This window comes from Streptomyces sp. NPDC048182, from assembly GCF_043202555.1.
In the GTDB taxonomy this organism is placed as follows: domain Bacteria; phylum Actinomycetota; class Actinomycetes; order Streptomycetales; family Streptomycetaceae; genus Streptomyces.
Map to the genome: position 1 here is coordinate 273,664 of NZ_JBIDAQ010000007.1, position 111,879 is coordinate 385,542.

102 protein-coding genes (2 of these 102 cut by a window edge) are annotated in these 111,879 nt (G+C 73.9%); 40 read left to right on the plus strand and 62 right to left on the minus strand.

The genetic code is table 11. The features are described 5' to 3' along the window. Nucleotides 1-446: the beginning of an extracellular solute-binding protein gene (locus tag ACGFZL_RS16845; protein ID WP_393692352.1), read on the minus strand. Its footprint begins 823 nt before the window's first position; 446 of the gene's 1,269 nt are visible here — the first part of the coding sequence; the start codon lies at nucleotides 444-446; its stop codon lies off the left edge, out of view. 234 nt (nucleotides 447-680) lie between these two features. Here ACGFZL_RS16845 and ACGFZL_RS16850 point away from each other — a divergent pair, with 234 nt between their 5' ends. Then, on the plus strand, nucleotides 681-1,526 hold the full coding sequence (locus ACGFZL_RS16850; RefSeq protein ID WP_393692354.1) for a GntR family transcriptional regulator: 846 nt from the start codon (nucleotides 681-683) through the stop codon (nucleotides 1,524-1,526). Nucleotides 1,527-1,553: 27 nt separating this feature from the next. On the opposite strand, the gene ACGFZL_RS16855 is transcribed toward ACGFZL_RS16850, so the two are convergent. Then, nucleotides 1,554-2,312 (minus strand): hypothetical protein, encoded by a 759-nt coding sequence (locus ACGFZL_RS16855; RefSeq protein WP_393692356.1) that lies wholly within the window; start codon nucleotides 2,310-2,312, stop codon nucleotides 1,554-1,556. A 291-nt stretch (nucleotides 2,313-2,603) separates the two neighbouring features. Here ACGFZL_RS16855 and ACGFZL_RS16860 point away from each other — a divergent pair, with 291 nt between their 5' ends. Then, nucleotides 2,604-2,807 carry a cold-shock protein gene (locus ACGFZL_RS16860; protein ID WP_355173782.1) on the plus strand — a complete coding sequence of 68 codons (204 nt, stop codon included), beginning with the start codon at nucleotides 2,604-2,606 and terminating at the stop codon, nucleotides 2,805-2,807. 88 nt (nucleotides 2,808-2,895) lie between these two features. On the opposite strand, the gene ACGFZL_RS16865 is transcribed toward ACGFZL_RS16860, so the two are convergent. The 6 genes from ACGFZL_RS16865 to ACGFZL_RS16890 all read right to left on the minus strand — a co-directional run bounded on the left by ACGFZL_RS16865 (nucleotide 2,896) and on the right by ACGFZL_RS16890 (nucleotide 8,002). Continuing rightward, the gene (locus tag ACGFZL_RS16865) at nucleotides 2,896-3,564 is read right to left on the minus strand and encodes a maleylpyruvate isomerase N-terminal domain-containing protein (RefSeq protein WP_393692358.1); all 669 of its coding nucleotides are present in this window, start codon (nucleotides 3,562-3,564) and stop codon (nucleotides 2,896-2,898) included. Between the two features lie 12 nt (nucleotides 3,565-3,576). Beyond that, on the minus strand, nucleotides 3,577-4,416 hold the full coding sequence (gene nadE / locus ACGFZL_RS16870) for an ammonia-dependent NAD(+) synthetase (protein ID WP_393692360.1): 840 nt from the start codon (nucleotides 4,414-4,416) through the stop codon (nucleotides 3,577-3,579). Nucleotides 4,417-4,458: 42 nt separating this feature from the next. Then, entirely contained in the window at nucleotides 4,459-5,655 is a 1,197-nt protein-coding gene (locus ACGFZL_RS16875) for a polyprenyl synthetase family protein (protein ID WP_393692362.1), read from the minus strand. 107 nt (nucleotides 5,656-5,762) lie between these two features. Then, the gene (locus ACGFZL_RS16880) at nucleotides 5,763-7,268 is read right to left on the minus strand and encodes a cryptochrome/photolyase family protein (protein ID WP_355173790.1); all 1,506 of its coding nucleotides are present in this window, start codon (nucleotides 7,266-7,268) and stop codon (nucleotides 5,763-5,765) included. Nucleotides 7,269-7,323: 55 nt separating this feature from the next. After that, a complete protein-coding gene (locus tag ACGFZL_RS16885) occupies nucleotides 7,324-7,710 on the minus strand; it encodes an SRPBCC family protein (RefSeq protein WP_393692364.1) in 387 nt (128 codons plus the stop codon). 28 nt (nucleotides 7,711-7,738) lie between these two features. Continuing rightward, on the minus strand, nucleotides 7,739-8,002 hold the full coding sequence (locus ACGFZL_RS16890) for a hypothetical protein (RefSeq protein ID WP_355173794.1): 264 nt from the start codon (nucleotides 8,000-8,002) through the stop codon (nucleotides 7,739-7,741). Between the two features lie 174 nt (nucleotides 8,003-8,176). On the opposite strand from ACGFZL_RS16890, the gene ACGFZL_RS16895 reads away from it, so the two are divergent. Continuing rightward, entirely contained in the window at nucleotides 8,177-8,644 is a 468-nt protein-coding gene (locus ACGFZL_RS16895; RefSeq protein ID WP_393692542.1) for a spore-associated protein A, read from the plus strand. Nucleotides 8,645-8,677: 33 nt separating this feature from the next. Here the strand turns inward: ACGFZL_RS16895 and ACGFZL_RS16900 are convergent, their stop codons facing one another. Further along, entirely contained in the window at nucleotides 8,678-9,085 is a 408-nt protein-coding gene (locus ACGFZL_RS16900) for an ATP-binding protein (protein WP_355173796.1), read from the minus strand. 81 nt (nucleotides 9,086-9,166) lie between these two features. Then, nucleotides 9,167-9,688, minus strand: coding sequence for a hypothetical protein (locus ACGFZL_RS16905; RefSeq protein WP_393692367.1), 522 nt, complete (start codon nucleotides 9,686-9,688; stop codon nucleotides 9,167-9,169). A gap of 292 nt (nucleotides 9,689-9,980) precedes the next feature. Between ACGFZL_RS16905 and ACGFZL_RS16910 the strand changes: the two genes are divergently transcribed. Continuing rightward, the gene (locus ACGFZL_RS16910; RefSeq protein WP_393692369.1) at nucleotides 9,981-11,540 is read left to right on the plus strand and encodes an APC family permease; all 1,560 of its coding nucleotides are present in this window, start codon (nucleotides 9,981-9,983) and stop codon (nucleotides 11,538-11,540) included. 19 nt (nucleotides 11,541-11,559) lie between these two features. Here ACGFZL_RS16910 and ACGFZL_RS16915 read toward each other — a convergent pair whose 3' ends face one another. The 8 genes from ACGFZL_RS16915 to ACGFZL_RS16950 form a co-directional block, all read right to left on the minus strand. Beyond that, complete coding sequence (locus ACGFZL_RS16915; protein WP_355173802.1) at nucleotides 11,560-11,775, minus strand: hypothetical protein; 216 nt, start codon at nucleotides 11,773-11,775, stop codon at nucleotides 11,560-11,562. Between the two features lie 72 nt (nucleotides 11,776-11,847). Then, nucleotides 11,848-12,675, minus strand: a complete 828-nt coding sequence (locus ACGFZL_RS16920; protein ID WP_393692371.1) for an ABC transporter ATP-binding protein — start codon at nucleotides 12,673-12,675, stop codon at nucleotides 11,848-11,850. A gap of 3 nt (nucleotides 12,676-12,678) precedes the next feature. Next, a complete protein-coding gene (locus ACGFZL_RS16925) occupies nucleotides 12,679-13,725 on the minus strand; it encodes a FecCD family ABC transporter permease (RefSeq protein ID WP_393692544.1) in 1,047 nt (348 codons plus the stop codon). Between the two features lie 56 nt (nucleotides 13,726-13,781). Next, entirely contained in the window at nucleotides 13,782-14,810 is a 1,029-nt protein-coding gene (locus tag ACGFZL_RS16930) for a FecCD family ABC transporter permease (RefSeq protein WP_393692373.1), read from the minus strand. Between the two features lie 49 nt (nucleotides 14,811-14,859). Beyond that, nucleotides 14,860-15,921, minus strand: coding sequence for an iron-siderophore ABC transporter substrate-binding protein (locus ACGFZL_RS16935; RefSeq protein ID WP_393692375.1), 1,062 nt, complete (start codon nucleotides 15,919-15,921; stop codon nucleotides 14,860-14,862). A 58-nt stretch (nucleotides 15,922-15,979) separates the two neighbouring features. Further along, entirely contained in the window at nucleotides 15,980-17,794 is a 1,815-nt protein-coding gene (locus ACGFZL_RS16940) for an ABC transporter ATP-binding protein (protein WP_393692377.1), read from the minus strand. Next, nucleotides 17,791-19,482 carry an ABC transporter ATP-binding protein gene (locus tag ACGFZL_RS16945; protein ID WP_393692379.1) on the minus strand — a complete coding sequence of 564 codons (1,692 nt, stop codon included), beginning with the start codon at nucleotides 19,480-19,482 and terminating at the stop codon, nucleotides 17,791-17,793. Before ACGFZL_RS16945 ends, ACGFZL_RS16940 begins: the two co-directional genes overlap by 4 nt. 150 nt (nucleotides 19,483-19,632) lie before the next feature. Further along, the gene (locus tag ACGFZL_RS16950; RefSeq protein ID WP_393692380.1) at nucleotides 19,633-20,529 is read right to left on the minus strand and encodes an arginase family protein; all 897 of its coding nucleotides are present in this window, start codon (nucleotides 20,527-20,529) and stop codon (nucleotides 19,633-19,635) included. 128 nt (nucleotides 20,530-20,657) lie between these two features. Between ACGFZL_RS16950 and ACGFZL_RS16955 the strand changes: the two genes are divergently transcribed. Beyond that, the gene (locus ACGFZL_RS16955) at nucleotides 20,658-21,056 is read left to right on the plus strand and encodes a hypothetical protein (protein ID WP_393692382.1); all 399 of its coding nucleotides are present in this window, start codon (nucleotides 20,658-20,660) and stop codon (nucleotides 21,054-21,056) included. Between the two features lie 21 nt (nucleotides 21,057-21,077). On the opposite strand, the gene ACGFZL_RS16960 is transcribed toward ACGFZL_RS16955, so the two are convergent. The 4 genes from ACGFZL_RS16960 to ACGFZL_RS16975 are packed head-to-tail and all read right to left on the minus strand — an operon-like array spanning nucleotide 21,078 to nucleotide 27,743. Beyond that, complete coding sequence (locus tag ACGFZL_RS16960; RefSeq protein WP_393692384.1) at nucleotides 21,078-23,894, minus strand: FAD-binding and (Fe-S)-binding domain-containing protein; 2,817 nt, start codon at nucleotides 23,892-23,894, stop codon at nucleotides 21,078-21,080. A gap of 27 nt (nucleotides 23,895-23,921) precedes the next feature. After that, nucleotides 23,922-25,103, minus strand: coding sequence for an anhydro-N-acetylmuramic acid kinase (locus ACGFZL_RS16965; protein ID WP_393692386.1), 1,182 nt, complete (start codon nucleotides 25,101-25,103; stop codon nucleotides 23,922-23,924). 49 nt (nucleotides 25,104-25,152) lie between these two features. Continuing rightward, a complete protein-coding gene (locus ACGFZL_RS16970) occupies nucleotides 25,153-26,739 on the minus strand; it encodes a sodium:solute symporter (RefSeq protein WP_393692388.1) in 1,587 nt (528 codons plus the stop codon). A gap of 8 nt (nucleotides 26,740-26,747) precedes the next feature. Next, entirely contained in the window at nucleotides 26,748-27,743 is a 996-nt protein-coding gene (locus tag ACGFZL_RS16975) for a BadF/BadG/BcrA/BcrD ATPase family protein (RefSeq protein ID WP_393692390.1), read from the minus strand. A gap of 158 nt (nucleotides 27,744-27,901) precedes the next feature. On the opposite strand from ACGFZL_RS16975, the gene ACGFZL_RS16980 reads away from it, so the two are divergent. The 6 genes from ACGFZL_RS16980 to ACGFZL_RS17005 all read left to right on the plus strand — a co-directional run bounded on the left by ACGFZL_RS16980 (nucleotide 27,902) and on the right by ACGFZL_RS17005 (nucleotide 34,677). After that, nucleotides 27,902-28,822, plus strand: a complete 921-nt coding sequence (locus ACGFZL_RS16980; protein WP_393692392.1) for a MurR/RpiR family transcriptional regulator — start codon at nucleotides 27,902-27,904, stop codon at nucleotides 28,820-28,822. Between the two features lie 167 nt (nucleotides 28,823-28,989). Next, entirely contained in the window at nucleotides 28,990-29,856 is an 867-nt protein-coding gene (gene murQ, locus ACGFZL_RS16985) for an N-acetylmuramic acid 6-phosphate etherase (RefSeq protein ID WP_393692546.1), read from the plus strand. Nucleotides 29,857-29,866: 10 nt separating this feature from the next. After that, nucleotides 29,867-30,103, plus strand: coding sequence for a DUF3072 domain-containing protein (locus tag ACGFZL_RS16990; RefSeq protein WP_355173828.1), 237 nt, complete (start codon nucleotides 29,867-29,869; stop codon nucleotides 30,101-30,103). Between the two features lie 391 nt (nucleotides 30,104-30,494). Then, the gene (locus ACGFZL_RS16995) at nucleotides 30,495-31,625 is read left to right on the plus strand and encodes an FAD-dependent oxidoreductase (RefSeq protein ID WP_393692394.1); all 1,131 of its coding nucleotides are present in this window, start codon (nucleotides 30,495-30,497) and stop codon (nucleotides 31,623-31,625) included. A 318-nt stretch (nucleotides 31,626-31,943) separates the two neighbouring features. Then, complete coding sequence (locus tag ACGFZL_RS17000; RefSeq protein WP_393692396.1) at nucleotides 31,944-33,470, plus strand: carboxylesterase/lipase family protein; 1,527 nt, start codon at nucleotides 31,944-31,946, stop codon at nucleotides 33,468-33,470. Between the two features lie 37 nt (nucleotides 33,471-33,507). Continuing rightward, the gene (locus tag ACGFZL_RS17005; RefSeq protein ID WP_393692398.1) at nucleotides 33,508-34,677 is read left to right on the plus strand and encodes a lactonase family protein; all 1,170 of its coding nucleotides are present in this window, start codon (nucleotides 33,508-33,510) and stop codon (nucleotides 34,675-34,677) included. 14 nt (nucleotides 34,678-34,691) lie between these two features. Here the strand turns inward: ACGFZL_RS17005 and ACGFZL_RS17010 are convergent, their stop codons facing one another. From ACGFZL_RS17010 to ACGFZL_RS17025, 4 genes are all read right to left on the minus strand, one after another. Next, nucleotides 34,692-35,732 carry a LacI family DNA-binding transcriptional regulator gene (locus tag ACGFZL_RS17010; protein WP_393692400.1) on the minus strand — a complete coding sequence of 347 codons (1,041 nt, stop codon included), beginning with the start codon at nucleotides 35,730-35,732 and terminating at the stop codon, nucleotides 34,692-34,694. A gap of 74 nt (nucleotides 35,733-35,806) precedes the next feature. Beyond that, nucleotides 35,807-36,667: a carbohydrate ABC transporter permease gene (locus tag ACGFZL_RS17015; RefSeq protein ID WP_393692402.1), complete on the minus strand. Its 861-nt coding sequence runs from the start codon at nucleotides 36,665-36,667 to the stop codon at nucleotides 35,807-35,809. Nucleotides 36,668-36,704: 37 nt separating this feature from the next. Then, entirely contained in the window at nucleotides 36,705-37,628 is a 924-nt protein-coding gene (locus tag ACGFZL_RS17020) for a carbohydrate ABC transporter permease (RefSeq protein WP_393692404.1), read from the minus strand. 15 nt (nucleotides 37,629-37,643) lie between these two features. Beyond that, nucleotides 37,644-38,915, minus strand: a complete 1,272-nt coding sequence (locus ACGFZL_RS17025; protein ID WP_393692406.1) for an ABC transporter substrate-binding protein — start codon at nucleotides 38,913-38,915, stop codon at nucleotides 37,644-37,646. 173 nt (nucleotides 38,916-39,088) lie between these two features. On the opposite strand from ACGFZL_RS17025, the gene ACGFZL_RS17030 reads away from it, so the two are divergent. Further along, nucleotides 39,089-41,032 carry a cellulase family glycosylhydrolase gene (locus tag ACGFZL_RS17030; RefSeq protein WP_393692408.1) on the plus strand — a complete coding sequence of 648 codons (1,944 nt, stop codon included), beginning with the start codon at nucleotides 39,089-39,091 and terminating at the stop codon, nucleotides 41,030-41,032. Between the two features lie 31 nt (nucleotides 41,033-41,063). Continuing rightward, on the plus strand, nucleotides 41,064-42,305 hold the full coding sequence (gene manD, locus ACGFZL_RS17035) for a D-mannonate dehydratase ManD (protein ID WP_393692410.1): 1,242 nt from the start codon (nucleotides 41,064-41,066) through the stop codon (nucleotides 42,303-42,305). A gap of 34 nt (nucleotides 42,306-42,339) precedes the next feature. Here manD and ACGFZL_RS17040 read toward each other — a convergent pair whose 3' ends face one another. Continuing rightward, entirely contained in the window at nucleotides 42,340-43,383 is a 1,044-nt protein-coding gene (locus ACGFZL_RS17040; protein WP_393692412.1) for a LacI family DNA-binding transcriptional regulator, read from the minus strand. Between the two features lie 280 nt (nucleotides 43,384-43,663). Here ACGFZL_RS17040 and ACGFZL_RS17045 point away from each other — a divergent pair, with 280 nt between their 5' ends. After that, entirely contained in the window at nucleotides 43,664-45,025 is a 1,362-nt protein-coding gene (locus ACGFZL_RS17045; protein WP_393692414.1) for a GH1 family beta-glucosidase, read from the plus strand. On the opposite strand, the gene ACGFZL_RS17050 is transcribed toward ACGFZL_RS17045, so the two are convergent. After that, on the minus strand, nucleotides 45,004-46,494 hold the full coding sequence (locus ACGFZL_RS17050) for a glycoside hydrolase family 30 beta sandwich domain-containing protein (protein ID WP_393692416.1): 1,491 nt from the start codon (nucleotides 46,492-46,494) through the stop codon (nucleotides 45,004-45,006). The two genes, ACGFZL_RS17045 and ACGFZL_RS17050, sit on opposite strands and share 22 nt — an antisense overlap. Nucleotides 46,495-46,651: 157 nt before the next feature. Between ACGFZL_RS17050 and ACGFZL_RS17055 the strand changes: the two genes are divergently transcribed. Next, entirely contained in the window at nucleotides 46,652-47,641 is a 990-nt protein-coding gene (locus ACGFZL_RS17055; RefSeq protein WP_393692418.1) for an ROK family protein, read from the plus strand. Nucleotides 47,642-47,725: 84 nt separating this feature from the next. Here the strand turns inward: ACGFZL_RS17055 and ACGFZL_RS17060 are convergent, their stop codons facing one another. Both ACGFZL_RS17060 and ACGFZL_RS17065 read right to left on the minus strand, forming a co-directional pair. Then, complete coding sequence (locus ACGFZL_RS17060) at nucleotides 47,726-49,180, minus strand: glycosyl hydrolase (protein WP_393692420.1); 1,455 nt, start codon at nucleotides 49,178-49,180, stop codon at nucleotides 47,726-47,728. A gap of 50 nt (nucleotides 49,181-49,230) precedes the next feature. Further along, nucleotides 49,231-50,691, minus strand: coding sequence for a glycosyl hydrolase (locus ACGFZL_RS17065; RefSeq protein WP_393692422.1), 1,461 nt, complete (start codon nucleotides 50,689-50,691; stop codon nucleotides 49,231-49,233). 305 nt (nucleotides 50,692-50,996) lie between these two features. Here ACGFZL_RS17065 and ACGFZL_RS17070 point away from each other — a divergent pair, with 305 nt between their 5' ends. The 7 genes from ACGFZL_RS17070 to ACGFZL_RS17100 all read left to right on the plus strand — a co-directional run bounded on the left by ACGFZL_RS17070 (nucleotide 50,997) and on the right by ACGFZL_RS17100 (nucleotide 60,238). Continuing rightward, nucleotides 50,997-52,421, plus strand: coding sequence for an RICIN domain-containing protein (locus tag ACGFZL_RS17070; protein WP_393692424.1), 1,425 nt, complete (start codon nucleotides 50,997-50,999; stop codon nucleotides 52,419-52,421). A gap of 46 nt (nucleotides 52,422-52,467) precedes the next feature. After that, a complete protein-coding gene (locus ACGFZL_RS17075) occupies nucleotides 52,468-53,832 on the plus strand; it encodes an RICIN domain-containing protein (protein WP_393692426.1) in 1,365 nt (454 codons plus the stop codon). Between the two features lie 199 nt (nucleotides 53,833-54,031). Beyond that, complete coding sequence (locus ACGFZL_RS17080; RefSeq protein WP_355173862.1) at nucleotides 54,032-55,351, plus strand: extracellular solute-binding protein; 1,320 nt, start codon at nucleotides 54,032-54,034, stop codon at nucleotides 55,349-55,351. Nucleotides 55,352-55,485: 134 nt separating this feature from the next. Next, entirely contained in the window at nucleotides 55,486-56,472 is a 987-nt protein-coding gene (locus ACGFZL_RS17085) for a carbohydrate ABC transporter permease (RefSeq protein WP_393692428.1), read from the plus strand. After that, on the plus strand, nucleotides 56,469-57,344 hold the full coding sequence (locus tag ACGFZL_RS17090) for a carbohydrate ABC transporter permease (protein ID WP_355173866.1): 876 nt from the start codon (nucleotides 56,469-56,471) through the stop codon (nucleotides 57,342-57,344). Before ACGFZL_RS17085 ends, ACGFZL_RS17090 begins: the two co-directional genes overlap by 4 nt. Before the next feature lie 17 nt (nucleotides 57,345-57,361). After that, nucleotides 57,362-59,866: a glycosyl hydrolase 2 galactose-binding domain-containing protein gene (locus ACGFZL_RS17095; protein WP_393692430.1), complete on the plus strand. Its 2,505-nt coding sequence runs from the start codon at nucleotides 57,362-57,364 to the stop codon at nucleotides 59,864-59,866. A gap of 105 nt (nucleotides 59,867-59,971) precedes the next feature. Next, the gene (locus ACGFZL_RS17100) at nucleotides 59,972-60,238 is read left to right on the plus strand and encodes a GlsB/YeaQ/YmgE family stress response membrane protein (RefSeq protein WP_355173870.1); all 267 of its coding nucleotides are present in this window, start codon (nucleotides 59,972-59,974) and stop codon (nucleotides 60,236-60,238) included. Between the two features lie 22 nt (nucleotides 60,239-60,260). Here the strand turns inward: ACGFZL_RS17100 and ACGFZL_RS17105 are convergent, their stop codons facing one another. Then, the gene (locus tag ACGFZL_RS17105; RefSeq protein WP_393692432.1) at nucleotides 60,261-61,418 is read right to left on the minus strand and encodes an FAD-dependent oxidoreductase; all 1,158 of its coding nucleotides are present in this window, start codon (nucleotides 61,416-61,418) and stop codon (nucleotides 60,261-60,263) included. Between the two features lie 34 nt (nucleotides 61,419-61,452). Continuing rightward, entirely contained in the window at nucleotides 61,453-62,154 is a 702-nt protein-coding gene (locus ACGFZL_RS17110; RefSeq protein ID WP_393692434.1) for a TetR/AcrR family transcriptional regulator, read from the minus strand. A 124-nt stretch (nucleotides 62,155-62,278) separates the two neighbouring features. Here ACGFZL_RS17110 and ACGFZL_RS17115 point away from each other — a divergent pair, with 124 nt between their 5' ends. The 5 genes from ACGFZL_RS17115 to ACGFZL_RS17135 all read left to right on the plus strand — a co-directional run bounded on the left by ACGFZL_RS17115 (nucleotide 62,279) and on the right by ACGFZL_RS17135 (nucleotide 66,004). Continuing rightward, nucleotides 62,279-62,737 carry a VOC family protein gene (locus ACGFZL_RS17115; RefSeq protein ID WP_393692436.1) on the plus strand — a complete coding sequence of 153 codons (459 nt, stop codon included), beginning with the start codon at nucleotides 62,279-62,281 and terminating at the stop codon, nucleotides 62,735-62,737. A 264-nt stretch (nucleotides 62,738-63,001) separates the two neighbouring features. After that, entirely contained in the window at nucleotides 63,002-63,883 is an 882-nt protein-coding gene (locus ACGFZL_RS17120; protein WP_393692438.1) for an acyl-CoA dehydrogenase, read from the plus strand. Then, nucleotides 63,880-64,680 carry a PIG-L deacetylase family protein gene (locus ACGFZL_RS17125; RefSeq protein WP_393692440.1) on the plus strand — a complete coding sequence of 267 codons (801 nt, stop codon included), beginning with the start codon at nucleotides 63,880-63,882 and terminating at the stop codon, nucleotides 64,678-64,680. The genes ACGFZL_RS17120 and ACGFZL_RS17125 overlap by 4 nt, the downstream gene beginning before the upstream one ends. Continuing rightward, entirely contained in the window at nucleotides 64,677-65,303 is a 627-nt protein-coding gene (locus ACGFZL_RS17130) for a class I SAM-dependent methyltransferase (RefSeq protein ID WP_393692442.1), read from the plus strand. The genes ACGFZL_RS17125 and ACGFZL_RS17130 overlap by 4 nt, the downstream gene beginning before the upstream one ends. After that, nucleotides 65,300-66,004, plus strand: a complete 705-nt coding sequence (locus ACGFZL_RS17135; RefSeq protein WP_393692444.1) for a glycosyltransferase — start codon at nucleotides 65,300-65,302, stop codon at nucleotides 66,002-66,004. The genes ACGFZL_RS17130 and ACGFZL_RS17135 overlap by 4 nt, the downstream gene beginning before the upstream one ends. A gap of 49 nt (nucleotides 66,005-66,053) precedes the next feature. Here the strand turns inward: ACGFZL_RS17135 and ACGFZL_RS17140 are convergent, their stop codons facing one another. Further along, complete coding sequence (locus ACGFZL_RS17140) at nucleotides 66,054-66,884, minus strand: MerR family transcriptional regulator (RefSeq protein WP_355173885.1); 831 nt, start codon at nucleotides 66,882-66,884, stop codon at nucleotides 66,054-66,056. A gap of 156 nt (nucleotides 66,885-67,040) precedes the next feature. Here ACGFZL_RS17140 and ACGFZL_RS17145 point away from each other — a divergent pair, with 156 nt between their 5' ends. Beyond that, a complete protein-coding gene (locus tag ACGFZL_RS17145) occupies nucleotides 67,041-69,512 on the plus strand; it encodes an ATP-dependent Clp protease ATP-binding subunit (RefSeq protein ID WP_393692446.1) in 2,472 nt (823 codons plus the stop codon). Between the two features lie 127 nt (nucleotides 69,513-69,639). Here ACGFZL_RS17145 and ACGFZL_RS17150 read toward each other — a convergent pair whose 3' ends face one another. Then, nucleotides 69,640-70,488, minus strand: coding sequence for a DUF6597 domain-containing transcriptional factor (locus tag ACGFZL_RS17150; protein WP_393692448.1), 849 nt, complete (start codon nucleotides 70,486-70,488; stop codon nucleotides 69,640-69,642). A gap of 107 nt (nucleotides 70,489-70,595) precedes the next feature. Between ACGFZL_RS17150 and ACGFZL_RS17155 the strand changes: the two genes are divergently transcribed. Then, nucleotides 70,596-71,183, plus strand: a complete 588-nt coding sequence (locus tag ACGFZL_RS17155; RefSeq protein WP_393692450.1) for a TIGR03086 family metal-binding protein — start codon at nucleotides 70,596-70,598, stop codon at nucleotides 71,181-71,183. 34 nt (nucleotides 71,184-71,217) lie between these two features. Here ACGFZL_RS17155 and ACGFZL_RS17160 read toward each other — a convergent pair whose 3' ends face one another. Together ACGFZL_RS17160 and ACGFZL_RS17165 are read right to left on the minus strand one after the other, a co-directional pair. Further along, entirely contained in the window at nucleotides 71,218-71,736 is a 519-nt protein-coding gene (locus ACGFZL_RS17160; protein ID WP_393692452.1) for a GNAT family N-acetyltransferase, read from the minus strand. Between the two features lie 18 nt (nucleotides 71,737-71,754). Next, nucleotides 71,755-72,372 carry a TOPRIM nucleotidyl transferase/hydrolase domain-containing protein gene (locus ACGFZL_RS17165; protein WP_393692454.1) on the minus strand — a complete coding sequence of 206 codons (618 nt, stop codon included), beginning with the start codon at nucleotides 72,370-72,372 and terminating at the stop codon, nucleotides 71,755-71,757. Nucleotides 72,373-72,542: 170 nt separating this feature from the next. Here ACGFZL_RS17165 and ACGFZL_RS17170 point away from each other — a divergent pair, with 170 nt between their 5' ends. Beyond that, nucleotides 72,543-74,414, plus strand: a complete 1,872-nt coding sequence (locus ACGFZL_RS17170) for a GAF domain-containing SpoIIE family protein phosphatase (protein WP_393692456.1) — start codon at nucleotides 72,543-72,545, stop codon at nucleotides 74,412-74,414. A 12-nt stretch (nucleotides 74,415-74,426) separates the two neighbouring features. Here the strand turns inward: ACGFZL_RS17170 and menC are convergent, their stop codons facing one another. The 11 genes from menC to ACGFZL_RS17225 all read right to left on the minus strand — a co-directional run bounded on the left by menC (nucleotide 74,427) and on the right by ACGFZL_RS17225 (nucleotide 87,085). Beyond that, a complete protein-coding gene (menC, locus tag ACGFZL_RS17175; RefSeq protein WP_393692458.1) occupies nucleotides 74,427-75,536 on the minus strand; it encodes an o-succinylbenzoate synthase in 1,110 nt (369 codons plus the stop codon). After that, on the minus strand, nucleotides 75,533-76,342 hold the full coding sequence (locus ACGFZL_RS17180; RefSeq protein WP_393692460.1) for a GNAT family N-acetyltransferase: 810 nt from the start codon (nucleotides 76,340-76,342) through the stop codon (nucleotides 75,533-75,535). The genes menC and ACGFZL_RS17180 overlap by 4 nt, the downstream gene beginning before the upstream one ends. Then, nucleotides 76,339-77,421, minus strand: coding sequence for a M20/M25/M40 family metallo-hydrolase (locus ACGFZL_RS17185; RefSeq protein WP_393692548.1), 1,083 nt, complete (start codon nucleotides 77,419-77,421; stop codon nucleotides 76,339-76,341). The genes ACGFZL_RS17180 and ACGFZL_RS17185 overlap by 4 nt, the downstream gene beginning before the upstream one ends. A 186-nt stretch (nucleotides 77,422-77,607) precedes the next feature. Beyond that, nucleotides 77,608-78,630 carry a dipeptidase gene (locus ACGFZL_RS17190; protein WP_393692462.1) on the minus strand — a complete coding sequence of 341 codons (1,023 nt, stop codon included), beginning with the start codon at nucleotides 78,628-78,630 and terminating at the stop codon, nucleotides 77,608-77,610. Between the two features lie 23 nt (nucleotides 78,631-78,653). Further along, complete coding sequence (locus ACGFZL_RS17195) at nucleotides 78,654-79,340, minus strand: ABC transporter ATP-binding protein (RefSeq protein WP_393692464.1); 687 nt, start codon at nucleotides 79,338-79,340, stop codon at nucleotides 78,654-78,656. Beyond that, nucleotides 79,337-81,151 (minus strand): dipeptide/oligopeptide/nickel ABC transporter permease/ATP-binding protein, encoded by a 1,815-nt coding sequence (locus ACGFZL_RS17200; RefSeq protein WP_393692466.1) that lies wholly within the window; start codon nucleotides 81,149-81,151, stop codon nucleotides 79,337-79,339. Before ACGFZL_RS17200 ends, ACGFZL_RS17195 begins: the two co-directional genes overlap by 4 nt. After that, nucleotides 81,151-82,128 carry an ABC transporter permease gene (locus ACGFZL_RS17205; RefSeq protein ID WP_393692468.1) on the minus strand — a complete coding sequence of 326 codons (978 nt, stop codon included), beginning with the start codon at nucleotides 82,126-82,128 and terminating at the stop codon, nucleotides 81,151-81,153. The genes ACGFZL_RS17200 and ACGFZL_RS17205 overlap by 1 nt, the downstream gene beginning before the upstream one ends. After that, nucleotides 82,125-83,708, minus strand: coding sequence for an ABC transporter substrate-binding protein (locus tag ACGFZL_RS17210; protein ID WP_393692470.1), 1,584 nt, complete (start codon nucleotides 83,706-83,708; stop codon nucleotides 82,125-82,127). Before ACGFZL_RS17210 ends, ACGFZL_RS17205 begins: the two co-directional genes overlap by 4 nt. Before the next feature lie 205 nt (nucleotides 83,709-83,913). Beyond that, nucleotides 83,914-84,819: a serine hydrolase gene (locus ACGFZL_RS17215; protein ID WP_393692472.1), complete on the minus strand. Its 906-nt coding sequence runs from the start codon at nucleotides 84,817-84,819 to the stop codon at nucleotides 83,914-83,916. Continuing rightward, nucleotides 84,816-85,658, minus strand: coding sequence for a serine hydrolase (locus ACGFZL_RS17220; RefSeq protein ID WP_393692474.1), 843 nt, complete (start codon nucleotides 85,656-85,658; stop codon nucleotides 84,816-84,818). Before ACGFZL_RS17220 ends, ACGFZL_RS17215 begins: the two co-directional genes overlap by 4 nt. A 95-nt stretch (nucleotides 85,659-85,753) precedes the next feature. Beyond that, entirely contained in the window at nucleotides 85,754-87,085 is a 1,332-nt protein-coding gene (locus ACGFZL_RS17225; RefSeq protein WP_393692476.1) for a serine hydrolase domain-containing protein, read from the minus strand. A 182-nt stretch (nucleotides 87,086-87,267) separates the two neighbouring features. Here ACGFZL_RS17225 and ACGFZL_RS17230 point away from each other — a divergent pair, with 182 nt between their 5' ends. Beyond that, the gene (locus ACGFZL_RS17230) at nucleotides 87,268-87,855 is read left to right on the plus strand and encodes an isochorismatase family protein (protein WP_393692478.1); all 588 of its coding nucleotides are present in this window, start codon (nucleotides 87,268-87,270) and stop codon (nucleotides 87,853-87,855) included. A gap of 15 nt (nucleotides 87,856-87,870) precedes the next feature. Here ACGFZL_RS17230 and ACGFZL_RS17235 read toward each other — a convergent pair whose 3' ends face one another. The 4 genes from ACGFZL_RS17235 to ACGFZL_RS17250 form a co-directional block, all read right to left on the minus strand. Further along, a complete protein-coding gene (locus ACGFZL_RS17235) occupies nucleotides 87,871-89,496 on the minus strand; it encodes a PucR family transcriptional regulator (protein WP_393692480.1) in 1,626 nt (541 codons plus the stop codon). Between the two features lie 132 nt (nucleotides 89,497-89,628). After that, on the minus strand, nucleotides 89,629-90,408 hold the full coding sequence (locus tag ACGFZL_RS17240) for an aspartate/glutamate racemase family protein (RefSeq protein WP_393692482.1): 780 nt from the start codon (nucleotides 90,406-90,408) through the stop codon (nucleotides 89,629-89,631). Nucleotides 90,409-90,536: 128 nt separating this feature from the next. Continuing rightward, nucleotides 90,537-90,884, minus strand: coding sequence for a VOC family protein (locus ACGFZL_RS17245; RefSeq protein WP_393692484.1), 348 nt, complete (start codon nucleotides 90,882-90,884; stop codon nucleotides 90,537-90,539). A gap of 202 nt (nucleotides 90,885-91,086) precedes the next feature. Next, nucleotides 91,087-92,010, minus strand: a complete 924-nt coding sequence (locus ACGFZL_RS17250) for a zinc-binding alcohol dehydrogenase family protein (RefSeq protein ID WP_393692486.1) — start codon at nucleotides 92,008-92,010, stop codon at nucleotides 91,087-91,089. Between the two features lie 105 nt (nucleotides 92,011-92,115). Between ACGFZL_RS17250 and ACGFZL_RS17255 the strand changes: the two genes are divergently transcribed. Continuing rightward, the gene (locus ACGFZL_RS17255; protein WP_355173927.1) at nucleotides 92,116-92,568 is read left to right on the plus strand and encodes a MarR family transcriptional regulator; all 453 of its coding nucleotides are present in this window, start codon (nucleotides 92,116-92,118) and stop codon (nucleotides 92,566-92,568) included. Nucleotides 92,569-92,747: 179 nt separating this feature from the next. Further along, on the plus strand, nucleotides 92,748-93,989 hold the full coding sequence (locus tag ACGFZL_RS17260; RefSeq protein WP_407078455.1) for a mannosyltransferase family protein: 1,242 nt from the start codon (nucleotides 92,748-92,750) through the stop codon (nucleotides 93,987-93,989). A gap of 126 nt (nucleotides 93,990-94,115) precedes the next feature. Here ACGFZL_RS17260 and ACGFZL_RS17265 read toward each other — a convergent pair whose 3' ends face one another. Both ACGFZL_RS17265 and ACGFZL_RS17270 read right to left on the minus strand, forming a co-directional pair. Beyond that, nucleotides 94,116-94,289: a hypothetical protein gene (locus tag ACGFZL_RS17265; protein WP_355173931.1), complete on the minus strand. Its 174-nt coding sequence runs from the start codon at nucleotides 94,287-94,289 to the stop codon at nucleotides 94,116-94,118. A gap of 174 nt (nucleotides 94,290-94,463) precedes the next feature. Then, nucleotides 94,464-94,838, minus strand: a complete 375-nt coding sequence (locus tag ACGFZL_RS17270) for a hypothetical protein (protein ID WP_393692491.1) — start codon at nucleotides 94,836-94,838, stop codon at nucleotides 94,464-94,466. A 384-nt stretch (nucleotides 94,839-95,222) separates the two neighbouring features. On the opposite strand from ACGFZL_RS17270, the gene ACGFZL_RS17275 reads away from it, so the two are divergent. After that, on the plus strand, nucleotides 95,223-98,660 hold the full coding sequence (locus ACGFZL_RS17275; RefSeq protein ID WP_393692492.1) for an RHS repeat-associated core domain-containing protein: 3,438 nt from the start codon (nucleotides 95,223-95,225) through the stop codon (nucleotides 98,658-98,660). Between the two features lie 102 nt (nucleotides 98,661-98,762). Beyond that, the gene (locus ACGFZL_RS17280) at nucleotides 98,763-99,680 is read left to right on the plus strand and encodes an NADP-dependent oxidoreductase (RefSeq protein ID WP_393692494.1); all 918 of its coding nucleotides are present in this window, start codon (nucleotides 98,763-98,765) and stop codon (nucleotides 99,678-99,680) included. Between the two features lie 13 nt (nucleotides 99,681-99,693). On the opposite strand, the gene ACGFZL_RS17285 is transcribed toward ACGFZL_RS17280, so the two are convergent. From ACGFZL_RS17285 to ACGFZL_RS17305, 5 genes are all read right to left on the minus strand, one after another. Beyond that, nucleotides 99,694-100,491: a DUF4097 family beta strand repeat-containing protein gene (locus ACGFZL_RS17285; protein ID WP_393692496.1), complete on the minus strand. Its 798-nt coding sequence runs from the start codon at nucleotides 100,489-100,491 to the stop codon at nucleotides 99,694-99,696. Between the two features lie 71 nt (nucleotides 100,492-100,562). Beyond that, complete coding sequence (locus ACGFZL_RS17290; RefSeq protein ID WP_393692498.1) at nucleotides 100,563-101,462, minus strand: NAD-dependent protein deacetylase; 900 nt, start codon at nucleotides 101,460-101,462, stop codon at nucleotides 100,563-100,565. A gap of 54 nt (nucleotides 101,463-101,516) precedes the next feature. Then, nucleotides 101,517-102,890: an NAD-dependent succinate-semialdehyde dehydrogenase gene (locus tag ACGFZL_RS17295; protein WP_393692500.1), complete on the minus strand. Its 1,374-nt coding sequence runs from the start codon at nucleotides 102,888-102,890 to the stop codon at nucleotides 101,517-101,519. Nucleotides 102,891-102,950: 60 nt separating this feature from the next. Beyond that, nucleotides 102,951-103,241 (minus strand): DUF1540 domain-containing protein, encoded by a 291-nt coding sequence (locus ACGFZL_RS17300; RefSeq protein ID WP_355173945.1) that lies wholly within the window; start codon nucleotides 103,239-103,241, stop codon nucleotides 102,951-102,953. Nucleotides 103,242-103,324: 83 nt separating this feature from the next. Continuing rightward, entirely contained in the window at nucleotides 103,325-103,900 is a 576-nt protein-coding gene (locus ACGFZL_RS17305) for a TetR/AcrR family transcriptional regulator (protein ID WP_393692502.1), read from the minus strand. A gap of 85 nt (nucleotides 103,901-103,985) precedes the next feature. Here ACGFZL_RS17305 and ACGFZL_RS17310 point away from each other — a divergent pair, with 85 nt between their 5' ends. Beyond that, entirely contained in the window at nucleotides 103,986-104,909 is a 924-nt protein-coding gene (locus tag ACGFZL_RS17310) for an SDR family oxidoreductase (protein WP_393692504.1), read from the plus strand. Between the two features lie 12 nt (nucleotides 104,910-104,921). Here the strand turns inward: ACGFZL_RS17310 and ACGFZL_RS17315 are convergent, their stop codons facing one another. Beyond that, nucleotides 104,922-105,500 (minus strand): dihydrofolate reductase family protein, encoded by a 579-nt coding sequence (locus ACGFZL_RS17315; RefSeq protein ID WP_393692550.1) that lies wholly within the window; start codon nucleotides 105,498-105,500, stop codon nucleotides 104,922-104,924. A gap of 83 nt (nucleotides 105,501-105,583) precedes the next feature. Beyond that, entirely contained in the window at nucleotides 105,584-107,917 is a 2,334-nt protein-coding gene (locus ACGFZL_RS17320) for a transketolase-like TK C-terminal-containing protein (RefSeq protein WP_393692506.1), read from the minus strand. Between the two features lie 156 nt (nucleotides 107,918-108,073). Here ACGFZL_RS17320 and ACGFZL_RS17325 point away from each other — a divergent pair, with 156 nt between their 5' ends. From ACGFZL_RS17325 to ACGFZL_RS17340, 4 genes are all read left to right on the plus strand, one after another. After that, nucleotides 108,074-108,562 carry an Lrp/AsnC family transcriptional regulator gene (locus ACGFZL_RS17325; protein ID WP_393692508.1) on the plus strand — a complete coding sequence of 163 codons (489 nt, stop codon included), beginning with the start codon at nucleotides 108,074-108,076 and terminating at the stop codon, nucleotides 108,560-108,562. Nucleotides 108,563-108,609: 47 nt separating this feature from the next. Next, a complete protein-coding gene (locus ACGFZL_RS17330) occupies nucleotides 108,610-109,299 on the plus strand; it encodes a GntR family transcriptional regulator (protein ID WP_393692510.1) in 690 nt (229 codons plus the stop codon). 134 nt (nucleotides 109,300-109,433) lie between these two features. Then, nucleotides 109,434-110,009, plus strand: coding sequence for a VOC family protein (locus ACGFZL_RS17335; protein ID WP_393692512.1), 576 nt, complete (start codon nucleotides 109,434-109,436; stop codon nucleotides 110,007-110,009). A gap of 57 nt (nucleotides 110,010-110,066) precedes the next feature. Then, complete coding sequence (locus ACGFZL_RS17340; RefSeq protein WP_393692514.1) at nucleotides 110,067-110,537, plus strand: hypothetical protein; 471 nt, start codon at nucleotides 110,067-110,069, stop codon at nucleotides 110,535-110,537. 242 nt (nucleotides 110,538-110,779) lie between these two features. On the opposite strand, the gene ACGFZL_RS17345 is transcribed toward ACGFZL_RS17340, so the two are convergent. Beyond that, nucleotides 110,780-111,055: a hypothetical protein gene (locus ACGFZL_RS17345; RefSeq protein WP_393692516.1), complete on the minus strand. Its 276-nt coding sequence runs from the start codon at nucleotides 111,053-111,055 to the stop codon at nucleotides 110,780-110,782. A 64-nt stretch (nucleotides 111,056-111,119) separates the two neighbouring features. Then, nucleotides 111,120-111,879, minus strand: the 3' portion of a protein-coding gene (locus ACGFZL_RS17350) for an FAD-dependent oxidoreductase (protein WP_393692518.1). The gene runs 665 nt beyond the window's last position; the window shows 760 of its 1,425 coding nt (coding positions 666-1,425); its start codon lies off the right edge, out of view — the gene reads right to left on this strand; it ends in the stop codon at nucleotides 111,120-111,122.

Sequence of the window (111,879 nt, forward strand, 5' to 3'; positions counted from 1 at the left end):
TTGGCGGCGTAGTACGGGATGCCGTACTGCTTGCCCTCCCACGCCCCGGGCTCGGCCAGGCCCTTGAGCCAGGCGTCGCCGCCCAATTCCGCCACCTTGTCCGAGAAGTCGGTCAGGCCGCCGCTCTGCGCGTACTGCGCGACCTGGGTGTTGCCGACCTCGATCACGTCCGGGGCGTCGTTGCTGGCCAGGGCGGCGGTGACCTTCTCCCCGATGCCGTCCCACTCCTGGATCTGGATCTTCAGGTCGATCTCGGGGTGCGCCTTCTCGAAGCCGGTCTCGAACTGCTTCTGGAACTCGGCCGAGACGCTGTCCCGCATCAGCCAGACGTCGAGAGCGGTCCTGCCTCCCCCGGCCCCGTCCGCGGAGTCGTCGGAGGAGGAACAGGCGGTGAGGCCGGCGCCGAGCACCAGCGAGCCGAACAGAGCGAGGGCACGGTACTTCACGGTTCACCTCGGGGAGACCAGGGAATGGACGGCGCGTCCGCACTTGACCAGCACGGGCGACCAGTGCCTTACCAGTGGGTGCGGGATGAAGGTGGCATGGACCAATGTCGACGTCAACCCCCAAAGTAAGAAGGGGATTTCGCCGGATCAGGCGTGCCATCGGCTGGCTGGCGGTCGAGCCGGCCGGATAGAGTGGTCCTGACCAGCGAACCAGTTGAGAGAAGAAGAGCCCGCATGGAGATCGACGCCGCCGCCTCCGGTGCGGTACTCAAGCGCGAACGCGTCCGGGACGCGATCCTGGAACTGATCGAGGACCGCAGCCCCGGCGACGCCATCCCGTCCGAACGCACGCTCTGTGCCCGACTCGGCGTCTCACGGCCGACGTTGCGGGCCGCCGTGGACGAACTGGTGCGTGCGGGACTGCTGGTGCGCGAGCACGGCCGGGGCATGTTCGTCGCCGCCGAGAAGATCACCCAGGAACTCGTCTCGCAGCCGCGGGCCTTCGGCCTGGCGCCGGCCGGCGGCGCGTGGACCAGCAGGCTGCTGGAGATGAGCACCCTGCCGGCCGGCGCCCGGGTGGGACGCAAGCTGCGGATCTCCCCCGCCGCCCGGATCCACTACGTGGCCCGGCTGCGCCTGGTCGACGGCTCGCCCATGGCCATCGAGTACCTGCACGTCCCCACCGAACTGGTGGCGGACCTGACCAGTACGGAACTGGAGCAGGGCGACCTCTACGAGCACCTGAACGCGCGGCACGCCGTCCGGGTCAGCGAGGCCGTCCAGTCGATCGAGCCCACCGTGGTCACCCGCGCCGAGGCCGACCTGCTCGATGTGCCCGAGCTCTCCCCGGCGCTGCTCTTCGAGCGCCTGACGACGGACTCCGGCGGCCGGCCCGTGGAGTACGTGCACTCCCTCTACCGCGGCGACCGCTACCGCATCGTCTCCCGCCTCGCGCTGGCCCCGGACGCGCCGGTGCCGGCCCCGCGCGAGGGCCACCACCCGGGCATCCCGCCGGGCGACTTCGCCGGCACGGACCCGGTCACCTTCTCGACGCGCGGGGTGGTCCAGGACGATCTGTGACGGCCGCCCGCCCCCGTCCGCCGGCCGTCACCCGGCCAGCGTCTCCTGGGGCCCCATCACGATCACCGGCTCCTTCGCCGGGTCCAGGCTGCCCAGCAGGGTGCGCATGTGCTCCTCGCTCAGGGAGACACAGGCACTGGTGGGACCCTCGTGGTCCACGTGCACCCACACCCCGCCGCCCTTCTCCTCGCCCAGCGGCCGGGTGAGGTCGAGCGGGGAGGTGCCGGGGACCCGGTTGTAGTCGATCGCGATCACGTAGTCGAAGGAGCCCGCCAGCGGCTCGCCGAGGGCCCCGCTGCCCGTCACGTGGAACAGCGGGTCCTCGTCGTAGGGCAGCCGGCTCCCCGGGTCCGGCAGCAGGCCCCCCGCGTCACTGAGCCCGAAGACGCCGACCGGCGTGCGCTGGTCGCCCTCCTCGTGGTCGTCGGTCCAGCCGCGCAGCCCGTTGTGGGCCGGCCAGGGCCCGGCGACCGGGCGCCAGCCCTGCACCGGGAGCCGCTCGTAGAGCACCGCCTCCGCCTCGTTGGAGTCCTCGGTGCTACCCGTGACGACCAGCGCCTGCCGGCTGCCGGCCGGGACCCGGGCCCGCATCCCCGCCCCCAGACCGGGCAGCGGCCGGGCGGACAGCCGCGGGGGAGCCGGGCGCGGCGAGAGCGGCCCGGCCGCGGAGCCGCCCGGCGGGCGTGGCTCGGCGGGATCCCGCGGCGGCGCGGCACAGCCCGCTGACAGGACTCCGGTGCACACGACGGCACCGAACACAGCGGCCAGGGCGTTCCTGACGGTCATATCGATCTCCGACTCCGTGAGTGGCCTACTCATTGCTTGACCGCTTACGGATCGGGATGTCGACGGGGTCCCCGCTCTCCCCCGTATGGCGCACGACGGCCGGTCGGACCCCTTTGTCACTGGTGGCACCCGGGCAGGCCGTGTAGCGTCAGCGTCAGATGTCGTGGTTCGCCCACACCGCCCGCGCCCCGGCGCGGGCGGTTTCCTGTGCCTTCGCCGGTGCCCGGGAACCAGGACGACCACCTCCGGGTCCGCGCGGTGCGGATCCGATATCGGCTGAAAGGCAAAGGCATGGCCAGCGGTACCGTCAAGTGGTTCAACTCCGAAAAGGGCTTCGGCTTCATCGCGCAGGACGGAGGCGGCCCGGACGTCTTCGCGCACTACTCCAACATCAACGCCAATGGCTACCGTGAGCTCCAGGAAGGCCAGGCCGTGACCTTCGACATCACGCAGGGCCAGAAGGGCCCGCAGGCGGAGAACATCACCCCCGCCTGACCCACGGGGTTGACGGAGTGTGACTTGATGCCCGGGGGACCACGCGTCCCCCGGGCATCGTCGTCCGCCGGACCCCCGGCCCGGTACGTCAGCCCAGCACGAACGGGAGCCGGTCGGCCAAGGGGCCCAGGACGGCCCGCTCTTCCTCCGTCGGGGCCCTGCGGCCGGTGCCGACCAGCAGCGCGTCCGTGTCGGAGCAGGCGGCGGGGAACCCGGCTCCGGTGATCCCCTCCAGCATCTCGCGCGCCCGCGCCGCCCCTTCCGCCGGCGGACCGGCCGTGCCCGGCAGATGGGCCACCAGATCCAGGTGGTGCAGCGTCCATTCCAGGACGTACGCCGAAAGGTAGTCGCCCGCGGTGAGGACCTGGCCCTGGGTGCCGACCCGCAGCGCGGGATCGGCGAGACGGGCGGCGCGGCCGGCCGCGGAGCCCACGTCGTCCAGGTGGAACGCCAGCAGCCGCGGGTCCTGGTAGGCCGCCGCAAGACGGACCGTCAGCGCGTCCAGCGGGTCGTCCCCCGTCGGCGGCGTGGACGAGACCTCCCAGTAGCCCAGCGCGTCCCGGGTGGGCTCGCCCTCGGCGGGGGTGGCCAGGGTGATCAGGACGTCCTGGGCGTCGACGACCAGATGGCACACCAGGTCCCGCACCAGCCAGCCGGCACAGCCTGACGGCGCCGCGAAGTCCGCGTCGGCGAGGCCGGCCACCGCCGCGCGCAGCGCGGACCAGGTCCGCGTGAAGAGGTCCGCCGTGCGGTCCACCCCCGCCCCGCCTCAGGCGTCCGGGGACGGCGCGATCGGCAGCCGGCGCTTGTGGTCCGTGAGCCGGTAGCGGTCGACGATCGTCTTGGCGGTCACCTCGTCCACCGGACGGCCCTCCAGGAAGTCGTCGATGTCGTCGTACGTCACCCCGAGGGCGTCCTCGTCGGCCCTGCCCGGCGACAGGGTCTCCAGGTCGGCCGTCGGCACCTTGCCCACCAGCTCGGCCGGCGCGCCCAGCGCCTCGGCCACGGCGCGCACCCGGCGCTTGGTCAGACCGGTCAGCGGCACCACGTCGGCCGCGCCGTCGCCGAACTTGGTGAAGAACCCGGAGACCGCCTCGGCGGCGTGGTCGGTGCCGACCACGAGGCCGCCGTGCGCGCCCGCCACCGCGTACTGGGCGATCATGCGCTGGCGCGCCTTGATGTTGCCGAGCACGAAGTCCTGGTGCCCCGCGTCGCGGAAGACCACGTCGGCGGCGACCGCGGCGGCCAGGGCGGCGTCGCTGGCGGGCTTCACGTCCACCGTCAGCACCTGGTCGGGCCGGATGAAGGACAGGGCGAGCTGGGCGTCGTGCTCGTCGGCCTGCACGCCGTAGGGCAGCCGCATCGCGTAGAAACTCGCCTCGTGCCCGGCCGTCCTGGCCCGCTCCACGGCCAGCTGGCACAGCCGCCCCGCGGTGGTGGAGTCCACCCCGCCGCTGATGCCGAGGACGAGGCAGCGCAGCCCGGTGCCCGTCAGCTGCCCGGTGAGGAAGTCCACGCGGCGTTCGATCTCCCGCTCGGCGTCGAAGGCGGCGGTGACCTCCAGCTCACGGGCGATACTCTCCTGGACGGCGGTCGCCGGCTCGCTCACGTCTGCTCCTAGCTGCATGGATGACAATCTCGCCGTTTCACCCTACCCAGCCGGCCCCCGTCCGATCAGCTCGCGAGCACCCGGCCGCTCGTCACCGCCGCCCTGCCCGCCGCCCGCCGCGCACAGCAGCCGGCGCAGCCGCCGCCCGCCCTCCGGTGCGAGCCGGGCCGCCTCGACATGGCGCAGGCCCTGCGCCACCAGCCGGTCGATCCGGTCATCCACCGCGGCCCGGGCGCCCGTGCGGACCAGAACCCGCCGCACGTCGTCCAGGCCCTCCTCGGTCAGCTCCGCGTCGCCGAACGACCGCTTGAGCACCTCCAGGGCCCGGTGGTCGGCGCCCTCCTCCGCGCGGGTCCGCGCCAGGGCGACCAGATAGGTGGGCTTGCCGTCGCGGACGTCCTGACCGCAGACCTTGCCCGTCCGCCGGGGATCACCGAAGACGTCGTCCAGGTCGTCGCGCAGCTGGAAGGCCATGCCGATCCGGCGCCCGGCCGCGCACAGCGCCCGCGTGGTGGCCACGTCCGCCCCCGCCACGGCGGCCCCCAGCGCCAGCGGCCGCTCCACCGAGTACAGGGCGCTTTTCAGACAAGCCGCGCGCAGCGCCCGGTCCGGCGCGTGCGACGCGGTGACCTGGCCCTGCAGGTCGAGGTACTGCCCCGCGACCATCTCCAGGCGCATGTCTCCCCACAGCCGGCGCACCGCCCGGCCGGCGCCGGGTTCGAGCGGTGTCTCGGCCACCAGGTCGTCCGCCCAGGCCAGCGCCAGGTCGCCGGCGAGGATCGCGGCCGACTCCCCGAAGCGGGCGACCCGCGCGGACGGCGCCGAGCCGCCGTACTGGGCGCGCACGTCGGCGTGCAGGGCGGGCCGGCCGCGGCGCAGCGCCGAGCCGTCCATCACGTCGTCGTGCACCAGCGCGCAGGTCTGCAGGAGTTCGAGCGCCGCGCCGAGCCGCAGGGCCGCCCCGGCCGCCGGTCCCTCGCCGACGCCGCAGGCCCGCGCGGACCACCACAGCAACTGGGAGCGGGTGCGCTTGCCGCCGGCGGTCGTGAAACGCGCGACCCGCGCGGCCAGGTCGTCGGTGAACACGGCGTCCACCGCCCGTGCCCGGGCCAGCCGGTCGGCGAGGACCTCGTCGAGCACCCGGCCCACGGCGGCCGGCACGTCCGCGTCGACGGCGGCCACCGCTTCGGGCGACGGCGGCGCGGTCGTGTGCTGGTCCTCGGTCCCTGTGGGGCGCATCCCGGTTCCTCTCGACGTGTGCGCGACATGTGCGCGGTCCCCCGTCACCGGAGGTGTTCGCCGGGTGCACCGGACGCGGATGCAGTGACGTCCTGACCGATCATCAGTCAGGGCGCCTCGTCACCCCGGTGCCCCTCCTGGCGCAGCAGCGCGTCGAGGTCGCGCAGCCGGTCCAGGCCCCGCACCGCCTGCGACATGCGCGGATTGCCCGCCAGGCGCGCGCGGTGCCGGTGCAGGAAGGCCCAGTACCCGGCCGTGTACGGGCAGGCCCGCTCGCCCACCCGCTCGTCGGGCCGGTAGGCGCACCCGCCGCACAGGTCGCTCATCCGGTGCACGTAGGCACCGCCCGACGTGTAGGGCTTGGTCGTCATCCGGCCGCCGTCGGCGTACTGGGACATGCCGACCACGTTGGGCACCATCACCCAGTCGTAGCCGTCCACGAAGCAGCGGTGGAACCAGTCGGTCACCGCCTTCGGATCCCAGCCGCGCTGCAGGGCGTGGCTGCCGAGCAGCATCAGCCGGGGGATGTGGTGCGTCCAGCCGGTGTCGCGCACCTGGGCGAGGACCGTGGACAGGCACCGCGCGGTGACCGCGTCGGCGTCCAGTTCGAGGAACCAGTCCGGCAGCGGCACGTCGTGCCCGAGGGCGTTGCCGTCGCGGTAGTCGTCGCCGAAGTACCAGTACAACTGCCAGACGTACTCGCGCCATCCGGCGATCTGGCGGACGAAGCCCTCGACGCTGTTGACCGGCGCCCGCCCCGCCCGCCAGGCGTCCTCGGCGCGCTCCGCGCACTCGGCGGGGTGCAGCAGCCCGAGGTTGAGCGAGGAGGACAGCAGGCTGTGGCTCATCACCGGGTCCGCGGCCAGCATCGCGTCCTCCTGCGGCCCGAACCCGGCGAGCCGCCGGTCCACGAACCGCCGCAGCGCCGCCAGCGCCTCGCGCCGGGTGGCCGGGAAACGGCGGGGACCGTCCCGGCCGACGAAGGAGACCGCGCCCTCGCGCTCCCAGCGGTCCAGGTCCTCGCGCACCCCGGCGTCGACGTCGTCCTCGCGCGGCCGGTAGGGGGCCGGCGCGTCCAGGGTCCGGGCCCCCTTGGGCGGCGGCTCCCGGTTGTCGTGGTCGTGGTTCCACCGGCCGCCCACCGGCTCGTCGCCGTCCATCAGCAGCTGGTGGCCGCGCCGCACCCAGCGGTAGAAGTCCTCCTGGCGCAGGTGCTGTCCGCCGTGCCCGTCGGCCCAGGCGCGGAAGTCGTCGTGCCCGACGAGGAAGCCGCGGGCGGGCAGCACGGTGACGCCGTCCAGCGAGCGCACCAGCCGCAGCGCCGCGTGCGAGGTCGGGTGGTGCACCGTCAGGGGGCCGCCGCCGACGGCCTCGCGCAGCCCCTCCCGGTAGGTCTCGGCGCGCACGTACCGCACCCGGTCGCCGAGTTCGGCGGCGCGGTGGCGCATCGCCGACAGCACCAGGTGCGCCTTGGCGCGGTGAAAGCGCCGGCGCCGGAACACGGAGCGGGCCTCGACCATGACCACGGGCGCGTCGCGGGGCGGCCCGTCGGGGCCGGGGGCGAGGAAGTGCGGCCCGAGCTGGTCGCCGAAGAGCCAGTGGGGAGTGACCATGGGTGCGGGCCGCCTTCGTCGGGTCCGGTCCGGACGATGAGTGGGTCGTACGGGTTCACGGCCTGAGCAGCCGGTGCAGCGCCAGGCGGGCGAGCGGCGCGTACGCGGCCACGGCGAGGGCCGGGCCCTCGATCCGCAGCGAGGTCTCGGCGCCTTCGCCCAGCGCCCGCACCTCGTGGGTCAGCCGGAGCCGCACCGGGCCCAGCCGCACCCGCCAGACCCAGCGCCGCCGCTCCTCGTCCACCGACTCGACGCGGAAGGCGACCGCGATCCCCGGCAGCGAGCGCACCGTGCCCCGCGCCCCGGCGGCGACGCGTTCGCCCGGCGCCTCGACCCGCACGATCTGCGGGGACCAGCGCGGCCACTCCCGGTATGTCGTGTACCGGGACCAGACGAGGTCGGCGGCGGCCCGGCCGGCCGCCCGGAGGGTCAGCTCGGCCATGGCGGGCGACCCGGCGCGGGCGGTGCGGTCACCGGACCTCGCCGCGCAGGAACTCGGTCAGCGCCCTGCCCGGCCGGAAGTCCGCGGTGTCGCCACCGCCGTGGAAGCTGCCGAAGCTGCCCAGGGTGACCGCCTCGCCGCCGCGCAGGGCCCGGGCGATGGCACCCGGGTGCTCCACGGTGCCGAAAACGGCGTCGAGCACCCGCTCCACGTCCTCCGGGGAGAGGGCCCGACCCCCGCCCGGCCCGCTCGCGCTCTCGGCGGTCGTCTCGATCAACTGCGCCTTGTCCATGCCCTCAGGATCGAGGCGGCCCGCGCCCGGCGCACGTCGAGGCCGGGCGGATGGCCCGAAATCGCCCCTGGGTGCGTACAACCGCTGATCGGTCACGAAGGTCTGACTTGATGGCTTCTGCACCACCAGGGGGAGGCCGCTCACATCAGGGATCGAGGTGCCATGAAACGTTCCATGCGAGCCGCCGGTGCGGCACTCGTCACCGTCGGGGCGATCGGGGCGGGGCTGCTGGTCTCGGCGCCCGCCGCCGGCGCGGCGACCGGCAAGGCGACCGCGGCGTACAACGGAGTCTGCGGCTCCGGCTACAAGGTCGTGAACTCGCTGCCGGTCGGCAGCGTCGGCACGGTCTACCTCACGTACAACTCCTCGACGGGCAAGAACTGCACGGTCACCGTCCGCACCACCACGGGCAAGGCGACGTACATGGTCGCCTACCTGCGCAACGTCGGCACCGACGTGGAACAGGTCGACGAGGGGCAGTACCGCTCCTACGCGGGTCCCGTCTACGTGGCCGCCCGCGGGGCGTGCGTCGAGTGGGGCGGCGTCATCGGCAATCTGCAGGCCTGGAACTACGGGTCCAACTGCGGAACGCTGGCGGCCGCCAAGGGCGACCAGCGGGACTGGTTCGCCGGCCGGCGCTGACGCCCGTCCCGCGACCGCCCGCCCGGCCGCAGGTCAGCGGCCGGGCGGGTGGAAGCAGGCGGTGACCGTCTTGCCGTGCGGACAGGGACGCGCCTCCCAGCTGTCGGCCAGCGCGTCGATGAGCATCATGCCCCGGCCGCCGAGCCGGTCGGGGCTGGGCGGCCGGGGCGCCGGCAGATCCGTCGAACGGTCGTGCACCGCGAGGTGCAGGCACTGGTTGTCCCAGGTCATGACCATCTGGGCGCTGCTGCGGGCGTGCACGTGCGCGTTGGTGACCAGCTCGGACACCGTCAGCAGCACGTCGTCCACCGTGTCCGGCGCGCTCTCGGCCCAGCCCAGCGACTCCATGTGCCGCCGCGCCCAGTCCCGGGCCGCCTTGACGTCGCTGCTCAGCGGCAGGGAACGCGCCCAGCCCACCGCCCGTAGTGACGATCCGTCCACCGTGCCCTCCCGTTGCGATTGCCCCGTGTCGGTGGGCTTGTACCCCCGGGAGGCGGGCTGACGCGGTGCGGTGCGGCCCGCTCAGCAGCCGCCGCAGTTGTAGTAGGTGACGTCCCAGTGGTTGCCCTCGTCGGCGTAGACGTTGCCCGAGCCCGACTGCCACTGGGCGGCGCCGTCGCCGCGCAGGCCGATGTAGGTGAAGTTGTTCTTGATGTAGTTGGTGAGGCAGGTGGCCTTGCCGAAGTCCAGCTTGTAGCCGTTCCAGTGCGAGTAGGTGCCGGAGGCGTGGCCGGTCTCCGTGCCGCCGGTGATGTTGAGCCCGCAGCCGCTGGCCCGCTTGAGGGTCTGGGCGCCCTGCGCGCTCGTCAGGTTGAGCTGGTCGAAGGACGTGCAGGTGGCGTTGTTGCGGTTGGAGCAGCCGCCGGAGGACGACCAGGTGATGCCGACGTCGCGGAACATGGATGTCGCGGTGGCGTGGCTGATCTTGGTGGCCGCGACGGCGTCGCCGGCACCGCCGACGACCACGATGCCGGGTGCCACGACCAGGGTGAGCGCGGTGACGGCCGAGCGGAGCCGGCCGTTCTTCGTACGTCTCGTCTCCATGGGCGACGATGGTGCCCGAGCCCGGCGGGCGGGCGCCAGAGGGCGTCGGACGCCCCTGTGGCACAGATCACGCGGAAGGTTTCGAGTGGCGCAATATGGACGTCACTGCGATTACCGAATATCGGACACCTGTTGTTTCACTCTTTGGAAGGCATGGCGTCGGTCGGCCTGTCACCTTGGATCACAAGGTGATATGCGCGCCCGGACGGGTATATGCATGGCGCAACGGCCTTCATGAGGCCCACCGGGCTCCCACATCGCCACGGAAACCGCAGGAATTAACGTCTCGTTCATGACTCAGCTGGACGTACGGCCCCGGGCGGGCGACACAGCCGACGGGACCGCCGGCGAAGGCATGCGCGCCAAAGGGCTCAGCGGCAACTCCGTGGGGCTTCTCGGCAGCGCGGTCATCGGTGTCTCCACCGTGGCCCCCGTCTACTGCCTGACCTCGACGCTCGGCTCCACCGCGGGCGAGGTCGGCGTGCAGATGCCGGCCGTCTTCCTCGCCGGCTTCCTGCCGATGCTGCTCGTCGCCTTCGCCTACCGCGAGCTGAACAAGGCGATGCCCGACTGCGGCACCTCCTTCACCTGGACGGTCAAGGCGTTCGGACCCCGGGTCGGCTGGATGTGCGGCTGGGGCCTGGTGATCGCCACGATCATCGTGCTGTCCAACCTGGCGGGCGTGGCCACCTCGTACTTCTGGCTGCTGGCCGGGGAGATCACCGGCAGCGACTCGGTGGCGGCCCTGGACGGCAACAAGGCCGTGCACATCCTGACCTGCCTGGCGCTCATCGGGACCGCCACCGTCATCAGCTACCGGGGCATGACCGCGACCAAGGGCCTCCAGTACACCTTGGTGGGGCTGCAACTGGTGGTCCTCGCCGTGTTCGTGGCCATGGCCTTCGCCAAGGCCGGCAGCGCCGACTTCCCCACCTCCGCGCACTTCTCCTGGTCCTGGCTGAACCCGTTCGCCGTCCAGTCCTTCGCCGCCTTCACCGCGGGCCTCTCGCTCTCCATCTTCATGTACTGGGGCTGGGACGCCTGCCTGACCGCCAACGAGGAGACCAGCGGCAGCAGCAGCACCCCGGGCCGCGCCGCGCTGGTCGCCATGATCGTGCTGGTCGGCTCCTACCTGGCCACCGGTGTCGCCGCCCAGATGATCGTCGGCTCCGGCGACCACGGCCTCGGCCTCGCCAACCCCGCCACCTCGGACAACGTCTTCGCCGCGCTGGCCGGCCCGGTGATGGGACCGGTGCTCGGCATCGCGCTGTTCGTCGCGGTGCTCGCGTCGGCCGCCGCCAGCCTCCAGACCACGTTCATCCCGGTGGCCCGCACAGTGCTCGCCATGTCGACGTACGAGGCCCTGCCGCCCGCCTACGCCAAGGTCCACCCGCGCTTCCGCACCCCCGGCCGCGCCACCGTCACGGCCGGCGTCGCCACCGGCGTCTTCTACACCGTGATGACACTGGTCAGCGAGCACGTCCTGGTCGACACGATCTACGCCCTCGGCCTGATGATCTGCTTCTACTACGCGCTGACCGCCTTCGCCTGCGCCTGGTACTTCCGCTCCGAGCTGCTGAGGTCCGGGCGCGACCTGCTGTTCAAGGGGCTCTTCCCGCTCGTCGGCGGCGCCCTGCTCACCGCGGTCTTCGTCAAGACCCTCGCCGACATGTGGGACCCCGCCTACGGCTCCGGCTCGTCCGTCCTCGGCGTCGGCTCGGTCTTCGTGATCGGCGTGGGACTGCTCGCGCTCGGCGTGGTGGTCATGGCCGTGATGCACCGCCGCAGCCCGGCCTTCTTCCGCGGCGAGGTCCTCACCAGGTCCACCCCCGCCCTGGTCGCCGAGGACTGACCCCGCCTCCGGTCGGTCCTCACCGCTCCCAGACGTCCGGGCCGCCGCCCCGCCACTCGATCAGCGCGGAGCGGACGACGTCCATCTCGTCGAAGTCCTGGAGGCCGGCCTCCTGGAGGATCCGGGCGACGTCCTGCGTGCTGAAGGCGCGGGCGAGCGTCTCGCCGTCGACGCGCACGCGCCGCCCGCCCTCGTCGTCGGGCGGGTACACGGTCACGGGCGCGGCACCGGTCATGCCCCCAGCCTGCGGCCCCCGCTCACCCGCCGCACCCCGCGGGTCCGGTCCGGGTGGTCGAGGGGACGCCGTTCAGGGAGCGTCCGCCCGCTCCGTGGCCGGCTGGTGGTGCCGGCCCACCGGGATGACCAGCGGGGTGCCGCTGACCGGGTCCTCGGTCACCTGGCACCGCAGGCCGAACACGTCCTCCACGGTGGCCGCGTCGATCACCTCGGCGGGCGTGCCCTCGGCGACGACGCGGCCGGACTTCATCGCGATGACGTGGTCGGCGTAGCGGCAGGCCTGGTTGAGGTCGTGCAGCACCATGACGATGGTGCGGCCCTCGCGCCGGTTCAGGTCGGTGACCAGGTCCAGGACGTCGATCTGATGGGCCAGGTCGAGGTAGGTGGTCGGCTCGTCCAGGAGCAGCACCTCGGTGCCCTGCGCCACGGCCATGGCGATCCAGGCGCGCTGGCGCTGTCCGCCGGACAACTCGTCGACGGCCCGGTGCGCCAGCTCCGTGGTGCCGGTGGCGGTCAGCGCGTCGTGCACCGCGGCCTCGTCCGCCTTCGTCCACTGCCGCCACCAGGTCTGATGCGGGGAGCGGCCCCGGTTGACCAGGTCCAGGACGGTCAGCCCGTCGGGCGCGACCGGCGACTGCGGCAGGATGCCGAGCCGCTGGGCCAGCTCCCGGGTCGGGATGGAGTGCAGGGCCCGGCCGTCCAGGCGGACCGCGCCCGAGCGCGGCGCGAGGAGCCGGGCCAGCGCCCTGAGCAGGGTCGACTTGCCGCACGCGTTGGCGCCGACGATGGCGGTGATCCGGCCCGCGGGCAGGGCCAGGTCGAGACCGCTGACGACGGCCCGGTCGTCGTAGCCCAGGTGCAGGTCCTCGGCCCGCAGGTCCGGTTCGGCGGTGGTCATCGGTCAGCCTCCTGAGCCCGCGCGGTTGACGCGGATGAGCAGCCAGAGCAGCACCGGGGCGCCGAGCACCCCGGTGACGATCCCGACGGGCAGTTCGGTGCCGGGGATCAGTTCGCGCGCGACCACGTCGGACGCGAGGACGACGAGCGCGCCGGTCAGACCGGAGGCCAGGGTCGGCGGCCAGGCGGTGCGGCACAGCCGCTGGGCGATCTGCGGGGCGGCCAGCGCCACGAAGGCCACCGGACCGGCCGCCGCCGTGGCGAAGGCGACCAGGCCGACGCCGGTGAGCAGCACCACGAGCCGGACGGACTGCACACGCGTGCCGAGCCCCTTGGCGACGTCGTCGCCGAGCTGGAGGGTGCGCATCAGCCGCCCGGTCAGCAGCGCGGCCGGCAGCAGTACCACCAGGGCGAGGGCCAGCGGGCGGGCCTGCTGCCAGTCCCGGCCGTTGAGGTTGCCCACCAGCCAGCCGAGCGCGGCCTGCGCCTGGAAGCGTCCGCCGCGCGCCATCAGGAAGTCGGTGGCGCTCAGGCACAGCCAGGACACGCCGATGCCGACCAGGATGATCCGGTAGCCGGTGGTGCCGCGCCGCCAGGCCAGGCCGTACACCAGCAGCGCGCTGGCGAGCGCCCCGATCAGCCCGAGGGCCTGGGTGCCGAGGCCGAAGTCCCAGCCGAGGACGATGGCGGCGACCACCGCGGTCCCGGCGCCCTCGGTGAGGCCGATCATGTCGGGGCTGGCCAGCGGATTGCGGGTCATGGTCTGGAACAGGGCGCCCGACATGCCGAACGCGAGACCGGCGAGGAGCCCCGCCATGGCCCGCGGCAGCCGCAGCTCCCGCACCACCAGGACCGTGCCCGGGTCGCCCGAGCCGGTCAGCGCGCGGGCCACGTCGGGCAGCGGGATGCCGAACTCGCCCACCGACACCGCCCAGCACAGCGCGGTGAACACGGCGGCGGCGAGCGCGAGCGTCACGGCCAGCTGGCGCGGGCGCAGGAAACCGGAGACCGGCGGGAAGGCCAGCCGGAAGGGCCGGGCGCCGCGCAGCACGGGCGGGCGGGGTCCGGACTCGGCGACGGCGCCGGTGTGCGGGGGAGTGGACACGGTCAGACCTCCGCGAGCCGGCGCCGGCGGACCAGGGCGATGAAGAAGGGCGCGCCGACGAAAGCGACGATGATGCCGGCCTGCACCTCGGTGGGGCGGGCGAGCACCCGCCCGAGGATGTCGGCGGCGAGCAGCAGCGCGGCGGCCAGCACCGCGGACAGCGGCAGCAGCCAGCGGTGGTCGGGACCGCGGCCCGCCCACTGGGCGAGCACCCGGGCGACGTGCGGGACGACCAGGCCGATGAAGACCACCGGGCCGATCACCGCGACGGCCGACCCGGTGAGCAGGGTGACCGCCACGACGCCCTGCAGCCGCACCAGGCCGAGCCGCCTGCCGAGAGAGGCGGCGACGTCGTCGCCGAGGGCGAGGCTGTTCAGCGCGGGCGCGCTCGCCAGCGCCAGCAGGGCGCCGGCCGCCAGGAAGGGCAGGATCCGCCAGAGGGTGGCGGCGTCCTGGTCGGCCAGCGAACCGGCCGACCAGAAGCGGTAGCGGTCCAGGGCCGCCGGGGAGGTCAGCACGACAGCGCTGGTCAGCGAGGACAGCACCGCGGTCACCGTGACCCCGGCCAGCGCCAGCTTCACGGGGGTGGTGCCCGAGCGGCCCATCCGGCCCAGGAGGTAGACGACGATGCTGGCGGCCATCGCCCCGGCGAAGGCGAACCAGACATAGCCGAGCAGCGAGCCGATGCCCGCCACGCCGGCCGCGACCACGATGGCGAACGACGCCCCCGCGCTGACCCCGAGGATGCCCGGGTCGGCCAGCGGATTGCGGGTCAGGGCCTGCATCAGGCAGCCGGACAGGCCGAGCGCCGCACCGGCCGCCAGGCCGAGGCCGGTGCGCGGCACCCGGACCGACCAGACGATGTCCTCGACCCGGGTCGCCACCGGACGCCCCGTCAGCGCGTCGAACACCTGGCCCGGCGGGATGTCCAAGGCGCCCAGGGCGAGCGAGAGCAGGCACAGCGCGGCCAGCCCGGCCGCCAGCGCGGCGACGAGCACGGCGGGGCGACGCCGCCCTGCGGTGGGGTTCACGGGATCTGCTCCACGGTACGGACTCCTCGGGGACGCTGCGGTGGGTGCGTCAGGCCCGCGGTGCGGGGACCTCGGTGGCCGGCTCGCCGTCGACGGCAGCGGACAGCATCGGCGCCATCCGGTCGACCACGTAGGGCAGGCTGAGCGGGCTGACGAAGGAGATCGCGTGGCCGAAGTCGGTGTTCTCGCTGACGTACACCTCGCGGCCCTGCTTCACCACGTCCAGGTCGCCGTAGAGCGGGTCCTTGCGCAGCTTCGCGGCGTCCTTGGCCGGGTCGGCGACCAGCCAGACCAGCGCGTCGGTGTCGAGCAGGTCGGTGCGCTCCTTGCTCAGATTGGCGCCGAAGGAGTCGCCGACGACCTTGCCGAGGTCGGCGGGGAGGGTGAAGCCGAGGGAGTGCAGCACCCGGGAGCGGTTGTCCTGCGGCCCGTAGACGTACCGGCCCTCGTAGGCGGTGGCCATCACCGCGCTGCTGCCCTTGAACTCGGGGTGCTTCGCCGCGGTGTCGGCGAGGTGCTTCTCGGTCGCGGCGACCAGCTGCTCCGCCTTGGGGCCCTGCCCCAGCGCCTTGCCGATCTGCTCGGTCTGCTGCTGCCAGGTGATGCTCCAGTCCGGCCCGTCCTTGGGCTGCGCGACCACCGGCGCGATCTTGGACAGGGTGCGGTACTGGTCCTTGGTGAGCCCGGAGTACAGGGCCAGGATCAGGTCCGGGCGCAGGGCGGCGATCTTCTCCACCTGCGGTCCGGTGCCGTCGTCGTGCAGGACGGTGGGCCGCTGCTTGCCGCCGAGCGCCTTCTCCGCCCACGGTCCGACGGCGCCCTTGTACTCGCCGACGAACTCGGTGGTGCCGACCGGCACCTTGCCCAGCGCGAGAACCGTGTCCTGGTCGGTCAGGCCGACGGTGACGATGCGCTGCGGCTCGGACTCGACGGTGGTGGTGCCGAAGCGGTGGCCGATCGAGACCGGGAAGGCGCCCTTGTCCGCCCTGCTGTCGGAGGCCGGCGCGCCGGAGTCGTCGCCGTCGCCGGAGCCGCAGGCCGAGACGGAGAGCATCAGCAGGGCGGACGCGGCGACGGCGACCGGCCGGATGCGGGGGAGCAAGCGGAACATGACGGTGTCCTTCGGGGATTCGCGGAGGGAACGGAAGAGGGGGGGCGGGGGTGGTGGGTCAGGGGTGCGGTGCGGCCCGGCTGCCGGACCAGGCCCGCCAGAGGGCGGCGTACGGCCCGCCCGCGTCGCGGAGTTCCTCGTGCGGGCCGCTCTCCACGACCCGGCCGGCCTCCAGGACCACGATCCGGTCGGCCGCGACGGCCTGGGTGAGCCGGTGGGCGACCACCAGCGCGGTGCGCCCGGCCAGCGCCGCCTCGGCGGCGCGCTCCAGGATCCTGGCGCCGGCGCTGCCCGCCTCCGCCGTCGCCTCGTCGAGGACGGCGACGGCCGGGTCGGCCAGCACGAGGCGGGCCAGCGCGAGTTGCTGGGCGCGGGCCGGGTCCAGGCGGTGGGCGCCCTCGCCGACCTCGGTGGCCAGGCCCTCGGGCAGCGCCTCGGCCCATGCCAGGGCGCCCACCGTGGTCAGGGCCGCGCGCAGCTCGGCGTCGGTGGCGTCCGGGCGGGCCAGGCGCAGGTCGTCGGCGAGGCTGCCGCTGAACACGTGGACCTCCTGCGTGACCAGCGCCACCGGCACCTCCCGCCCGCCGGCGGCGACGTGCACCGACCCGGCCGCCGGGTCCTGGACGCCGGCCACGATCCGGGCCAGCGTCGACTTGCCGGCCCCGCTGGTGCCGACCAGCGCCACGTGTTCGCCGGGCCGCAGGACCAGGGAGACCTCGTGCAGGACGGGGCGGCCGGTGAGGTAGGAGTGGCTGACGCCGTCGGCGGTGACGGCCGCGGGCTCGGCGCCCTCGGCGGGCCCGGTGTCCTCGGCGGGCGCGGTCCGCTGCCGGGGCAGCGCGGCCGGCCGGGCGGGGCCGTCGCCCAGGTCGGTCACCCCGACCAGGCGGGCCAGGCCGGCCGCCGCCGACTGCGCGTCGTCCAGCAGCACCAGGGCCTGGTTCACCGGTCCGAACAGGCTGTGGAAGTACAGCGCGGCGGCCGTCGCCGTGCCCACGGACGCCGAACCGTCGCGCACCAGCAGGTATCCGGCGAACAGCACCGCGCCCAGGCCGAGGTACTCGGCGATGTGCAGCCGCGCGTAGAAGCCGAGGACGAGGTCCACGCCGCGCAGGGTCAGCGCCACCGCGCCGCGCGAACGCCGCTCGGTGCGCTCGGTGTGGTCCCGCTCCAGCCGGTGTCCGCGCACGGTGACGGCCCCGCCGATGGTCTCCAGCAACTGCTGCTGCTGGGCGCCGCCCGCGATCCGCTGCTCGGCGTAGAGCGGCCCGGCCCGGCGCACGTACCAGCGGGCGGTGAGCACCTGCACGGGCGCCCCGAGCAGCGCCGCCAGCAGGAACCGCACGTCGAGGAGGGCCAGCGCCCCGAGCGTCAGGACGATCGCGAGGATGGAGCGCGCCATCTCGGGCAGCGCCGAGCGCACCGCCTCGGCGACGCGGGCCACGTCCCCGGTGACCCGGGCGGTCAGGTCCCCGGCGCCCGCCCGCTCCAGGCGGTCGGCGGGCAGCGCGAGGGCGCGCTCCACGAACCGCTCGCGCAGCCGGGCCAGCACCCGCTCGCCGAGCCGGGCGACCTGGCCGAGCCCGATCGTCGTGGCCACGCCCTGCACCACGGCCACCACCGCGAGCAGCACCACCGGCCAGGTCAGGTCGCCGGCCGGCCGGCCGTCGGCGACGATGTCGACCACCCGGCCGAGCAGCGGCTGCACAAGGAGCCCTACGGCGGTGGCCGCGACCAGCACACCGAGGCCGAGGACGGCCCGCCCCCGGTCCGGACGCACCAGGTCGCGCAGCGCCGCCCGGGTGCGGGCCGGGGTGGCGACGGGCAGCAGGTCGCGCTCGCCGTGCGCCGCCTTCACGAGGTCCGTGGTCATGTGAGCACCGCCGCGCGGTAGACGGGATGGTCGCGTACGAGGTCGTCGTGCGGCGCCTCGGCGGCCACCGTGCCGCCGTCGATCAGCACGACCCGGTCGGTGGCGGCGAGCAGCGCGGGGCTGCTGGTGACCAGGACCGTGGTCCGCCCGGCCCGGGCGCGGCGGATGCCGGCCGCGATCCGGGCCTCGGTGGCCGCGTCCACGGCGGTGGTCGGGTCGTGCACGACCAGCACCTCGCGCTCGGCGGCCAGGGCGCGGGCCAGGGCGACCCGCTGGCGCTGGCCGCCGGACAGGGCGCTGCCCCGCTCGCCGATCCGCCCCGCCATGCCGCCGGCCAGGGCCGAGGCGACCTCGTCCACCGCGGCTGCCGCCACGGCCGAGCCGGGGTCGGCGCCCGGGGGCGCGGCGGCGGTGACGTTCTCCAGCAGGGTGCCGTCGAAGAGCTGCGCGTCGTGCTCGGCCACCAGCAGCGCGGACCGCAGGGCCTCGGGGGCGAGCTCGGTCACCGGCCGCCCGTCCAGCTCGATACGGCCCTCGGCGGGATCGCACCGGCGGGCCAGGCAGTGCAGCAGGGCCGCCGCCTGGGCGGGGTCGGTGACCACCACGCCCACGTGCTCCCCGGGCCGCGCCGTCAGGTCGACGCCCTTCAGGCCGCCGTGCCCGAGCCCGCGCACCCGCAGCTCGCCGGCGGCGGGGCGGACGGGCTCCCCGGTGCCGCCGGCGACCTCGCCGGGCGCGGACAGCACGTCGGCGATCCGGGCGGCCGAGGCCCGCGCCTTGGCGAACTCGGCGCCCACATAGGCCAGCACTCCGACCGGACCCGGCAGGAACAGCGCGAGGCCGACGGCCGAGACCAGCGCGCCGAGCCCGATCGAGCCGCTCAGCACCAGCCGCCCGCCCACCAGCGCCACCAGGGCGATGAACAGTCCGGTCAGGGTGAGCATCAGGCCGGTCTGGAGCGCCTCCGCCCGGGCCGCGCGGACACTGGCGTCCCGCGAGGTCCGGCTGGTGGCGCGGTAGCGGGCCACCGCGGCCCCCTCGGCGCGCAGCCCCTTGAGCACCCGCACCCCCGCGACCAGGTCGGCCGCCACGCCGGAGGCGTGCGCGGCCCGCTCCTGCTCGGCCCCGCTGCGCTGCTCCAGGGGCCGGGCCAGCAGATGGCCGAGGGCCATCAGGACGGGGGCGCCGAGCAGCACCAGCAGCCCGAGCGGCACGGACGCGCGCAGCAGCAGCACCGCGCCCGCCACCACGCCGACGACCGCGGCGACGCCGAGGGTCAGCGCCATGGTGAACGCGCCGACCCGGCGGGCGTCCTCGGTGGCCACGTTCACCAGCGCCCCGGGTGGCCGCCCGGCCTCGGCGCCGCCCTGCGGGGCCAGCACCCGGCGCACCAGGTCCATCCGCAGCTCGTGCGCGGCCCGTTCGGCGGCCCGCTCACCGGCGCGCGCGCCGAAGCGGAACCCGTAGGAGAGCATCAGGTAGACGGCGGCCAGGACGCCCAGCCAGCCGGCCAGCGCCGCCGCGTCGGGCCGGGCGACCGCGCGGTCCACGATCACGCCGATGAGCACCGGCACCAGGGCCTCGCCCATCTGGTGCCCCGCGCTCAGCAGGGAGCCGAGGGCCACCCCCCGGCGCTGCCCGGCCACGGCGCGGCGGATCACCTCGCGCCCGGACATCTCTGCCCCCACTCACCCGCTCCTCTGGATAGCCCGGCCGACCGGACGGATGAACGGCTTTCGGACACGCACCCGGGTCGGAGGAAGGTAAGGCTAACTTAAGGTCGGCGGATCCCCGTACCCAGGCCCTTGTGCCCGGCTCCCTGTGCTCAGGTACCTGACTCAGGAGCGGGCGAACGCCTCCTCTAGCAGGCCGGCGAGGAGGGCGGCGCCGGAGCCTTCCGGGTCCAGGTCCGGGTCGTAGATGGTGACATTCAGGCCGACGCAGCGCTCGGAGCGCACCAACGTGCCCAGCAGGGAGCCGAGTTCGCCGGGCAGCAGCCCGCCGGGATCGGGGCTGTCGACGGCGGGCATGACGGACGGGTCGAGCACGTCGGCGTCCAGGTGCACCCAGAACCCGTCCAGCTCGGGCCCCTCCAGCGACCTCCGGACCGCGCCGGCCACCTCCTCGACGCCGCGCTCGCGGAGCTGCCCGACGGTGGCGTACCAGATCTTCAGCTCGTCCAGCTCGGCCCGCTCGTCGTCGTAGTCCCGGATGCCGAGGAGGCGGACGTCCGCCTCCCGGACGTACGGCCGCAGCCCCTCCAGGTCGGTGAGGTCGCGCTGGCCGCGGCCGGTGGCCAGGGCCAGTTCCTCGCCGCCGGCGGCCCCGACGTGGTCGGAGTTGCCCGGGTGCCGGAAGTCCGCGGACCCGTCGACGGCCGCGATGCCGTACCGGCCGGTGCGGCGCAGGGCGAGAGAGGCACCGAGCTGGATGGAGCAGTCCCCGCCGAGGACGACGGGGAAGTCCCCCGCGCGGACGTGCCGCTCGATGCGGTCGGCGAGCTTCGGGGTGTACGCGGCGAGGGCGCCCGCGTTGAACACGCCGTCGCCCGCCCGCCACCCGCCGCGGTCGTAGCGCGGCGGCACCACCACCCCGCCCTCGGCCGCTCCCAGCCTGGAGAGCAGCCGCTGCTCGCGCAGGGCCCCCGCCAGTTTGTAGCACCCGGGCACGGTGCCCTCGGCGGGCGGCCGGAGGCCGAGGTTGGACGGGGCGTCGATGACCACGAGGCGTCGCATGCGGCCATCGTGGCCGCCACGGGGGGCACGGTCCAGGGCGTTTCCGGGGCGTCAGCGGGCCGGTGAGCACGGCGACCGCCGCCGGACAGCCCGCGTAGCAGGCGAGGACACCGCTGAAGAACGGCTTCTTGCGGGCCACCCGGTCCGCCGGCGATCCCATCACCGGCGCGGCGGCGATCGAGGGGACGAGCAGCGCCGCGGTGAGCAGCCCGCCGAAGGCGACGGTCCCGGTGCGCGCCGCCGCAAGCAGCACGAGGGCAACCCGGGTCCTCTCCGCGGCCGGCCGGCCGGATCGGCACGGCGACCGCGAGGTGGCGGACCAGCGCCCCCCGTGCCTGCTGGCCGCTCCCGCCGACCTCGCCGCCTGGTCGGCGGGGATCACCGAGATCCTGGCCGAGGTGGCGTGCGCGGCCTGCGCCCTGCTCGGCTTGCCCGCGCCGGCGGACGTCCGCCGCTGGTGCGACAAGAAGGGCTGCGGCGCACACGTCGACTCGGCGAGCTATCGCCGCCGCAGGATCCGTGCCTGACACCGTGTCCGGCGGAGGTGCTCAGGCGGTCGCCTCGTCGAGCAGCTCCAGGACGTGCCGGTAGGGGCGGCCGGTGGCGCGGGTCATGCCCAGCTCGCAGGTGCGGTTGCAGGAGGCGTACGCGTCGAACGCGCCGGCGGTGACCTCCGCAGCCTGCGCGGCCGTCGCGGCCCCGGTGACCTCCGGGTGCAGCAGGCCCCGGTCCCCGGCGAAGGCGCAGCACCCCCAGGAGTCCGGCACGAAGACGTCCGTGGCGACCGCCTCCGCGACCCGGCGCAGGGCGGCGTCGATCCCCAGGTGCGTCGTGGAGCAGGTCGGGTGCAGGGCCAGCGTGTCGAGACGGCGCGCGGCGGGCAGGGCGGGGAGCAGGTGCTCGGCGGCGAAGGCGACGCTGTCGGTGAAGCGCAGGGCCGCGTACCGGGCGCGCTCGGACTCGGGCAGGGTGTCGGCCAGTTGCTCCAGGCCGTGGGTGCAGGAGGACGCGTCGCACACCACCGGAAGCCGCCCGCCGTCGCTCGCCTCCCACAGCACCGCCAGCGTCCGCGCGGCCATGGCGCGGTGCCCCTCGGTGTAGCCCTTGGACTGCCACGGGGTGCCGCAGCACAGGCCGGCCAGATCCGCCGGCACCGCGACGGGCACGCCGGCGCGCTCGCACAGCCGCAGGAAGGCGGCGGCGGCCCCGCCGGAGTCCCCCTCGGGCGCGAAGACGCTGCCGATGCACGCCGCGAAGAACACCGCCCGGGCCCCCTCGGGCCGCCGCGCGTCGGGGCGGGCCGGGCCACGGCGCGGAACATCCGCCGACCAGGCGGGCACCAGCTCGCCGGCCCCGAGCCCGCGGAGCGCCCCGGTCGCCGCGCGGACCACCGGGGCGGGCAGGGCGTGCGCCGTGGTCAGGGCGGCCCGCACCGAGGTGACGGCGCCGCCCCAGTGCCGGGCGGTGGCGGCCCCGGCCCGCTGGGCGGCCCGGCCGTGCTCCTCGGCGCGCAGCCGCTTCATCGCCGCTCCGGTGTCGATCGACACCGGGCAGGCGGTGACGCACAGGCTGTCCGCCGCGCAGCTGTCGACCGCCGCGTACCCGTAGTCCTCCGCCAGGGCCCGGCGGCGCTCCTCGTCGCCCGCGGCCTCCGCCAGGGCGATCTCCCGTTGCAGCACGATCCGCTGACGGGGCGTCGTGGTGACGTCGGCGGTCGGGCAGACCGGCTCGCAGTAGCCGCACTCCACGCACGCGTCCAAGGCCGGGTCGACCGGCGGCACCGGCTTCAGGTCGCGCAGGTGCGCGTCCGGGTCGTCGGCCAGCAGGACGCCCGGGTTCAGCACCCCGTCGGGGTCGCAGAGCCGCTTCAGCTCCCGCATCACCTCGTACAGCTCGTCGCCGTACTGGCGGCGGACGAACGGCGCCATCGCGCGCCCGGTGCCGTGCTCGGCCTTCAGGGTGCCGCCGGCGTCCAGGACCAGGTCGACCATGGCGTCGGTGAAGCGGGCGTACCGCTCGGTCTCGGCGGGCGTGTCGAACGACTGCGTGAGCATGAAGTGCAGGTTGCCGTCGCGGGCGTGGCCGAAGACCACCGCGTCCTCGTAGCCGTGCCGCGCGAACAGGCCGGCCAGCCCCTCGCAGGTCCCGGTCAGCCGCTCCAGCGGGACCGCGATGTCCTCCAGGAGCGCCGTCGTCCCCACCGGACGGGCCCCGGCGACCGCCGTGTACAGGCCCTTGCGCAGGTGCCAGAGCCGACCGCGCACGGCCGGGTCCCGGGTGAGCGCCGACCCGGTGACCGTGGGCAGCGCGTCGAGGACCGGCCGGGCGGCGGCCACCACGGCGTCCAGCGCCTCCGCGTCGTTCTCGGCGAACTCCACGAGCAGCGCCGCGTGCCGCTCCACCCGCAGCCCCCGCACCTCCGCGACCGGCTCGGCGGTCTGCTGCGCCACCCGTAGCGAGGCGGCGTCCAGCAGTTCCGCGGTGCGGGCGCCCGCACCGAGCAGCGCGGGCAGCGCGTCGGTCGCCTCGGCCGTGCCGGGCAGCACCAGCAGGGCGGTGGCGGCGTGCGGCAACAGCGGGACGGTTCGGAAGACGGCCTCGCCGACGAAGCCCAGGGTGCCCTCGCTGCCGATCATCAGGTGGGCGAGGATCTGTGCCGGATCGTCGTGGTCGAGGAAGGAGTTGAGGCCGTAGCCCATGGTGTTCTTCATCGCGAACAGCCGCTCCACGGTGGCCCGCGAGGCGGCCGAGCCGCGCACCCGGTCGCGCAGCCGCAGCAGCCCGGCGTGCAGCTCAGGCTCCCGGGCGCGCAGCGCGGCGTCCGCGTCGGGCGCGGCGGTGTCGACGACCGTGCCGGACACCAGCACGAACTGGAGCGACTCCATCGTCCGGTAGGCGTTGTCCCGGGTGCCGCAGTTCATGCCGCTGGAGTTGTTCGCGACCAGGCCGCCCACCGTGCAGGCGCTCTCACTGGCCGGGTCGGGCCCGAGCCGGCGCCCGTACCGGGCGAGCCGCGCGTTCACCTGGCGCACCGTCAGCCCCGGCTGCACCCGCACGCGCCGGCCCTCGTCCAGCACCTCGGCGCCGCGCCAGTGACTGCGGACGTCCACCAGGACCCCCGAGCCGCCGGCCTGCCCCGCCAGGCTGGTGCCGCCCGAGCGCAGGGTCAGCGGCACCCCGGCCCGGCGGGCACCGGCCATCAGCGCCCCGACCTCGGCCGCGGACGCGGCACGCACCACCGCCTGCGGGGTGAAGAGGTAGGGCGAGGCGTCGTGGGCGAGCGCGATCCGGCGGGGCAGCTCGGTCGAGACCCGGGCCGGATCGCTCACGCACGCCGTGAGCCAGGAGGTGGGGGAGGGGTTCATGGGTCCTCGCTACGGGCGCGGCGGCGGTCAGTGGGAGGCGGACTCGGCGACCCGCAGCAGGCGCGGCGGCGTCGTGGCGGGCTCGGGCAGGCGCAGCGGGCCCCGCCCCGGCGTGATGCTGCCGAGCAGCGTGGCCCGGCGGGCGCCGGTGCCGGAGGGGAGGGCGCCGGGCAGCCCGTGCACGGTGAGGAAGCCGAGCACGGCGAAGGCGAGCGCCTCCTTCGCGTCCGAGGGCACGCCCAGGTCGTCACTGGGGCGCAGGCCCACCCCGGGCAGCTCCTCGCCGAGCATCCGCATCAGCACCGGGTTGCGGGCGCCGCCGCCGGACACGACGAGGCCGGTCACGCCGTGCGCCCGGCAGGCGTCGGCCACGGTGACGGCGGTGAGCCGGGCCAGGGTGGCGAGGACGTCGTCCGGCTCGGGCGTGGGCACGGCGGCCAGCGCCCGCTGGAGATAGGGCAGGTGGAAGTGCTCCTTGCCGGTGCTCTTCGGGGCGGCCCGACGGTAGTACGGGTCGTCCAGGAGCACCTTCAGCAGGGCGGGGCTGACCCGCCCGGCCGCCGCCCGGCGCCCGTCCTCGTCGTAGGCCGCGGCGCCGCCGGTGAAGTGCCCGACCGCCGCGTCCAGCAGGGCGTTGGCGGGGCCGGTGTCGAAGGCCAGCGGCTCGGCGCCCGGCGCGACGACGGTGACGTTGGCGATGCCGCCGAGGTTCAGCGCCGCCGGAACCCCGGGCAGCCCGCGCAGCAGCAGGGCGTCGGTCATGCCGACCAGCGGGGCACCCTGGCCGCCCGCGGCCACGTCCCGGCTGCGCAGGTCCGACACCACGGGGACGCCGGTGGCCTCGGCGATCCAGGCCGGCTGGCCCAGCTGCAGGGTGCCGCGGACGGTGCCCTCCTCCACCCAGTGGTGCATCGTCTGCCCGTGCGAGACGACCAGACCGGCCTCGCCCCCGCACAGCTCACCGAGCGCGCGGACCGCCGCCGCGGCGAACGCCTGGCCGACCCGGGTGTCCAGTGCGCACACGGCCGCGGTGCTGGTCGCGGCCGGCGGCAGCGTCGCCGCGATCAGCTCGCGCACCTCGTCCGGGTAGGGCACGGACAGGTGCCCGAGAGGCCGCAGCCACAGGGTGTCGCCGTCCAGGGTCAGGTCGGCGGCGGCCGCCTCGATGGCGTCGTACGAGGTGCCCGACATCAGGCCGATCACGCGCATGGGTTCTCCAGGTGACGTTCGTGCTCGTGCGAGGGGACGGGCCGGCCGCCTACTCCCGGCCGGTGCCCGCCGGGACCCGGTCCGTCCCGGTTCCCGGCTCGGGCCCGTCGTCCGGCAGCTCGGCCGCCGACGCGGGGCGGGCCTCCGGCGCCCGGTGGAACAGGCTCATGACGCCGCCGACCACCAGCGTGATCAGCACCCCGATCGGCACCAGCCACTGCGCGGCGATCGCGGTGGGCACCGTGGTCCCCGCCGTGGTGACGTCGATCTTCACCTCGCGCACGATGTACGTCATCACCGCGACCGTGACCAGGAACGCCACCATCGAGTCGGTCTCGTTGGCCCGCTTCACCAGCCGCCCCAGCAGGAAGGCGCCGAGCAGCGCGCCGTAGGTGTAGCCGGCGATGGTCAGGCCGGTCAGGTACACGTTGCCGGTACTGGTGCTGAAGGCGCAGGCGAACACCGCCATCAGCACCGCCCACACCAGGGTCATCACCCGGGCCAGCTTGAGCAGCGCCTCCTCGGAGGGGGTGCTCCGGAAGAAGCTGTGGATGATGTCGGCGACCGTCGAGTTGGACATCGAGTTCAGCGCCGAGGAGAGCGAGCCCATCGCGGCGCCGAGGATGCCCGCCACGAGGAGACCGGAGACCACCACCGGCAGCCCGTGCAGGATGAAGCTCGGGTAGAGGTTGTCGGAGCTGCTCAGGCCGAGGTCCTGGAAGCTCTTGCCCTGGTTGTACGCCCACAGCAGCGCGCCGACGAGGGAGAACGCGGCGAACTGGACGGTCACGAACACGCCGGAGGCGATCATCGCCTTCTGGCCGTCCCGCAGCGTCCGGGTGGCCAGCACCCGCTGCACCATCAGCTGGTCGGAGCCGTGGCTGGCCATCGCGAAGATCGCACCGCCGATGATCGCGGTGGGCAGCGCGAACGGGCTGGTGAGGATGTGCGCGAGGTTGAAGTCGGTGTCGAAGAGCTTGAAGTGTCCGGAGTGCAGAGCGGCGGAGTAGCCGTCGGCGCCGACATGACCCGAGAGCACCGCGATGGCGAGGATCGCGCCGCCCACGTAGAGCCCCATCTGGATGGCGTCCGTCCAGATGACGGCCTTGATGCCGCCCAGGTAGGTGTACACCACGGTGATCACGGTGAGGACGACGATGATCGTCCGGTACCCGGCGTGCACGCCGAACTCGTCGAGCAGCAGCTTGATCGGGATCGCCGAGGCGAACAGCCGGACGCCCTCGGCGAGCAGCCGGGTGAAGACGAAGGTGATCGAGGCCAGCCCCTGGAGCCGCAGCCCGAACCGGTCGCCCAGGTACTGGTAGGCGCTCACGAAGCCGCCCCGCTTGTACAGCGGGATCAGCACGGTGGCGACGACGACGCGTCCGATGACGTAGCCGAACGCCAGCTCCACATTGCCGAAGCCCTGGCCGGAGTAGGCGCCGCCGGGCACGCTGATCACGGTGAGCACGCTGGTCTCGGTCGCCACCACCGAGAAGGACACCGTCCACCACGGCATGTGGCCTTCACCGACGAAGTAGTCCTTGGCGGTCCGCTGCCGTCCGGCCAGCCGCAGTCCGATCACGGCGATGGCGACCAGATAGACGACGATCACGACGAGGTCGAGTTGGCGCACGCGGGCTCCTAGGCGACGGCCGGCGGGGGCACCGGCGCGGTGGGGATCTGGGGTTCGGGGAAGGTCCGGCGCACCCGGACGACGTGCGCCTCGTGCGGCAGTGCGGCGTCCAGGGCCAGCAGGCGGGCGCCGTCCAGCGGGTCGCCGAGCGGGGGCCTGGGCCGCAGCGGACGGGGCGAGGCGGCCAGGGCCGCGCGCAGCGGCGCCAGCAGCGGTTCGCCGAGGCCGGTCAGGCCGCCGGTGACGCTGAGGGCCAGGTCGTCGCCGGCGATGCCGGCGGCGGCGGCCAGGGCGGTCTCCCCCAGTGCGGCGCCGGCCTCGCGGACGATCCGGCCGGCGACGGCGTCCCCGGCCTCGGCGGCGCGGGCCACCTCGGGCGCGAAGGAGGCCGCGGTGCGCGCCGGGGTGCCCATGGCGGACAGGGCCGCGGGCAGCGTGTCCGCGGCGCCGAAGCGCCGGACGGCCGCTGCGAGCAGGGCGGTGTCCGGGCCGCGTCCGTCGTGGGCGCGCAGCGCGGCCCGCAGGCCGCGGACGCCGATCCAGGCTCCGCCGCCCTCGTCGCCCAGCCAGGGCCCCCAGCCGTCCGCCCGGGCGAACGACCCGTCCGCGCCGATGCCGACCGCGACGGACCCGGTGCCGATCGCCAGCACCACGCCCGCCCCGCCGCCGAGGGCGCCCGCGTGCGCGGTGACGGCGTCACTCGTGACGGCCACCTCGTCCGCGGGCAGGTCCTCGAGGAGCAGCCCGGCCAGGGCACGCGCCGCGCCCCGGGCCGCGGCGGCCCCGGCCGCGCCGACACACACGGCGGCGAGCCGGGTGCGCCCCGCGAGCAGCGGCAGCACCGCGGCGCGCACGGCGGCCCGGGCCGCCGCCACCCCGCCGTCCTCGGCGAGTCCGGGCGCACCCGGCACCTCGTGAACCCGGCCGGCGGGACCGCCCGGGCCCTCCTGGAGCACGGCACGGCAACCTGTCTTGCCCAGGTCGACCGCCACTGCTGTCGTCATTTCGGCACGCCCTCGTGTCCTGTTTCGGGTGCAGCGAGTATCGGAAGACCGACGTCCGGATGTCAATAAGTAACCGCAGAAATTGAAGTGCGTAAATTTTTGACGCGCCGCCCGGGTCCTGACTACGCTGACGCCACCCACCCCGGAGGAACCCGCCCATGGCCAGCGCCAGCCAGGAACCGCCCCCCGCCGACACCCTGGCGCGCATCCGCGCGGCCCTGCCCACCCTGGCACCCTCCGAACGCCGGGTCGCCGACGCCGTCCTCGCCGACCCCGGCCAGGCGGCCGAGCTGTCCATCAGCGCCCTCGCCGAGCGGGCCGCCACCTCCGTCGCCACGGTGATGCGGTTCTGCCGCACCACGGGCGTCGGCAACTACCCCCAGCTCCGCCTCGCGCTGGCCGCCGCCGCCGCCCGCGAGCACGCCCTCGGCGGCGAGCGCCCGGCCCCGGGCACCGACATCAGCGCCACCGACACCCTCGACCAGATCGTCCACAAGATCGTCTACAACGAGGTCCGCGCCCTGGAGGACTCCGGCGCCGGCCTCGACATCGACGCGCTCGGCCGGGCCGTGGACGCGGTCGCCGGCGCCCGGCGGGTGGACATCTTCGGGGTCGGGGCCAGCGCCTTCGTCGGCCAGGACCTGCACCAGAAGCTGCACCGCATCGGGCATCTGGCGTTCATCTGGACCGACCGGCACGCCGCGCTGACCGCCGCCGCGCTGCTCGGCCCCGGCGACGTGGCTCTGGCCGTCTCGCACTCCGGGGAGACCGAGGACACCGTCGAACCCCTCCAGGCGGCCACCGAGCGCGGCGCCACCACCATCGCCCTCACCAACGTCCCGGGCTCCACCCTCGCCACCACCGCCGACCTGGTCCTCGCCACCTGCGCCCGGGAGACGCCGTTCCGCTCCGGCGCGACGGTGAGCCGCATAGCCCAGCTCGCGGTGATCGACTGCCTGTTCGTCGGCGTCGCCCAGCGCTCCTACGACGCCACGACGGCCGCGCTGGAGAAGACCTACCGGGCCGTACAGCGCCGCCGGCGCCCGGGCCCCGCCCGCCGCACCTCGGCCGAGGACTGACCGCCCCACACCCGCACCCACCACCCGCACCTGGCACCCGCACCCGGCACCACCGAAAGGACGACCGCGCCGTGGACCTCAGCACCCCTGACACACCCGGCCTGCTCGACGCGCTCGGCACGCTCGGCACCGAGACCCGCAACGAGCGGACCACCGACCTGGACCGCATGACGGTCGCCGACCTCCTGGCCGTCATGAACGCCGAGGACCAGTCGGTCGCCCTCGCCGTCCGCGCCGCGCTGCCCGCCGTCGCCGCCGCCGTCGAGGCCGTCACCGCCTCCCTGCGCCGCGGCGGCCGTCTCGTCTACCTCGGCGCCGGCACCAGCGGGCGCATCGGGCTCCTCGACGCCGTGGAGTGCCCGCCCACCTTCGGCACCGCGCCCGAGCAGGTCGTCGGCCTGCTCTCCGGCGGCCCCGGCGCCTTCGTCCTCGCCGTCGAGGGCGCGGAGGACGAGCCCGCGCGGGCGGTCGCCGACCTCGACGCCATCGAGCTGGACGACCGCGACACCGTGGTCGGCCTCGCCGCCAGCGGTCGCACCCCGTATGTCGTCGGCGGCCTGCGCCACGCCGCGGCCCGGGGAGCCGCCACCGTCTCGGTGGCCTGCAACGCCGACGCCGCCGTCAGCCGCTGTGCCGACATCCCGATCGAGGTGCTCACCGGCCCGGAGGTCCTCACCGGCTCGACCCGGCTCAAGGCCGGCACCGCCCAGAAGATGGTCTGCAACATGCTGTCCACCGCCGCGATGGTCCGCCTCGGCAAGGTGTACGGCAACCTCATGGTCGACCTGCGCGCCACCAACGACAAGCTGGTCGACCGCGCCCGCCGCATGGTCGCCGAGGCCACCGGAGCCGCTCCCGACGCCGTCGCCCGGGCCCTGGACGCCGCGGACGGCCACGCCAAGACCGCCATCGTCATGCTCCTGACCGGCACCGACGCCGAGGAGGCCGCCCACCGCATCGCGTCGGCCCACGGCGACACCCGTACCGCCGCCGACCCGAACGGGGGCCGCGTCGACTCGGCGGATCACGGGTAGTCGGGGTCCCATGAGCGATACGAACCCCAGCAAGGACGTGCGGGACTGGGCGACCGGCGACGAGCCGGCCACCGGGCCGCAACTCAGCTACCTGCACACCCTCGCCCGCGAGGCGGGCGAGGACGTACCGGAGAACCTCACGAAGGCGGACGCGTCCCGCATGATCGACCGTCTCCAGCAGGCGTCTCCCCGCACCCAGGGCGAGCAGACACCACGAGCCACGGAGCCGGGCGGCGAAGGGACCTGACCGACCGGCCCCGGTGTCCGAAGGGCGGCTCCCCCGGCTCAAGGGCAGAACCGGGGGAGCCTGAGCACGGCCAGCCCCCGGGGGAGCGCTGCCGACCTCGCTCTGACCCCCAGGTTTCCCGGTCGGACGGTCTCATGCGCGTGGATCGCGCACAGAGTGGCCCGGCACTGACGACGGTGTTCAGGCCGGCAGCGTCCACTGCTGATTGGTCTGGCTGTTGCTGCTCCACAACGGCAGACGTATGCCGTCGGCGCCCGGGCGCCGCGAGAGGGATGTCGGCCGTCTGTCGGGTGCCGTCGGTTCGGTGTCGGCTCTCTGTCGGCGGGCTCTGGAACGTTTCCGGTAAGCGACTGCTGCCAGAAGTCGGCGGTCCTGACCTGAAGGAGCCCTCATGCGCACCCCTGTCACGATCATCGGCGCCGGACTCGGCGGACTCACGCTGGCCCGCGTCCTGCACCTGCACGGAATCCCGGTCACGGTCCATGAGGCCGAGGCGTCCCCGACCTCCCGCGAGCAGGGCGGGATGCTCGACATCCACGACTACAACGGGCAACTCGCCCTCGAAGCGGCCGGCCTCATGGACGAGTTCCGCGCCGTCGTCATCGAGGGCCGCCAGGCGATGCGTCTGGTCGAGCGGGACGGCACCGTCCTGCACGAGATGCCGGACGACGGTACGGGCGGACGCCCCGAAGTCCGGCGCGGCGAACTGCGACGGATCCTGCTCGACTCGCTCCCGGCCGGCACCGTGCGCTGGGGACAGAAGGTCGACGCCGCCCGGGCCCTCGGCGACGGCCGGCACGAGGTGCGCTTCGCCGACGGCAGCACCGTCGTCTCGGGCCTGCTGGTCGGCGCCGACGGTGCCTGGTCCCGGGTCCGGCCGCTGCTCTCCGCGGCCACGCCCGAGTACGTCGGCACCTCGTTCGTCGAGACCTACCTGTTCGACGCCGACACCCGGCACGCCGCCGCCGCGCGGGTGGTCGGCGGCGGGTCGATGATCGCGCCCTCGCCGGGCCAGGAGATCTTCGCCCACCGGGAGGCCGGTGACACGCTGCACGCCTACGTGGCCCTGTCCAGGCCGCAGGAGTGGTTCGCCGCCATCGACTTCACCGACGCCCCCGCCGCGGCCGAACGGATAGCGCGGGAGTTCGACGGCTGGGCGCCGGAACTCACCGCGTTGATCACCAACGCCGACGTCCCGCCGGTGCTGCGCCCCCACCATGCCCTGCCGGCCGAGCACCACTGGCACCGGGTGCCGGGCGTGACCCTGCTCGGTGACGCCGCCCACCTCGCGGCCCCGAACGGCGAGGGCGCCAACCTGGCCATGCTCGACGGCGCCGAACTCGGCGACGCCCTCGCCGCGCACCCCGACGACACCGAGGCCGCGCTCGACGCGTACGAGCGTGCCCTGTTCGCCCGCGGCGCCGAGCCCGTCACCATCGACGACGCCGAGGTCCACGGGATCGACTCCGAGCACAACACGGCCCGGGCCATGCTCGAACTGCTCACCGGACAGGACCACTAGGGGGCGTCACCGTCCGGGTGCGAACTCCGGGAGCACGCCCTTGGCGAGCAGGAAGCACCCGTATCGCTCTCACCTGGGGCAGCGTCAAGAGGTTGCCGATGTGGAGCCGATGGCGTTGATAAAGCGATCTAGTCCATGAAACCGCGGCTGCTTCAGGGTCGGCTGATCTTTTAATATGTACCGTTCTATGGACACCGCGGTTCTCACTCGTTACGTTGCCCTGCGACCGCCCCCACCCGGTGGCGGCTCGCAGAAGGGACCGCCGTGCCCGTCCTCCCCACCGGTCGTCGCACAGCCCCACGCCGTGTCGCGGCACTGATGATCACCCTCCTCGTCACCGTCCTCCTGGGCCCCGCACCGCCCGCGAGCGCCGACGCCCGCCCCACGGTCCGCACCACCGAGGGCACGGTCCGGGGCCGCGCTCTCGGCGGCAGCGACTTCTTCGGATCCGTCCCCTACGCCGCCGCCCCGACCGGCGCCTTGCGCTGGAAGGCCCCACACCCGGTCCGCCCCTGGCACGGCGTACGAGACACGGTGGCGCCCAGCCCCGCCTGCGCGCAGAGCGAGAACAGCAACGGACCGCGCACGGAGACCGAGGACTGCCTCAAGGTCGACATCTGGCGCCCGCACACCCCCGAGGCCCGCGCCGGACGGGCTCCCGTCCTGTTCTGGATCTTCGGCGGCGGCGGGGTCAACGGCGCCGGCAGCCAGTACGACGCCCGCGCCCTGGCCGAGGAGACCGGCAGCGTCGTCGTCGCCGTGAACCACCGGCTGGGCTGGCTCGGCTTCCTCGCCCTGCCCGAACTCACCCGGGAAGGCGGCCGGGACGGCACCGTCTCCGGGCAGTACGGGTTCCTGGACCAGATCGCCGCGCTTCGCTGGGTACGGGCCAACGCCCGGGCCTTCGGCGGCGATCCGCACCGGGTGGCCATCGCCGGCCAGTCCGCCGGCGGGCGGGCCGTCTGCCGGCTGATGGCCTCGCCGCGCGCCGCCGGACTGTTCCAGAAGGCGATCATCCAGAGCGGGGCCTGCAACGCCGACGCCCTGGCCCCCCGTGAGCAGCAGGGGACCGGCCTGGCCGGGCGGCTGGGCTGCACCGACCCGGCGACCGTGCTGACGTGCCTGCGCCAGCTGCCGCCCGGCCGGTTCATCGACCAGCCGGACCCGCCCGGTACGCCGACCATCGGCGGCACGGCGCTGCCGCGCGACCCGCAGCAGGCCGTGCGGGACGGCGTCTTCAGCCGCGTCCCCGTCCTCATCGGCAACACGCGGGACGAGAACCGCCCGTACCCGGGCATCGCCCAGCCGGCCACCGCGCAGTCCTACGAGGCGTGGGTGCGCCGCGGCTACCCGGAATACGCCGACGCCGTGCTCGCCCACTACCGCGACCTCGCCCCGCCGGACGCCGCCGGTGCCGTCGCCTCCGACCCCGACCGGGTCTGCCGCACCTGGAAGATCGAGGGCCTCCTGGCCCGCCGTACCCCCGTGTACGCCTACGAGTTCGCCGACCGCACGGCTCCCGCCGAGGCCGTCACGCCCGGCTTCTCGTGGGGCGCCTACCACACCACCGAGCTGGAGTATCTCTTCCGCTTCACCCGCTGGGACGGCTCGCAGAAGTTCCTGACCGGGCTGAACCGGGCACAGGAGCGACTGGCCCGGGAGATGCGGGCCCGGTGGGGCGCCTTCCTGCACACCGGCGCTCCCGGCTCGAACTGGCCGCGCCAGTACGGTGACCACGCCCCGGTCATGCGCTTCGACCTCCCCGGCCCGTCGCTCACCCGTGACTTCGCCGCCGATCACCGGTGCGAGTTCTGGGACCGCAACGGGCTGATCAAGCTCAAGTAGCGCCACCCCCACGTTTCCTAGCGACGAGGAGACCTCGATGGCCCAGCAGGATCAGGAGGCGGCGGCCGCGCGACGACCGTCACGGCGCCTCTTCCTGAGCGCCACGGCGGGCGCGGCCGTGCCACTGGCGCTCACCGGCCCGGCCCGGGCGTCCGCCCCGCGGCCCGCCCCTCGGGCGACCCGGCCGCTCTACATCGGCACCTACACGTCCTCCGGCGGCCCCGGCATCGACATCGCGGCACACGATCCGGCGACCGGCGCGCTGACCCGCACTTCCGCCCTGTCCCTCGCCGATCCGTCGTTCCTGGCGGCCTCCGGCAGTGGCCTGCTCTACGCGGTGAACGAGTACCGCGACTCCGTCACGGCGCTGACCGTCCCGGGCGGCCCGCGCGTCCTGAACTCCGCGAACACCGGCGGCAGCGGCCCGTGCCATCTCGTCGTCCACGCGACGGGCGGCCATCTGCTGACCGCCAATTACGGCTCGGGGAGCGTCGCGGTGCACGCCCTGGCCGCCGACGGACGGCTCGGGGCGCGTACCGACCTCGTGCAGCACACCGGCTCGGGGCCCGACCCGGACCGGCAGCGCGGGCCCCACGCCCACATGGTCCTGAACGACCCGGCCGGAGCCTTCGTCCTGGCCGTGGACCTCGGCACCGACACCCTGTACACCTACCGCCTCGACACCCGGACCGGCCGCCTGGCCGCCGTCTCCCAGGCCCGCACGCGACCGGGCGCGGGTCCCCGGCACGCCGTCTTCCACCCCTCGGGCCGCTACCTCTACACGGCCGACGAACTCGGCGACTCGCTGACCGTCTGCCGCTACGACCCGGGCACGGGACGGGTGACCCCCGGCGCGGTGCTGCCGACCGTGGCCGCGGGTTCGGGTGGGACCACGCGCAACTACCCGGCGGAGATCGTGCTGTCCCCGGACGCGGCTCACCTGTACGTCTCCAACCGCGGCCACGACAGCATCGCCCGCTTCGCCCTGGACCAGGACGCCGGCCGGCCGACCCTCCTGGACACGGTCCCCGCCGGCGGCTCCACGCCCCGCCACATCGCCCTCGCTCCGGGAGGCGACTGGCTCTTCGCGGCGAACCAGACCTCCGGCACGGTGACCGTCTTCGCCCGCGACCGCACCTCCGGCCGGCTCACCCCGACCGGTCCTCCCTACCCGGTGAAGGCGGCGGCCTGCGTGCTCCCGGCCTGAGAGGAGTGAACGGCTCACGCACCGGGCGGCGCGGTGGACTCCCGCACCACCAGCTCCGGCGGGGCGATCACCGGCGCGTCGTCCGATCCGTCCTCGCCGAGCCGGACGAGGAGGTCGAGGGCGGCGGCCCGGCCGAGGCCGGTCAGATCCTGGCGGATCGTCGTCAGGCGCGGGTGCAGCAGCGTGCCGACGGGAAGATCGTCGTGCCCGATGACCGAGACATCCCCGGGCACGTCGAAGCCGAGCCGCTGCGCCGCGGACATCCCGGCCAGGGCCATCATGTCGTTGGCGAAGACGATGGCCGTCGGCGCCGGCTCGGAGCGCAGGATCTGCTCGACCGGAGCGCCCGTGGGGCGGCCGGCGAAGTCGGAGGCGAGCAGGTGGCTCGGGGACAGCCCGTGCCGGGCGAGCGCCGACACGAAGACCTGCCGCCGGTAGCCGGTGTGCACCCGGTCCTCGGGGCCGCTGATGTAGGCGATGCGCCGGTGTCCGAGCCCCACCAGGTGGTCGGCGGCGTCGATCATGCCCCGGTCCTGGTGCTCGGCGCGTACCGTACTGATCGCGTCGTCCGTCCACGGCGTGCCCACCAGCACGGCGGGCAGGCCCAGTTCGCGCAGCAGGGCGAAGCGGCTGTCGCCGATCCGGCTCTCGGTGAGGATGACGCCGTCCACCCGGCGGTCGTCGGACAGCCGCCGGTACGCGCGCTTCTCCGCGCTCGGCTGCTCGCCCACGATGTGCATGAGCAGTCCGTAGTCCCGCGGGGCCAGTTCGCTCTCGATGCCGGCGATCAGCAGCGTGAAGTGTGGGTCGGCGTTGAGCACGTCCGGTGAACGCTTGGAGATCATGCCGATGGCCCGGGTCTTCGCGCCGCGCAGGGAGGCCGCGGCGGCGGAGGGCGCCCAGTTCAGCCGGTCGACGGCCCGCAGCACCCGCTCCTGGGTGGCCGGCGGGAACGACCCCTTGCCGTTGACGATCTTGGAGACGGCCGACACCGAGACTCCGGCGAGGGCGGCCACATCCGCGATCGTCGCGCGGTCGCTCTTGCCTCGGGCCACGTCTCCTCGTTCTCGGCGGGGCACCGCCGCCGGGTCCCGCCGCATCCTCGCCCTGCCGCTCACAGCCCTGCCGCTCACACCTTGACGGCGCCGCCCATCAGGGCGCCTTCCATCCGCCGTTGCAGCACGCCGTAGACCACGTAGACCGGAAGGAGCGTCACCACGGTACCAGCCGACAGCACGCCGAAATCGGTGGAGAGCGTGGAGCGCAGGGTGGGCACGGCGACCTGGATCGTGCGCTGCGCCTGGTCGGGTCCGATGATCACCAGCGAGTACAGGTACTCGTTCCAGTACGCCAGGAAGCTCAGGATGAGCACGGTGACGATGCCGGGGACCACCATCGGCAGATAGATGCGCAGCAGCACGGTCCAGTTGCCCGCGCCGTCCATCCGGGCCGCCTCCTCCACCTCGTCCGGCACCGTCCGCATGAACTGGGTCAGCAGCACCACCGCCAGCGGAAGCGAGGTCGCGGGCAGGAACAGCACGATGAAGGTGCGGGTGTGGAACAGGCCGAGCTGGGCCGCCAGCAGGAAGGTCGGAACGAGGGCGGCGAAGGTGGGGATGAGGAACCCGAGCGCGAAGACGCGCTCGATGATCACCGCCGTGCGTCCGCGCGCCCGGGCCAGCGCGTAGGAGGCGGGCACCGCGAGCAGCAGGACGACGACGAGCGAACCGAGCGTGACGATCAGCGAGTTGGCGATGGCCAGGTCGAGGCGCGCGTCGTGCACGGAGGTGGAGAACTTCCCGAACGACAAGTGGGAGGGCAGGCCGAGCGGGTCGGAGAAGATCTCGTCGTTGTCCTTGAAGGACGAGACCAGCAGGTAGTAGAGGGGCAGCAGCAGGACGAGCGCGTAGGCCCAGGCGCCCGCGTGGCTGAGCGCACGGCCGGGAGTGAGGGGGCGCCGGCGGGACCGGGGGTGACGAACAGGCTTCATGGCAGCAGTCCTTGAGCGTGCGGTCGGGGCGGCGGGGTCAGTGGGCGGCGCGGAAGACGCGGCGGATGAGGAGCATGCCGGCCAGGCCCACGAGGAAGAGCAGCACGCCGGCGGCCTGGCTGTAGCCGAGGTCGGACTGCACGAACGCCTTCTGGTAGACGAGGAAGGACAGGTTCGTGGAGCTGTTGCCCGGGCCGCCCTGGGTGAGCAGCAGGACGTTCTGCGCCGAGGTGAACAGGGTCCACAGGAACTGGAGCATCACCGTGACGCCCACGAAGTCGCGCACCATCGGGTAGGCGATGCCCCACATGCGCCGCCAGTGGCCGGCGCCGTCGATCTCCGCCGCCTCGTACACCGAGTCCGGCAGCGCGTCGAGCCGGGCCGCGTACAGCGTGGCGGTGTAGCCGATGCCGCTCCAGACGTCGATGGCGATGACGCAGCCGAAGGCGGTGGAGGTGTCAGCGATCCAGGCGTGCTGGAGCCCCTCCAGGCCGATGCTCCCCAGCAGCTTGTTGATCATGCCGTTGGGCGCGAACATGCCCCAGAAGATCATGGCCTTCGCGGAGGCCGAGATCAGCGCGGGCGTGAAGACGACCACTTTCAGGAACCGGTACCCGCGCGGCTTGGTGGAGAGGAAGTAGCCGAGCATGAAGGCGCCGACGATCATCACGGGCACGGCGATCGCGAGCTGCACGGCGCTGTTGCGCGCCGCGTCCCAGAACAGCTCGTCGCCGAGGACCGCACGGTAGTTGTCCAGCCCGGCGAAGCCGGCCCGGGCGAGCATGCCCGGCCAGTCGAGGACGGAGATCACGAAGATCGCGCCGATCGGGCCGACCATGAACACGCCGTACCAGAGGAGCGCGGGTACGGCCATCACCGTGGTGCGCGGCGACCGCCGGGAGGAGCGGCCCGGGCGGCGCGGCGGTGCCTGCACCGGCTGGGGCATCGTTGTCGTGGCCATCTCGGGTCTCCCGGGTCAGCTGCGGTAGGCGGTGTCGAGGGCCTCGCACATCGCGGTGGTGCTGGTGTGCGGGGTGTAGGCGATGGACGTCGCCCGGTTCAGCGGAGCGGAGACGGCGGCGGGCACGTACGCGTCCGGCATCACCACCTCGCTGACGTCCGGACCGTGCGACACCTCGACCGAGCGGCTGACCAGCGGCAGCTTGGAGGACGGGCGCTGGTCGCGCAGGTTCATCACGTAGCCGGAGTCGTCGATGAACTGCTGCACGACGTCCTTGCGGTACAGGAAGGAGATGAACTTCCGGCTCAGCGACAGCTTCTCGGTGCCGTTCGGGGTGAGCCAGATTCCGGTGGAGGTCAGCCCGTTGTAGAGCGAGGGCCGCGGAGGGACGCCGTCGGCCGGCACCGGGAAGCCGGTCACCTCGGTGGCGCTCGCCACCTTCGCCGGTACGGCCGCGATGGTCGAGGAGATGGCGGGCATCATGGCCGCGCGCTGCTCGAAGTAGTCGGCGTTCATCTGGTCCGCGCCCAGGCCCTGGGCACCCTTGACGAACAGCCCGGCGTCGCGTAGGTCGGCGAAGAGCCTCAGCCCCTTCATCGCCGCGGGCTCGTCGCAGTACCCGCCCTCGGCGAAGACCCGGCGGGCCGCCTCCGGGCCGAGGTAGCCCTGCATGACCTGCATCAGGAACTTCTGGCCCGACCAGTCGTTCCCGCCGACCGTGAGCGGGGCGATGCCGTGGGCGCGCAGCGCCCGGACGGTGCTCAGCAGCGCGTCGGTCGTGCGCGGCACCTCGGCGACGCCGGCCTTGCGCAGCAGGTCCTTGTTGACCAGCAGCGGCCAGGTGAAGCCCATCCAGGGGAAGGCCCGCAGCCGCCCCTTCTCGTCCGTCCACGCCTTCAGCGCGGCCGGCTGGACCCGGCCGGTCACGTGCCAGTCGCGCAGGTAGCGGTCGACCGGGGGAGTGGCGCCGAGGCCGGTCCAGGAGAAGGACTTGTCGTAGAGGTTGATCAGGAGGACGTCGGCCTCCTTGTGCGCCAGGCGGGACGTCTCGAAGGAGTTGAAGATGTCGTCGCCGTTGAACACGTTCTTGACGTGCAGCCCGGGGTTCTCCCGCTCGAACTGCCGCACCACGCGGGCGTAGACGTCGGCCCCCTGGGTGCCCGCCGAGAACCGGCTGTGCACCACGAGGGTGTCGGGGTCGTCGGTGCGCGGATCCAGGGGACCCGCGCACGAGGTCACCAGGGCGGCGGCCACGGCCAGGGCCGCGGCGCTCAGCCAGCGTTTCATCGAGGGCTCCCGTGCTCGCAGGAACGCGTCGCTCGGCGACGCCGTACAGGAAAACGATTGACCGGTGCTGGAGGCGGACCTTAACAGTGCTGTCATCCGCTGGCAACGTCTCGACAGACCGCCAGTCAATCGATATACCTGTCGGCGTCACCGAGTTCGACGACAGGACATCCATGCATCGCAACGCGGCACAGCTCGGCACCCCGGACCGCCCCGTCATCTGGGTCGGCGTCAACTACTGGTCCCGCACCGGCGGTCCCCTGATGTGGCGCTCCTACGACGGCACGGTCGTCGACGAGGAGCTGCGCACCCTCAAGGACCACGGCATCACGCTCACCCGCAGCTTCCTGTACTGGCCCGACTTCATGCCCGAGCCCGACCGCCTCGACCCGGTCATGCTGGACCGCTTCGACGACTTCCTCGACCGGCACGCCCGGGCCGGCATGACCAGCATCCCGACCTTCCTCGTCGGCCACATGTCCGGGCAGAACTGGGACCCCGCCTGGCGCGAGGGCCGCGACGTCTTCGCCGACCCCTGGTTCGTGGAGCGTCAGAGCTGGTACGTCCGCGAGTGCGCCCGCCGCTGGAAGGACCACCCGGCCGTCGCCGGCTGGCTGCTGTCCAACGAGATACCCATCTACGCCGACTGGCGCTCGCGCGGCATCGGCACCCTGGACCACCGCCAGGTCACCGCCTGGGCGAAGACCCTCATCGGCGCGGTGCGCGAGGCCGGCGCCGAGCAGCCCGTGTCCATCGGCGACGGCGCCTGGGGTGTGGAGATGACCGGCGCCGACAACGGCTTCCGGCTGCGCGACCTGGAGGAACTGGTCGACTTCCAGGGGCCGCACGTCTACCGCATGGACGACGACCAGGTCCGCCAGCACCTGGGCGCCGCCTTCACCTGCGAACTCGTCGGCACCGGCGGCAAGCCCGTGGTCATGGAGGAGTTCGGCGTCTCCTCCGACTACACCTCCGAGGAGCACGCCGCGCACTACTACCGGCAGACCCTGCACCACACGCTGCTGGCCGGCGCCACCGGCTGGATCCCCTGGAACAACACCGACTACGACGCCCTCGCCGACCAGGAGCCCTACAGCCACCACCCCTTCGAGATGCACTTCGGGCTCACCGATGACACCGGCGACCCGAAGAAGCAGCTCCTGGAGGTCCGCGACTTCGCCCGCACCCTCGTTGAGGTGGACGTCGCCCGACTCACCCGCCCCGACACCCGGATCAGCCTCGTCGTCTCCTCCTACCTGGAGAAGCGCTACCCCTTCACCCAGCCCGAGGACGCCGCCGCGGTGCTGTCCGCGACCCGGCAGGCGTACGTCGCCGCCCGCGAGGCGGACCTGCCGGTCGGCGTGGCCCGCGAGGCCGACGGCCTGCCCGGGGACAGCGCCCTCTACCTGGTGCCCAGCACCAAGCAGCTGACCGCGCGGACCTGGCGGGCGCTGCGGGAGGCCGCCGAACGCGGCGCCACCGTCTACGCCTCCTGGTTCGCCGGCACCCACGTCGTGCAGCGTGGAGCCTGGTGGCCGAAGCTCGACGAGACCTTCGGCGTCGCCAAGCAGCTCCGCTACGGCCTGACCGACCCCATCACCGACGACACCCTGCACCTCACCTTCGAGCGGGACTTCGGCGACCTCGCGGCCGGCACCCGCCTGGCCTTCGCGGTCGGCGGCACCGAGCACTCCCGCACCTTCCTGCCCGTCGAGCCGCGCGGCGCCGAGGTCGTCGCCACCGACGCCCACGGCCGCCCCGCCCTGCTGAGCCACCGCGTCGGCGCGGGCCGCCTCGTGCTCGCCACCTACCCCCTGGAGCACATGGCGGCCGTCACCCCCGCCGTGAACCCGGAGCCGACCTGGCGTCTGTACGCGGCCCTCGCCGCCGAGGCCGGCGCCCGCCCGGAGGTCTCCGTGCCCGACGGCCGGGTGGTGACCGGCGAGATGGCGCACGCCGACGGGCACCGCGTCGTGTGGTTCCTCAGCCAGCACCCCGAGCACCTGAGCGTCACCCCCCGGGTGGACGCCGGTGTGCTGGAGGACCTCGACGGCAAGGAGATCACCAGCGTGGAACTGCCGCCGTTCGGCGTGCTCGTGGCCCGGCGGCGCCCGTGAGCCCCGCATCCCCGACCGACGGGAGGACACCGTGAAGATCACCGCCGCCGACGTCGTCGTGACCAGCCCCGGCCGCAACTTCGTCACCCTGCGCATCACCACCGAGGACGGCCTCACCGGCCTCGGCGACGCCACCCTCAACGGCCGGGAACTCGCCGTCGAGGCATACCTGCGCGAACACGTCGCCCCGCTCCTGATCGGCCGGGACGCGCACGCGATCGAGGACACCTGGCAGTACCTCTACCGGGGCGCCTACTGGCGGCGCGGCCCGGTCACCATGGCGGCGATCGCGGCCGTCGACACCGCCCTGTGGGACATCAAGGGCAAGGCCGCCGGACTGCCGGTCTACCAGTTGCTCGGCGGCGCCTGCCGCACGGGCGCCCTGGCCTACGGGCACGCCTCGGGGCGGGACGTCCCCGAACTGCTCGACTCGGTCCGCGAACACCTGGCCGCCGGCTTCCGCGCCGTGCGCGTGCAGAGCGGCATCCCCGGCCTCGACTCCGTCTACGGCGTCGCCGCCTCCGCCGCCGGGGGAGGGGAGCGCTACGATTACGAGCCGGCCCGCCGCGCCGGCCCGGACCGGGTCCGCCCCACCGAGGAGACCTGGGACACCCGCGCCTACCTGCGCCACATGCCGGGGGTCTTCGAGGCCGTACGCCACACCTTCGGCCCCGAACTGCCGCTGCTGCACGACGGCCACCACCGCATGACGCCCATCCAGGCGGCCCGGCTCGGCAAGGACCTCGAACCCTACGACCTGTTCTGGCTGGAGGACGCCACCCCGGCCGAGGACCAGGGTGCCCTCCGGCTGATCCGGCAGCACACCACCACCCCGCTGGCCATCGGCGAGGTCTTCAACTCCGTCCACGACTACACCACGCTGCTCCAGGAGCGGCTCATCGACTACATCCGCTCCGCGGTGACCCACACCGGCGGCATCACGGCGATGCGCAAACTGCTCGACATGGCCGCGGTGTTCGGCATCAGGTCAGGCATGCACGGCCCCACCGACATCTCGCCGGTGGGCATGGCCGCCGCCCTCCACCTCGACCTGGCCGTGCACAACTTCGGCATCCAGGAGTACATGCGGCACGCCCCCGAGACGCTGGAGGTCTTCCGCACCTCCTACCGCTTCACCGACGGCCTTCTGCACCCCGGCGAGGCCCCCGGCCTCGGCGTCGAACTGGACGACGCGGCGGCGGCCCGCTTCCCCTACCGGCCCGCCTACCTGCCGGTGAACCGCCTCGCGGACGGCACCGTGCACGACTGGTGAGAGCGAGTACAACCCCGGGTCTGATCGCGCCGGTCTAGTCGCGCGGCGGCGGCGCCGTCGAGCCGCGCGGCACCAGGCTGGGCACCTGGGCGGTGTGCGAGGCGGCCTCGCGGCGCACCATGACGTCGAACAGCGTCTCGGTGACGTCGGCGCCGAAGGAGAACACGTCGTGCTGCATCGCCGACAGCATGGGCCGGGTCAGCTGGCAGAGCTGGGAGTCGTCCCAGGCGAGCAGCGAGATGTCCCGAGGCACCGACAGGCCGAACTCCGAGGCCACGCCGAGCGCGGTGACGGCCATCAGGTCGTTGTCGAAGACGATCGCCGTCGGACGCTCCGCAGCCAGCAGCAGCGTCCGGCACGCCCGGCTGCCCTGGTCGGCGGAGAAGTCGGCGACCACCGTCCGCGCCTGGAGGCCGAGTTCCTCGGCGGTCTCCGTGAACGCCTTGGTGCGGATCGCGCTGTGGCCCAGCTCGGCCGGGCCGCTCACCCGGGCGATCCGGCGGTGGCCGAGCGCGGCGAGGTAGCGCACGGCCTCCACCGTGGCCGCCGCGTCGTCGGTCCACACCGAGGTGAACGGGCCGGCCAGCGAGGGGTGCCCGACCACCACGGCGGGCAGTCCGATCGCCGAGAGCGCCGGGATGCGCGGGTCGTCCACCCGCAGGTCCACCAGGATGCTGCCGCTGACCCGGTTGCCCTGCCACCACTCCCGGTGCACCTCGATCTCCTCCGCCGGCTCCACCAGGCGCAGCAGCAGCGAGCAGGAGTGCCGGGTCAGCACGCTCTCGATGCCGGAGATGAACTCCATGTAGAACGGCTCAAGGCCCAGCATCCGGGCCGGCCGGGCGATGGCCAGGCCCACCGTGTGCAGGGCCTGCCCGGACAGCGACTGCGCGGCCTGGTTCGGGCTCCACCCCAGCTCCCGGGCGGCCTGGAGGATCCGCTCCTTCGTCTTCGCGGAGACCCCCGGCTTGTTGTGCACCGCGATCGTCACCGCGGAGGGCGAGACACCCGCCAGCTTGGCGACGTCCTTGATCGTCGCCTTGCGCCGGTCGCTCGGGGACGCTGCCGTCTGACTCACCGGAGTTCCGCCTTCGTGTCGTGATCGAGCCCCAGGGCGGGGCGCCGGCGCTCCCCGGGCCGGACGGGCCGGTGACGGTAGAGCGCGCGAGCACCGCGCCCGCCCACCCTAGCCCCAACCGCCCACGAAGACCGAGGCGCCTGTGATCGTGCCCGAGCGCGGCAGGTACTCAAACGTTTTATGGACAGGACCGCCCCCGCCTCCTACGCTGAGCTCGCCCCGCCGACGGCGTGACCGTACCCGCCGCCCGCGCTCCGCGACGAGAGCCGAGGAACCTCCCATGTCCCACAGCCCCTTCCCCCAGCCTGCCCGCGCCCACCTGCTGCCGGCGGACTTCCGCTTCGGCGTGGCCACCTCCGCCTTCCAGATCGAGGGCGCGCCGACGGCCGACGGCCGCACCGACTCCATCTGGGACACCTTCTGCCGCGTGCCCGGCGCGGTCACCGGGGGAGACACCGGCGAGGTGGCCTGCGACCACTACCGCCGCATGCCCGAGGACGTCGACCTGCTGGCCGACCTGGGCGTGGACACCTACCGGTTCTCCGTCTCCTGGCCCCGCGTCCAGCCCGGCGGGCGGGGTCCCGCCAACCCGGCCGGCCTCGACTTCTACGACCGCCTGGTCGACCGACTGCTCGCGCGGGGCGTGGACCCCTGGCTGACCCTCTACCACTGGGACCTGCCCCAGGAGCTGGAGGACGCCGGCGGCTGGCCGCACCGCGACACCGCCCACCGCTTCGCGGACTACGCCGCCCTCGTCTTCGACCGGCTCGGCGACCGCGTCCGCTCCTGGACGACCCTCAACGAACCCTGGTGCGTGGCGATGTACGGCTACGCCGACGGCATGCACGCACCCGGCCGCCGCGACCGCGAGGCCGCCCTGCACGCCGTCCACCACCTGCTGCTCGGGCACGGCGAAGCGGTGCGCCGGATGCGCGAACAGGCCGGTCCCGAACACGACTTCGGACTGACCCTCAACCTCACGCCGACCCTGCCCGCCACCGACGGCGCGGCGGACGTCGCCGCCGCCCGCCGCGCCGACGGCCTCGGCATCCGCCTCTACCTCGACCCGCTGCTGCGCGGCACCTACCCCGAGGACGTCACCGCCGGCCTGGCGGAGGAGGGCATCACCCTCCCGGTCCGCGACGGCGACCTGGACGTCATCGCCACCCCCCTCGACGTCCTCGGCGTCAACTACTACTTCACCGAGCGGGTCACCGCCGCAGGACCGCCCGTCCGCGAGGAGGGCGGACCGGCCACCGGCCTCGGCTGGCCCATCACCCCCGACGGCCTCACCGACCTGCTCGTGCGCCTGACCCGGGAGTACCCGGCCGTCCCGCTGGTGATCACCGAGAACGGCGGTGCCTTCCCCGACGCCACCCTGGCGGACGGCCGGGTCCGCGACGCCGACCGCGTCGCCTTCCTCGCCGCGCACATCGACGCGGTCGCCGAGGCGTACGACCGGGGCGCCGACGTGCGCGGCTACTTCGTGTGGACCCTGCTGGACAATTTCGAGTGGGCGCACGGCTACGGCCCCACCTTCGGCCTCGTCTCGGTGGACCGGGAGACCATGGCCCGCACCCCGAAAGAGAGCGCCCGCTGGTTCGGCGACTTCCTACGGGCTCAGCGGCGGCCCCAGGTGTAGGTGACCGTCGCGCCGGCCGCGACCTCGGTGGTCACCTGCACCCCCGGCGCCGTGACGGCCGTCGTCCGGGCGGCCGTACCGGGGTTGTACACGACCAGGGCGGTGCTGCCGTCCGGGTTGGTGAAGGCGGACGCCTGGAGCGGGGCGGTGTCCCCCTCCGGTGCGGCGACGCTCGCGCCGATCCGGACGGCCCCGGGGCGCGTGAAGCGGGAGAAGTGCGCCAGCGTGTAGTAGTTGGTGTTGTACCGGACGCTGCGGTCGGTCGAGTCGACGGTCACCGTGCCGTCGCAGCCGGTGCAGCCGCCGGTGTGCGGGCCGTGCTTCTCGTCCAGCGCCAGGTTCCAGAAGATCATGCTGCGCGACCAGCTGTTCATCGCGCCGATGGTCCGGGTGATCCCGCCGCCGCTGCACTCGGTCTCGAAGATGTCCTTGCCCGGGAACGACGCCTTGAGCGCGGTCTGGGCGCTCGGGTCGCCGTAGTAGCAGTGGTAGGCGGTGCCCGAGATCCACTTCGCCGCGCGGGAGTTCAGCAGGTCGAAGGGGTAGGTCAGCTCGGGGTCCTCACCCGCGTCCACGTGGGCCTTCACGTCGAAGGGGTGCTCGGCCCAGTTGTGGTCGAAGCCGAGGATCTTGGTGCGCAGGCCGGCCGCCTTCAGCGCCGGGCCCAGCCGCTCGATCACCTTCGCCTGCTGCGCCACCGGCAGGTCGGTGCCCGGGTAGTCGGCGCGCAGCAGCGCCTGCGGCTCGTTCTGCACGGTGAGGTAGTCCACCGGAACGCCGGCCGCCGCGTACGCCTGGACGGACTTGACCAGGTAGCGGGCGTAGACGTCGTAGATCTTCGGGTCGTCGATGAGCTTGCCGTCGATCATCGAGCCGTTGGTCTTCATCCAACCGGGCGGGCTCCACGGGCTGGCGATGATCTGCAGGCGCGGGTTGAGCGCCTTCGCCTGCCGGAGCAGGGGCAGGATCTGCGCCCGGTCGTGGGCCACGGAGAAGTGCTTCAGGCCGAAGTCGGTCTGTCCGGCGGGGACGTCGTCGAAGCTGTAGAGCGCGGTGGCGAAGTCGGAGGCGCCGAGGGGCTGTCGGAGCATGCTGAAGCCGTTGCCCTGACCGGGGCTGAACAGCTGCTTCATCAGCGCGTCCCGCTCCCGCTTGTCCATGCGGTAGAGCACGGCCGCCGAGGAGTCCGTGATGGACGCGCCGAAGCCGGTGAGCTTCTGGAAGCGCAGGGCCGGGTCGACGTGCACGGTGGTGTCGGCGGGACCGGAGGCCGGGGTGACGGCGGCCGGCGCGCCCAATTGCGCGCCGGTGGTCCGGGCGTCGGTGGCCCACTGCCGGACCCCGGCGGCCGCGTCAGCGCCCTGCGTCCGTGCGCCGGCGGCCTGCGTGGTCGCCAGGACGGTCAGCAGGGCGCAGCCGGCGGCGAGGGCGGTGGCGCGGCGCCGGTCGGTGGTGATGCTGCGGGTCATGTCACTCCTGAGGCTCGTAGAACGGTCCGAGTCAATTCCGGTATCAGGTCGAACATTTGCCATAAAAGCAGCTACTAAAACGCTACACTCCCCATGCGTTCATGCCCCGACGATCGCGAACTTGCCGGGGCCTCTCTCTTCCGGACGGAGAACTGCCATGGCCATCAGCGCCTCCGAGATACCGCCCGCGCCCCGGGAGCCGGTCCGCGACCGGTTCCTGGCCTCCCTCGACATCGGCGGCACGAAGATCGCCGGCGCCGTGCTCGACCCGGACGGCGCGGTGCTGCTCCGGGCCGAGCGGCGGACCCCGGCGGCCGGGGCCACGGGGGAGGTGTTCGGGGCCGTCCGGGCGGTGCTGGAGGAGCTGGCCGCGATGCCGGAGTGGGGGCGGGTGGCGACGCTGGGCATCGCCAGCGCGGGTCCGGTCGACATCGCCCGGGGCCGGGTGAGCCCGGTCAACATTCCCGGCTGGCGGGACTTTCCACTGGTCGACCAGGTTTGCGCCCTGCCGTCGGCGGCCGGGCTGCCGGTCCTGCTGTGCGGGGACGCGGTCGCCATGACCGCGGCCGAGCACCGTATCGGCGCGGCCCGCGGCTGCCGGGACGCGCTCTGCCTGGTGGTCTCCACCGGCGTCGGCGCCGGCCTGGTCCTGGACGGGGTGGTCCGCAACGGCCCCACCGGGAACGCGGGGCACCTCGGGCACATCAGTGTCGACCTCCTCGGTGAGGACTGCGTGTGCGGATCGCGCGGCTGCGTGGAGCAGTTGGCCAGCGGCACCGCCCTCACCCGGCGGGCCCTGCGGGACGGCTGGCGCCCGACCGGCCCGGCCGACGGCGCCGCGCTGGCGGCGGACGCCCGGACCGGCGACCGCGTCGCCCTGGCCGCCTTCGACATGGCCGCGCGGGCCCTGGCGGCGGGCATCGCCGCGGTCGCGACGCTGGTCGAGATCGAGGTGGCCGTGATCGGCGGGGGCGTGGCCGAGGCGCACGACGTGCTCTTCCCGCCGCTGCGGGACCACTTGGCGGCCTATGCGGTGCTGCCGTTCGCCGCCGGTGTCCGGGTGGAGCGCGCCGCGCTGCGCGCCGACGCCGGACTGGTCGGGGCCGCGTTCCTCGCCGCCGAACGGCGGCCGGCGGAGGCTCCCTAGTCACGGGAGCGGACGGTCCCGGCAGCGGCCCGGGGCCGTCCGAGCGGTGTGCTCCGACGGCCCCGGGGGAGGGGTCCCGGCGGGTCAGGCGGGGAGGTGCCAGACCTGCCAGGCGTTGGTGTTGCGGTCCCAGATCTGCAGGCGGGTGCCGTTGGCGGTGCCGCCGCCCGGGACGTCGAGGTAGCGACCGGACTGGGGGTTCTTGAGGTGGCCGTCGGACTCGGCGGTCCACTGCTGGGCGCCGGAGCCGTTGCAGTCCCACAGCTGGAGCTTGGTGCCGTTGGCCGTGCCCTGCCCGGTCACATCGAGGCACTTGCCCAGCGCCCGCAGCGTGCCGTCGGTACCGACCGTCCACTTCTGCGCGTCACTGCCGTTGCAGTCGTACAGCTGCACGGCCGTGCCGTTCGCGGTGGCTGAGCCGGCGACGTCGACGCACTTGCCGCCCACCCCGGTGACCGGACCCGTCCGCCCGGTCGGAGGGTTCGTGGGTCCGCCGCCCGTCGGGATGCTGACCTGGCCCTGGCTGAGCACCCGGGAGTCGTAGTAGCCCGCCTTGACCGAGTCGTTGGTGTTGTACGACCCGTTGGTCAGGTAGTCCAGCCACACGTTCCAGTAGACCCACTTGGGCTGCGCGGACAGCTGGGACGGCTGGGGGACGCTGCCGACCTCGGCGAGAGCCATCGGCTTCTTGGTGCCGGCGATGTTCGACAGCGCGTTGTACCAGTCGGTGGCGGGGAACTTGGCCCACCACACGTCCAGGCCGACCACGTCGACGTAGGCGTCACCGGGGTAGTAGCTCGCCGCCTGGGAGGCGGCGCCCTGCACGTCCTTGGGCGCCCACACCCAGATGATGTTGTCGAAGCCCTTGGCGGTCAGGTAGTCGTGGGTGATCTGGAACAGCCGGGCGCTGCCGTTGGCGCCGGACCGGCCGCCCCACCAGGCCCAGCCCTCGTTCAGTTCGTGCAGCGGCCGGAACAGCACCGGGATCCCGGCGTCCTTGAGCTGCTGGAAGTAGGTGCCGAACTGGTCGAGCTTGCGCTTGTAGGCGGTGTTCAACGAGGTTCCGTCGGTGATCACCTGCTGCCACTCCGCGTCGGACAGCTTGCTGCCCTTCACCGGGTTGGAGCCGCCCTCGAAGTTGCAGGTCGGCACGTCGGGACGGCAGGCGTGCATCATCAGGCCGGGCAGACTGCCGTTGGCCCACTCGGTCTTGGCCTGGTTGATCACCTTCTGCCGGTTGTCGATGTCGTTCTGGCTGAACCCGAAGTCGCCGTTCCAGACGGCCGGGTACTTGCCGGTGATGTCGTGGACCCGCTGGGTCCAGTAGGCGGGGTCGCTGTTGGCCCCGCCCTGCTGTCCGGACAGGACGTTCTTGCCGGTGAGGCCCTTCAGGTACGCGAGCACATCGGCCTGCGTGACACCCGCGGGGGCCGGGGGTGCCGCGGCGGCGCCGGTGCCGCCGATCATCAGGGTGAGGGCGGCGGCCGTGGCCGTGGCGGTGCCGGCCAACAGGGCGCGCGTTCTGGCGCGTAGGGACATGGCTCTGCCTTTCACTTGCGTGCGGCTCGTGGGGCGTGCCGTGCGGTGGGTCAGGCGGGGAGGTGCCAGACCTGCCAGGCGTTGGTGTTGCGGTCCCAGACCTGCAGGCGGGTGCTGTTGGCGGTGCTGCCGCCGGGGACGTCGAGGTAGCGGCCGGACTGGGGGTTCTTCAGGTGGCCGTCGGACTCGGCGGTCCACTGCTGGGCGCCGGAGCCGTTGCAGTCCCACAGCTGGAGCTTGGTGCCGTTGGCCGTGCCCTGCCCGGTCACATCGAGGCACTTGCCCAGCGCCCGCAGCGTCCCGTCGGTACCGACCGTCCACTTCTGCGCGTCGCTGCCGTTGCAGTCGTAGAGCTGTACGGCCGTGCCGTTGGCCGTGGCCGAGCCCGCGACGTCGACGCACTTGCCGCCCGCCCCGGTGACCGGCCCCGTCCGCCCGGTCGGCGGGTTCGTGGGTCCGCCCCCGCCGGGGACGGTGACCTGGCCCTGGATCAGGACCCGCGCGTTGTTGAAGGTGGCCTGGAGCCCGGAGGCGGAGTTGGACGAGGTGAGGTACTCGGCCCAGATCATGAACCAGGCCCAGCGCGGCTGTGCGGCGAGCTGCGACGGGGAGGGGACGGTGCCGACCTCGGCCAGCGAGATGGGCTTGCCGTGGGAGATGTTGACCAGCGCCTGGTACCAGTCGTTCGTCGGGTAGCCCTTGTTCCACGGGTCGAGGCTCGCGACGTCGACGTAGTTGTCACCCGGGTAGAAGCCGGACACGCCCGCGGAGCCGTTGTTGGCGTCGGTGTCCTTGACGTTCCACACCCAGACGATGTTGTTCAGGCCCCGGGAGGTCAGGTAGTCGCGGGTGATCTGGAACAGTCGCGCGCTGCCGTTGGCGCCGGACCGGCCGCCCCACCAGGCCCAGCCCTCGTTCATCTCGTGCAGCGGCCGGAAGAGCACCGGGATCCCGGCGTCCTTGAGCTGCTGGAGGTAGGACACCGCCCCCTCCAGCTTGCTCTTGTAGGCGTTGTTCAGGGACGTGCCGTTGGTGATCAGCTGCTGCCACTCGGCGTCCGAGAGCCGGCTGCCGTTGATGCCTCCGTTGAACTCGCAGGTCGACACGTCGGGCCGGCACATGTGCCAGGTGAGGCTCACCAGCGAGCCGTTGTTCCACTCGGTCTTCGCCTGGTTGACCAGGCTCTGGCGGTTGGCCACGTCGTCGGCGCGGAAGCCCAGCTCGCCGCCCCACAGCCCGGGCCACTTGCCGGTGAGGGAGTGCGCCTGCGCCGTGTACTGCGACGGGTTGCTGAGCGGCTCCTTGTTGTGGACGCCGCTGACCACGTGGTTGCCGCTGATCTGCCGCAGGTAGTCGACCACCGCCTGGGGCGTGGACGGGCCGAGCGCGGCGGCCGTCGGCGCGGGGGCGACGGTCGCCTGGGAGGGGGCGGCGGCCAGCCAGCCGGTGGCGGCCAGGGAGAGGGCCGCGAGTGCGGCCAGGTGCTTGCGCGTGAAGAGCTTCGATCTCAAGGGGAGACCCTCTCGTGGGGGCGCATGACATCGATGTCCTGCGCGGGGGGTGGGGAGGGATCGACGCCTGGAAGCTAGAGCGGGGTTCAGGGTGTGTCAATGGATTCGACAGCTCTTCCATAGAACGCGTTAGTGGCGTTGGTCGGACTTCTGGTGATCGCCCTCGATGGACCATCGCAGGTAGGAGGCCGGGTAGCGCCGAACAGCGGGCGGATGGGAGCGCTCCCCTTACTTGAACGGTCTATGGACACGTGAATGCCCCGGGTCTACGGTGACGCGACCCCTCACCCGGCATCGGAGATGTCATGAGCAGATCACGCATGCGCCTGGCCCTGGCCACCGCCGCCACGACGACCGCCCTCGCGGCGGGTGTCCTCGTCACCGGCGGCACCGCCCAGGCCGCCGCCAACCCCGGCCCCGGCTTCCCCGCGCACTACGCGGCGCCCTACGCGGAAGTGTGGAACTCTCCGTCGGCGCTGACCAACGCCCGCAACGCCACCGGCCTGAAGTACTTCACCCTCGCCTTCGTCATCGACGGCGGCGGCTGCAACGCCACCTTCAACGGCGACACGTCCCTCACCGACCCGAGCTGGACCGCGGCGATCAACAGCCTGCGCGCCGCCGGCGGCGACGTCATCGCGTCCTTCGGCGGTGCCTCGGGCACCGAGGAGGCGCGGGCCTGTTCGTCGGTGGCGGCGCTGGAAGCCCAGTACAAGCGGGCCATCGACGGACTGAACCTGACCAGGCTGGACTTCGACATCGAGGGCGACGCCCTCAACGACACCGCCGCCAACGACCGCCGCAACACCGCACTCGCCGACCTCCAGCGGCAGTACGCCGCCCAGGGCCGACGCCTCGACATCCAGTACACCCTGCCCGTCAGCCCCACCGGACTCGGGTCCAACTCCCTCTCCCTGCTGCGGAACGCCCAGAGCCACGGCGTGAACGTCAACCTCGTCAACATCATGACGATGGACTACGGCCCCACCGTCGACATGGGCGACGCGGCGATCAGCGCGGCCAAGGGCCTGCACACCCAACTCGGCCAGATCTGGACCGGCAAGACCGCCGCCCAGCTGTGGGCCATGCAGGGCAACACCCCCATGATCGGCGTCAACGACTTCACCAACGAGGTCTTCACCACCTCCGACGCCACCGACCTCGAGAACTTCGCCGCCGCCAACGGCATCCAGGAGCTGTCCTACTGGTCGCTGGGCCGCGACAAGGCGTGCGCGACCAACGGCCAGCTCTCCGACTCGTGCAGCGGCACCCCGCAGTCGGCCTGGCAGTTCGCGAGCACCTTCAACAAGCTCACCGGGGGCTCCACCACCCCGCCGCCGACCGGCCGGACGGGTCCGGTGACGGGCGTGGGCGGCAAGTGCGTCGACGTGGCCGCCGCCGGCACCGCGAACGGCACGGCGGTGCAGCTGTACGACTGCAACGGCAGTGACGCGCAGAAGTGGACCGTCGGTACGGACGGCACGCTGCGTGCGCTGGGCAAGTGCCTCGATGTGACCGGGCAGGGCACGGCCAACGGCACCAAGCTCCAGCTGTGGGACTGCAACGGCTCCGGCGCCCAGCAGTGGACGGCCGAGTCCGACGGCCACCTGAAGAACCCGCAGTCCGGTCGCTACCTCGACGTCCCGGGCGGCAGCACCGCCAACGGCACCCGCCTGCAGATCTGGGACCGCAACACCAACGCCTGGCAGGTCTGGCACCTCCCCGCCTGACCCACCGCACGGCACACCCCACGAGCCGCACACGAAAGGCCCCCGCATGCGCACACCCCTGACAGCCACCGCCGCCCTCGCGACCGCCGCGGCCCTCCTTACCGCCTTTACCGGCCCCACCGCCTCCGCCGCCACGCCCGCCACCGGCCAGATCACCGGCGTCGGCGGCAAGTGCGTCGACGTGGCGGCCTCCGGCACCGCCAACGGCACCGCCGTCCAGCTCTACGACTGCAACGGCAGTGCCGCCCAGCAGTGGACCGTCGGCACCGACGGCACGCTGCGGGCGCTGGGCAAGTGCCTGGACGTGACCGGGCAGGGCACGGCCAACGGCACCAGACTCCAGCTGTGGGACTGCAACGGCTCCGGCGCCCAGCAGTGGACCGCCGAGTCCGACGGCCACCTGAAGAACCCGCAGTCCGGTCGCTACCTCGATGTCCCGGGCGGCAGCACCGCCAACGGCACCCGGTTGCAGATCTACGACCGCAACACCAACCCCTGGCAGACCTGGCGCCTCCCCGACGGCGGCACCACGCCCCCGCCCGGCTCGTGCACGCCGAGGCTCGGCAGCGGTGAGTACGACACCCCCGTCAGCTTCGGCGGCAAGACCTACCAGGTGCGCGTCCACGTCCCGCAGCGCGCCGCCGGCGCCCGGCTGCCGCTCGTCCTCGACCTGCACGGCAGCCAGTCCACCGGCCCGGGGCAGCTGACGTACAGCAACCTGGCGCCCACCGCCGACGCCAAGGGCTTCGTCGTCGCCGCGCCGACCGGCGTGGTGCCCAGCGGCAGCGGCTACATCTGGAACGTGCCCTACGTGACGCCCAGCGGCACCCGCGACGACGTCGGCTTCCTCCGGCAGGTCATCGACACGCTCACCGGCGCCGCCTGCCTCGACCCCGCGCGGATCTACGCCACCGGCTACTCAGGCGGCGGCCGGATGACCTCGGCGCTGGGCTGCCTGCTGTCCGACCGGATCGCCGCCATAGCGCCGGTCGCCGGTCTGCGCGCCGGCCGGCCCGACCCGGCGGACGGCAGCCGCCCCGACCCGGCGAGCTGCGCGCCCTCGCGCGCCGTTCCGGTCATCGCCTTCCACGGCCGGCAGGACGGCACCAACCCGTACGACGGCGGCGGCGACGGCACCGCCTGGCGCTACTCGGTGCCCGTGGCGCAGCAGCGCTGGGCGGCCCTGAACGGCTGCACCGCCGGCCCCGCGGTCACGCAGGTCGCCACGCACGTGCAGCGCGGCGTATACAGCGGCTGCCGGGGCGGCGCCGACGTCGAGCTGTATACCGTCTCCGACGGCGGCCACACCTGGCCCGACTCGCCCTACGACAACGGCAACGGCAAGGTCACGCACGAGATCAGCGCCAACGCCCTGATGTGGGACTTCTTCCAGCGTCACCCCCTGGCGTAGCCCGCCCAGGCCCACCGGCACTCAAACGCTCTTTCCGACGGACCGCGCCGCGTGCCAAGGGCACGCGGCCACCTCGTCCTTACCAAACTAGACCGTTCTATGGACAGGGCCCGATGTTCCCTCTACGTTAAGCAGCCGTCGGCCCGCAGCGCGGTCTGTCCCGTCAAGCACAGCTCAAGCACAAGGAGTTGGATCCGGCATGCGAAGAACAGTCCTGGCCGGCACCGGAGTCGCCCTCGCCCTCACCCTCTCGGCGTGCGCCGGGTCGGGCGGCGGCGGATCGTCCTCGTCGGACGCGGCGAACGCACCCAGCGACCCCAAGAAGGTGTCGGGCACCATCACCGTCCTCACCAACCGCACCGACCAGGTGCAGGACGGCACCCTCAAGGGCTACGCCGACCGGTTCAAGAAGGAGTACCCGAACGTCACGGTGAAGTTCCAGGGCCTCACCGACTACGAGGGCGACGTCAAGATCCGCCTCAACAGCAAGAACTACGGCGACGTCCTGTCCATCCCCAACTCGGTGCCGCTGAAGCAGTACCCGAACTTCTTCGCCTCGCTCGGCTCCTCCGCCGACCTGTCGAAGACGTACGACTTCACCGACCGCGCCACCGTCGACGGCAAGGTCTACGGCATCGCCAACATCGGCACCGCCAACGGCTTCGTCTACAACAAGGCCGTCTGGAAGCAGGCCGGCGTCACCGAGTGGCCCACCACGCCGCAGGAGTTCCTGGACGCCCTCAAGGCCATCAAGTCCAAGACCAAGGCGACGCCCTACTACACCAACTACCACGACGGCTGGCCCATGACGAACTGGGGCAACGCCCTCGGCTCGCCCAGCTGCGATCCGGCCGCCAACGACAAGCTGGCCGACACCAAGGAGCCCTGGGCGCCCGGGCAGGACCTGCACACCGTCGACACGCTGCTGTACGACATCGTGCACGGCAAGCTGGCCGAGACCGACCCGACCACCACCAACTGGGAGAACTCCAAGAAGCTGATCGGCACCGGCCAGGTCGGGACCATGTGGCTCGGCTCCTGGGCGGTGGTGCAGATGCAGGCCGCCGCGAAGGACGCCGGCAAGAACCCCGACGACATCGGCTTCATGCCCTTCCCCACGCAGAAGGACGGCCACTTCTGCTCGGTGGTGCGGCCCGACTACCAGTACGCAGTCAGCGCCCATTCCAAGAACAAGGCCGCAGCGCGGGCCTGGCTGGACTGGTACATCAACAAGTCCGGCGACGCCCAGGCCGCCCTCTCCATCTCCTCGGTCAAGGGCACCGCGCTGCCCGCCCCGCTGAAGCCCTTCGAGGCCGCCGGCGTGAAGTTCGTCCACCTCGTCAACGAGAAGACGGCGCAGGTGGACGAGATCGACAAGGCGTCCGAGGTCGGTCTGAACGCCCAGGACTACCCGCAGCGCATCGTCGACACGGCGCGCGGGACCGCCGGGGGCAGCCTGGACGGCGTCCTGAAGGACCTCAACAAGAGGTGGTCCGAGGCCCAGGGCACCCTCGGCTGACCCACCGCCCCGCAGCCGTGGCCGCGCCCGGGGAAGCGCCGACGACCTCCCCGGGCGCGGCCACCACCAGCACCCAGCCCCTCAGCACCAGCCCACCAGCCGTTGACCGCAGCGGCGATCGGAAGAAGGACCGGATGAGCGCACCGCGGACCGCGGGCCGCACCCCACCCGCCCGTACCCTGCCGCCGCCGGACGCGCCGGCCGCCCCCGCGCGCAAGACGGCACGGCCGGAAGGGGCCCGCCGCCCCCGCCGCAGCCGCCGCGGCCACCGCTGGTTCACTCCGTGGCTCTACCTGATCGCCCCGCTCGCCTTCCTGGTGACCTTCACCTGCGTACCGGTGGTCAGCCTCTTCTCCTACAGCCTCACCGACTTTGACGGCCTGAGCCCGACGAGCGCGTACGTCGGCCTGGAGAACTACACCGAACTCTTCACCCGGCCGCAGCTCTTCCGCGTCTTCTGGGTCAGCCTCTTCTACCTCGCCGGCTCGGCCGTGCAGATCGGCCTGGCGCTCTACTTCGCCACGGTGCTCAGCTTCAACACCCGGCTGCGCAACCTCTTCAAGGGGATCCTGTTCTTCCCCTACCTGATCAACGGCGTGGCGATCGGCTTCGTGTTCCTCTACTTCTTCCAGCCCGGCGGCACCCTGGACACGGTGCTGCACTGGTTCGGCGCCGGCCCCCACCTGTGGCTGGGCGACCCCGACCTGGTCAACACCTCGCTCGCGGGCGTCTCCGTGTGGCGCTTCATGGGCCTGAACATGGTGCTGTTCATCGGTGCCATCCAGTCGATCCCGCCGGAGCTGTACGAGGCCGCCGCACTGGACGGGGCGAGCCGCTGGCAGCAGTTCCGCCACATCATCGCGCCGAGCATCCGGCCCATCGTCTCGCTCAGCGTCATCCTCGCGGTCTCCGGGGCGCTTTCGGTGTTCGAGATCCCGTACGTGATGACCGGCGGCGCCAACAACAGCCAGACCTTCGTCATCCAGACCATCAAGCTGGCGTTCAACTTCAACAAGACGGGGCTCGCCTCGGCCGCCGCGGTCGTGCTGCTGGTGTTCGTCCTGCTGATCACCTGGTTGCAGCGGGTGCTGTTCCCGGACGAGAGGGTGGAGCAGTCATGACCACGGCCACCGGATCCACCACCGTCCCGCGCCGGGCCACCACCCCGCTGCGCAGCCGCCTCGCCGTGTTCCTCAAGTACCTCTCCCTGGTGCTCGCGAGCGCCGTCGTCCTCGTACCGCTGGCCGCCGTCCTCCTCACCTCCCTGCGCAGCAGCCGGGAGATGGCCGACGACAGCGCCCTGGCCCTGCCCGACGACTGGCTGAACCTGCACAACTACGCCGTCGCCTTCACCGACGGGCACATGCTGCGCGCCCTCGGGAACACCACGTTCATCCTGGTCTTCTCGGTGCTCGGCACCGTCCTGATCGGCTCCATGACCGCCTATGCCATCGACCGCTTCCACTTCCCGCTCAAGAAGCTGGTCATGGCGCTGTTCCTGATCGCCTCGCTGGTGCCGAGCGTGACCACGCAGGTCGCGACCTACCAGATCGTCAACAACATGGGCGTGATGGACACCCGGTGGGCGCCCGTCCTGCTCTACATGGGCACCGACATCGTGTCGATCTACATCTTCCTGCAGTTCATCCGGTCCATCCCGGTCTCCCTCGACGAGGCGGCCCGGCTGGACGGCGCGAACTCCTTCACGATCTACCGGCGCATCATCCTGCCGCTGCTGAAGCCGGCGATCGCCACCGTGGTCATCGTCAAGGGCGTCGCCGTCTACAACGACTTCTACATCCCCTTCCTCTACATGCCGAGCGACGGCCTCGGCACCATCTCCACCTCGCTGTTCCGCTTCAAGGGCCCCTACGGCGCCCACTGGGAAGTCATCTCCGCGGGCGCGGCACTCGTCATCGTGCCCAGCCTGGTGGTCTTCCTCGCGCTGCAGCGATTCATCTACAACGGCTTCGCCGCCGGCGCCACCAAGTGAGCGAACAAGGAGTACGCATGAAGGTCAGCACGCCCCTCACCGACGGCTGGACCGTGCGCCTGGACACCACCAGGCACCGCCCCGACCAGGCGCCGGACGCCCTGCTCGACGCGGCACTGCCCGCCGCCGTGCCGGGCTGCGTGCACACCGACCTGCTGGCCGCCGGGCTGATCCCGGACCCGTTCCTGGACCGCAACGAGACGGAAGTGGCCTGGGTCGGCCGCGCCGACTGGAGCTACCGCACCCGCCTGGACGCCGGCGCGGACGCGGCCGGGCACGAGCGCACCGACCTCGTCTTCGACGGCCTGGACACGGTCGCCGAGATCCGGCTCGGCGGGGAACGGCTCGGCGCCACCCGCAACATGCACCGCTCCTACCGGTACGACGTCACCGGCCGGACGGGCGGCGGCCCCGGGACGCTCCTCGAGGTCGACTTCACCTCCGCCTACCAGGAGGCGGAACGCGTGCGCGACCTGCTCGGGCCCCGCCCCAACGCCTACCCCGAGCCCTTCAACTTCGTCCGCAAGATGGCCAGTTCCTTCGGCTGGGACTGGGGCCCCACCCTGGTCACCGCCGGGATCTGGCGGCCCGCCCGGCTGGAGCACTGGTCGGTGGCCCGGCTCGCCGAGGTCCGCCCGGAGGTCACCGTCGGCGCCGACGGCACCGGGCGGGTGCGGCTGCGCGTGGAGGTCGAGCGCACCGAGGGCGGCGCCGACCGCACCCTGCGCGCCGTGGTCCGCGTCGGCGACGCCGAGGCGGGCGTGGAGCTGCCGCCGGGCGCCACGACGGCCGACGTGGACGTCGAGGTGCCGGACGCCGACCTCTGGTGGCCGCGCGGCTACGGGGACCAGCACCTGTACGCCTGCGCCCTGACCCTCACCGACGCCGACGCGCCCGGCGAGCCGTTGGACGGATGGGAGCGCCGCGTCGGCTTCCGCACCGTCGAGCTGGACACCTCCGCCGACGCCGCGGGCAGCGGCTTCACCCTCGTCGTCAACGGCGTGCGCACCTTCGTGCGCGGCGTCAACTGGATCCCCGACGACGCCCTGATCACCCGCGTCGACGCGGCCCGCTACCGGCGCCGCCTCACCCAGGCGGCGGCGGCCGGCGTGGACCTCGTCCGCGTCTGGGGCGGCGGCGTCTACGAGAGCGAGGACTTCTACGACATCTGCGACGAGCTAGGGCTGATGGTCTGGCAGGACTTCCTCTTCGCCTGCGCCGCCTACCCGGAGGAGGAGCCGCTGCGCTCGGAGGTCGAGGCCGAGGCCCGCGAGAACGTGGTCCGCCTGATGCCGCACGCCTCCCTGGTGCTGTGGAACGGCAACAACGAGAACCTGTGGGGCTTCCGCGACTGGGAGTGGGAGCCGCAGCTCGCCGGCGCCTCCTGGGGCGAGGGCTACTACCTGGACGTCCTCCCGCGCGTCGTCGCCGCCACCGACCCGACCCGGCCCTACTGGGCGGGCAGCCCCTGGTCCGGCTCGCGCGAACTGCACCCCAACGACCCCGCCCACGGCACCAGCCACTCCTGGGAGGTGTGGAACCGCCTGGACCACTCCGCCTACCGCGACGACGTGCCCCGCTTCGTCGCCGAGTTCGGCTGGCAGGCGCCCCCGGCCCACGCCACCCTGCGGCGCGCCGTCACCGACGACCCGCTGACGCCCGACTCGCCCGGCGTCCTGCACCACCAGAAGGCCGAGGACGGCAACGGCAAGCTCGCCCGCGGCCTCGCCCCGCACTTCGCCGCCCCCGAGGACTACGACACCTGGCACTACCTGACCCAGGTCAACCAGGTGCGCGCCGTCGCCACCGGCGTCGAGCACTGGCGCGCGCACTGGCCGCACTGCGCCGGCGTGATCCTCTGGCAGCTCAACGACTGCTGGCCGGTCACCAGCTGGGCCGCCGTCGACGGCGACGAACGCGAGAAGCCGCTCTACCACGAACTGGGCCGCCTCTACGCCGACCGCCTGCTCACCCTCAGGCGCCGGGACGGCCGGCTGGTCCTGACCGCGGTGAACCAGAGCGCCACGCCCTGGAGCTGCGCGGCGTCGGTGCGCCGCCTCGACGTCCACGGCGCGGTGCCGGCCGAGCAGCGGGTGCCCGTCGACGTACCGGCGCGCGCGGTGGCCGACATCGAGCTGCCCGACACCCTGACCACGCCGGACGACCCGCGCCGGGAGTTCCTCGTCGCCGACGCGGACGGCCTGCGCGCCGTGCACTTCGCGGTGCCGGACCGGCAGTTCGCCTACCCGCCCGCCGAGGCCGTCGTCAAGGTCACCCGGGAGGACGGGGGCGCCCGGGTGACGGTGACCGCGCACACCCTGCTGCGGGACCTGCTCCTGCAGGCCGACCGCCTGCACCCCGACGCCCGCGCCGACCGCGGCCTGGTGACGCTGCTGCCGGGGGAGAGCGCCGAGGTCGCCGTCGCCGGCTGGGACGGCGAGGCCCCCGAGGCGCTGCAGGGAGCCCTCCGCGCGGTCAACGGTTCGGGTGCGCCGATCCTCTTCGGCGACGCGTCGCGCTGAGCACGGAACCGGGGGCGGGGGCTCGATCGTCATCCAGGACGGAGACATCGAGCCCACCGACACCCGGCCGCCCCGGCGCGGGTGTCCGAGAGGAGTACGGCGGACATGGGACTTCTGGCCTGGCTGGTGCTGGGACTGATCGCCGGAGTGATCGCGAAGGTACTGCTGCCCGGCCGGGACCCGGGCGGCCTGGTCGGCACCACCGTGATCGGCATCGCGGGCGCCTTCCTCGGCGGCTGGCTGTCGGCGAAGTTCCTCGACCGGCCCGTCCAGCGCGACTTCTTCGACGCCGCGACCTGGGGCTCCGCCATCGTCGGCGCCCTCGTCCTGCTGATCGCCTACCGCCTGCTGTTCGGCAACTCCCGGGACTGACGGCCCCGGCCGCCCGCGCGGCTCAGGACGCCTCGGGGCGGGACGCGTCGAAGCCGGCGAACATGTCCAGGAGGGGCTGCGGGGCGCGGTCGTGGAACAGGATCTCCTGTGACTCGGCCGAGTCCCGCGCGGTCGCCTCGCCGCGCGCGAACATCACCTCCTCGTACGCGGCCAGCGCGGCCTCCGCGTCGCCTGGGTGGGCGGCGAGCGCCCGGCCCAGGTCGGCGCCGTCGATCATGGCGAGGTTGGCGCCCTCGCCGGCGAAGGGCGACATGAGGTGGGCGGCGTCGCCGAGCAGCGTCACGCCCGGGACGCGCTCCCAGCGCAGGCCGACCGGCAGCGCGTGGATCAGGCGCGGCACCAGCGGGCCGTCGGCGTCATCGACCAGCCGGCGCAGCTCCGGTGCCCAGTCGGCGAAGTGGGCCAGGACCGCCGCCTTCGCCGCCGCCTGGTCGGTGAAGTCGATCGTGGACAGCCACTCCTCGGGGCTGCGCAGCGCGGTGTAGACGTGCAGGCTGCCGTCGGACTCCCGGTGGCCGAGGAAGCCCCGGTGGTCGCCGAGCGCGAAGAACATGCCGCCGCCCATCAGCCGGGCGCTCGCGGGGTGGCGGGCGTCGGCGTCCAGGAGGTCCAGCTCGACGAAGGAGATGCCGGTGTAGGCGGGCCGGGCGTCGCTGAGCAGCGGACGGATCCGGGACCAGGCGCCGTCGGCGCCGACGAGCAGCCCCGCGGTGAGGACGGTGCCGTCGGCGAGCGTCACCTCGTGCCCGCCGTCCGCAACCGGCTTCGCGCCGGTGACCTTGGCGCCCCAGCGGACGGTGCCCTCGGGCAGCGAGTCGAGCAGCAGGTCGCGCAGATCGCCGCGGTCGATCTCGGGGCGTCCGCCCTCGGCGTCGTCCGCCTCCTCGCGCAGCACCCGGGCGTCCCGGTCCAGGACCCGCAGGGCCTGGCCGCCGGGGTGGACCTTGGCGAGGAACGCCTCGTGCAGCCCGGCGGCGCGCAGAGCGGCCTGGCCGGTCTCCACGTGGATGTCGAGCATGCCGCCCTGCACCCGGGCGTGCCGGTCCGCCTCCAGGTCGAAGACGGTCGACCCGATGCCGTTGACGTGCAGGACGCGGGCGAGGACGAGGCCGCTGAGGCCGCCGCCGACGATCGCTACGGGGTGGTGGGGGGTGTTCATGTCGTACCTCGCTTCTTCTGGTGCTCTTCGGGAGTCAGGGGGTGGGGTCGGTGGGGATCGGCGTGCTGCCGGCTCCGTTGACGACCATGCGGAAGGTCCACGCCAGGCGCGTGGCAGGGGTGCCGGAGACCAGGTCGGCGCGGAGCGCGGCGATCCGCGGGTGGGTGTCGGTGCCCGCCCGGTCGAGCGCGGTCAGCAACGCGTCGTGCTCCTGCTCGGCGCCGGGGGCCCGGTCCCGGGAGGACTGCTCGGCGGCCGTCGCGGTGGCGACCTGGAGCAGGACGTCCACGCCCCAGGCCGCCTGCGTGCCCGGCACGCCGCCCTCGTCCAGCAGGGCGAGGATCCCCTCGACCAGGGCGAGGTAGTGCGGCCCGGAAGGGCGCGCCACCAGGGCGGAGTGGGCGAGGCTCGGGTGCTCGAACAGCATGAGGGTGTAGGAGGTGAGGACCGCGCCGAGGCGCTCCCGCCACTCGCCCCGTGCGGTGACCGGGCCGAGGTCGACGGCGCCGAGCAGCTCCTCCAGGATCGCCGCGTGCAGCTCCGCCGCGTTGGCGACGTAGACATACAGCGAGGCGGGACCGGTGTCGAGCTCCTGGGCGAGGCGGCGCATGGTGACGCGCTGGAGCCCCTCCGCGCGCATCACCCGCACCGCGGCGGCGACGATCCCCTGGTAGGAGAGGGCGGGTTTGGCCGGCCGGTCGCGGCGGCTGCGGGGAGCGGGAGTGCGCGGGGTCATGGGTCCAGTGTGAACGAACATGTTCGTCAAGAACAAGTTCGTAGCGAACATGTTCGTGATACTCGGTGCGGTTCTGACCGTCCGCGGGCGCTAGGAAGGCCCGGCACGGGGCAGTCCGGATTCTGTGACCCAAGAGAAGAGCGGTATCCGACTGGTACAGACCGTCCTTGACAGCACCGACGCCCGGCGGCTGGCCGAGTTCTACCGGGCCCTCCTCGGCCTGGTCTACCGCGCGGGAGACGAACCGCCGCCCGTCGGACGCCCCGATGAGCGGGGACGCGACTGGCTGGTGCTCAGGACCCCCGACGGCAGCCCGCAGCTCGCCGTCCAGCAGGTCGCGCGGCTCACCGCGCCGACCTGGCCGGACGGCCCGGTGCCGCAGCAACTGCACCTCGACCTCGGGGTGGACTCGGTGGCCGAGCTGCGGAGGCAGCACGAGCGGGTCCTCGCCCTCGGCGGCACCCTGCTGGCCGACCGCGAGCGTTCCGACGCCGGGGACGACGAGCCCTTCCGTGTGTACCGGGACCCCGACGGCCACCCGTTCTGCGTGTTCGTCGCCACGCCGCCCGACAGCCGGGTGTAGCCGCGCACGTCAGGGGCACTTAGGTGCACCGGCCCACCGCAGAGCGAGGAGCACCGTCCATGCAGGAGGCGACACCGCCGTCGACCGCACGCCGGCCGGCGGGCGAGGGCACGGCGACCCGGGACAGGGGCGGACCTCGGTCCGGAGGGGAGCGCGGCAGCCGCCGGGTTCGTCCGGTACGTCGACGCCCTGGCCGTCGGCGCCCAGGACTGCCCGCTCCCCGGCAGCGGCGGCACCCGGGCCCGCTTCGACGCGCTGAGCGCGGTGGCCCGCGACGACCTCGCCGTGGCCCGGCTGGTGGAGGGCCATCTCGACGCCGCGGCGATCCTCGCCGAGCTGGGGCAGGAGCCGGTCGTGCTCGGGCAGTACTGGGCGGTGTGGGCCGCGGAACCGCCGGGCCCGGGCCTGACCGCCACCCGCACCGGCGACGGCTGGGTGCTCGACGGCCTCAAGCAGTACTGCTCGGGCGCGCACACCTGCACCCACGCCCTGGTCACCGCGCGCGCCGAGGACGGGCGGCGGCTGTTCGCGGTAGGCACCGCGGCATCGGACGGTGCCGCCGCATCGGCCGACGGCCCCGGTTGCCACCCGGTGCCCGGCACCTGGCCCGCGATCGGCATGGCCGGCAGCGACAGCCCCGACGTCCGGTTCACCCACGTGCCGGCCATCCCGGTCGGCGAGGTGGAGGCGTACCTGCGCCGGCCCGGCTTCCACCACGGCGGGGTCGGCGTGGCCGCCTGCTGGCTCGGCGGGGCCGAGGCCGTGGCGCGGGTGCTGTACGAGCGGGCCGCGCGGCGCGCCGACCTGTTCACCGACGCGCACACCGGCGCCGTCGACCTGAGGCTGCACGCGGCCCGGACGGTGCTCGACCGGGCGGCGGACGAGATCGACGCCGACCCGCTGGACGAGACCGGCACCGCGGCCCTGCGGGCGCTGCGGGTGCGGGCGCTGGTCGCCGAGACGTGCGCCGAGGTCCTCGACCGGGTCGGCCGCGCGACCGGGGCCGGGCCGCTGTGCCGCGACGCCGGCCATGCCCGGGCCGCCACCGACCTCGCCGTCTACGTTCGCCAGCACCACGCCGAGCGGGACCTCGCGGCGCTGGGGGAGCGGGTGGCCCGCGGCGACGGGGACGGGGCGGGCCGGTGACCGCCGAGCGCTGCGCCGAGGCCGGCCCGCACACCGGTCCCGACGCCGGCACCACGTACGCCGATCCGATCCAGGCCCCGGGCACCGACGAGGCGCGCTGGCGGGCCTGGGACGGCTGGCTCCGCATGCCCCGCTGCCCGCTGCCCACGGCCGGCCGGGTCGTCGTGGCCGCCGCCCACCCCGACGACGAGGTGCTGGGCGCCGGCGGTGCCCTCGCCCTCCTCGCGGCGGCGGGGGTCGCGCTCACCGTGGTCTCCGTGACCGACGGCGAGGGCTCCCACCCGGGCAGCACCCGCATGACCCCCGACCGCCTCGCCGCCGTGCGCGCCCGCGAGTTGCGCGACGCGCTCGACGAACTGGGCGCGCGGGACGCCGAGATCGTACGGCTGCGCCTGCCCGACACCGGCGTGGCCGATCACGAGAAGCGCCTGACCGGCGAGTTGAGCCGGCTCCTCGCCGGGGCCGCGCTCTGCCTCGCGCCGTGGACGGGGGACGTGCACGGCGACCACGAGGCGGTGGGCCGCGCGGCGCTGGCCGCCGCGGAGGCCGCGTCCGTGCCGTGCCGGCTCTACCCGGTGTGGCTGTGGCACTGGGCCGCGCCCGACGACTCCCGGGTCCCCTGGGAGACGGCCTCCCGGATCGATCTGCCGCCGGCGGTGCGGGTGCGCAAGCACGCCGCGGTCCGGCGCTTCACCAGCCAGATCCGGCCGCTGGGGCCGGGTCCGGAGGACGCCGCCGTGCTGCCCCCGGAGGAGCTGGCCCACCATCTGCGCGGCTGGGAGGTGGTGTTCGGATGACCCGCCCCCGCACGCCCGACACGTACTTCGACGCCATGTACCGCGACACCGAGGACCCCTGGAGCCTCGCGGAGCGCTGGTACGAGCGGCGCAAGTACGACCTGACCGTCGCCGCGCTGCCCCGGCCCCGCTACCGGCGGGCCTTCGAGCCCGGTTGCTCGGTCGGCGAGCTGACCCGCCGGCTGGCCGCCCGCTGCGACGCCGTGCTCGCCTGCGACCGGGTCGGCCCGGCGGCCGACACGGCCCGCCGCCGCACCCGCGACCTCCCGAACGTGGAGGTGCGGCGCATGCTGCTGCCCGAGGAGTGGCCGGAGGGGAGCTTCGACCTGATCGTCCTGTCCGAGTTGCTCTACTACCTCGACGGCGCCGCCTTCGACCGGCTCCTGGAGCGGACGCTGGCCTCGCTCGAGCCGGGCGGCACCCTCGTCACGGTGCACTGGGACCACCCGGTGCCCGAGCACCTGACCACCGGCAGCGGAGTCGCCGACCGCCTCGCCGGCCGGCCGGGCCTCGATCTGCTGGCCGACCACCGCGAGGAGGACTTCGTCCTCCAGGTGCACCGCAGGCCGGCGCCGGACGGCGAGCGCGCGTCCTCGGTCGCGGCCGGAGAGGGACTGGTGTGACCGGGCGGGTGGCCGTCGTCGTGCCCGCCCACGACGAGGAGGCCCTGCTCCCGCACGCGCTCGCGGCGCTCGCGGCGGCGGCCCGGCACCCCGGTCTCGCCGGTGTTCGCGTGGAGACCGTCGTCGTGGCGGACGCCTGCCGCGACCGGACCGCCGCCGTCGCCCGCGCGGCCGGCGCCCGGGTCGTCACCACCGACCGCCGCAACCCCGGGGCGGCCCGGCACGCGGGCGCGCGCCATGCCCTGGACCACTGGCCCGGCGGCCCGGCGGACGCCTGGATCGCCACCACGGACGCCGACAGCACGGTGCCCGCCGACTGGCTCGTCCACCAGCTGGCCCGGGCCCGCGAGGGCTGGCACGCCGTCGTCGGCACCGTGGTCCTGCCGCCCACCTCCCCGCTGGCCGCACCGCACCGGACCCGCTACGAGGCGACCCGGCCGGCCGGCGGCGCCGTCTGGCACCATCCGCACGTGCACGGCGCCAACCTGGGCGTCGCCGCCGTCGCGTACCTGGACGTCGGCGGCTTCCCGCCGCTGGCCACCGGCGAGGACCGCGCGCTGGTGGCGGCCCTGGAGCGCCACGGCCACCGCGTCCTGCGCACCGCCCACGCCCCCGTCCTCACCTCCCCGCGCCTGACCGCCCGCGCCCGCGACGGCTTCGGCGCCTACCTGGCCGCGCTGCCGTATCCGGCGGGCGCTTGAACCGGGCGGGCCCGCGTCCGGTGAGCGCGGGCCCGCACCGGCCGACCGGTCAGGGGGCCGGGCGCTCCGTCACCGGTTCCTGCAGCTCGGTCACCCAGGCGTCCCGGTCCGGCGGGCACTCCAGGCTGACCTCCCGCGGATAGCCGGCCGAGCGGTATCCGTTGCCGTCGATCCACCGGGCCAGCGTCTGGGCCGTCGGCAGCACCGTGTCCATCGACCCGTGGTGCACGATCGTCGCCGCCCGCTCCAGGGGCGGCAGGTCGAGGACCCGGAAGTCGCCGTCCCGCACCGACGCGGCGACCTGGACGGCGGCGTGCACCAGGATGCGGCCGCCGCCCTCGGGGGCGTCCTCGTAGGAGGCGATGCCGACACCCGCCGGGGCGACGCCCGCCGCCGCCAGGCGCCGGAACAGCTCCTCGTACAGCGGCCCGACGACCGGCCCGATGTCCGCGGGCGCGAAGCTCGCGGCGGTGGCGGTCAGCTCCGCCACCCGGGTCGCCGGGACCTGCTTCAGTACCACGTCGTTCGTGGGCATGCGCCCCTCGCTCTCGATCGACCGGAGTCTCGCCTCGACCTGGACCAGCCGGGCCGCCGCGGCGGCCATCGCGTCCGCCAGCTCCGCGCGCCGCAGCCGCAGCATGCCGCGCAGCTCCTCGGTACCGATCTGCTCGTCCACGATGTCCCGCACCTGGTGCAGGGTGAACCCGAGATCCTTGAGCGCGATGACGCGGTTGAGGCGGGTGAACTGGGCGGCCGTGTAGTACCGGTAGCCGGTGGCGGGGTCGACGCGGGCCGGGCGCAGCAGCCCGGTCGCGTCGTAGTGCCTGAGCATCCGGACCGAGACGCGGCCGTGCCGGGCGAAGTCTCCGATGGTGAACATGACGTCTCCGAGTCCATCCCCTGACACGGTGTGAGGGTCAACCTGACCCTATGACCGGCCCTCCTCGCCCCACCGGCGCGGGGCGGCTCCGTTTGCGCGGTGCCCGGGGAGGCGTTTCGGTGGGAGGGGGTTCGTCGAGCCGTTGCAGGAGCTGCCATGTCGATGTCGTCGTTCGGTTTCGGGTCGTCGGACCCCTTCAGCGAGCTGCTGAACCGGTTCTTCGGCATGTCGCCCGCCTCCTCACCCCCGGCGGTGCAGCGGGTGCCGATCGGGCGGCTGCTGACCGAGTCCGCGCAGGAACTGCTCAACCTCGCCGCCCGCCGGGCGCTGGAGGACGGCACCGGCGACCTCGACACCGAGCACCTGCTCTGGGCGGCCACCAAGGTCGACCCCGCCCGCTCCCTGCTCGCCCGGGCCGGCGTCGACCCCGAGGCCCTCGGCGACCGCATCGCCGAGATCCTGCCCAGGGAGGCCGGCGAGCCCTCCGCCGAGCCGGGCCTCACCCCTGCCGCCAAGCGCACCCTCACCACTGCCTACGCCCGCTCCCAGGCCGCCGGCGTCTCCTACATCGGCCCCGAGCACATCCTCGGCGCGCTCCTGGACGGCGCCGACTCCGGGGCCGCCCGGCTGCTGGGCGCGGACGGCGAGGACGCCCGCAAGCTGGCCGGCCTCACCGAGCAGGCCGGCCGCCCCGCCCCCGAGCGCGGCCGAAGTGCCACGACGCTGGACGAGTTCGGCCGCGACCTGACCGAGGAGGCCAAGGCCGGCAAGCTCGACCCAGTGGTCGGGCGGGCCGAGGAGATCGAGCAGACCGTCGAGATCCTCTCCCGCCGCTCCAAGAACAACCCCGTGCTCATCGGCGAACCCGGCGTCGGCAAGACCGCCATCGTGGAAGGGCTTGCCCAGCGCATCGTGGCCGGGGAGGTGCCCGACACCCTCAAGGACAAGCGGGTCGTCGCGCTCGACCTGTCCGGCATGGTGGCCGGCGCGCAGTACCGCGGCCAGTTCGAGGAACGCCTCAAGAAGGTCATCGAGGACGTCCAGAGGGCCGAGGGCGAGATCATCCTCTTCATCGACGAACTGCACACCGTCGTCGGCGCCGGAGCGACCGGCGAGGGCTCCATGGACGCCGGCAACATGCTCAAGCCCGCCCTCGCGCGCGGCGAGCTGCACGTGGTCGGCGCCACGACCATCGACGAGTACCGCAGGTACGTCGAGAAGGACGCCGCGCTGGAGCGCCGCTTCCAGCCGGTGATGGTGCCCGAGCCCTCCGTCGAGGAGACGGTCCAGATCCTCGAGGGCCTGCGCGACGCCTACGAGGCCCACCACCAGGTCCGCTTCGCCGACGGCGCCCTGGCCGCCGCCGCCGAACTCTCCGACCGGTACGTCAGCGACCGCTTCCTGCCAGACAAGGCCATCGACGTGATGGACCAGGCCGGGGCCCGGGTGCGGCTGCGCAGCGCCGGCCGCTCCACCGAGGTGGTCGGCCGCGAGGACCGCATCGCCGGGCTGCGCCGCGAGCAGGAACAGGCCGTCGCGGCCGAGGACTTCGACCGGGCCGCCCGGCTCAAGCGGGAGATCGCCGAGGCGGAGGGCGAGCTGGCCGGCATCGAGGAGCGACGCGAGGGCGTCGTCTCGGTCACCGCCGACGACATCGCCGAGGTCGTCTCCCGCCGCACCGGCATCCCGGTCGCCCAGCTCACCGCCGGCGAGAAGGAGCGGCTGCTGCGCCTGGAGGAGGACATGCACGCCCGCGTCGTCGGTCAGGAGGAGGCCGTCACCGCCGTCTCACGGGCCGTTCGGCGCAACCGGGCCGGCATGGGCGACCCGAACCGCCCCGTCGGCTCCTTCCTCTTCCTCGGGCCCACCGGCGTCGGCAAGACGGAACTGGCCAAGACCCTCGCCGAGCTGCTGTTCGGCGAGGAGGACCGCATGATCCGCTTCGACATGAGCGAGTTCCAGGAGAAGCACACCGTCGCCCGCCTGGTCGGCGCCCCGCCCGGCTACGTCGGCTACGAGGAGGCCGGCCAGCTCACCGAGAAGGTGCGCCGCCGCCCGTACAGCGTGGTCCTGTTCGACGAGGTGGAGAAGGCCCACCCGGACATCTTCAACACCCTGTTGCAGATCCTCGACGACGGCCGCCTCACCGACGCGCAGGGCCGCACCGTCGACTTCCGGCACTGCGTCGTCATCATGACCTCCAACATCGGCGCCCCGCGCATCCTCGACCACCAGGGCGACGTCTCGGAGCTGAAGGACGAGCTGATGGCGGAGCTGCGGACCCGCTTCCTGCCGGAGTTCCTCAACCGCATCGACGACATCATCGTCTTCCACGGCCTCACCGAGGACGACCTCGGCGAGATCGTGGACCACCTGCTCGGCCAGAGCGAGCGCCGCGTGCACGCGCAGGGCATGCGCCTGGAGGTGACCGAGGCGGCCAAGAAACTGCTCGTCGCCCACGGCCACCAGCCGGCGTTCGGCGCCCGGCCGCTGCGCCGCACCATCCAGACCGAACTCGACAACCGCATCGCCGACCTCCTCCTGGGCGGCGAGGCCGAGCCCGGCGACACCATCGTCGCCGACGTGCAGCAGGACAGCCTGCACTGCACGGTGCGCAAGCACAGCTGACGGGAAGACCCGACGAAAGGAAGCCCCATGTCCTCGAAGCGCCGCCGCAAGAAGAAGGCCCGCCGCAAGAACGCCGCCAACCACGGCAGCCGGCCCCAGTCCTAGAGACCCGTCCCAGAGACCAGTCCTAGAGAGCAGTCAGCCGCCGCGCGTACGCGGTCGGTGGCACCCCGACCGTCGTGGTGAAGTCCCGGACCAGGTGGGCCTGGTCGCTGTAGCCCAGCTCGCCCGCCAGGTCCGCCCAGTCGACGTCCCCGCCCGACTCGGCGCGCTCCAGCGCCTCGTGGATGCGGTAGCGCAGGATGACCCACTTGGGACCCACCCCGACGTGCGCGGCGAACAGGCGTTGCAGGGCGCGGACCGAGACCCCCTCCGTCGCGGCGAGGTCGGCCGCGCGGCGAACCGATCGGTCCGCCCGCACCCGCTCCACCAGCGCCAGGGCCGCGCGGGTCCCGTCGGTCGGCTCGGGCCCGAGGCCGAGCAGGAAGGCGTCGAGGGCGGCGACCCGCTCGTCCTCCGGCTCCGGGCCGGTCGCGCGGGCCGACACCGCCTCTGCCGCCGCCCGGACGCCGGGCCCGCCGTCTCCCAGCTCGGCGCACGCCTGGGGCAGCGGTACATGCCGGCCCGTCCAGTACGACACGGGACGCCGGGGCGCGAACGGCCGGAACCCCCCGGGCCGGAACTGCACCCCGCACACCCGTCCCCGCCCGGTCAGCTTCCGCGTCCACAGCCCGCCCAGCACCCCCGCGACCTCGCCCCGGGGCGCCCCGCCCGCGGCCCGCTCCAGGACGAGGTTCACCGAGGGGTGCGGCACGACATGCGTCGCGTAGGGCGCGGGCAGGTCCCAGTCGATCAGCCAGTAGTGCTCCAGGTACGGGCGCAGGGCGGGGGCGGGCTCGCGGCGGCGGAAGTCCACGTGGGCGAAGAGGTCCCGGGCGTCGACGATGCCCCGGGTGTCGCGTCGCGGACCGGCCATGATCCCGATGCTATACGCGGCCGTCCCCATCCACTCCTTCGCCGCGTTGCCTCGATCTGTCGCGTTCCTTCAAGACGGGCCCGCCCCCGGCGCCTAGCGTCGAAGCCATGACGAAGAGCATCAGTGACCTGCTGAGGTCGGCGACGGAGCGCACCGTCCCCCTGGTGCGCGGCACCGCCGACACCGCCCTCGCCGCGCCGACCCCCTGCGCCGAGTACGACGCGCGGGCCCTCGTCGCACACCTCTTCGACGTGGTGGTGAACTTCCAGCGGCTCGCGGCCAAGGAGGACGCGCATTTCGGCCAGGAGCCCGGGCCCGACCGGCTCGCGGCGGAGGACTGGCGCGAGGCCTTCGCCGCGGAGTGCGACGCCCTGGTCGCCGCGTGGGCCGTGCCCGGCGCCGACCAGGGCAGCACGGGCGCGATGAACATGCCCGCGCCGGTGGTCGGCCGGATGGCCCTGGGCGACCTGACCGTGCACGGCTGGGACCTCGCCCGCGCGACCGGCCGGCCCTACGACCCGGATCCCGCGGTGGTCGACGCCCTCCTCGGGACCTTCGCCGAGCTGGCGCCGACGGCCCGGAGGATGGGCGTCTTCGGCGCGGAGCACCCGCTGCCCGACGGCGGCGCGGACGCCACCCCGCTCGACCGCCTGCTGGCCCTGACCGGCCGCGACCCGCGGTGGACCCGCCCCTGAGCGGGTCACGGAGCGGACGGAGCGGGACGGGGGACTACAGCGTCCGGCGCATGCAGACCCGCGGCCATCGGGCCAGGCCGTGCGCGGCCTCGCGGTCGCGGATCTCCCGCAGGCCCGGCGTGAGCGCCCCGTCGGCCAGGACGCGGAAGCCGCAGCGCGCGTAGTACGGGGCGTTCCAGGGAACCTCCGCGAACGTCGTCAGCGTGAGCGCGGACGCCCCCGCGCGCGCGGCGTGGACCGCCAGGTGCTCCAGGAGCAGCCGGCCGATCCCGCGCCGCGCGCTGTCCGGGTGCACGGAGACCTGCTCGACGTGGAAGCCGCCGTCGACCCGGTCGGCGATCAGGTAGCCGACCGGGCTGTCGGTGCCGTCCACCGCCGCCCAGGCGAGGCCGGCCGCCTCGTACCGGGCGAGTTCGGCGAGGGTGAGCGGGTCGTCGTCGGCGATCTCCGGCATGCCGACGTCCCGGAACCACCGGCCGGCGGCGCGCTCGACGTCCTGGAGCACGGGCAGGTCGGCCGGGCGCACGGCGCGGACGCGGACGGTGTCGGACACGAGGGAGCGGCCTTCCGGTCAGAGGCCCGCGAGCAGGCCGTCGAGCGGGGCGGGCGTGCGCGCGGGTTCCAGCGCCTCGACGAGCACCCGGCCGTAGTGGATCTTGCGGCCCTTCTTCGTGCCGAGGAAGCGCCGCAGCTGCTGGTGCGCCGTCCGGCCGCGCTGGGCCGGCTGGTGCCGGAAGGTCTCCAGGGCGCGCAGATCGCCCTCCGCCCCGACGAGCTCCGTCACCCGCGCCACCCCCAGCGCGCGGATCAGCTCGTCCTCCAGGTCCGCCGCGCAGACGAAGAACCCGTCGGCGCCTGCGCCCACCCGCTCCAGGCCGCGGGCGTAGTACCCCCACTCCGCCTCGTCGCACAGCCCGGCCAGGCGCAGGCCCAGTCCGTGCGGCCCGAGCAGCGCGGTGAACCGCCCGACGCTCATCGCCCCGCCCATGGCCAGCAGGCAGGTGCCCTCCGCCGCCAGGTCCCGGCCGCGCCGCGCGGCCAGCGCGCCGACCGCGGCCACGTCGCTCGGACCCTCCACGAGGACGGCCGTCCGTACCCCCAGCCGCCCGGCCAGCTCGCGCGGAGGGCCGCCGGGCCCACCCGCCGCCCACGCGGTGACCGCCTCCCGGAACGCCTGCATGTCAGCCATGTCAGGAGTGTGCGCCCCTGGCCCCCCGCACCGATAGGCCATTTCGGTCCGCGCGGGCCCCGCCGCCGCCGTGCGCGGTGCGCGACGTCGTTCCCGGTGGGCTAGGGTGGCCCGACATCGAAGCTGGTGAGGGTGGAGCCACGGACATCGGGCTGAGCCGGGAGCGGGCGGTGCCGGGAAGCGGCGAGCGGGACACGGCCGGAGAGCCGTCGCGGCTGGAGGCGCTGCGCCACACCGGCCTCTCGGCCGCCGCCGACCCGGGCATGGACCGCTTCGCCCGCCTGGTGTCCAGCGTGCTGGGCGTCCCCGTGGCGCTGGTCTCGCTGCTGGAGGAGACGCGGCAGATCCTCCCCGGCATGATCGGCCTCGGCGAGCCCTGGGCGAGCATGCGGCAGACCCCGCTCACCCACTCGCTGTGCCGGCTCGTCGTCACGGGCCGGGAGGCGGTGGCCGTCGCCGACACCCGTCAGGACGCCCGGACCGCGGCGAGCCCGGCCGTCGACGACCTCGGCGTGAAGGGATACCTCGGCATGCCGCTGACGGACGCCGACGGCCAGGTGCTGGGCGCACTGTGCGCCATCGACAGCCGGCCCCGCGACTGGAGCGCGCGCGAACTCGCCGACCTGGAGGACCTCGCGGCGGCGTGCAGCGCGGAACTGCGGCTGCGGATCGTCTCGCGCCAGCGGGAGCAGGCGCGCCGGGGCGAGGCCGAGGCCCGCCACCAGGCCGAGGGCATGCGCGAACGGACCCAGCGCATGCTGGAGCGCTCACAACTGCTGCTGCGCGCGGCGGACGCCCTGGCCGACACCACCGGCCTCGCCGAGGTCCAGCAGCGGCTGCGCGACCTGGTCAGCACCGACCTGGAGCCCGCCCACGTCGGCCTGGCCCTGGTGGAGGAGGGCCGGCTGCGCCATCTGCCGGACCCGGCCGGGCCGGAGCTCGCGGAGCACCGGCACGAGACGTACCCCCTGGACTCCGCCCGGCCTTCGGCCCGCGCGGTCCGCGAGAGCCGCACGATCACCGTGCACGGCCCGGACGAACTGGCCGCCGGCTACGGGCCCGAGGCCGTCGCCGCGTTCGACGGACTCGGCCTGCACACGCTGGTCTGCGTCCCGCTGCCCGGCACCGTCATGCCGCTCGGGACGCTCGTCCTCGGCTGGGAGCGGCCCAACGAGCTGGACATCATGGAGCAGGCCGTCCTCGCCGCGCTGGCCGGGTACACCGCCCGTGCCGTGGAACGGGCGGTGTTCGTGGAGGACCGCATCGACGTGGCCCACCAGTTGCAGCAGGCCATGCTCACCTCGCTGCCCCGGATCGCCGGACTCGAGGCCGCCGCCCTGTACCGGCCGGCCGCCGCGGCGGACATGGTCGGCGGCGACTGGTACGACCTGTACCCCCTGCCCGCGGTCACCGGCGAGGGCGAGCCGCCACCTCGCTCGGCCACCCTCGCCCTGACCATCGGCGACATCACCGGCCACGACATGAAGGCCGCCACCCTCATGGGCCAGACGCGCAGCATGCTGCGGCAGGCGGACCTCGACCACCCCGGCGCCACCCCCGCCGAGGTCGTCACGGCTCTCGAGCACGCCAACCACGCACTGGGCATCGGCTCCAGCGGCACCCTCGTCCACGCCCACCTGGGCCCGCGCACCTCCGCCGGAGAGGCCGGCTGGGAGCTGACCTTCACCAACGCCGGCCACCCGCCCCCGCTGCTCGCCGAGCCCGGCGGCCCGGTGCTCCGTCTGGAGGAGCACGGCCCGCTGCTGCACCCCGCCCTCGGCTCCGTCCCGCGCGCCGCGCACCGCCGCCTCCTCCCGCCCGGCGCTGTGCTCCTCTTCTACACCGACGGACTCGTCGAGCACCGCGGCACCGACCTGGACGCCTTCATCGACCGCACGCGCGACCACCTGGACGCCCACCGCGACGACGACCTGCCCACTCTCCTCACCGGCCTCGCCGACACGGTCGCGGGACCGGCCCCGGGCGACGACGTCGCCCTGCTGGCCGTCCGCGTGTCGAAACCGGCCCCGGTCGGCGGCTGACAGGACGTCGGCTCAGAGCGCGATCCATTCCCGGGAGGTGGTGACCTCCGCCAGGACGTCGGGCAGCGGCTCGACGCCGAGACCGGGTCCGGTGGGCACGTCGAGGTGTCCCTCGCGGAGGACGAACGGTTCGGTGACGTCGGTCGCGAAGTACCGGCTGGAACCGGATGTGTCGCCGGGCAGGGTGAAGCCGGGCAGCGCCGCCAGCGCCACGTTGGCGGCGCGCCCGATGCCGGTCTCCAGCATGCCGCCGCACCAGACGGGCACGCCGTGCGCGCGGGCGACGTCGTGGACGCGCCGCGCCTCCAGGTAGCCGCCGACCCGGGCCGGTTTGACGTTGATGACGGAGCAGGCGCCCAGCTCGATCGCCGCCGCGGCGTGGGCGGCCGACTCGATCGACTCGTCCAGGCAGAGCGGTGTGCGCAGTCGCCCGGCCAGTCGCGCGTGCTGCACCAGGTCGTCGTTGGCCAGCGGCTGCTCGATCATGAGGAGCCCGAAGTCGTCCAGCTTCGCGAGCTGCCCGGCGTCCGCCAGGGAGTAGGCGGCGTTGGCGTCGACCTGGAGCAGCAGGTCGTCACCGAACCGCTCCCGCACCGCGCGCACCGGCGCGACGTCCCAGCCCGGCTCGATCTTCAGCTTGATCCGGACGTACCCCTCGGCGACGTACCCCTCGACGGCGTCGAGCAGTTCGCCGACGGTGTCCATGATCCCGACCGAGACGCCGCACGGCACCCGGTCGCGGGCGGCGCCCAGGAAGGAGCCGAAGGACTCGCCGGACGCGCGCAGCTGCGCGTCGAGGACCGCCGTCTGCAGCGCCGACTTCGCCATCCGGTGCCCGGTGAACGGCTCCACGGCCCGTCCCAGCGCGTCCGCGTCCAGGCCGCTGCCCGACAGCGCGGGGATCAGGAACCTGCGCAGCACGTCCTGGGCGCCGTCGACGTACTCGGAGCAGTAGCGCGGCTCGGACATGGCCGCGCACTCGGCCCAGCCCTCGCCGTCGGGCGTGACGACGCGGACCACCAGGACGTCACGGCTGCTCTCCACGCCGAAGGAGGTCCGGAAGGGGGCGACGAGCGGCATGGCGATGCGGCGCAGCTCGACGCCGGAGATCTTGGTCTTCATGGGGCTGTCTGCTCCTCGGCGTTGGGGTCGGTCGGTGTCGTGGCGCGCCGCACCACGTAGTGGCGGCGCTCGTGGAGGCCGACGACCCGGGCGCCCTCGGCGAGCAGGCCGCCCAGGGTGTCGCGCAGCGCCAGCCGCCAGGCCCGGGCGGCGCCGGGATCGGTGCGGCGCAGGGCCTCGATGTCGTCAGGGAGGGCGACGAGCACGATCTCGGCGTCCGTCGCGACGGTCACCGGCCGGCCTCCGTCGTCGCGCAGGCCGTGCGCGGCGCCGCCCGGCAGGTCGCACCCCTGCGTCGCACCGGCTCCGGCGGGCGGCGCGGTGAGGTCCCAGCCGGTCAGCACCCGGTCGGACTCGTCGCCGCCGTTGATCGAGTCGTCCATGGCCCCGTAGAAGGAGGTCAGGTACTCCTCGGGCCGGGCACCGAGCTTGACGAGGTTGAAGTAGGCGTTGCGGCGGATCAGCGGGTCGTAGGTCCAGGTGATGCGCCGCAGGCCGCGGGCGAGCGCCCACTGCCGCTGGTGCAGCTTGAGGGCGAGGCCCACTCCGCGGCCCGCGACGGCACCGGTGATGTGCGAGTGCAGGCAGGTGCCCACGGGGCCGGCGAAGAAGGCCACGGACGCCCCCACGAGTCTGCCGTCCTCGTAGGCCCCGGCCACGTAGTTCCCGGCGTGCGAGAGGGCCCGCATGATCTCCGCGGAGACGGGGGCGCCGGCCGGCCCGGTGCCCCAGATGTCGGCGTGCAGGAGGGCGACCGCCTCGAACTCCGCCATGGTGTGCAGTTCGCGGATCTCCGGCGCGCTCACCGCAGCGCCCCGAGCAGGCCGGCCAGCAGCCGGGTGCGGCCGGGCATCTCGGCGGTGACGACGTGCTCGTGGGCGGCGTGCGCGCCGTCGCCCACCGCGCCGAGCCCGTCGAGTGTCGGACATCCCACCCCGGCGGTGTAGTTGCCGTCGGAGGCCCCGCCGACGGCGGCCTGCGCGAGCGGGCCCATGCCGAGCCGGGCCGCCTGCTCGGTGGCCAGCGCGAAGAGCTTCCCCGACGCGTCCGGGTCCAGGGGCGGCCGGTTGGGGCCGCCGCCGACCTGGAGCCGGGCCCCCGAGAGCCGTGGCCGCAGACCCCTGATGAGCCGGTCGACCTCGTCCTGGGCCGCGGCGGTGGGCACCCGGACGTCGACGCTCAGCTGCGCCCGGGCGGGCACCGTGTTGCCGGACGTGCCGGCCGACAGCAGGGTGGGGGTCACGGTCGTCCCCGGCCCGGTGGCGGCGGCGACCGCGTCCGCGACGCCCGCCAACGCCAGGAGCTGATGGGCGACTTCGGTGGCGGCGTTCACGCCCTTCTCCGGTTCGAGCCCCGAGTGGGCGGCGCGGCCGTGGACGGTGAGGTCGTAGAAGGAGACGCCCTTGCGGCCGGTCTTCAGGGCCCCGCCGGGGGCCGACGGCTCCAGGACGAGGGTCGCCGAGCACCTGCGGGCGAGGTCCTCGATGAGTTGCCGCGAGGTGTCCGAGCCGGTCTCCTCGTCGCCCGTGATCAGGACGCACAGGCCGTCGAGGGAGGGCTGCGCGGCCAGCGCGTGGAACATCTGGACCAGCCCGGCCTTCATGTCGAAGACGCCGGGGCCGCGGGCGACGCCGTCCTCCACCGACCAGGGGCGCGTCGCGAGGGAGCCGGTCGGCCAGACGGTGTCGTGGTGGCCGAGCAGCAGGACGCGCGGGGTGCCGAAGGTCCACTGGACATGGCTGACACCCCCGGCCTCCAGAATCTGGGGCGCGGCGCCGAGCAGACGGGCGCCCAGGTCCCCGACCACCCGGGCGCTGCGGGCCACGGCCGCGTGGTCGTCGGAGAAGGACTCGCAGGTCACGAGCGTCTCCAGGTCGGCGAGCAGGGAGTCGAGGGCGGCGGCGTCCACCCGCGCGGAGCGGTCTTCGTCGTCATGCGGCACGGTGTGTCCTTAAGGGAGGGATGGGCGCCACGCTAGGCAGGCGCGTCGCGTCCGGCTTCGTGGCGGGGTGAGAACCCGGGCGGCGGATTCGTACGGGGGACCCGACCGGGCCGCCGCCCGCGGCGGCGGTCAGCGCAGGCAGGCGCCCAGCAGCCGCCGCACGTTGCCGCCGAGGACCCGCAGGACGTCCTCCTCCGGCAGGCCCCGGCGCTCCAGCGCCTCGGTGACCAGGGGCAGCCCGGCCGGACCCTCCAGGCCGGGGAAGTCGAACAGGGGGTCCTCGTCGTCGAGGTTCTCGCAGCAGGGCGGGGTGACGTCGGCGATCACCTCGCGGACGAAGTCCGGGCCCAGGCCGACGTGTTCGATCCCGGCCACATCCGCGATGTGCTCGATGTGGTCCACGATCCGGTCGGCGCTCACCTTCGCCGGGTCGTCGGTCAGGAAGTCCGGCACGAAGTTCACGCAGACCACGCCACCGGTGCCGGCCACCCCGCGGATCTGGTCGTCGGTCAGGTTGCGGTGGTGGTCGCGCAGGGCGCGGGCGGAGGAATGGGTGGCGATCAGCGGCCGGGTGGCCAGCTCCAGGACGTGCTCGACACCGCTCGCGCCGAGGTGGGAGATGTCGAAGAGCATGCCCAGGCGTTCCATCTCCCGCACCGCCCGCACACCCGGCGCGGTCAGTCGGCTGCCGGTGGCGTCCTCCCGGCTGCCGTCGGCCAGCGGGGTGCGCCCCCAGTGGGCTATGGACGCGATGCGCACCCCGAGCCGGTACAGGGTGGAGAACAGCTCCACCGAGGCGTCCACACCGGGCGCGCTCTCCAACGCGAGGACCAGCGCGATCCGCCCCCCGGCCAGCGCCGCGTCGATCTCGGCGCCGGTGCGGCACAGCGCGACCCGCTCCGCGTTGGCCTCGGCGAGCACATAGGCGCACTCGATCATGCGCAGGGTCTGCCGCAGCGCCCCCTCGGGACGGTACTGGTCGTCCACGAACACCGGCAGGACCTGGATGCCGACGCCGCCCGCGAGCAGTTGGGGCAGCCAGCGCTCCCGGAAGAAGCCGCCCCAGCGCTCGGGGGGCCGGGCGGCGACGGCCATGAGCAGGTCGTTGTGGGCGTCGGCGACGACGGCGCGGCGGTGCAGGTGCGTTGACATGAGGGGCCTTTCAGGGGGGATCGTCAGCGGGGCGCCAGGCGCGGGACCGCGTCCAGCAGGGCCTTGGTGTACACGTGCCGGGGTGCGTCGATCACGTCCTGGACGGGTCCCGACTCCACCAGCCGCCCGTGGCGCAGGACGGCCACGGTGTCGCAGACGTAGCGCACCACGGCCAGGTCGTGCGAGATGAACAGCAGGGTCAGGCCGAGTTCGGCGCGCAGTTCGCGGACGAGGTTGAGCACCGCGCCCTGCACCGAGACGTCGAGGGCGGAGGTGATCTCGTCCGCGATGAGCAGGTCGGGGCGGGCGGCCAGCGCGCGGGCGACGGCCACGCGCTGCCGCTGGCCGCCGGAGAGCTCGCGGGGGTACTTGGCGGCGTGGCCGGCGGGCAGCGAGACGAGGTCCAGCAGCCGCGCCACCTCGCCCGCCCGCCCGGCGCGCGGGACGCGGACGCCCTCGGCCACGGAGTCGCCGACGGTCATCCGCGGGTCGAGCGAGGCGTAGGGGTCCTGGAAGACCATCTGGACCCGGCCCACCCCGGTGATCGCGCCCCGGTACGGGACGAGCCCGGCCACGGCGCGGGCGAGGGTGGACTTGCCCGACCCCGACTCGCCGACCAGTCCGGTGGCACCGCCCTCGGCCACCTCCAGGCCGACGCCGTCGACGGCCGTGAAGGAGCCGTACCGCACGGTCACGTCGCTGATGTTCACTCTGCCTCCCAGCAGGCCACGGCGTGCCCCGCGGCGCGCTCGACGAGGTCGGGGCGGACGGCGCAGCGCGAGGTGGCGAGCGCGCACCGCTCGGCGAAGGCGCAGCCGTCCGGCACGTCGCCCGGGGCGGGCTGGCGGCCCGGGATGGTGCTCAGCGGCCGGGAGCGGTCGGTGTCCATCGTCGGCAGCGAGCCGATCAGCGCCCGCGTGTACGGGTGCCGGGCGTCGTGCAGGGCGCCGGCCGGCAACTCCTCGACCACGCGGCCGGCGTACATCACCGCGACCCGGTCGCACAGGCCGCCGACGACGGCGATGTCGTGCGAGATGAACAGGGCGCCGGCGCGGGTGTCGTCCACCACCTCGCGCAGCACCCGCACCACCTCCCGCTGCACGGTGACGTCCAGGGCGGTGGTCGGCTCGTCGGCGACGATCAGGCGGGGCGCGCCCATCAGGCCCATGGCGATGACGGCCCGCTGGCGCATCCCGCCGGACAGCTCGTGCGGGTACTGCTCGACGATCCGCTCAGGCCGCGCGAGGTGCACGCGCCCCAGGCGCTCGACGGCCCGGGCACGGGCCTCGGCCCGGGTGGCGCCGTCGTGCAGGACGGCCACCTCGGCGAGTTGGCCGCCGACGCGCAGCGCGGGGTTCAGGGCGGACGACGGGTCCTGGAAGACCATGGCCAGGGACGCGCCGAGCAGCGCGCGGCGCTCGGCCTCCCGCAGTTCGTCCACGTCGACGCCGCACAGCAGCATGCGGGCGCTCGCGACCGCCCCGGGGTGCGGCACGAGCCGCCCGATCGCCGCCGCGGTCATGCTCTTGCCACTGCCCGACTCGCCGACCAGGCCGAGGATCTCGCCCTCGCGCACGGTCAGCGACACCTGGCGCACCGGCGTGCCGCCGGGGAACGCCACGGTCAGCTCCCGCACTTCAAGGACCGCGTCCGGCACCGGCTCCCGCCGCTCGGGCTCCACCGCCGGCACGGCGACCCGGCCCACTGGACCGCCGTGGCCGGCCGCGGCAGCGGCGAAGGTGTCGCCGAGCATCATGAAGCCGAGGCCCGCCAGCGCGACCGCCGAGGCGGGCGCCACGACGACCGAGGGCGTGAGGTAGACGTGCCCGAACGCCTCGTTGAGCAGCCGCCCCCAGTCGTAGTCCGGCGCCTGGACGCCCATGCCGAGGAAGGACATCGCGGACAGGCCGAGCAGGGCGCTTCCCATGGCCTGCGCGGTGTTGAGCACCAGCGGCTCGGCGATGTTGGGCAGGATGTGCCGGCTCAGGATCCGGCGGCGCGGCACCCCCAGCATGCGGGCGGCCACGATGTAGTCGGCGCCCGCGACGGACGAGGCCAGGGTGTGGGTGAGGCGGGCGAAGGCAGGCGCGAGCGCCACGCCGATCCCCGTCACGGCGCCTTGGGCGCCGAGCCCCGCGACGACGGCCGTGAACATCGCGAGGAGCAGCGCGGGGAAGGCGACCAGGATGTCCACGGCGGCGACGACCGCGCGCCCTGCCCGCCCCGGCAGCAGGGCGGGCAGGGCGCCCAGCAGGACCCCGCCCACGGTGCCGATCGCGGTGGCGACCAGGGCCAGCCCCAGGGTGAGCCGGGTCGCGACCAGGGTGCGGGCCAGCAGGTCCCGGCCGAGGGCGTCGGTGCCGAGGAGATGCGCGCCGGAGGCCCCCTCGTTGATCCGCCGCGGGTCGATGCGGGCGGCGGCGTCGCCCCACAGCGGCGGGCCGATGACCGCGAGGAGGACCATGACGGCGATCAGGGCGGCGCCGAGCGCGCCGGCCGGGGTTCTCAGCAGGCGGCGCATCAGCCCTCCTGGCGGTCGGGCGCGGACAGGGCGGACTTCGGGTCGAGCACGCCGAGCAGCACGTCGACGAGGAAGTTGACGAGGAGGACGAGGGCGCCGTAGACGAGGATCATGGCCTGGGCGACCGGGTAGTCCTTCTGCGTGATGGCTTCGACCGTGCGCTGTCCGAGCCCCGGCCAGGCGAAGACGTTCTCCACGAGCACGCTGCCGGTGATCAGCCCGCCGAGCAGCAGGCCCGCCACCGTCAGGGTCGCGGTGAGGGTGTTCGGCAGCAGGTGCACCGCGTACAGCCGCCGGGCGGGCAGCCGCTTGGCGCGGGCCAGCCGCATGTAGTCGGCGTCCAGCTCCCGCAGCGTCTCCACCCGGGCGAGGCGGGCGATCATCGCCGCCGGGGCGATCGACAGCGCGGTCACCGGCAGCACGTAGGAGGCGGGGCCGGTGAGGCCGGCCGGCGGGAGCAGGCCGGGGCCGAGGGCGAGGAGGAGCAGCAGGGCGAGGCCGTAGAGGTACTCGGGGACCGCGACCGCGGCCCCGGTCACCGTGGTGAAGACGGTCCCGGCACCGCGCCGCCGGCCCCGCCGGGTGGTCACCGCCGACCACATTCCGAGCGGGACGGCGACGGCGAGGGCCACGAGCGTGGCGAGCACGGCGAGGGCCACGGTGTTGGGCAGCCCCTGCGCGATGATGTCGGCCACCGGCCGGGAGGAGAAGAACGAGGTGCCCAGGTCGCCCCGGCACAGGTCCTTGACGTAGTGCCAGAACTGCACGGGCAGCGGGTCGTCCAGGCCGAGGTCGGCGCGGCGGGCGTCGACGAGGTCCTTGGGGGCGGTGGGGCCGAGCATCTGCCGCAGCGGATCGCCGGGGATCAGATGGATCATCGCGAAGGACGCCACGACGAGGACGGCGAGCGAGACGACGAGGCGGAGCAGCCGGCGGACGAGCGGCCGAAGCACCCTGGAGGCGCGGGCTGTGGTCACTTCGCGGCTCCGCCCATCCGGATCGAGGTGGGGTCGAACAGCCCCGCCGTGATGCGGAAGGTGGCGTCGTGGGCCGCGGTCGTCAGCGTCTTGTCGACCACGGGGACGAGGTCGCCGCTGTCGAACAGGGCGCGCTCCGACCTCTCCCAGTCGGCGCAGCCCGCCGAGCCCGGGAGCCTGCTCGCCGCGGCCGTGGCCCGCTCGTAGGCGCGGTTGGTGAGGTGGGCGAAGTTGCCGCCGTCGGGCGTGAAGGGGCCGGAAAGGGTGCCGAGCAGCTGGGTGGGGAGCGTGACGCCGAGCGGCGCCCAGTCCACGTCCCAGTCCTGGGTGACCGTCTCCACCTCGCCGTAGGCGGCGTCCGACAGGGCGCGGAGGCGGACGTCGGCGCCGACCCGCTGCCAGGCGTCGGCCAGGTACTCGGCCGCGGCGGCCATCGTCTCGCCGCCGGACGTGCCGTAGATCATCCGGAGTACGAGCGGCTTTCCGTCCTTGCGGCGGACGCCGCCGCCGGAACGGTGCCACCCCGCCGCCTCCAGGGCCGTCTCGGCCGCCCGCCGGTCGAAGGCGGGCAGGTGTCCGGCGACCGTGTCGCCCGGGCAGGGGCGTGGTCGCATCACCAGACCGGTGGGCGGCCGCCCGGTGCCGCCGGTGGCGATCGCGCCGAGGTCGCCGAGGCCGACCGCCTGGAGCAGGGCCCCGCGCACGGCGGGATCGTGGCCGGGGCGGCCCGCGCCCTGGTGGAAGAAGAACTCCTGGGTGCCGTTGGGCACGGTCGAGGTGGTGAGGCCGGGCACGCCCGTCACCCGTGCCCGGTCCGGACCGGCGAACTGCGCGGCGTTCACACGGTGCGAGAGCAGCAGGTTGGCCGCGGTCGACTCGCTGCCGACGACCTCCAGGACGACCGAGCCCGGCATGGCGGGATCGTCGGCGGAGGCACCGTCGGGGCCCCAGGTGTAGTCCGGGCGGCGGGTGAAGGTGTAGCGCCGGCCGGGCAGGGCCGAGGTGAGCCGGAAGGGGCCCGAGCCGGAGGTGCCGTCCTTCAGCAGGGAGCGGTCCCTCAGTCCGGCGCCGCAGACGACGAACAGGTAGCGGGTGCTCTGGAGGATGAACGCGAACGGGCGGGGCGTGGAGAGCGTGACTGTGCCCGCCGCGTCGTCGGCCTTCGCGGCCAGCCCCTCGGGCACCACCACGCCGTACGCGGGCGACCTGGTCGCCGGATCGGTGAGGTGCGCGACGTTGGCGGCGACGGTGCTCGCGGTGACCGCACTGCCGTCCGCGCAGGTCACGCCCCGGCGCAGGGTGAAGGTGACGGAGGACGGACCGACGTGCCAGCGCTCGGCGAGGCCGGAGGTGACCCGCCCGTCGGGCGCGATGTTCACCAGGGAGTCGTAGGCCAGCGAAAGGGCCGTGTACGTGGCGGTGTTCTGCACCTGGGCGGGGTCGAGCAGTCCGGGATCGCTCTTGATCGCGAAGCTGAAGGCGTCGCCGCCGGCCGACCCGGCCTGACCGGCACCGCCGCCGCAGCCGGCCGCCAGCAGCGACACCGCGACACCCGCGGCGACCGCTCGGGCTCTGTTCATAAGGGGCTCCTTGAGGCGGGGGAGTGGCCCCACATTCGCCACTGGCGGCCGGAATTGATTCAGCCGGGGCGACGAACTCCCGGGGCCGGATTCGGAGCCCGGCACCGAGTACGGGATGGCGGCGGTGTCCGGGCCGCTGCCGGGGGACGCGCACAGGCGGACGCCCCGGACGGCGGGTGCGGTCCGGGGCGTTCGGGGAGCATCTTCAGGAGCGGCGGAGACCGTCCTGGCGGGAGCGGAGGTGGTCGACGACCGCCCGGGCCGCCCGGCCGATCGCGCGGTCCGCCGCCGGCTGCCGGTCGGCCGGGGAGGCGGTCCGCAGGAACACTCCGACGGCGTACCGCCCCCCGTCGGGGTACTCGACGACGCCCGCCTCGTTGCGGACGACGAAGTCCGTGCCGGTCTTGCCGGCGATCCGTATCCCCTTCTCGGGAAATCCGGACACCAGGCGGTGCTGCCAGACCTGTTGGCCCATGAGGCCGCGCACCTCGGCGCACGCCCGCGCCGGGCCGGCCTCGTCGCGCCAGAGCGCGGCCAGCAGCGCGGTCACCTCGCGCGGTGTGCTCGACGGGCTGCGCGCGGGGTCGCCGACGCTCAGCGCCGCGAGTCGCTCCGGGGGTACGCCGGCCAACTGGTCGTCGAGGGAACGGTCGGGGTCGAGGCCGAGTTCACGGCGGATCGTGTCGTCCAGGTCGCGGCAGGAGGACACGCCGAAGCCCTCGAAGCCGAGCCCGTCCAGCGTCCCGCGGACCCGGTCGGCGCCGACGACGTCCAGGAGGAGGTCGGTCGCGGCGTTGTCGCTGATCGTCATCATCATGAACGCCAGGTCGCGCGTGCTCATCTCCACGTCGTGGGCGCAGCCGTCGGTGCCGCTGCCGCCGGCCCGGTAGGCGGCCGTCACCGTGTGCCGCGCCGCGGGGTCGAGGAACCCGTCGGCCGCTTGGCGGGCGTACTCCAACGCGATGGGGATCTTGAACACCGAGGCCAGGACGACCCTGGTGTCGGCCCCGTGGCCGGCCTCGGCGCCCGTGTCCAGGTCGCGGACGTGGACGAAACCCTCGGACCCGGCCTCGGCGAAGAGGCGGGTGAGCGCGGAGCGGAGCGAGGTCACGAGGCGTCACCGCGCAGGTGATCGACCGCGGCCCGCGCCGCACGCCCGATCGCGGTGTCGGCGGCGGGATCGCGGCCCTCCAGCTCAGGGGTGCGCAGGAAGACCGCCACGGCGTACCGGCCGCCGTCGGGATACTCCACGACGCCGGCCTCGTTGAGGATCCCCCACAGGGCGCCGTTCTTCGCCGCGACCCGCACCTCCGGCTCGAAGCCCGCCACCAGACGGTGCACCGACAGCTGGTGGCTCATCAGCTCCCGCACCTCGGCGCACGCTTCGGCCGGCCCGGCCCGGTCCCGCCAGATCGCGGTGAGCAGAGAGGTGATCTGACGCGGGGTGCCGGCGGCGGAGCGGCGCGGGTCGAGCATCGCCAGGCCCCGGATCCGCTCCTCGCCGACCGCCGCCAACTGCGCGTCGAGGTCGCCGCCGGCGTCGATCCCCAGCTCCGCCCAGACCGGGTCCCACAGGTCGCGGTAGCGCCCGACGGGCAGCCGGGGGCAGCCGAGTTCGGTGACGAGGGCGCGGACACGCTCGACACCGAGGATCTCCATCAGGGCGTCGGTGGCCGCGTTGTCGCTCATGGAGAGCATGAAGAACGCCAGGTCGCGCGTGCTCATCGTGACGTCGTGCAGACAGCTGTCGGTGCCCACGCCGCCGCCCTCGCGGTGCGCCGCGGTGACGGTGTGCCGCGCGGCCCGGTCCAGCCGGCCGGCGGCGGCCTCGCGGGCGTAGGCGAGCGCGACGGGGATCTTGCGCAGGGAGGCGACGACGACCGGCTCGTCGGCCCGGTGGCCGGTCTCCCGGCCGGTGTCGATGTCGCGGGCGTGCAGGAATCCTGCCACGCCCGCCTCCTCGAAGACCGGCTCGAAGAGGGACGCCGCGACCCCGGGCGAAGGGGCGGGGGAGGGACACATGGTGGGCTCCGATCGTGTGCTGTTCAGCGGACCTTGGGCGTGGCCCGGCCGCTGTGGTGCAGATAGCGGCGGCCGTCGGCACGACGCTCGAACACCACCGCGTCCCACGTCGAGCCGGCGTCGGCACGGCCGACGAAGGTGGTGGCGTCGACGGCGACGAGGTCCAGGGTCCGCGGCCGGGCGAGCCCGACGAGCATGCCCGTGGGCCGGGTGTGCAGCCGCAGCCCGGCCCCGTCGTCGGAGGCGGTCACCAGGATCCGGCACCCCGCGCGCTCGTAGACGCCGGTGAGGCCGCCGACGTCCACGGTGACGGGTCCGGCGGGCGGCGCCAGCGGTGCCGGCACGGTGACCCCGTGCAGCTCCGCGAGCAGTTCGGTGATCAGGCGGTGCTGGAACTCCGCGCTGCGCCCGCCGTTGACCAGCGCGACGACGACCGTCCCGAGTCCGGGCAGGACCCAGAGCGCGGCGTGCTGGCCGATGGTGTCGCCGGTGTGGGAGAGCACCTGGTGCCCGTCCCACTCGTCCAGACTCCACCCGAGGCCCCACTGCCGCCCGCCGCCATGGGGGTTGGCAAGCGTGACCTGCGGCTGCCGCAGCGCCCCCGGATCGTCGAGCAGGGCGCCGGGAGTGAGGTGCGCGCGAGCGAAGGCGGCCACGTCGGCGGCGCGGGCGCAGATCAACCCGGCCGGTCCGACGGACCGCGGCAGCCCCCACACCGGCACCACGGCGCCGTCCTCGTCGTGCCCGACGGCCGCGCCGAACCTGAGCACGTCCTCCGGCAGCGTCCAGGTGTGCGTCAGGCCCAGCGGTTCGCAGATCTGCTCGCGCAGCGCCCGGTCCCAGGTGACGCCGGTGAGGTGCTCGACCACGCGGCCGGCGACGACGTAGCCGGAGTTGCAGTACGAGTGGGCGTCCCCGACGGGGAGCGTCTGCTCCAGCCCTGCGCACGCGCGGACGTACGCGCTCAGGCAGTCGTCGCCGCGGCCGGTGTCGAGGAACAGGTCGCCGTCGATGCCCGAGGTGTGGGTGAGCAGGTGGCGCGGGGTGAGGGCGGCCGTGGCCTCGGGGTCCCGCACCCGGAAGTCCGGCAGCACGTCGGCGACGGGGGTGTCCAGCGCGAGGCGTCCCCGCTCGGCCAGCAGCATGACCTGGGTGGCCGTCCAGACCTTGGTGACCGACCCGATCTGGAACAGCGAGTCGGTGCGCACCGGCGCGCCGGTGCCCGCGTGCAGGACACCCGTGGCCCACTCGTGCGGCTCACCGCCGTACCAGAGCGCCAGGCTCGCGCCCGGCACCCCCGCCTCGTCGGCCAGCGCCGCGAGGCGGCCCGCCCAGTGTTCCGTGCCGGCCTTCACAGGCGCCTCCGCGTGGGCTCGATCCGATGTGGCCCGCAGCGTACGCACGACGGATCCCCGCGAGGTTGGTCCCGGCGGACGAAGCCGGAGGCCGGGGCTTGGACCGGGGGACGACTCGTGGGCGCGACGCGCTTCCTAGGGTGACGTGACCCTGGTCCGCGACCCCCCGAGGAGAGACGCAGATGCCCCTGATCGACCGGGACGACTCCGCGCTGGTGATCATCGACGTGCAGAGCGACTTCTACCCCCCGCGCCGGCTCGACGTGGACCGGCAGCGGTTCGACGACATGGTGCGCCGCATCGCGTGGATCGCCTCGGTCGCCGACCGCCTGGGCGTCCCGGTCGTGGTGACCGAGGAGGCTCCCGACGAGAGCGGGCGCACGGTGCCGGAGATCCGCGACGCGCTCCCCGCCTCGGCCGTCACACTGCCCAAGAACGCCTTCGCGGTCCGGGACAACCCCGACATCGCCGCCGCGATCGAGGCCACCGGCCGCACCACCACCGTCCTGGTCGGGATCGAGACGGACATCTGCGTCGCCCACTCGGCGATCCGGCTGCACGACGCGGGCAAGCGCGTCGTGGTGGTGGACGACGCCGCCTACTCGCCGGGACCGGCCCACGAGCGGGGCCTGCGGCGGCTGGCCGGGCACGGCATCGAGACGCTGTCCGCGAAGGAGCTGTTCTACGACTGGATCCGCACCATCGAGGCCGCCCACACCTTCCACGACACCCACCGCGACCTGCGGGTCCCGCCCGGCGTACGGCTCTGACCCGCCCCGGGCCGGTCAGTCGCCGAGGTCAAGCAGCCGCAGCTGCAGCATCGCCGCGAACCGCGCCGAGGGATCCTGGAGGTCGATCTCCCCCACCTCGGCCACCCGGCGGATCCGGTATCGGAAGGTGTTCGGGTGGACGAAGACGCTCGCCGAGGCGGCGATCACGTCCCCGAAGGCGTCCAGCCAGGCGGCCAGGGTCTCCACGAGATGCGCGTTGTGCCGCGCGTCGTAGGCCGCGAGGCGGGCGAGCGGGCCGGTGACCTCGTCGCGGTTGGCGATCGCGAGGTCCCGCAGCTCCAGCAGCAGCGCGTCCACGTACACGTCGGCGATCGAGGCGACCCGCCGCGCCGTCCGCCCGCCGAACAGCACCCGCAGCGCCCGGTCGGCGTCGGCCCGCGAGCGCGCCAGAGCGGCCGGCTCCCCGGCCACCGAGCCGATCCCGACGACCGCGCCCGCCCGCTCCCCGGTGCGCAGCAGGAAGTTCGAGGCGACCTGCGCGGCCCGCTCCCGCGCCTGCGCCGTGTCGCCGGCGACCGGGAACAGTCCGTACGCCACGTCGCCGAGCAACGCCACCGCCGACCTCGGCTGTACGGCCGTCAGGTGCACGGCGAGCGCGCCGGCCAGGCGCTGGCGCTCGGCGGTGACATGGGCGTGGTCCTCGTCCCGGCCCCCGGTCAGGCCCATGGCCAGGACGAGCGCCGATTCGCCGGCCAGCCCCAGGCGGCCCAGCGCCGCCACGGCCCCGGCGCCACCCTCCAGCGCCGTCGCCACCAGGTCGGCGCGCAGCCGGTTCTCCGCGTCGGTGCCCGCCCGGAAGCGCAGCATGTGCAGGGCGGCCAGCTTGGCGGCCTCCAGGAACGCCCGCTCCCGCTCCGCGGTCAGCGGTTCGCGCAGCGCCGCCCACACCGAGCCCAGGAACTCGTCACCGGCGCGGACGGCGACCGCGACCCTGGGCAGCGCGACCTCGTCGCCGAAGGACGGCGCGGGGACGTGCACCAGGCCGTCGCCCTGGTAGAGCCGCCGGAAGACGCCGTCCTCCTCGTGCCGTCGCAGATACCGTTCGGGCACCTGCCGGGCGAGGATGCTCTCCACCCGGGCGGCGTCCGCCTCGTCCTGCCGGCCGGAGAAGGCGAGGATCCTCGAGCGCCGGTCCTCGATGGTCACCGGCGCGTCGAGCAGTGTGGCGATGGCGTTGGCCAGGGCGAACAGGTCGCCGGACGGCACGCCGCCGAGCGTGTCCGCCCCGGCCTCGCCGACGTCGCCCTCGGCGAGCAGGGTGCGCAGCATCGCCGCCAGCTGCGCCCAGGAGGCGCCCCGGGTCAGCGCCAGCAGGGCGACACCGGTCTCGGCGACGACGTCCGCCAGCCCGTCCGCGTCCTCGACCGGGCCGCGCACCACCAGGGCGGCGGCGCGGTGGCCGCGCAGACCGCGCAGCAGCTCGGCGACGGCCGGCGCCCCGTGGACGCCGACGCCGAGCACGATGGCCCGCGGCGGGTAGTGCTGGGCGTCGTGCGGGTCGTGGATGCCGACGCCGCCGATCTCGGTCACCGCGAGCGCGTCGCCGTGCAGCAGGTCGAGGAGCGTGGAGCCCAGGTCCTCCAGGACCCGGCCCAGGCTTCTGGCGGGCTGCGTCGACATGTGCCTGATCATCTCCGCAGGTTAGGACCGTCCGGTTCGCCACCACTTCGTACCGGGGTACGAGGGTACGCGAGCCGCTCCGTACGCCAGGACGAAGCCGCTCCGTACGTCAGCGGGACGCCGATCCGTACCTCAGAGCGGCGGCGCCGGCGCCGCCGTCGCCCGCGCGTCCGGGCCCCGCAGCCGCAGGAGCGCCGCGTCCACCAGGGCGTCGGTGGAGTCGACCAGCGGCAGGACCCGCGCGGCCGGCGCGCTGATCAGCGGGATCTCCGTGCAGGCCGCGATCACCGCCTGCGCGCCCCGCTCCGCGAGCGCCCCGGCCGCCGCCGCGATCCACCGCGCCGGTTCCGCCCGGTCCGCCCCCGCCTTGACCGCGCGGATCGCCGGGTCGACGAGCTCGCGCTGGACGTGGTCGGGCACCTGCACCACCTCCGCGCCCAGCCGGGCGCCGGCCCGCTCGTAGAGCCCGGCCAGCCGCGTCCCCCGGGTGGCGAGCACGCCGACCCGGGCCGCCCCGGGCACCGTGCCGACGGCGGCCGTCAGCGCCGCTGCGACCATGTCCAGCACCTCCACGCCGGCCGCCCTCGCCACCTGCTCCACGTAGGCGTGCGCCGTGTTGCAGGGCACGGCGACGCAGGTGACCCCGGCCCGCCGCAGCCAGCGAGCGCCCTCGACCAGGGCCGGCACGGGGGAGGGGCCGTGCCCGAGGAGCGCGGCGGTCCGGTCGGGCACGGCGGGGTCGGCCCAGATGACCACCGGCAGGTGCCGCTGGTCCGCGTCGGCCGGGGTACGGGCGACGAGCCGCTGGTAGAAGTCGGCGGTGGCCAGCGGCCCCATGCCGCCCAGCACGCCGAGAGTGGGACGCGCGCGTCTCGCCGCGCTCGACAGGGGCGCTCCGGGAAACGGGAACATGCCCCGATCCTGACCCGTATCTCCACACGCGTGCTTCGTCGCGGCGCACCGGATCGGGGCTCCGGAACGGGCCGGGGGAACGGATGCGCGGCGGGCGGGCGCCACGGGAGAGGTCCGCTCAGGAGCGGTCAGACGGAAGGGTTCTCGATCAACGTGACCGTGTTCCCGGACGGGTCGTCCACGGAGGCGAGCCGCGCCCCCTTGTCGGTGACGACCTCCTCGCCCAGTCCGATCCCGCGCCCGGCGAGGACGGTCCGCTCCGCCGCCAGGTCCTCGACGGCGAAGTTGAGCGCGGTGTGCCCCGCCCGGCCGGGGTCGTGGAAGACCTGCACCCACGCGCCCTCGTTCACGTGCCAGTCGGCAAGGCTGTCCATGGGCCGGGCGTCGGGCCCGCGGCCCAGCAGCGACGTGTACCAGGTGATCGCGGCGTCCAGATCACGGACGGGGGCGACGGCGAGAACCTTGGTGATCGGCATGACACCTCCAGTGCCTACCCGGCCATTGTCACCCCGAGCGGTGTCTCCGGCACCACCCCTGACGGTCGACGGCGTGCCGCCGGACGGCAACTTCGCCGACTGCCTCATCCGGCACGACATGCTGCGCGGCACCAGCCTCGTGCACCGCCTCCCGAGCGGCGCGGCAGCCGGGTGCCGGACGCCTGAGCCCGGCCCGCCGATGTCAGGGCACCAGGACGACCTTGCCGAGATTGCGGCGGGCCTCGATGATCCCATGGGCCTGTGCCGCCTCGGCGAGCGGGAGTTCGACGAACACGCTGGGGCGCAGCGTGCCCGCGCGGCGCAGCTCCCACAGCTCCTCGCGCCAGCGCGCGCACCGCTCGGGCTCGTCGCGGGCGACGGCGGCCATGTGGAAGCCGGTCACCGAGGCGCTGCGGACGAGCAACTCGTAGGCGTCGACCGAGCCGCCGCCGGAACCGAAGGCGACCAGCCGGCCCCGCGGCGCGAGGGCCCGCACGGCGGGGCCGAGGAGGGCGCCGCCCACCCCGTCGAGGACGAGGTCGACCGGCTCGCCCCAGGACGCGTCCTCATACACGACGACCTCGTCGGCACCGAGCCCCCGCACGAAGTCCGCCTTGTCCGCGCTGCCGACGGCCGCGACCACGCGGGAGGCCCCGCCCGCCTTCGCGTACTGGAGCGCGAGGGCACCCGTCGCGCTGGCCGCGGCCGTCACCAGGACCGCGTCCCCGGGGCGGGGCCGGCCGGCCTCGTAGGCACCCCGGGCCACCAGGCCGCTGCGGACGAGGGCCACGGCCTCGACGCAGCTCGCCCGGTCGGGTATGCGGGAGGCCATCGCCTCGTGGACGAGGGCCAGTTCGGCATAGGCGGCGGCGAAGCACAGCCCGGTGACCCGGTCGCCCGCGGCGAAGCCGGTGACGCCCTCGCCGACGGCGACGACCGTGCCCGCGACCTCGCCGCCGAGGGGTGCGGGCTCCTTCGCCTCCCGCACCTTGCGCACGGTCGGCAGCGTGACGCCGACGGCCTCGCAGCGCACCAGCAGCTCGCCCGGGCCGGGCTCCGGGACGGCCACCTCCTCGCAGAACAGGACCTCGGGACCACCATTGACCTCATAGCGGACACGGCGCATGGACACCTCCGGAGAGAGCGGCGAGAAACGTTGGTGAATCCAACGACTTTCAGCGTAGACCAGAAGCCGTTGGGGACGCCAATGAATTACGACTAGGCTCCGGCCATGACTCCCGACGGCGCGACTCCCGCCCCCGGCGCCCTGGCGCACATCCAGTCCCTGCCCAGCTGGCTGGCCGGCCGGGTGGCCGCCCGCGGCCGCAGCCTGATCGCCGACGCCATCGCCGAGGAGGGCCTGCGGCTCCCGCAACACGCCGTGCTCGCGGCCGTGTCGGAGTACGGCCCGGTCGCCCAGGCCGACCTCGTGCGCCGGCTCGGCTTCGACGCCAAGGACGTCGTCCACCTGCTCAACCACCTGGAGCGAGCCGGCCTCGCGGTCCGCGAACCCGATCCGCGGGACCGCCGCAAGAACGCCGTGCGGGTGACACCGGCCGGCACACGCACCCTGCAACGCTGCGCCGCGCTCGCGGAACGGGCCAACGCCGCCCTCCTCGCCCCCCTGGACGAGGAGGACCGCCGCCGACTCACCGATCTCCTGACCCGCCTGCACGAGGCGTAGCGATCACCGGTCGTGGATCGGGCGGCCGGGGGGTGTGACGACCGTCACTCGGGGCGATCGGTTTGGATGGCACCCGTGGCACCGGACACTGTCGGGAGCCACCGCACCCCGCCCCCCGCCCCGCCGACCGGACACCGGGCCGCCCCACGGCGCCCACCGATGCCTGAAAGGCAGTACCAATGCCCCTCATGTCGTTCGACCTCCGCTCCGCGCTGCCCGGGCGAATACAGGCGCAGCGGGAGCGGCCTCCGTCCAGGGCGGCGACCTGGGGGCGCGAGCGGGCGTCCGGCGTGCTGAAACCCGGCGACCGCGAGGTGCTGTGGCTGTACCTGCTGACCCGGCTGTCCCTGTGGGTGACGGCCTACTGCACCCGCTGGCTCTTCCCCTCCCAGCCGGACACCCATGACGCCGGCCCGGTCCTGGCGCCGTTCGAGCAGTGGGACTGGGCCCACTACCTGCACATAGCGCGCGACGGCTACTTCCCCGACCCGCAGCCGGGTGCCGGCCAGGCGGGCGGGGACAACAGAGAGGCCTTCTTCCCCGGCTTCCCCATGCTCCTGCGCGCGGTGCACACGATCGTCCCGCAGTGGACGGTGGCGGGCCTGCTGATCTCCTTCTGCGCCGGAGCGGTCGCCGTCCTCGCCCTGGCCCGCATCGCGCGGCACTACACCGCGGCCGAGGAGGTCGGACCGCGCACCGTCCTCTTCTTCCTCCTGTCGCCGTGCGCGGTGTTCCTCGCCGTCGGCTACACCGAGGCGCTCTTCCTCGCCCTGGCCCTGCCGGCCTGGCTCGCCGCCCTCCGGCACCACTGGCCCCTGGCGGCTGCGCTGACCGCCCTGGCCACGTCGGTACGGATCAGCGGCCTCTTCCTCGCCGCCGCCGTCGCCCTCCACTTCCTCCTCAGGCCCCGCTCCGACGCCCCCTGGCGCGCCCTGCCGTGGCTGGCCCTGCCCGCCCTGCCCGCGGCGCTGTACTCCTGGTACCTCCAGGCGCAGACCGGCGACTGGATGGCCTGGAAGCACGCCCAGGAGCGCGGGTGGTACCGGACGTTCGACCTCCCGTGGGACAGCTGGTCGGTCACCTGGGACGCCGCCTTCGCCCACCAGCAGAAGACCGGCTACGGCCTCATGTTCCAGGCCGAACTGCTCGCCATGGTCGTGGGGATCGTCCTGCTGGGCGTCCTCCTGTGGCGGCGCCGCTGGGCGGAGGGCGCCTACATCGGGCTCACGTTGTGGAGCCTCGGCACGTCCTACTGGTACCTGTCCATCCCCCGGTCCACCCTCCTGTGGTGGCCCCTGTGGATCGGCCTGGCCGCCTGGAGCCTGCGCAGGCCGCAGATCAAGACGGCCTACCTCTGCGTCGTCGCCCCCGTCTCGGCGATCTACATGGTCACCTTCCTGTCGGGCCGCTGGGCGGGCTAACCCGCGACCACCCACGACACGCAACCCACGACACGAGCCCGCAGCCCCCGGACCCACCTCGCGCGACAAGCGCCGAGGGGTCTCGGGGGCTGCGGGCTACTGGGCCGGCCTCTGGGAGCGAGCCCGTCAGGGCTTGAGCTTGCCCTTCGACTTCTCCTTGGCGTCCCGCGCCTCACCCCGTGCCTGGAGCGCCGCGCCCTTGGCCGCGGTGGTGTCGTCGCCGACCGCGTGCGCCGTCTTCTTGACCGCCTTGCCGACGACCTTCTCGGTCTTCGCCTTGGCCTTCTCTCCTGCGCTCACGATGTTCCTTCCGTAGGCGGCGTTCGACTGTGCCGTCCGCTTGCCCGGGCCCGCGCGGCCGAAACAGCTCCCCTCGGACCGACCGCGCCCGGCAGGACGAGAGGAGCGGCGCGCCGACGCGCGGCAGCGGACCCGTACCGGCCGCCGGCACGGGATCGTCCACGAGCGGTCCGCTCAGCACTCCCCGCGCCACTTGGCCCGGGTGAACGTGACCCCCTCGGCGAAGTCGAGCTTGTAGGTGCCAGGACCCGGGTTGTAGTGCAGGCACTGCTCGTAGGTCGCACCCTGGTAGGTCCAGGTCAGCTGGATGTGGTCGGCGTCGGGGTAGGGGATGCCGTTGTTGAACACCGACCGCCCGCTGACGCTGCCGGTCCAGCTGTGCTGGGACTTCACCAGGAGCTGGCCGGTCTGGCCCTCGCCGGCGTAGATGCAGAAGAACTGCTTGCCGCAGCCGGCCGGATCGGCCTCGGCGGACGCGGTGGGTGCCAGGGCCAGGACACCCGTGAGAGCGGCGGAGGCGAGCAGGGGGAGCAGCAGACGCTGACGCACGATGAACTCCGTTCGGTGCACGGCGGGAAGAAGTGACAGGCGGGAAGAAGTGACAGGCGCGATTCCGCGCGCACCCGTCGAGTGCGGCAGCCGACGACCCGCTCACCTCACCTTTTGTACCGGCTGCGCTCTTCGGAGGAATCTCTTCCGCCCCCGGGAACCGGCCATGTTCGCGAACCGCCCGAAATCCCCGCAGCAGCACGTCGGCGCGGCCCGGCGCAGGAAACACCACCGTGATCCGCCTGTTCGACGATGGCCACATAAAGCCCCGCATACTCAGCGCGATTCGGGGAATCGGCCGCCCCCGTCCGGCGGCGGCATGCCACTTTGAGGGAGCCGGGTGGCTCTCGTGGCCCCCGTGCCATCACATCCATGGGGGAAACGATGTCCTTGTCGCGCAGCGACGCGCGTCGCCGACGCACGCGTATACGTTCCGGCCGCCCACGGGCCGCCCGCTCCTTCACCGCCGTACTCGTCGCCCTGGCCCTCGGCGCCGCCGTGGCCCCCGCGACGGCGGCCCCGGGACCCGCTCCCGGCGACGGCTCCCACTGGGGCGACCACGGCCGCGCCGCGATGCCGCCGGTACGCACCGGCACCACCCGCCCGCCCCGCACGGCCGCCTCCGCCGCCCCGTCCGCTGCCGAACGGGCCTGGCGACAGCGGGAGTCGGACCGGCTGCGGCACGGCGGCCGGCGCTCCGCCGCCCCGTCCGCCCTCGCCCCCGCCGCGGGCTTCGTCCCGCGCGGCCAGGGCGACGTACCCTGGCACCGCGTCTTCGGCTTCCGGATGACGGACGCCCTGACCGGCCGGATCGACTACTCCACCGGCAACCTCATGCTCGCCGCCACCGACTTCGACATCCCCGGCGTCGGACAGAAGCTGCAACTCAACCGCACCCACAACTCGTTCACCGCCCCCGAGGGCCAGGTCAGCCGGCCCTGGTGGCTCAACTGGGAACGCAACCTCGACGTGTCCGGCGCGGGCTCCGTGCTCGCCTACGACGACACCGGCGCGACCCTGGAGTTCACCCGGAACGCCGACGGCACCTTCACCACCCCCACCGGCTGGTCCAAGGACCTGCGCAAGAACGCCGACGGCACCTACACCCTCACCGACCGGGGCTCCGGCACCGCCGCCGCCTACGACGGCAACGGGCGCCTGACGAAGACCACCGACCGCAACGGCGGCGTCCTCACCGTCACCGCCCACCTCGACCCGCAGACCGGCGCCTCGGCCGGCTTCAAGCTCACCGAGACCCGCTCGGGCCGCTGGATCGACCTCACCCGCACCGGTACCACCCGCTGGAGCGCCAAGGACAGCACCGGCCGCACGGTCACCTACGACCTGAGCGCCGACCACGGCGACGTCCTGCGCACCACCGACACCACCGGCCACACCACCGCGTACGCCTACGACGGCGACGGCCGGGTGACCAAGGTGACCAGCTCCGAAGGACGCTCGACCGCCTTCACCTACGACACCGCCGACCGCGTCACCTCCATGCGCCGCTACGCCGAGAACGGCGACGGAGGCAGCGGCCCCACCTACACCTACGCCTACAGCGCGGCCGGCCCGGCCGAGCAGGGCACCACCACGGTCACCGACCCGCTCGGCCACAGGACGACCTACGAGCACAACGCCGACGGCGAGATGCAGAAGGTCACCGACGCCCTCGGCCACGGCCGCTCCTCCACCTACCAGAACCACCTCCTGCAGACCGCCACCGACGCCATGGGCACCGGCAGCGGCGGCTCCGGCGGCAATGTCACCGCCTACGGCTGGGACACCCGCAACAACCCCACGTCGGCGAAGCTGCCCACCGGGGCGACCAGCACCGGCCAGTGGCAGACGGTGGCCGGCGCCGAGCGCCCCAGCAGCAGCACCGGCGCCGACGGCGAGAAGACGTCCTACACCTACGACGCGGCCGGCAACACCGCCTCCGTCGCCACCACCGGCACCGGCGGCGGCACCCGGACCTTCGCCTACAACGAGGCCACCCCGCGCTGCGGCGGCTTCCAGGGCCAGATCTGCACGGCCACCGACGCACGGGGCAAGAAGACGGAGTTCCACTACGACACCGCGGGCAACCTGGACACCGCCACCCCGCCCGCCCCGCTGGGCCGCACCACCTACACGTACGACGCCCTCGGGCGCACGGCGACCGCGACCGACGGACGCGGCGTCAAGGTGAGCTACACCTACGACCGGCGCGACCGCGTGACCTCGGTGACCACCGCCGGCTCCCCGGACGTCACCTACACCTATGACGGCGACGGCAACCTCACCACCCGCACCGACGCCACCGGCACCCAGCGCTACCAGTTCGACGCCCTGAGCCGGGAGACGATCCGCACCCTCCAGGACGGCTCGCAGACCGTCCTCGCCTACACCGCCGACGGCAACGTCGACACCTACCGCGACCCGGGCGGCACCACCGCCTACCAGTGGGACGCCGCCGACCGGCTGACCCAGCTGACCGGCCCGCAGGGCAAGAAGACCACGTACGCCTACGACAACGAGGACCGGCGCACCCGGACCACCTACCCCGGCGGCACCGCCCAGACCCAGGAGCTGGACGCCTCCGGCCGGCCGAAGGACATCCGGGTCGTCACCCCCTCCGGCATCATCTCCGACCACCTCGCCTACACCTACGCCTACGCCGCCGGCGGCCAGACGAAGGACGGCACCAAGGTCCGCACCCGCACCGACACCCTGACCAGAACCCGTACCGACTACTCCTACGACGGGAGCGGCCGGCTCTCGCTGGCCAAGGAGACCGACCCGGAGGGCCGGGAGACCTCCTGGCAGTACTGCTTCGACGCGGCCGGCAACCTCACCTCGCAGGGCGACCGGATCGGCTGCCCGGCGCCCACCGCCTACACCTACGACGACGCCTCCCAGCTGACCGCGCGCAACGGCGTGACCACCGGGTGGTCCTACGACAAGGCGGGCAACGAGACCGCCGGCGCCCCCACCGAGCAGGCCGCCCGCACCGCCGAGCAGTACACCGGCTACGGCCAGCTCAAGTCCCTGACCACCGGCGGCAGCTCCTACGCCGCCCAGTACGCCAGCACCGACAGCAGCGAGCGCACCCGCCTCGGCGACACCGTCTTCCACAACGGCCCGCTCGGACTGTCCGGCCAGACCAGGGCCGGCAAGGACACCGAGTTCATCCGCGAACCAGGCGGCACCCTCAACTCCGCCTCCACCGGCGGCGCGAGCAACTACTACCTGACCGACGCCCTCGGCTCGGTCATCGGGCTGGTCGACGAGTCGGGCAAGCGGACCAACACCTACGCCTACACGCCCACCGGCCTGCCCCGCACCGGCACCACCGAGACCGTGCCCCAGCCCTACCGCTTCGCCGGCGGCCAGCAGGACGCCACCGGCCTCTACCACCTCGGCAACCGCTACTACGACCCGCAGCTCGCCCGCTTCACCCAGCCCGACCCCTCAGGGCAGGAGAAGAACCCCTACCTGTACGCCGAGGGCGACCCAGTCAACCGCATCGACCCCGGCGGCCTGCTCTCCGGCACCGCCAGCGGCGAGGCCTGCTACTACGTCTGCCTCGGCGTGGGCGGCACCGTCAACAGCGACGGCTCCTTCCACCTCAGCCTCTCGGCCGGCTTCGGCTCGCCCGGCGTCAGCGGCGGGGTCGAGGTGGGCAGCGGCAGCGCGAGCAAGGGGTTCAGCGTGCCGGCCACCTGCTCGGCGGGTCCGGCCAGCGGCACGGTCGACCTCGCGAGCGGGTCGGCGTCCGCGGCGGTGAGCCCGAAGTGGAGCAGCCCCAAGTGCTCGGTCCGCGCCTCGTACACCTTCTGACCCCGGGCGGCCACTCCTCCGGGGGTGTGCCGCGCGGAACCGGGTGAGGATGAGGGGGCGGGCCCGACGGGACCGCCCCCCCGACCCGAGGAGAGCGCGGACATGAAAGCGGTGCGGTTCGACAGCTACGGCGACGAGGACGTCCTGGAGGTCCGGGACGTCGACGACCCGGTGGCGGCCCCGGGCGGGGTCGTCGTCCGGGTGAAGGCCACGTCGATCAACCCGGGGGAGGCCGCCATCCGGTCGGGCGCGATGCACGAGATGTGGCCCTCCACCTTCCCCTCCGGGCAGGGCAGCGACTTCGCCGGCACGGTGGAAGCGGTCGGGGACGGCGTGGCCGGGTTCGCACCGGGGGAGCCCGTCCTCGGCTGGACCGACGAGCGCTCCGCCCAGGCCGAGCTGGTGTCCGTGCCCGCCGAGCAGGTGGTCCGCAAGCCGGACGGGCTGAGCTGGGAGGTGGCCGGCTCGATGTTCGTGGCGCCCGCGGCCGGCTACGCCTGCGTCACCGCCGTCGCCCCGCGGTCCGGGGAGACCGTCGTGGTCTCCTCCGCCGCGGGCGGCGTCGGCGGCGTCGCGGCCCAGCTCGCGCGGCTGGCTGGGGCCACCGTCATCGGTCTGGCCGGCGAGGGCAACCACGACTGGCTGCGCGAGCACGGCATCGTCCCCGTGACCTACGGCGAGGGACAGGACGCCCGCATCCGGGAGGCGGCCCCGCAGGGTGTCGACGCGCTGATCGACACCCACGGCGGCGGCTACCTCGACCTCGGCGTCGAACTCGGCGTCGCGCCCGGCCGGATGAACAGCGTCATCGACTTCGAGGCCGCCGGCCGCCTGGGCGCGCAGACCGTGGGGTCCAGCCAGGTCATCGACGCCGGCGTACTGGGCCACCTCGCCCGGCTCGCCGCCTCCGGCGAACTCGACATCCCGGTCGCCGCGACGTACCCGCTCGCCGACGTCCGCGCGGCCTACCGGCGACTCGCCGACCGCCACACCCGGGGCAAGATCGTCCTGCTGCCCTGACCGTCCGCGGCTGCTAACCCCGGTGGATCTCGGTGTCGCCGTTGACCGTGCGCAGGGTCAGCCGGTGCCGGGAGTCCGCCGGTCCCGCGGCCGGGGCGTCCGCGGTGGAGCGGCCGTTGACGGTGCTCGCCTCGGTCGCGTACGCCGGGGCGTCCGCCGGCAGGGTCACCCGGACCGAGCCGTTGCGGGTCACGCCGTCGAGCGTGTCGGGCGAGGTCGCGCACAGCAGGTCGACATCGCCGTTGACCGTCTCGGCGCCCACGGTGCGGGCGCCCAGACCGGTCGCGCGGACGGAGCCGTTGCGCGTCACGAGGCGCTGGAGCGTCCCCTTCGCGCCGGAGTCCTGCACCGTGACGTCCCCGTTGACGGTGCTCAGGCTCAGTCCGCCCCGGACGTCGCTCACGTCGATCCCGGCGTTGCGGGCCCGCACGGTCAGCGTGACCCCGGCCGGCACGTGCACCAGCGGCATGCCGCCGCAGTTCTCGCGGGCCCGGTCGTCGCCCTCGTCGCAGGGCAGGTCGAGGGTGTGCGAGGATCCGTCGCCGTCCCAGCGGGCGAGGGTCGCGTCGTCCACCGTCACGTCGTGGTCGTCGGTCCCGACGACCCGCACACCGCCCTGGGTGGTGATGACCAGCCGGTCGCCGTCGTCGACCGAGGCCCTCCGGAACCCCTCGCCGCGTTCGCCGGTCCGGGTGCCGGGCAACGGCCGGTCACCGTCGCCGTGGTGGCCGCAGGCCGTCAGCGCGAGGAGCGGGATCAGCGCACACCCGGCCCGGGCCGCACGGCCGGACCTGCTCCATGAGGACGTCATGGCGTCCGTATGCCCCGGGGGGCCGACTTCACCGAGCGGTCCGGGAACCGGACGGCTCCCGGCGCCGGGTCTCAGTCCGGGCGTACGCCGTCGACGGGGACCCCCAGCCGGGCCGCCACACCGCCGAGGACCTGCCCCAGCGGGAGCGCGACCCGGGCGAGGGCCTCCCGGTCGCCACGCGTCGGATCCCGGTTGACGATCAGCACCGGCTTGCCCTCCCGGGCCGCCTGGCGCACGAACCGCAGCCCGGACATCACCGTCAGCGAGGAGCCGAGGACCAGCAGGGAGGCCGCCGCACGGACCGCCTCACGGCACTGCTCCACCCGCTGCGGCGGCACGGTCTCGCCGAAGAACACCACGTCCGGCTTGAGGACGCCGCCGCAGCGCGCGCAGGGCACCACCTGGAATCCCCGCACCTGGTCGTCTGTGAGGTCGGCGTCGCCGTCCGGATTGATCCCGGCGGCCACCGGCGCGAACCCCGGGTTGGCCGCCTCCAGCCGGCGGGCCAGTCCCCGGCGTGAACCGGCGGCGCCGCAGGACAGGCACACGATCCGCCCGAGGCTGCCGTGCAGCTCCACGACGTCCGCGCTGCCCGCGGCCTGGTGCAGCCCGTCGACGTTCTGCGTGATCACGCCCGAGAGCAGCCCGTGCCGCGCGAAGGCCGCCACGGCCAGGTGCCCGGTGTTGGGCCGGGCGCCGCCGAAGACCCGCCAGCCCAGATGACTGCGCGCCCAGTACCGGCGCCGGGCCTGGGGGTCCGAGACGAACTCCTGGTAGGTCATCGGCGTGTGCCGGCTCAGGCTCCCGCCCTCGCCCCGGTAGTCGGGGATTCCCGACTCGGTCGAGATGCCCGCGCCGCTGAGCACCAGCACCCCGCCGCTCCTGAGCGCGTCGGCGACCGGCACCCAGTCCGTGGTACCCGGCGGCAGGTCCCCGTCGGGGACCCAGTTCAGGGTGGGGCGCATGCGCATGCTGCAAGGGTACGAAAGCGGGCCGGCCCGCCGTCGGGACGGGCCGGCTGCCGGTCAGCGCACCAGCTTGACCAGCTTGTGGTTGGCGAACTCCTCCATACCGAACCGGCCCAGCTCCCGGCCGAACCCGGAGCGCTTGACCCCGCCGAAGGGCAGCTCGGCCGCGGTGCCGGCCGGTCCGCCGACGAACACCATCCCGGTCTCCAGCCGCCGTGCCACCCGCTCGGCCTGCTGCTCGTCGTCGGTCTGCACCGAGGCGCTCAGTCCGTACGGCGAGTTGTTGGCGAACTCGACCGCCTCGTCCTCCGAGCCCACCCGGAACAGCAGCGCCACGGGGCCGAACAGCTCCTCCTGGTAGGCCCGCATGTCCGGGGTGATCCCAGCCAGCACGGTCGGCTCGTACCAGGCGCCGGGACGGTCGATGCGCCGACCGCCCGCCAGCACCGTCGCGCCCTTGGACACGGCGTCCTGGACCTGCTCGTCCAGTGTCTCGACCGCCTTCTCGGAGGAGAGCGGCCCCATGAAGGTGTCCGGGTCGGCGGGGTCGCCCGGCACGATGCCGCGCACCGCCTCGGCGTACCGCTCGGCGAATCCGGCGTAGTGCTCCTCCAGGGCGATGATCCGCTTGGAGGCGTTGCACGCCTGCCCGGCGTTGGCCATCCGCCCGGCGAGGGTGTTCTTCACGACCCGGTCCAGATCGGAGACGCCGAGGATCAGGTAGGGGTCGGAGCCGCCCAGCTCCAGCACGACCTTCTTGAGGTTGCGACCGGCGATCTCGGCCACCGCCGCCCCGGCCCGCTCCGAGCCGGTCAGGGAGACGCCCTGGACACGGTCGTCCGCGATCAGGGTCGCGACCTGGTCGTTGGTGGCGAAGACGTTGACGTAGGCGCCCTTCGGCAGCCCCGCGTCCTGGAACAGCCGCTCCATCTCCAGCGCGGACTCGGGACACTGCGGCGCGTGCTTGAGCAGCACCGCGTTGCCGAGCATCAGGTTGGGCGCGGCGAACCGGGCCACCTGGTAGTACGGGAAGTTCCACGGCATGATCCCCAGCAGCGTGCCGACCGCCTCCTTGCGGACGACGGCCCGACCGCCGGAGGCGACCTCCAGCTCCTCCTCGCGGAGGAACTCCTCGCCGTGATCGGCGTAGTAGCGATAGATCGACACGACCGTCCGCAGCTCGCCGAGGGCCTGCTTGACGGGCTTGCCCATCTCGCGGGTGATCACGGCGGCGAGCGCCTCCTTGCGCTCCTCGTACAGGTCCGCGACCCGGTGCAGCACGGCGGCGCGGTCGGCGGGCTCGCGGGCGGCCCACGCGCGCTGGGCGCCGTCGGCCAGATCCAACGCGTCTCGCAGTTCGGCATCGGTGGCGGTGGGGTATTCCCGCACGGTCTCGCCGGTGGCGGGATTGACGACTCGGTAGTGTTCCATGGGCACCGACTACCCACCGGACAGACCGGAACACTCGGGCGTCTCGTCCGTTACCTGTCGCTACCTGGCCGAATAGGTGAGGCAGTCGGCGACGTCGTCGCGCGGGCCGATGTCGACGGCCGCGGCGGTGCATTCGAGTTTGTCGTTGTGCACGCAGTCGGAGCGGTGGCAGGCGCCGACGAGACCATTGCGGTCCATTCCCGAACGCGGCGTTATCTCGACGAATGTGCCGCAGTGCGCGTGGTCGCCGCCGACGGTGATCGCACCGGCGTGGCAGTCGGACGCCTGGTTGTAGGAGCAGTTGGTGGCCGAACAGCTGTGAACCTGGGGCATGTCCTGAAGCGTGGTCATATCTCCACGGTAGACCCCGCCCGAAACCCCCGCCAGGAAATGAAGCCTTGCCTCACTGGCATTCCGGAGAGGCCGTGAATGCGTCATTCCGCCAATTCGTCACTGGCGATTTCCCTGAGTGCCTCCAGGGTCTCCCGCATGAGCCGCCCCATCGGCGCGTCCTCCTCGGCGCCGACCCACCGCTCGAAACCGATCTTGAACACGGCGACCCCCGCTTCGGCGCTCAGCGCGGCGGCCGGCTGTGCGACCCCCCGCCCCATCAGGGCTTCGGTCAGGGCGGACGCGATGGAGGCGAGCTTGATCAGCTCCCGCTCCCGCAGTTCCGCGTGCGCCGCGATGACGGCCTGCCGGCGGCGGGAGTGGTCGCGGCGGTCGGTGAAGAACTCGGCGGCGGCGTCGAGGGCGGCCGCCACCGCGTCCAGCGGCGCCGTGCCGACCGGGGCCCCGGCGACCGCGTCCGTGAACAGCTTCAGCAGGGTGTCGGAGCCGTCGAAGAGGACCTCGCGCTTGTCCGCGTAGTGCCGGAAGAAGGTCCGCTCCGTCAGCCCGGCCCGCCGGGCGATCTCCGCCACGGTGGTCTGCTCGTAGCCGCGTGCGCCGTACAGCTCCAGCGCCGCCGCGGCCAGGCGTCCGCGCGCGTCCGGCTCCCATCTGCCCATGCGGCGATTCTATGTGATGACAGTGCCTGCCATCAGGTGTACCGTCGATGACAGTCACTGACATCGATGGTCCGAGGTGTTTCCCATGCGTGTCTTCGTCACCGGAGCGTCCGGCTGGATCGGCTCCGCACTCGTCCCCGAGCTCATCGACGCCGGCCACCAGGTCGTCGGGCTCGCCCGCTCGGAGGAGTCCGCCGCCGCGCTCGACGCCGCCGGCGCCCACAGCGTCCGCGGCACCGTCGACGACCTGGACCTCCTCAAGGAGACGGCCGCCGCGTCGGACGGGGTCGTCCATCTCGCCTTCAAGCACGACATCGCCTTCAGTGGCGACTTCCGCGCCGCGGCCGAAGCCGACCGCCGCGCCGTCGACGCCTTCGGGGACGCGCTGGCCGGCACCGACCGTCCCTTCGTCATCGCCTCCGGGGTGATCGGCCTGCGGCCGGGACACCTGGCGACCGAGCGCGACATGCCCACGATCGACGGCTCACCGGCGTCCGTCCGCGCCGCCACCTCCCAGGCCGTCCTCGCCCTCGCCTCGCGCGGCGTGCGCTCGTCCGTCGTCCGCCTGTCGCCGACCTGTCACGGCGACGGCGACAACGGCTTCATGGCAGCCCTCGTCGCCACCGCCCGCGCCCGCGGTGCCTCCGGTTACCTCGGCGACGGCACCCAGCAGTGGCCGGCCGTCCACCGCCTCGACGCCGCCCGGCTGTTCCGGCTCGCCGTGGAGCGGGCCCCGGCCGGCTCGGTGCTGCACGGCGCCGCCGAGGACGGTGTCCCGCTCCGGGACGTCGCCGAAGTGATCGGCCGCCACCTGGACGTCCCCGTGGTCTCCGTCGCCCCCGAGGACGCCGCCGACCACTTCACCTGGCTGAGCACCTTCCTCGCCCTCGACGCCCGGATGTCCCACACCGTCACCGGTGAACTGCTGGACTGGCGGCCCACCCAGGCCGGACTCCTGGAAGACCTGGACAAGGGCCACTACTTCCGCGAGACGGCACGGTCCGCCTGACGGAGTCCGGCGTCAGCCGTGCAGGCTCGGGCGGTAGACGAGCTCCTGGATGTGGCCGTCCAGCGTCCGGTGCTCGAGCAGCTCCAGGTCGAAGTCCTCCGCGCCCCGGAAGAGCGGATCGAGCCCGGTCCTGCCGGTGATCACGGGGAACAGCGTCACCTGCACCCGGTCGACCAGGCCGGCGGCCATCAGGGCCCGGTTCATCGCCAGGCTGCCGTGCGAGCGCAGCGGTACGTCGGACTCCTCCTTGAGCCGCGCGACGACGTCCAGGGCGTCGCCGGCGACGACCTCGGCGTCCGGCCGGTCCACCGGTTCCTCCAGCGTGGTCGACACGATGGTCGCCGGCATGCGCCACATGCGCGTCACCCACGGGTCGCGCACGTCGGAGTCCTCGGTGCTCGCGGCCAGCATCCCGGCGAACAGCCGATAGGTGTTGGCCCCGAAGACCATCCGCTGCCGCTCGTCGTACAGGGCGAGGCGGTGGTCGAGCAGCTCGGGCCCCTGCTTCCCCCAGTAGCCGGTCCAGTCGCCGCTCGCGGCGCCGAAGCCGTCGAGGCTGGAGAAGACGTCGAAGGTGTACGAAGCGGACATGGTGTGCTCCTCGCCGGACAGGTCGGTCGGGTCGTTCCGGTAGTGCAGACCGGCGACCACGGCGTGACTCATCGCTGGTCCGGTCACTGAGCCAGATCGAGGGCGGCGCGGATGACGCTGTCGGTGTCGATGCCGTGGTGGCGGTACACCTCGTCCAGCGAGCCGGACTGGCCGAACCGGGTCACGCCCAGGGTGCGCAGCGGCACCTGGCGCACGGCCGCGAGAAAGGCCAGCGTGTGCGGGTGGCCGTCGAGGACGGTGACCAGGGGAGTGGCCCGCGCGGCGGGCAGGACCTGGTCGAGGATCCAGGTGCTGGCGCCGCCGTCGCCGCCGCGGGCGTCCAGGGCCTGGAAGAGGAGCCCGGGACTGGTGACGCAGACGACGTCCGCCGGGACGCCCAGCGCCCCGAGCCGGTCGGCCGCCGCCAGGGCCTCGGTGACCATGGCGCCCATGGCGGCGATGGTGACCCGGGGGCGCTCGGTGCGGCGCAGCGGATAGCCGCCGGCGACCACCTGGCGCCGGCGGCGTTCCCGGGCGGCCGGGTCGGCGGGCACCTCCGCCAGCGTCTGGTCGACCGGCCGGGTGGACAGGCGCAGGTAGGCGGAGCCGCCGTCGGCCCGGCCCAGCCGGGAGAGCGCGGCCAGCAGGGCCCACTCGGTGTCGATCGCGAACGCCGGCTCCCAGGTGGTGCAGCCGGGCTGCTCGATGCCGAGCGAGGGCGTGGTGACGGACTGGTGGGCGCCGCCCTCGGGGGCGAGGGTGACGCCGGAGGGCGTACCGACGAGGACGGACTGGCCGCCGGCGTAGATCCCGAAGGACCAGGGCTCCAGGGCGCGCTGCACGAAGGGGTCGTACAGCACGCCGATGGGCAGCAGCGGCTCACCCCAGCGGCTCCAGGTCGCGCCCAGCTCGCCGAGCATCCCGACCAGGTTGGTCTCGGCGATGCCCAGCTCGATGTGCTGGCCGGACGGCTTCTCCCGCCAGTGCAGCAGGGTCTCGGCGTCGTCGTGGAACCAGTCGACCCGCTCGGTGGGGGACCAGACCCCGACCTTGTTGACCCAGCCGCCCAGGTTCGTGGACGAGCTGACGTCCGGACTGACGGTCACGACGCGGCGGGCGGCCTCCGGCGCGGCGCGGGTCAGGTCGAGCAGGACCCGGCCGAGGGCCGCCTGGGTGGTCGCGGTGCCGGTCGGCGTACGCCCGATGTCGGCGGGCACCCGCGGCGGCTGCCGCGTCACCACCGGCTCGCGGCGCAGCCGCGCCCCCGCCTCGGCGCACAGCCGCCCGGGCGGCGAGTCGGCCGGGAACCCGGCCCAGGGCAGGGCCGGGTCGGCACCTGTCCGCGCCGCCAGCTCCGCGATCTGGGCCTCGGTCAGCAGGGAGGAGTGGTTCTGCGGGTGCCCCTGGGTGGGCAGGCCGTACCCCTTGACGGTGTAGGCGAAGATCACCGTGGGACGGCCGTCGTCCACGGCGCCGAGCGCGCCGTCGATGGCGGAGAGGTCGTGACCGCCCAGGTTGCGCACGGCCCGCAGCACGGTCGCGTCGTCAAGACCGCTCAGGAGCGCCGCGACCGGCCCGGAGCCGGCGCCGGAACCGGGCAGCCGCTCCCGCAGCTCGCCGGCCGAACAGCGCAGCATCCGCTGGTACTCCGGGTTGGGCATCGCGTCGATGCGGCGGCGCAGCTCCTCGCCCCCCTCGCGGGCGAACAGCTCCTCCAGCAGGGCGCCGTACTTGAGGGTGAGCACCTGCCAGCCGGCCGAGGCGAACATGCCGCGCAGCCGGTCCGCGGCGATGTCGGGCACGACCCGGTCCAGCGACTGCCGGTTGAGGTCGACGATCCAGACCAGCTCGCCGAGTCCGGCGACCTGCGGGTCGAGGACGGCCTCCCAGACCGCGCCCTCGTCCAGCTCGGCATCGCCGACCAGGGCGTACTGCCGTCCGGCCGCCATGCCCGCGTCCGCCGAGGAGTAGCGGCGGGCGATCGCCCCCCAGATGGTGGCGGTGGCCCCGATGCCGACGGAACCGGTCGAGTAGTCGACCGGATCGGGGTCCTTCGACCGGCTCGGATAGCTCTGCAGGCCACCGAACTCGCGCAGGCTGCTCAGATACCCCGCGTCGAGCGCGCCCTGCAGGTAGTTGACGGCGTGCAGGACCGGAGAGGCGTGCGGCTTGACCGACACCCGGTCCTCCGGCCGCAGATGCCGGAACCACAGGGTCGTCGTGAGCGACACCATCGAGGCGCAGGAGGCCTGGTGACCCCCCACCTTGAGTCCCGACGGGTTGGGACGCACCCGGTTGGCGTGGTGCACGATGGCGCTGGACAGCCACAGCACACGGTCCTCCACCTCGCGCAGGACGTCGTACGAGCCGTGGCCCGAGGCGCCGGGGGCGCCGGGCCGGGCGGGAGCGGTGGTCATGACGGCAAGGACCTCCTGGCGGCACGAGGGGCACCCGGTGAGCGGTCGGTCGTTGTGGTGGAGCACATCATCCGGCCAGAATGTGCGCAAGAGAACGTGTGATAACAGTGCAGCGTGCTCCGAATCCGTCCCCTGCTCCCCGAGAAGGTGCGCATCGTGACCCCTCCGGCGCGGATAGACCACACCGATGCCCGGCTCCTCCTCGCTCTCGCCGCGCACCCCCGGGCCACCGCCGTCGCCCTCGCCGAGCAGGCGGGCGTCAGCCGCAACACCGTCCGGTCCCGGCTGACGGCGCTGGAGGGCAGCAGGGCCGTGGAGTCGTTCGACCGCCGGGTCAGCCCGGCCGCGCTCGGCTACCCGCTGGCCGCGTACGTCACCGCCCACGTCGTCCAGCGACGTCTCGACGAGGTCGCCGCCGCGCTCGGCGCCGTCCCCGAGGTGCTCGAGGTGCACGGCCTCACGGGCGAGAGCGACCTGCTGGTCCACGTGGTGGCCACCGACGCGGACGACCTCTACCGCGTCGCCGGCCGCCTCCTGGCCGTCCCCGGGGTGGAGCGCACCCAGACCGCGCTCGTCATGCGCCGACTGGTCGGGTACCGCCTCACCCCGCTCCTGCAGCGGGCCGCGGCGCGGCGGCATGGCTGATAACATCCGGGCGGCAGCGCACGGAAGCTGCCCGAAGGAGGGCCATCGTGGCGGGAGCCGGTGGGGCCGGCGTGCGTCGCCTGCAGCCGCTGTCCGTGGTGGAGCAGGTGACCAAGGAGATCCGGCGCTCCATCCTCGCCGGTGACCTCCGGCCCGGGCAGGACTTCTCCCTCCGCGAGATCGCCGGGCGCCTGGGCGTCAGCATCATCCCCGTGCGGGAGGCGTTGCGGCACTTGGAGGGCCAGGGCCTCGTCATCACCGCCCGCGGCAAGAGCGCCACCGTCGCCCCGCTCAGCCGCGAGGACCTGCGAGCGATCTACCGCCTGCGCCGGCAGATCGAACCGGAACTCGCCGGCCGCGCCTGCCTGCTGCTGACCGACCGTGATCACGCCCGGCTCACCGCCCACCTGGAGATCTTCGCCGACCCCGGCTTGGGCCTCGAGGAGATCTACGAGACGCACCACGAGTTCCACCTCGACCTGCTGCGCCCCGCGGCCACCGACTGGGACCTGCGCGTTCTGAGGATGCTCTGGCACTCGGCCGAACGCTACGTGCGCCTCGCCTTCGGCAACCGCGACAGCGACCCCGACGAACCCCGCCGCCGGGAAGCCGCCCACACGCAGCTCCTCGCCGCCGTCGCCGAACGCGACCCAGGCCGCGCCGCCCAGGCGGTCCTGCACCACCTCGACGTCAACGAGCAGATCGCCCAGCAGGGCATCGCGGCCATCGCGGACTGAGGCCGCGGCGCCCCGCCTCCTCCCACCCGTCCTGAGAAGACTCGACAAGAGGCTCGATCCAGGGGCTGGCTGTTATCACATATCACCAGTACGGTGGTGCGCACCCGCAGGCACAGCGTCCAGGGAGACCCGATATGTCCGCGAGCCCCAAGTTCGCCCACGTCGTTTTCCAGACCGCCCGGCCGCAGGAGATGCGCGACTGGTACTGCACCGTCCTCGACGGCCACGTCGTGTACCAGGACGAGGCGCTGTCGTTCATCACCTTCGACGAAGAGCACCACCGAGTGGCCCTCATCCACCCGCCCGTACCGCTGCGGCGCAGGACGCCCGACATCGCCGCGATGCACCACGTCGCCTACACCTTCGACTCCCTGGACGACCTGCTCACCAGGTACGTCCTGCTGCGCGACCGCGACGTGCTGCCCGCCGTCTGCATCGCGCACGGCGTCACCACCTCGATGTACTACCGCGACCCCGACGGGAACATGGTCGAGATGCAGATCGACCGCTTCGCCGAGCCGGACGACGCGACCGCCTACATGAAGGGGGCCGAGTACGCCGCCGACTCCGTCGGGCCCTCCTTCGACCCGGAGGCCCTCCTGGAGGCCCGCCGTGACGGCGCGACCGTGGAGGAACTGTGCGACCGCGCCTGGGCACTCCGCGCGGACCTCCCCGACCCCATGCCGGTCCTCATGGGCGCCGCGGACTGACCCGAGCCGGGCCCCGCGGCCACCGGACCGACGCCCGATCCCGACCAGGAGCAGCACGTGGAAGAGCAGCAGTGCCTTATCTGCGGCCTCGAACAGTCCGACGACGCCCTCGTGGTGTTCCGCGACGACCTCTGGGCCGCGGAGGTCGTCCCCGGCTACGACGTACCCGGCTGGTTCTTCCTGCGCGCCCGGCGCCACGCGGAGCGGATCACCGGCCTGAACGGCGAGGAGCAGGAGACCTTCGGCCGGCGCGCCCGGGACCTGGTCGCCGCCGTCACCGAGGCCACCGGGGCGGAGACCACGTACATGCTCATGTTCGGGGAGGCGTTCGTGCACTTCCACGTCCTGGTCGCGGCTCGCACCGCCGACATCCCCGCCGACCGCCGCTCCGGCGACCTCCTCAAGCTGCGCACCGAGCGGGCCGACCCCGAACGCGCCAGGGCCCTGGTCCCGGCGGTCCGCGAGGCGTACGCGAGCGGGACCCGTCCCGAGCAGGCCGCCGGTCGGCCGGTGCCGGCCGAACGCTGAGGGGCGGGCCTGCCCGGTTGGGCCGCGCGGCACGGTCAGGCCGGGGCCCCGCTGCGCCGCGGCCTCGGCGCGGGCGAGCGGGCGGCCGAGCGGCGGATGGCGTCATCCATCCGGGAGTGCCAGGCGGGGTCCATCAGGTGGTGCCGGACCGAACCGTCCTCGGCGGCCGGCCGCGACGACGACAGCAGGCCGCAGGCCCGGTACGCGCACCCCGAGGGCCACGCCCGAGGTCACCGGCGCGATCACAGCGCGCTCCGCCCGGCCGCCTCCACCGCGTCGAGCGCCCGCACCAGGCCGCCGTCCGCGTGCCGCGTGACCCAGGCCCGCTGCTCGCGCGAGTGACGCCGCGGCACGGCCTCGACCAGCATGATCAGATACAGGCAGCAGCGGTACAGCTCCAGCCGCAGCCGCACGGAGTCGGTGAAGCCGGCCTCCCCGCCGGCACCGGCGTACCCCGCCAGGAACGCCTCGTCGCCCTCGATGTCGCCGAATAACGCCAGAGAGACGAAGTCGGCCACCGGGCCCCCCAGAACATCCGCTCCCCGCCGTCCCACGGCCTCCGGCTGACGTACCTGATCGGGTTCACCCCCGGGGGCGGTCATGGCGCCGCAGGTTCTCGAGGAGTGTGCGTTCGGCCGCGGTGAGTGGGGGGTGTTGGAGCGTCGGGCGCAGAGGGCCGGTGAGTGCGTCGAGGAGTACGGCGGGTGCGGCGAGTGAGGCCGGGTGGGCTTGGAGGGCGAGTACGTCGGTGAGGGCGGTGGCCGCGTGGAAGGAGCCGGTCGCGGCACGTGAGAGACGGCTGACGTAGCGGTGGAGCATCCGGTCGACGGCGCTCGGCTTCTTGCCCTGGGTGGTGGCGAAGTGGATGTCCTGGCCGGTGGAGAGCGTCCACGCGGTGTTGACGATGCGGCCGATGGCGCGCTGGAGGCGGTGGGCGCTCGGGCGGCCGGCCGGAGCGCCTCGGAGATGTTCGCGCAGGGCGAGGGCGCTCTGCGCGGTCACCGAGATGCCTTGGGCGTAGACGGGGTTGAAGGCGGCGACGGCGTCGCCGAGGACGGTGAGGTTCTCCGGCCAGCGGGCCAGGCGTTCGTAGCGGTGACGCCGGTTGGCGGTGCTGTGGGTGACGTGGATGTCGCTGAGGGGCTCGGCATGGGCGATGAGGTCGCCGATGAGGGGGTGGCGCAGGCCGCGGGCGAAGGGTTGGAAGGCGTCGGTGTCGCGGGTGGGCCGGCGGCCGGGTGCGCCCATGAGGCTGACGTGCCAACGCTCGCCCTCGATGGGCAGGATGCCGCCGGCGGCGGCGGGACCGGGCAGCCGGGGGTCGGCGTTGATGCCGATCATG

What these genes read in the sequence shown, in the direction of transcription:
- ACGFZL_RS16850 (WP_393692354.1), top strand. Translation starts at nt 681, where the DNA reads ATGGAGATCGACGCCGCCGCCTCCGGTGCGGTACTCAAGCGCGAACGC.
- ACGFZL_RS16855 (WP_393692356.1), bottom strand. Translation starts at nt 2,312, where the DNA reads ATGACCGTCAGGAACGCCCTGGCCGCTGTGTTCGGTGCCGTCGTGTGC.
- ACGFZL_RS16860 (WP_355173782.1), top strand. Translation starts at nt 2,604, where the DNA reads ATGGCCAGCGGTACCGTCAAGTGGTTCAACTCCGAAAAGGGCTTCGGC.
- ACGFZL_RS16875 (WP_393692362.1), bottom strand. Translation starts at nt 5,655, where the DNA reads ATGCGCCCCACAGGGACCGAGGACCAGCACACGACCGCGCCGCCGTCG.
- ACGFZL_RS16880 (WP_355173790.1), bottom strand. Translation starts at nt 7,268, where the DNA reads ATGGTCACTCCCCACTGGCTCTTCGGCGACCAGCTCGGGCCGCACTTC.
- ACGFZL_RS16885 (WP_393692364.1), bottom strand. Translation starts at nt 7,710, where the DNA reads ATGGCCGAGCTGACCCTCCGGGCGGCCGGCCGGGCCGCCGCCGACCTC.
- ACGFZL_RS16890 (WP_355173794.1), bottom strand. Translation starts at nt 8,002, where the DNA reads ATGGACAAGGCGCAGTTGATCGAGACGACCGCCGAGAGCGCGAGCGGG.
- ACGFZL_RS16895 (WP_393692542.1), top strand. Translation starts at nt 8,177, where the DNA reads ATGCGAGCCGCCGGTGCGGCACTCGTCACCGTCGGGGCGATCGGGGCG.
- ACGFZL_RS16905 (WP_393692367.1), bottom strand. Translation starts at nt 9,688, where the DNA reads ATGGAGACGAGACGTACGAAGAACGGCCGGCTCCGCTCGGCCGTCACC.
- ACGFZL_RS16910 (WP_393692369.1), top strand. Translation starts at nt 9,981, where the DNA reads ATGACTCAGCTGGACGTACGGCCCCGGGCGGGCGACACAGCCGACGGG.
- ACGFZL_RS16915 (WP_355173802.1), bottom strand. Translation starts at nt 11,775, where the DNA reads ATGACCGGTGCCGCGCCCGTGACCGTGTACCCGCCCGACGACGAGGGC.
- ACGFZL_RS16920 (WP_393692371.1), bottom strand. Translation starts at nt 12,675, where the DNA reads ATGACCACCGCCGAACCGGACCTGCGGGCCGAGGACCTGCACCTGGGC.
- ACGFZL_RS16935 (WP_393692375.1), bottom strand. Translation starts at nt 15,921, where the DNA reads ATGTTCCGCTTGCTCCCCCGCATCCGGCCGGTCGCCGTCGCCGCGTCC.
- ACGFZL_RS16940 (WP_393692377.1), bottom strand. Translation starts at nt 17,794, where the DNA reads ATGACCACGGACCTCGTGAAGGCGGCGCACGGCGAGCGCGACCTGCTG.
- ACGFZL_RS16950 (WP_393692380.1), bottom strand. Translation starts at nt 20,529, where the DNA reads ATGCGACGCCTCGTGGTCATCGACGCCCCGTCCAACCTCGGCCTCCGG.
- ACGFZL_RS16960 (WP_393692384.1), bottom strand. Translation starts at nt 23,894, where the DNA reads ATGAACCCCTCCCCCACCTCCTGGCTCACGGCGTGCGTGAGCGATCCG.
- ACGFZL_RS16965 (WP_393692386.1), bottom strand. Translation starts at nt 25,103, where the DNA reads ATGCGCGTGATCGGCCTGATGTCGGGCACCTCGTACGACGCCATCGAG.
- ACGFZL_RS16975 (WP_393692390.1), bottom strand. Translation starts at nt 27,743, where the DNA reads ATGACGACAGCAGTGGCGGTCGACCTGGGCAAGACAGGTTGCCGTGCC.
- ACGFZL_RS16980 (WP_393692392.1), top strand. Translation starts at nt 27,902, where the DNA reads ATGGCCAGCGCCAGCCAGGAACCGCCCCCCGCCGACACCCTGGCGCGC.
- murQ (WP_393692546.1), top strand. Translation starts at nt 28,990, where the DNA reads ATGACGGTCGCCGACCTCCTGGCCGTCATGAACGCCGAGGACCAGTCG.
- ACGFZL_RS16990 (WP_355173828.1), top strand. Translation starts at nt 29,867, where the DNA reads ATGAGCGATACGAACCCCAGCAAGGACGTGCGGGACTGGGCGACCGGC.
- ACGFZL_RS16995 (WP_393692394.1), top strand. Translation starts at nt 30,495, where the DNA reads ATGCGCACCCCTGTCACGATCATCGGCGCCGGACTCGGCGGACTCACG.
- ACGFZL_RS17000 (WP_393692396.1), top strand. Translation starts at nt 31,944, where the DNA reads ATGATCACCCTCCTCGTCACCGTCCTCCTGGGCCCCGCACCGCCCGCG.
- ACGFZL_RS17005 (WP_393692398.1), top strand. Translation starts at nt 33,508, where the DNA reads ATGGCCCAGCAGGATCAGGAGGCGGCGGCCGCGCGACGACCGTCACGG.
- ACGFZL_RS17015 (WP_393692402.1), bottom strand. Translation starts at nt 36,667, where the DNA reads ATGAAGCCTGTTCGTCACCCCCGGTCCCGCCGGCGCCCCCTCACTCCC.
- ACGFZL_RS17020 (WP_393692404.1), bottom strand. Translation starts at nt 37,628, where the DNA reads ATGGCCACGACAACGATGCCCCAGCCGGTGCAGGCACCGCCGCGCCGC.
- ACGFZL_RS17025 (WP_393692406.1), bottom strand. Translation starts at nt 38,915, where the DNA reads ATGAAACGCTGGCTGAGCGCCGCGGCCCTGGCCGTGGCCGCCGCCCTG.
- ACGFZL_RS17030 (WP_393692408.1), top strand. Translation starts at nt 39,089, where the DNA reads ATGCATCGCAACGCGGCACAGCTCGGCACCCCGGACCGCCCCGTCATC.
- ACGFZL_RS17045 (WP_393692414.1), top strand. Translation starts at nt 43,664, where the DNA reads ATGTCCCACAGCCCCTTCCCCCAGCCTGCCCGCGCCCACCTGCTGCCG.
- ACGFZL_RS17050 (WP_393692416.1), bottom strand. Translation starts at nt 46,494, where the DNA reads ATGACCCGCAGCATCACCACCGACCGGCGCCGCGCCACCGCCCTCGCC.
- ACGFZL_RS17055 (WP_393692418.1), top strand. Translation starts at nt 46,652, where the DNA reads ATGGCCATCAGCGCCTCCGAGATACCGCCCGCGCCCCGGGAGCCGGTC.
- ACGFZL_RS17060 (WP_393692420.1), bottom strand. Translation starts at nt 49,180, where the DNA reads ATGTCCCTACGCGCCAGAACGCGCGCCCTGTTGGCCGGCACCGCCACG.
- ACGFZL_RS17070 (WP_393692424.1), top strand. Translation starts at nt 50,997, where the DNA reads ATGAGCAGATCACGCATGCGCCTGGCCCTGGCCACCGCCGCCACGACG.
- ACGFZL_RS17075 (WP_393692426.1), top strand. Translation starts at nt 52,468, where the DNA reads ATGCGCACACCCCTGACAGCCACCGCCGCCCTCGCGACCGCCGCGGCC.
- ACGFZL_RS17080 (WP_355173862.1), top strand. Translation starts at nt 54,032, where the DNA reads ATGCGAAGAACAGTCCTGGCCGGCACCGGAGTCGCCCTCGCCCTCACC.
- ACGFZL_RS17085 (WP_393692428.1), top strand. Translation starts at nt 55,486, where the DNA reads ATGAGCGCACCGCGGACCGCGGGCCGCACCCCACCCGCCCGTACCCTG.
- ACGFZL_RS17090 (WP_355173866.1), top strand. Translation starts at nt 56,469, where the DNA reads ATGACCACGGCCACCGGATCCACCACCGTCCCGCGCCGGGCCACCACC.
- ACGFZL_RS17095 (WP_393692430.1), top strand. Translation starts at nt 57,362, where the DNA reads ATGAAGGTCAGCACGCCCCTCACCGACGGCTGGACCGTGCGCCTGGAC.
- ACGFZL_RS17100 (WP_355173870.1), top strand. Translation starts at nt 59,972, where the DNA reads ATGGGACTTCTGGCCTGGCTGGTGCTGGGACTGATCGCCGGAGTGATC.
- ACGFZL_RS17105 (WP_393692432.1), bottom strand. Translation starts at nt 61,418, where the DNA reads ATGAACACCCCCCACCACCCCGTAGCGATCGTCGGCGGCGGCCTCAGC.
- ACGFZL_RS17110 (WP_393692434.1), bottom strand. Translation starts at nt 62,154, where the DNA reads ATGACCCCGCGCACTCCCGCTCCCCGCAGCCGCCGCGACCGGCCGGCC.
- ACGFZL_RS17130 (WP_393692442.1), top strand. Translation starts at nt 64,677, where the DNA reads ATGACCCGCCCCCGCACGCCCGACACGTACTTCGACGCCATGTACCGC.
- ACGFZL_RS17140 (WP_355173885.1), bottom strand. Translation starts at nt 66,884, where the DNA reads ATGTTCACCATCGGAGACTTCGCCCGGCACGGCCGCGTCTCGGTCCGG.
- ACGFZL_RS17145 (WP_393692446.1), top strand. Translation starts at nt 67,041, where the DNA reads ATGTCGATGTCGTCGTTCGGTTTCGGGTCGTCGGACCCCTTCAGCGAG.
- ACGFZL_RS17150 (WP_393692448.1), bottom strand. Translation starts at nt 70,488, where the DNA reads ATGGCCGGTCCGCGACGCGACACCCGGGGCATCGTCGACGCCCGGGAC.
- ACGFZL_RS17155 (WP_393692450.1), top strand. Translation starts at nt 70,596, where the DNA reads ATGACGAAGAGCATCAGTGACCTGCTGAGGTCGGCGACGGAGCGCACC.
- ACGFZL_RS17165 (WP_393692454.1), bottom strand. Translation starts at nt 72,372, where the DNA reads ATGGCTGACATGCAGGCGTTCCGGGAGGCGGTCACCGCGTGGGCGGCG.
- menC (WP_393692458.1), bottom strand. Translation starts at nt 75,536, where the DNA reads ATGAAGACCAAGATCTCCGGCGTCGAGCTGCGCCGCATCGCCATGCCG.
- ACGFZL_RS17190 (WP_393692462.1), bottom strand. Translation starts at nt 78,630, where the DNA reads ATGTCAACGCACCTGCACCGCCGCGCCGTCGTCGCCGACGCCCACAAC.
- ACGFZL_RS17200 (WP_393692466.1), bottom strand. Translation starts at nt 81,151, where the DNA reads ATGCGCCGCCTGCTGAGAACCCCGGCCGGCGCGCTCGGCGCCGCCCTG.
- ACGFZL_RS17210 (WP_393692470.1), bottom strand. Translation starts at nt 83,708, where the DNA reads ATGAACAGAGCCCGAGCGGTCGCCGCGGGTGTCGCGGTGTCGCTGCTG.
- ACGFZL_RS17230 (WP_393692478.1), top strand. Translation starts at nt 87,268, where the DNA reads ATGCCCCTGATCGACCGGGACGACTCCGCGCTGGTGATCATCGACGTG.
- ACGFZL_RS17235 (WP_393692480.1), bottom strand. Translation starts at nt 89,496, where the DNA reads ATGTCGACGCAGCCCGCCAGAAGCCTGGGCCGGGTCCTGGAGGACCTG.
- ACGFZL_RS17240 (WP_393692482.1), bottom strand. Translation starts at nt 90,408, where the DNA reads ATGTTCCCGTTTCCCGGAGCGCCCCTGTCGAGCGCGGCGAGACGCGCG.
- ACGFZL_RS17245 (WP_393692484.1), bottom strand. Translation starts at nt 90,884, where the DNA reads ATGCCGATCACCAAGGTTCTCGCCGTCGCCCCCGTCCGTGATCTGGAC.
- ACGFZL_RS17250 (WP_393692486.1), bottom strand. Translation starts at nt 92,010, where the DNA reads ATGCGCCGTGTCCGCTATGAGGTCAATGGTGGTCCCGAGGTCCTGTTC.
- ACGFZL_RS17255 (WP_355173927.1), top strand. Translation starts at nt 92,116, where the DNA reads ATGACTCCCGACGGCGCGACTCCCGCCCCCGGCGCCCTGGCGCACATC.
- ACGFZL_RS17260 (WP_407078455.1), top strand. Translation starts at nt 92,748, where the DNA reads ATGCCCCTCATGTCGTTCGACCTCCGCTCCGCGCTGCCCGGGCGAATA.
- ACGFZL_RS17275 (WP_393692492.1), top strand. Translation starts at nt 95,223, where the DNA reads ATGTCCTTGTCGCGCAGCGACGCGCGTCGCCGACGCACGCGTATACGT.
- ACGFZL_RS17280 (WP_393692494.1), top strand. Translation starts at nt 98,763, where the DNA reads ATGAAAGCGGTGCGGTTCGACAGCTACGGCGACGAGGACGTCCTGGAG.
- ACGFZL_RS17285 (WP_393692496.1), bottom strand. Translation starts at nt 100,491, where the DNA reads ATGACGTCCTCATGGAGCAGGTCCGGCCGTGCGGCCCGGGCCGGGTGT.
- ACGFZL_RS17290 (WP_393692498.1), bottom strand. Translation starts at nt 101,462, where the DNA reads ATGCGCATGCGCCCCACCCTGAACTGGGTCCCCGACGGGGACCTGCCG.
- ACGFZL_RS17295 (WP_393692500.1), bottom strand. Translation starts at nt 102,890, where the DNA reads ATGGAACACTACCGAGTCGTCAATCCCGCCACCGGCGAGACCGTGCGG.
- ACGFZL_RS17300 (WP_355173945.1), bottom strand. Translation starts at nt 103,241, where the DNA reads ATGACCACGCTTCAGGACATGCCCCAGGTTCACAGCTGTTCGGCCACC.
- ACGFZL_RS17305 (WP_393692502.1), bottom strand. Translation starts at nt 103,900, where the DNA reads ATGGGCAGATGGGAGCCGGACGCGCGCGGACGCCTGGCCGCGGCGGCG.
- ACGFZL_RS17310 (WP_393692504.1), top strand. Translation starts at nt 103,986, where the DNA reads ATGCGTGTCTTCGTCACCGGAGCGTCCGGCTGGATCGGCTCCGCACTC.
- ACGFZL_RS17315 (WP_393692550.1), bottom strand. Translation starts at nt 105,500, where the DNA reads ATGTCCGCTTCGTACACCTTCGACGTCTTCTCCAGCCTCGACGGCTTC.
- ACGFZL_RS17320 (WP_393692506.1), bottom strand. Translation starts at nt 107,917, where the DNA reads ATGACCACCGCTCCCGCCCGGCCCGGCGCCCCCGGCGCCTCGGGCCAC.
- ACGFZL_RS17335 (WP_393692512.1), top strand. Translation starts at nt 109,434, where the DNA reads ATGTCCGCGAGCCCCAAGTTCGCCCACGTCGTTTTCCAGACCGCCCGG.